Below are 115,343 nucleotides of genomic sequence, written 5' to 3' on the forward strand. Positions count from 1 at the left end.
AGAATTAAACGAGTTGCTTCATAGTTATTTGGGGTTGTAAGGGCAACTCTCACCACATTATGCATCACGTGATCTTTGTGACCATTGAAATCTTCTTTTGAGAAGTCAGCAAGGAGGAGAGTTTGCTGAGCTAGTTCTTTTATTTCATTTGAAGGAGCATACGCATTTTCAGGCCTTAAACCGTGGAATCTCATAGACAGGATTTCAATTGAAATCATTATACCATCAGGTTGTCTGTTAATTAGACTTAGTATTTTACCAAGATCGTTATCAGAAAGTGCTTCATGGACTCTTCCATACCCAAGAAATTGGTAAAAATGAATTGGCGATTGCTGCATTTCAATAGCCTGAATTAGCCTAGTTACGGCATTGGTATCGAGAGTTACGCAGAACTGTATATAAGGGAACAATTTATTTGCTCGCTTATCATGCAACAGACTATCGAGAATCGAGTTAGTTAGTTCGGGCCTGATTTGGCTTAGGTGGCGAATGAACCCGCGCAGTACATTGATTGTCTGTTTCTCAAACGGGATTTCTGATAAGTTGGCGAGAAGCTTTTCCCAGAAGTTTAAGTGGTCATCTACACCTTTTGCGCACCCAACACCAAACGCATGGTGCCGGCTCCAATCTCCCTGAGTAGACAATATTTCAGGTAGTTTTGATTCAAGGTATAGCAGATGTGACTTAGATAAGTCTTTTCCTAGTTTTTCTGCGTTTTCTTCAGCAATCTCATAACCGTTTAATTCACTTTCACCATCCTCACCAGTGGTCTCCAAACAATAAAAATTATTGTGGATTGATAGCAAATACATGTGTATTTGTTCATCGAGAGAAGTAGGGCGCAGTCTATTTAGAATTCCTTTAATCATGCCAATTTCGGCGTTTTCTAAATCCTTCGCGTTGAATTGTAGAAATGAGCCTAGCTGCAGCCACCCTTCACTCCATTCCCCGGTACACAACACTACGTTAATTACATCTTCTAAAACTTTCCAGAGAGCTTTGTTATGGAATAGTTCACTAAGATGAGCTGCTAAAGTGGACTTCGCGTGTTTATGAAGCGGATCATTACGTTTTGCTAATGATGCGGTGTACTCAATAAAGAATTGATACCACTCGGTGCACTCTTGATTTGATGAAGGGTGGTACCCATAGTCTCTAGAGCGAGCACCAAAGTCGAAACTATGATGCGATGAGAAATGTGAAGACTCTAGCGATGCGTCAAGTAACTCAAAACCGATTTCTATTTTGCATTCATCACCGGATTCAATGAGTTCATTGATGGTGCTTAATCTTTGTTCTTTACTAGCATGTGTGCCTGATAGGTAAAGATAAAACAGTGATTTCAGAACATCTCTAACGGAGTTGTAGTTCTCATTTTTCTTTTCGGATGTGGCAATCTCCGCTAGTAACTTAGTACTTTGAATAAAAAGTTCAGGCCCATAAGCTAAGCTTCTAAGTAGCTCCGCCAATTGTGAGAATTCTGGATTTTTTCTTGTAAGGAAATTAGCGTCATTCTCGGACTGTTTTATCAGGAAATCTAACGTTTCCTGGGGGGCTATTGGTGCTGAGTTTGTCAAAATAGTTAAAGCCAGCTCTTGTTCGCCACGAGCCAGAAGTTTGCTGATTGTCCCTCCCTGTTTTAACCAGCTTGCTACAACATCTTGAGCTTCTGCACAGTTATCTAGGTAGCTAATTCGGCGAGATACTGACTTAAGGATACGTCTGTCCGTACTTTCATTGAAGAAACTAACAAATAAGTTTGCTGGAATATTTTGCATGGCGACTTTTGCTAGTCTGTTTGCAATAGGATGCGGAAGTACCGCCATCCATATCCCTCGTTGCTGAATGAGGTTACGGCGCTTTAGCTCTTGAGCACTTTCGTAGAGAGTTTTTGTGGGAGTGCTGGATACACAACTGAGAAGTTCTAACTCGCTCGAGAACGGATTCTCATCGTCTTTATATTGAAATGAGTAAACAAGGGACAAAGCCTGTGCAGCTTGCATCAAAGAGTGTTCTTCTTGATGACGCTGGTGGAACAGTCTCTTGAAAAGCTGATCATCCTTCAGATGAGATATGCTTTCTACTTGTTCCACTGTTGATGCTAATGCGATAGCAATCCGAGCATTACCACCAGAAAACTCAGCTATTTTACTTGCGTCTTGACCGCTTAAATGTGTGAACCTAGCTTTTAGTAAATTGGTGATTAGGGTATCGGACGCTGGTTCCAAAGATAGCACACCCGTTCCTTCCGGCTGATCTTCGCGGATATCATATTCAATGGTAAGTAGACTGATACTTTTCTTGCAACTTGGTGCTAAATCCCGATGTAGCTCGGGAGGGCAGTTGTCTATTATAACAATAGCTTTCTTGTCTTCAGCTACCAGCTTCTCTATCACTGCTCTTGGAGTCGGAATTGGGGCGTGTCCCATATCGGTATAAATCACCTGCTCTGCGGGAAGCTGATGTTCCCCCACACGCTCATCAAATAGAGCTTGGACTAGTCGAGTTTTTCCCACACCAGACAGACCGACAAGCCGGGTAGTGGTACCTGATGCCCCTAATCTGATTCTGAGAGATTGAATTGCTTCAATACCGGTTTTGCCTTCTTTATCACTTGAGGAAACGTCGAAAAGGCGGACTTGCTCGTCAACAATGTACGTTTCCTCAATCCCCTTTGGGGAGTTAGACCAGTTTGAATATCCTTGCCAGCCATGGCTTCCCTCTGGATACTTAGATCCCAGCCATAGTAATAGCGGTGGCTTGGTTTCTTTGACCACGAAGCTCTTTATATATTGGTAAATTTGGCTTTGTTTATTTGGGAACTTAGTAATACTGAGGTGGTCAGCATCCACAAGTAAAGCCTCAGTATTTAATCCCGGATCAGCACTGTCCGGAGTAACAACTGTTAGGAGGCGCTTGCAAGGCTGATTCTCCATGAGTATCAGGTGGTCTATATCACGATTACGAACCCAAGCTCTATACCATTCGTTCAACTCACGTAGGTTTGGATCATTTTTAAGTAGAGAAGCTGTAGCCACGGATGGTAACGCAATGATTCGGAACCTATCAGCCAAGTCTGCACCTGAAGAACCTCTATGTGGGGTTGCTAGAAAGCTGACTTTGGTAACTCGCCCCATTAAGCTTTGTACTTCTGAGTTTCTATCCGCATAGTGGAACATTTGCTTGATCATCAGCCCTCCCATGCTATGACCAACAAAGATTATTTCTCCGTCTCGGAGTAATGGCTCTTGGTTTAATCTGTGCAGAATATCTTTTGCTCTGTCGGTAAAGTGCATAGCTTTTAGGCTTCCCCAACGAGAAATTGGGTTTAAGTATCCAACCGACCAAATGGCAATATTGTCAATTTCTTCACTAAGCCAGTTAGGCCAAAAGCCTTTATCCGGAGTAGAGGAAAGCCAAGTCTTTTCGTAGTGTCCACCTAACCCATGTATAAAGACAACGTGGGTCTTGATATCTCCATCAGATTTAGACATTAGATGCAACTCGGCCATCTTTACTTTCCTTATAATAAGTAAGAGGTAAACGTGGGGTATTCATTCAATTTTGATTGCATTGTATCAAACTAGATGCAATTACAGACATAAAATCAGTTGTTTGAGGCTCTTGATTGGTGTCGACTCTCCAACGACCTATGATATTGATTTAGGAGGCTAGTCTTACGCTTAAAAGTGGTTGTGTTTTCTTTTATATTCTTGAGTGACTATATAGATTCATAGGGCTTAGATCTTGCCTTTTGAAACATTAAATATCCCCTTATTTTTCCTAATACAAAACGCCTGAACTCGAGTAAAAGATCTAGCTCGCTTTTGTCCCAAACTGAGTTATGTCCATTTGCTTTTTACGTACATATCGCAAATGGGTAGTTAAAATTGGCATTGGGTCTACAGTGACCGTTGGCGACATGGATGTCGCCGTCGAGCCTATAGGGATATATTCACGGCGAGTCACTGGGGAAACAATGACAATAAACTCCATAAATAGATACAAAGATTAATCGCTTTTGTCCCAAAGCATGCTTCGTATTTTTTTAAAACTTAAAGACTACGCTAATGCTAAACAAGTGAGCCATGGTGATTAGCGAGACGACCGTCCGCCCCATGGCCGCTCTTTGGCATCCATGCCACCGCGGCATTCGTGAATCCATTCACATCAGACGGGGCGGTCGAGCATCCAAGGAAGGACTTGAACAACATCCCTGTTTAACGGCCTGTTCGCCATCCATGGCTCTCGTTCATAAGCTTAGAAATCCTAGATTTCTATTCACCGTGTCGTTGAGCAAATACCATGGTTCGCCCTTAAATATGGTCTGTATTCAATAACCATGCAATGATATTCGGCTTCCAATATTTAACGCTCTTCTTGTCCCAAAGCATGCTTTGTATTTCTTTAAAACTTACAGACTACGCTAATGCCAAACAGGTGAGCCATGGTAATTTCAAGAGTATAAAAGGACTATTTCAATGAGCTAGCTCGCGCCCTTATTACCATAAAAAACGCCACCTTTCGGTGGCGTTTGCTTATAGATAAGCCTAAAACAGAGGATTACTCATCATCGGCTTTATATTCGACATAGGCTTCGCCTTGGCTTAACCAGGCTGGCGCGGGTTTACCTTTAAGATAATGGTCGAAGTATTCCATCATGCGAATGCTGTAATCGAGCTTATTAGGGTATTTCTTCAGATGATGGGGTTCATCTTCATATTGTAAAAACACCACATCTTTACCCGCACGGCGCATCGCTAAGTACATTTCAACACCCTGCTCCCAAGGCACCGCATCGTCTTTATCGCCAAACATAATCATCAATGGCGTTTGAATGCGATCGGCATAGAAGACCGGCGAGTTCTCAATATACTTTTGCGGCGCAGCGAAGAGGCTTTCACCTATACGGCTTTGGCCGGTTTCGTATTGGAATTGGCGCGCAAGCCCTGTGCCATGGCGAATTCCGCTGTAGGCGCTGGTCATGTTCGCCACTGGCGCACCCGCCACTGCGGCTTTAAACATCTTGGTTTGAGTGATGGCAAACGCCGTTTGATAACCGCTCCAAGAATGCCCTTGTAAGCCAATGGCGTTAGCATCGGCAACACCCATCTCGATAAGCTTTTGCACGCCCGAGGTCAATGCTTGAACCGAACTGGCACCGGGGTAACCGATATCGAAACGAATATCCGGCAAGAATACCGCATAACCGTTATTCACATACCAAGCGAAGTTTGGTCGGTGGTTGACCTTCATTTGCGGGAAGGCATGCAGCCTGTCAGTCATAAAGCGATAGTAGTACACCATCACAGGGTAACGCTCGCCCGCTTGATAGTTAGTCGGTTTAATCAACACACCATCGAGCGGCTTGCCATCGCCATTGGTCCAATGCACTAATTCGGCTTGGCTCCAATTAAAGGCTTGGCGCTGCTTATCTAAATCGGTTTGCTTCACGGCATTTTGCGGGGTCTGATAGCTTGCGGTATACAAGTCAGGGAACAGATCGAAGCGCTCCTTAGAGAACACTAAGGTATCCGCATCTTTACTGCGTCCAAGCACTGTTAATTTATACTCGCCTTCCATCAAGGTCTTAACGCCCGCTTCGCCTAAGGTCGCTTGATAAAAACCATCGGCCTTAGTCTTGTCGCTGTAACCATGCAGCAGCACAGTGGCATTGTAGGCCAGTGTGGTTGGCTCATCGGGATTATCGACTAAGCCTTCAACACGATATTGAATTTTTTGAGCGCGTCCCTGCCCTGCGGTTAAGGCAAATCCACTTTTCGATGCGGTATTAAACTGCCATACATCGTATTTGTCGTAGACGAGGAAACCTGCATCGTCCTTAAGCCAAGGGCCAAAACCATAACCTGGCGCATTGGAAGGATAATCATGGTCTTCATCGGCAAAACTCACCTTTAAAGACTTGGTCAGATTGGTGCGACGACCTTCGGCAATATCGTATAAATACACATTACCTTGCTGATAATAGGAAACATATTTGCCGTCGCCCGATAAGCTCGGCTCAGCATCGCTTGGTTGTTGGGTTAACAGCGGCAACTTGCGACCCGTGTTGATATCCACCAAGTAATAGTCTTGATAAAAACCCGCCCAAGTGATCATCTTGCGATAGGGCAAGTCTGAGCTTGCCAACATATAACGCTTGTGCTGTGACAGGGTCACATCTGGCACCGTTTTATCGCCAAGCTGCACCACATTGTTTGAGCCTAAATGCAGCACGGCTAAGTAAGTGCGCTTTTGCTCTTTATCATATTGCTTGATTTCATGAGGTTTAATCCGCGGATCGTCCCCATGCCAGACCTTAAGCCCACGTTGGCCTGTGACTATCTCTTTGTCGTAAAGATCTTTTTCTTCTGCGATTTTCTTCAGGCTGAGCTGCTGGCTCACCTCGGGCACACGGCCAAAGAAGAGTCGTTCACTGTCTAGGGAGAAGTTTAAACTGGCGTAACGATTTAACGTCCACTCTTTGGTGTTTGGCACGGGGCGAATTTTGCCCGAAGCCATATCAACTAGGCTTAACTGATAACTGCGGCCATAGGGTAATTCACTCGCATCACCTTGAGTAAAGGCCAGCCAGTGACCATTTTTTGAAAGTGCTAGCGCGCCAATTTGTTGGGTTTGGGACTCAAACGCCGTTGATTTTTTGTAGTCTTTCAAATCAATCAGTTGCAGTCGATGTTGTTTCGCCTCGATATCATTGACCGCAACAGCCAAGCGGCGACTGTCTTTATCGAAGTAATAGGCGGTCACATGCTCCAGATCCACCCGCTGCGAAGGCGAAGACAAATTCACTAAACTAAAACGACGGCCTTGGTCGAACTTATCGACTTTCACCTTCTCGGCTTTGGACTTATCATCGGCACCTTCGGTTTTCTCTTTGGCGTCTTTCTTGGCCTCTTCGTCGGCTTCAAACCAAATGGCTAAATGCGCGCCATCGTCGCTAAAAACAAATTCCTTTACCCGTTCAAATTTGGTTTGCGAGCCCGTTTCAGTGTCGAGCAGCACCATATCAGCCTTAAGTTTTTTCTTGGCTTTAGCATCACTGGTTTCGACTTTAAGCAAACTGGGTTTTACGGCCATAGCCACATAACGGCCAGTGTGACTCACGATAGGGTCTGAGCCGCCTTCAATCTGAAAGTCTTTTCCTGATTGCAGGTTTTTAATTAAACCATGGCTATCGCCACGATCTGGCGCCACCTCTACCGCTAGCACTTGACCATTGTCAGCGATAACGGGCTTTTCGAGGGACTCAAACTTCATTATGTCGGTCAGGGTAAGGGGTTTAGTGCTAGTTTCAGCATGGGCATGCGGCAATATTCCGAGGGATAACAGCACTAGCGATGTGATAGGTAATAACTTCAATGTCTTCCTCTTTTATGTAGTTGTTAGACTAAAGTAGACTTTTTTAACCATTGGCTCTCCATCATCGTTATAACCCAGTATTTTTACAAGTTTTACCCAATAAAAAATCGTGATATTGCTCACTATTTCCTGTGAAGTTTGACCAAAGACGGTTAAAATAATAGTGAGAAAAAACACCAAATTCATAGTCATGTTACCCGGCTAATACCGGGTCGGACGATTGCAGTAACGACGAACCGTGGAAGGACTTCTCCATGTCAAAAAGAACGATAACCGTAATTCCAGGTGATGGAATTGGCCCAAGTATTATTGATTCAGCCTTAAAAATTCTTGATAAAGCAGGTTGTGATTTTGAATATGAATTTGCCGATGCCGGCTTAACTGCTCTCGAGAAGCAAGGCGAACTACTTCCGCAGCGTACTTTAGAACTGATCGAAAAAAACCGCATCACCCTGAAAGGCCCGCTAACTACACCAGTAGGCGAAGGTTTTACCTCTATCAACGTGACATTACGTAAGAAATTCGGCCTGTACGCGAACGTACGTCCAGTGTTGTCTTTTAAAGGCACTCAAGCCCGTTATGAAAACATTGATATCATCACAGTGCGTGAAAACACCGAAGGCATGTACTCAGGCCACGGTCAAAAAGTGTCTGAAGACGGCACCACTGCTGAAGCGACCAGTATCGTCACTCGCCAAGGCGCAGAACAAATCGCAACATTCGCCTACGAACTGGCCCGCAAAGAAAACCGTAAGAAAGTCACTATCGTGCACAAAGCAAACATCATGAAGTCAACTTCAGGTCTGTTCCTGAAAGTGGCCCGTGAAGTGAGTCAACGCTACCCAGACATCAAAACCGAAGAAATGATTGTCGATGCGACTTGCATGAAGTTAGTGATGAACCCAGAAAACTTCGACGTCATCGTGACCACCAACCTGTTTGGTGACATTCTGTCGGATCTGTGTGCTGGTTTAGTCGGCGGTTTAGGTATGGCACCTGGCGCCAACATTGGTCGTGATGCAGCGATTTTCGAAGCGGTTCATGGCAGCGCGCCAGATATCGCTGGTAAAAACCTCGCAAACCCAACATCAGTGATCTTAGCCTCTATCCAAATGCTGGAATACTTAGGCATGGCCGATAAAGCCGACATGATCCGTAAAGCCGTATCGGCAGTGATTGAAGAAGGCGACCGTACAACTCGCGATTTAGGCGGCACCCACGGTACGACTGACTTCACTCAAGCGGTGCTTGATCGTCTGTCATAATCGCTTTTGCGCGAAACAAAAAACGCACCTTGGGGTGCGTTTTTTTATGGCCGCTATTTAGCGGGACTGGCCAAATAAAAAGCCCAAACATGTACTTGGGGCTTCACTCACTAACAAAACGATAAAAAACCGCTGATTAGTTCCAAGGTTGGCTCGGTCTAATCCACAGATGGACGGTCACTTCATCACGGTCATGGTATAAGTGCTTACACTGTAACTGGAATTCGTTGATGCCGTTTTCCTTGAGGATTTCCTGCATGGTATTCAAAATCGCCATCACTTCTTTATAACGGCTCTTCATCGGCAGCTTGAGGTTGAAAATGGCTTCTTTAAACCAGCCATTGATGGCCCAAGCTTCGATCAGCTCAGCCACGCGCGCGGGCTTTTCAACCATGTCGCACACTAACCAATAAATGTTTTTACGCTGTGGCTCGAAGCGGAAACCATCCTCGCGGAAATGTTTCACTTGGCCGGTTTCCATCAGCTTTTCATTCATTGGGCCATTATCGACCGCGGAGACCATCATGCCACGACGCACCAATTGATAGGTCCAGCCGCCAGGGCATGCACCTAGGTCCACCGCATTCATGCCGCTGCGAACCCGCACTTCCTGCTCTTCTTTAGGCACAAACTGCGCGAAGGCTTCATCGAGTTTCAAGCTTGAGCGGCTCGGCGCATCGGCAGCCATTTTCAGGCGCGGGATCCCCATAAAATAAGGGGAGCTGTTGTTGCTGAAGGAATAACCTACGTAGGCGCGACCTGGGCCGATAAAGCACACGTGGATAATCGGACGCTTAGGATTTTCCTGTGCCAGTAAACTGCCGGATTTTTTCAAATGCTGGCGCAAAGGCACGGTAAACTTACGGCAAAATGCCGATAGCTCTTTGGCTTCGTTGGTATCAGGGGTTTCAACCCTCAGCTCACCCGCTTTACTCACCTCACTGAGCGCCGCCACAATCGGGCTGACACGGTCAGACTCGGGTAAATCCGCCAACAGCTCGCTTGCGGCAAACATCTGACGGGCAAAAATCAGTGAATCTAACGGCAGTTGCTTCACTAAGGTATCGCCGCCGTCTTCTTCAAAACATTGATATACCACGTAGGCATCGTTGTTGTTGGCCTTAACAAAGCCACCCACATTGAGCTCGGCGGCTCGCTGTTGGATTTCTGCTGCGCATTCTTTCTCATAGCCTGCACGGCAAAATAAAAATAGGTTTTTCATGGAGATCCTTAAGAAATCCAAGCCATAAACATGGCCGACTATCGATTTGGGCGCCAGTATAGCAATTTCAATACACAAAAGCCCGATTTGCTATCGGGCTTTTGTGTTATTGGCAGCATGAACGCACGGCGCAGTGGCTACGCCACACAAGTATTATGACTCGTTGCCATCCACCACTTTATGGCGCCATACGGCCGCGGCCAGCAATAACCAACCTAATAAGAAACAGCCACCGCCCATTGGGGTAATAGGGCCTAACCACTTGCTACCGACTAGCGCTAAACCGTAGAGCGAGCCAGAAAACAGCACTATGCCTGCCATAAACAGGTACGCCGCCCAGTCCAGCAAACGCGAGGTTAACCACTGCCCGGCAAAGGCCACGGCAATCAGCGCAAAGGTATGATAGAAGTGATATTGCACGCCTAGATTAAACACATCAATCAGTTCAGGCGGCGCGACAGCCTTGAGTCCATGGGCACCAAAAGCGCCTAGCGCGACCGCAAAAAATCCGCTTACCGCGGCGAGTAACAACAATCCTTTACGCATTTTTACCTCCAAAAACCAATAGGCTTTACGACGGATGACGCTCAAGCCGTTAGTCCAGACTCTGAGCGCTTTACGCCATATCAAGAAAAAACATTAGCCAATAAATTTTGCTGATAAATCAACAGCCAATGCAAGGTTAGCCGCTTCGGTCGTGCCTGACGACTTTCTTGGGACAAAACTATGATCCCCATCGGCTAAGTATTCAATTTGTATATCACTGTTAAGCGGCCAACTTAGGATCTGCGCCTGAGTGCCAAACTTATCCCGCTCACCTTGTAGCACTAATACAGGCACTTGGCAGTCGTTTAGGGGTTCTAACCTAGGTTCACCCCCCTTAAGTGGGATAAAGGGATAACCTAAGCAAATGACCCTATCGATACGGCTGGCTTGCGCGCTATCGCAGGCCAGTAACGCCGCCATGCGTCCACCCATGGATTTGCCCATCAAGACCACACGCTTAACCTCAGGCTGAGCGTGCGCCACATCGAGCATCTCGCCAAAACAGGCAAGCAGCTTTGGCGCTCTGTCAGGCGGGCGCTTTTTACCATCCTCGGCATTGGCCTGCATGTAGGGAAAATTAAAGCGCATCACTTGAAAACCCTTTGCGACAAGACCTGCGGCCATTTGGCACATAAAGTCGGAGTCTCGATTCGCTCCCGCGCCGTGGGCAAATAAAATCAAAGTTTCTGATGGCGCGCCTTCTAACACATAGGCACTTGACGCAACATCCTCGTTAACCGAGGGATTATCCGGGCAACAACTCACTGCGTGACTCCTCGGCAAACATATCTAACATCCACTCACGGAACGCGACCACTTTACCCAGCTCGGCATGATTCTGTTGGCAGACGAGGTAATAGGCATCTTTGCTCACTAACACTTCTTGGAATGGGCACACCAGTCGACCCGCCTTAATATCGGGGCGAGCGAGTACGCTATAACCTAAGGCCACACCTTGGCCATGGGCTGCCGCCTGCAAAACGAGGGAGGAATGGCTAAAAATCGGCCCTTGGTTGACGTTGATATCGTGAATGCCACATTGTCTAAACCAAGCCTGCCAATCGTGACGGCTCATATCGTGCAGCAGCGTGTGGTGTTTTAAATCTTCCGGCTTAGACAAGGGCTTAGGGCCATTTAACAGCATTGGCGAACATACAGGGATCAGCACTTCATTACGAAGTTTATCGGCGCGAAGCCCGGGCCAATTGCCTAAACCATAATAAATGGCAACGTCGACATCGTCGGTTAAGGAGCTGGCCTCTGTGTCTACCGCCTTAATTCGTACGTCAATGTCGGGATTTTTTTCACTAAACTTCGACAGGCGCGGCACCAGCCACTGAATAGCAAAGCTTGGCGACATGCTCACTGTCAACGAACCAATGGCGCTACGCGCAAGCAGCCTGTCGGTCGCATCCGCCAGTTGGGTGAAGATATCTTTAATATCGAGAAAATAGCTCTGGCCTTCTTCGGTCAGTAGCAGTGATCGATTCTTTCGGCGAAATAATTTTAATCCGAGAAAATCTTCCAGCGCTTTAATTTGGTGACTCACCGCAGCCTGAGTCACAAACAATTCTTCAGCCGCTCGAGTAAAGCTCAAATGCCGTGCGGCGGCCTCAAATGCTTTAACCGCATTCAGTGGTGGTAAGCGTCTTGACATAGTGATCTCTATCTCAATTTTTAATTAGTTTTTCTAATCCGTATTGTTACATTTAATCGTTTGTAAAGGCCAGCGTTTTTGATTAAATTTTGCGCCAACGAAACACATGAGTTGGACAATCTCGAACGGGTGATGGGAATGTCTGACAGCAATACTTTGTCAGCCCGGAGGCGACTATGTTCAATTTAAAATCTGCTTTTGCATTAGTGTTAGTCAGCGCACTCAGTGCCAATGTCAGCGCAAATGTTATCGATGCAGAAATTATCATCGACACCAGTGATTTACAGGCAAGCATCAATGCCGAACTGACTGCGACGATGGAAAAAATGCATGAAGAAGCGCTGCAGGATCCTACCTTATTGCTTGCCGATGAAGTGTTACCGGCCCAGCAAGTGGTCAAGACCGAATAAATTGCACTGCTTATCCGTAAAATAAAAGCCGCATTCCAATGCGGCTTTTTTGTATTCGTTTACCTGCGAATTGGCGCATTAAGGCCAAAGTTGATGTTTGGCCTTAGCTCGCGTTTTACTGGCTATCGCTTAAGGGCGGTAAACCTTAACATTGTGATAACCTTGCTCAATCAGGTATAGCGCCTGTAATTTACTCATCACCCCACGCTCGCAGTACAACAGGTAAGTCTTCTGCTTATCGAGATCGGCAAATTGAGTCGCTAATTTGAAGAAAGGAATGCGCTTGATTTCCACGCCTTCAATCTCCAGCGGCTTGTTCTCTTCTTCCTCAGGGGCGCGAATATCAATCACCACTTCATTGGTGTCGATAGCAACAACGGTTTCAGTTTCAGTGATACGCGTATTCATTTGTTCTGCTATCTCCCTGATATCAATGGCCACGGCCTGCTCAACGATACGGTCAATCAAGTCCTCAGAGAATTTGGTCTCTTCGGCCTCAACCTTGGCCAGTACCGCCTTCACGGTTGGCTTTTGCGAAATCACGCCGCAATACTCGGGCATAGATTTAGCAAAATCTTCGGTGCCGATACGGCGGCATTCGTTGATGATGTCCTGCTTGTCCATGGCGATCAGCGGGCGCAGGATCAGCATATCGGTGCAGCGGTCAATCACGTTCAAGTTAGTTAAGGTTTGGCTCGATACTTGGCCTAAACTCTCACCTGTTACAATCGCCTGAATGCCCATACGCTCAGCAATACGCGCCGCGGTGCGCATCATCATACGCTTGAGCACCACGCCCATTTGACCGTTGTCGATTTTCTCTAAAATCTCGGCCACCACAGGCTCGAACGGCACAGACACAAACTTCACCTTGTGGGATTCGCCATAGGTTTTCCACAAATGGTAAGCGACTTGTTTCACGCCAATTTCATGCTGCGCGCCGCCGAGGTTGAAGAAACAGTAATGGGTTCGAGCGCCCTTCTTAATAAATTGGTAGCTCGACACGCCTGAGTCAAAACCGCCCGAAATCAAGGACAACACATCTTCCTGCGTCGCCATTGGGAAGCCGCCTAAGCCTTCGATACGCTTAGTCACCATATACAGTTTATCGCCCTCGATTTCGAGGTTAACTGTCACTTCTGGGTTCTTCAAACGCACGCCAATCGCATCGGTAAACTGGTTTAAACCGCCACCGACATAACGCTCGACTTCGATAGAGTTAAAATCGTGGGAGCCTGTGCGTTTAACGCGCACACAGAAGGTTTTACCGGCAATTTGATCACGGTAAACGGGTAAGACTTGCTGGTAGATATCGTCGACTGAGGTAAAGCTATATTCATCCACTTGCACCACATGGGCGATCCCAGGAATACAGGCTAAACGCTCACCAAAGGCCTGAGCTAATTCAGGTTTATCATTTGGCACCTTTACCCAAATACGGTCCCATTGACGTTGCACTTTGGCATCTTCATCAACTTTTTTGAGCACGTTACGGATGTTGGTTTCAAGCATTTTGGTGAAGCGCATGCGCACGGGCTTGCTCTTCATCATGATTTCTGAGTACAGCTTTACAATAAACTTCATGGGATTTCCGCGGGCAATTTTGTAAACAGCAAAATTGGTTAAAAGAATAATCGCCGGATTATAACAAACTCACGGCGATTGGCGCACCTGTTTCCACACACGGACTGCTCGTGGCGTGCGCTTATGCACAAGTCAAAAAAATCACATAGAAAAACGCCGTGAAACATTCACGGCGTTTTATTCAAGCTTAACGCTAATTCCCTACTTGAATTTCCTGAGATTCTTTTGCCTTACCCTGCTCAATAGCAATCTCAACGCGGCGATTTCGTGCGCGGTTTTCAGGTGAGTCATTAGGCACAATGGGATTATTCGACGCCATCCCGACAACTTTCATCCGCTTGGGATCGAAGCCCTTTACTTGCAGCAGCACATCGGCCACCGCCACAGCGCGTTTACTGGAGAGATCCCAGTTCGAACTATAGAGCTCATCACTTATCTGCATATCGTCGGTGTAACCGGATACGGTAACAATCCCTGGCACATCCTTGAGTAACTCACCAACAGAACGCACTACAGGCTTAAATCGCGGTTGCAAGAACCCCGAACCAGACGCAAATGACCCCTTTTCACGAATACGGATAATGATTTGCTGCCCAAGTGACTCGATTTCAATGGCGCCATCAGTGATCTCTTTATTGAGCTCCTGCGCCATTTTTTTCACTTGTTGATTAATTTTATCCTGCGCCGCCGCGGCTTCAGCTTTAACCGCATCCGCAGTTTCTTGGGCCGTAGCCGAGGCTTCACCGCCCCGCTGCGAACCATTTTGCTGCTGAGTCCCCCCCGCGCTATCGTCTTCACCCGCTTGGAAATCCAACGTGGGTTCGGTCATTTCGTTGGTTTGTTGGTTGATGATCTCAATTGGCGTGGGATCGGGACGACCAGGACGAAACTCCAACGCAATCACAGACGTCCCCTTAGGAATATCTTTGACTTCGACCTTATTTTGTACCCCGAAAGCATACTTCATCGAGCCTGCAATCTGCTTAAATTTCATCACGTCCATTTCGGAGAATGACAGCAGCAGCACGAAGAAACACATCAAGAGGGACATCAAATCGGCAAATGTTGCCAACCAGAGCGGCGCTCCGGGCGGTGGACAGTTGCACTTAGCCATGGGCTACTCTCCGTCCGTTGTATCGATTTTCCGCTGTTTTTCAGCAAGATAATTTTTTAAGAAACCTTCAATCACCCGTGGGTTTTGGCCATCTTGAATAGCCAATACCGCATCCATAATCAGGTTGCGGTTAAGCATCTCTTCGCCCATGCGCAAGCTCAATTTATCGGCAATGGGAATACACACCATGTTGGCGACCACGGCGCCGTACAGCGTCGTTAACAAGGCCACCGCCATGGAAGGACCAATCGATTTAGGATCTGACATGTTGGATAACATGGCCACCAAGCCCACTAAGGTACCAATCATCCCCATCGCAGGGCCGACATCACCAAAGGCCCTAAAAATCGCAATGCCGTTGCGATGGCGCTCTTCAGTAAGGGCTATGTCTTTTTCAAGCGCGGCGCGCACCACTTCACCATCGTGACCGTCTACCAACATATCGACGGCTTTTTGCATAAAACTATTGGAAATTTGCGCTTCTTCAAGGGCAAGGAATCCGCCTTTACGGGCGGCATCGGCCATCGTGACTGACTGTTCGATAAGATCTTCAGGCTTATCAATCTTAAACATAAAGGCTTTGACGGCGATTTTTACCGCGCCCAAAAACTGTTTGAGATTGAATTTCATCATTACGACGAAGAATGAACCACCGAACACGATAAACACTGAGGGAACGTCGATAAAGATTGCCAGGCCGCCGCTGGTCATCATAGCCCAAAGGATAAAACCAAAGCCCCCGACTAGTCCTATAACTGTAGCTAAATCCACAACGGCTCCTCAATATTCGGTATAAACGACATCATACTGACTCTATTCGCAAAATAACACTAAATGTCACCCGCAGCAGGTTAACACTTTGGTCTTAACTCAAGTCTTATTTTATGATGTCGAAGGATGATTATAAGCATAATGCTATTATTGTCTTTTATCGGACAAGCACTAAGCAAGTTTAGCGGCAATTTCAATTTTCTGAAAAAAATTCAGCAACAAAGCGTGCTATCGAGCAAATATCCGTCGACTGAATTTGACCCTTGGGCCGCCCTGATATACCTTGTGTCCGCTCTTTCAAAGGAATTATTAACGTGGCGAAGAAACCCGAAAATCTCAGTTTTGAAGAATCCCTTGGTGAACTCGAGCGCATCGTTGCCGAATTAGAACAGGGCGATGTCTCTCTGGATGATGCGTTAAAACAATTTGAACGTGGCATCAATCTGGTGCGTAACAGCCAAGCAAAACTCGAGCAAGCTCAACAAAAAGTGGCCATTTTACTCAAACAGGATGAAAATGCGCCCCTATCTCCCTATGCCGTTGAGGGCGAATAAGCGTGTTAGTCAATGCAATAAAAGAATATCAACTAAGGGTTGATGACCAATTAAAACAACGTTTTAGTACACTCGAAGACACAGCACCGCAGTTAAAGGCCGCCATGACCCACGGCGCGCTATTAGGCGGTAAGCGTATTCGTCCCTTCTTGGTTTACAGTGTGGGACAAATGTTTGGGGTGCCGCTTGAAAAGCTCGACGCCTGCGCCGCCGCCATTGAGTGTATTCATGCTTATTCGTTAATCCATGACGATTTACCCGCCATGGACGATGACGACCTTCGTCGTGGTCAACCCACAGTGCATATCGCCTTCGATGAAGCGACCGCCATCCTTGCAGGGGATGCACTGCAAACCTTAGCCTTTGAAATTGTGACCGAAGCCGTGCCGGGGATCTGCAGCGAGCAACATATCGCCATGGTGAGAGCGCTGGCGAAAGCCTCGGGTTACCGTGGTATGTGTGGCGGCCAAGCGATTGACTTAGCCTCAACCGATAAACTCATCGACCTTAAGGCCTTAACTCAACTGCATAATATGAAAACGGGCGCCCTTATCAGCTGCGCCGTTGAGTTAGCCCTGATCGCCGCTAATGCGCCAAAAGATGAATATCAGACTATGATGGAATTTGCCCATGCGGTAGGACTTGCCTTCCAAGTGCAAGACGATATTCTGGACATCATTGCCACCACGGAAGAACTCGGCAAACCCCAAGGCTCTGATGCTGAATCAAATAAGAGTACTTTTCCGCAACTACTTGGACTGCAAGGCGCCAAAGACACCGCCGCGCAACTGATCCAAGAGGCACTATCAGCGCTGGCTAAATTGCCATACAATAGCCAGTTAATTGCAGACTTCGCCCGCTATATCATTGAGCGAAGAATATAATAAGAGACGAAGTATCTCGCTATGAGTTTGGACATTTCACAGTTTCCCGTGTTGGCTCAAGCCAACACTCCTAATGAACTCCGCCAGCTTCCTCAGGCCCTGTTACCTCAATTGGCCGATGAGTTGCGGGAGTTTCTTCTTAAGTCCGTTGGCATGTCCAGCGGACATTTTGCCTCTGGACTTGGCACAGTCGAACTGACTGTTGCCCTGCATTATGTCTATAACACCCCGTTTGACCGTTTGATTTGGGACGTTGGCCACCAAGCCTATCCCCATAAAATCCTCACTGGTCGCCGCGACAGAATGCACACCATTAGGCAAAAGAACGGCTTACATCCTTTCCCTTGGCGGGAAGAAAGTGAATACGACACCTTTAGCGTGGGGCATTCAGGCACATCTATCAGTGCCGCATTAGCCATGGCAGTTGCCGCCGAAAAAGAACAGGCAGGCCGCAAAGTGGTCGCCGTGATTGGCGATGGCGCCATGACGGGTGGTATGGTGTTCGAGGCCATGAATCACGCAGGTGATTTGCACAACGATATGCTGATGGTGCTGAACGATAACGAAATGTCGATTTCAGAAAACGTCGGCGCGCTCAACAATCACTTAGCGCAGTTGATGTCGGGCCGCCTCTACACCACCATTCGTGAAAGCAGCAAAAAAGTGCTCAAGGGCATGCCGGTCATCAAAGAGATGGCCAAGCGCACCGAAGAGCACCTAAAGGGCATGGTTGTACCTGGCACTCTGTTTGAAGAGTTAGGCTTTAACTATATCGGCCCCATCGATGGCCACGATGTCGATGCCCTAGTGGAAACCCTGCGCAATATGCGCAATCTCAAGGGCCCACAAGTGCTGCACATCATGACCAAAAAAGGTCGTGGCTATGAGCCAGCCGAGAAAGATCCTATCGGTTGGCACGCGGTACCTAAATTTGACCCATCACAGTTTAAGAAGCCAGCCACTAAGCCAGGACTGCCAACCTTCTCCCAAGTGTTTGGCAAATGGTTATGTGATATCGCTGAGCAGGATGAAAAAGTCTTAGGGATTACGCCTGCCATGCGTGAAGGTTCGGGCATGGTGGAGTTTTCACAGCGTTTTCCAAAACAGTATTTCGATGCCGCTATTGCCGAGCAACATGCGGTGACCTTAGGTGCAGGGTTTGCCTGTGAAGGCTATAAGCCTGTGGTCGCCATTTACTCGACCTTCCTGCAACGGGGCTATGACCAGCTAATCCACGATGTGGCGCTTCAGCGTTTACCGGTATTGTTCGCCATTGACCGTGGCGGTATCGTCGGTGCCGACGGCCCAACCCACCAAGGGGCATTCGATTTAAGCTTTATGCGCTGCATCCCGAATATGGTGATCATGGCGCCATCGGATGAAAATGAATGTCGCCAAATGCTCTATACCGGTTATTGCTATGATGCAGGCCCGAGCGCGGTGCGTTATCCAAGGGGCAGCGCCACAGGCGCGACTCAGGTAGAAGCCATGACGGCGCTGCCTATTGGTAAAGGCGTGATTAAGCGTTTAGGCAAAGGTATCGCCATGCTGAACTTTGGTACCACCTTAGCCGCCGCCTTAACCGCCGCAGAAAGCTTAGACGCCACCGTTGTCGATATGCGCTTTGTGAAGCCCTTAGATGTGGATTTAGTTAAAGAGATGGCGCAAACCCACGATGTGCTCGTGACAGTGGAAGAAAACGCCATTATGGGCGGCGCAGGCTCTGGTGTATTAGAACTGCTGCAAAAGCTTAAAATGCCTAAACCTGTACTGCAAATCGGCCTACCTGATGAGTTTATTAAACATGGCTCTCCAGAAGAAGTGACCCATGATTTACAACTCGATGCCGAAGGTATGTTAGCGCAAATTAATGCCTATCTCGCCAATTAAGGTGAAGGGAGCTTGCTCCCTGTAAATGATAAAGTAAGTTGCTGATTAGCTTTAATAAAAATCTCAAACTAAAAAGGACTGCATCTGCAGTCCTTTTTATTACTTAATGCTCAGCGCGCTCGCTTAGGCTTCAATATTAATCGAAGCAGATTCTTGGCTAGGGCCACCCTGTGACACCATCACCATGGCAGGACGCAGTAAACGGCTGTTTAGCTCATAACCCTTTTGCATCACTAACATCACGGTATTGGCTGGGTACTCAGCGCTTGGCTGCATACCAATGGCTTGATGTTGGTCTGGGTTAAAGGCCTGTCCCTGTGGATCGATAGGTTTTACCCCAAACTTAGCCACAGCAGTTAAGAAGCTCTTTTGCGTAAGCTCAACACCTTCGTAAATCGCTTTGGTGGTTTCATCCTGCGGATTAGTACCTTGCAGCGCACGTTCCATATTGTCTAACACTGGCAGTAATTCGTTGGCGAATTTTTCCAAGGCAAATTTGTTCGCCTTTTCCACATCCATCGCAGCACGGCGACGAATGTTGTCTACTTCGGCAGCAGCACGTATAACTGAATCTTTTTGCTCTTCAACTTTCGCCAAAGCGTCAGCGAGTAACTGTTCCAGCTCTTCAATACGGAAATTGGCTTGGGTAAGCTCATCAATCAGACTCGCTTCTTCGGTAGAAACTTCAGACTCTACACCCTCTTGGATCAGATCCTGTTCTGCTTTAATCGACTCGTTGCTCATTTTCACTCCAGCTAAAAATGCTTTGTTTCTAAATACTCTGGGCATATTATGGGGATCAATTTTGACGTTTCAAGGCCTAAGGCCAGATCTAGCATAAATATGACCACAAAGTTCCACACCATTGGCCTTATTGGCAAGCCGCACCACTCAGGGACAAATCAAACCCTCAAACGTCTGCACCACTGGCTGACGATGCAAGGATATGAAGTCCTCGTGGAAGAGCGCGTTGCCAGCGAGTTAGGGACCAATATCGTCGCGGTCGATTTATTAGAGATTGGCGCTCGCTGTGATTTAGCCATAGTTGTAGGTGGTGATGGCAATATGCTCGGCGCCGCCAGAGTGCTGGCACGCTTCGATGTAGGCGTGATTGGTGTAAACCGTGGCAATCTTGGCTTTTTAACGGATTTACCACCCGATGCCTTTGAAGAAGCGCTCGCCAAAGTGCTCGATGGTGAATTTGATACCGAGCACCGCTTTTTACTCGAGGCCGAAGTCTATCGCCATGGTCAGCTAAAAGCCAGTAACACCGCAGTGAATGAGGCAGTACTGCACCCGGGTAAAATAGCCCATATGATTGAATTTGAAGTCTATATTGACAATCAATTTATGTACAGCCAGCGCGCTGACGGCATGATAGTCTCAACGCCGACAGGGTCTACCGCCTACGCCCTGTCGGCAGGTGGCGCCATTCTTACCCCCAATTTACAAGCATTAATCTTAGTGCCCATGTTTCCACATACACTGTCGTGCCGCCCAATTGTGGTCGATGCCTGCAGCACCATTAAGATGGTCGTTTCCCCTGAAAATGGTGAGAATTTAGAAGTAAGCTGCGATGGCCACGTGCATTTAGCGGTATTGCCAGGTGATGAAATCATAGTGCGCCGCAGTTCAGAGCAACTCAGGCTTATCCATCCAAAAGGACATAATTATTTCCACGTTTTGCGTACCAAACTCGGCTGGGGCAGTAAGTTATTTTAGGTTTTGTGACTAAACATTTGTCGTTAATGCAAAACCTACCATTAACTAAATTAGCAACACTGGTTTAAAAGTGAATCATAAAACCGTAACAGTGCTGTAAATACCTTCATTAATCGTTATTAAATTTCAGATTAACTCAAAATTCATTAAGTGATCTTTATCACACCAAAACACACCCCATCATTTAGTGTGCACTAGATCACATCAAACAACCCGTGTTTAAAATGATATGATTTGTTAAAAATCAATATATTAAATAATTTCCGTAAAAATAATTCTGGCTCACAGCAACAAAATGCGTGATATGAATCACACCTTAAAATTGTCTTAAAAATTCATCAATAGCCCATTAATGAAATAAATAGATCAGTTAATTGCAATACTGATAGCTAATTTAGTAAATATCGCCTTTTTTATAACCAAATAAAACCAAAAGCACAGCTAGTATCACTAAAAGAAATATAACAAACCACCATGAAGTGATACCGATCACAGTTAGGAAAATCCTATGAGAGAAGCCTCCCGCAGCGCTGTAAATTAGCATTTCATATAGCAGCCAAAATGATCTAGATCATATAAGTTCAACCTCGAATAGCGTCTAGTACACACCACAGAATGTCGTGGCAGTGATTATTAGTAGTGAATACTACTGACTTATCCGTTGTGAGTTTCGACATCTAAACACTAATAAGATCCCTATAAAACATAAGACAGACCACTTTATGTAGAGGCAAGCATGACAATACTGCAACTTTTCGCGAGCTTGACGCCAGTGCTCAGTGTAATGATCTTCCTTGTATTACTGAGAATGCCAGCGTCAAAAGCTATGCCCATTTCCATGGTAGTTACGGCAATCGCCGCCGTATTTATTTGGCAAATGGATACCACCCTTATGGCCGCGTCCATTCTAGAAGGACTACTGTCAGCCATCACTCCATTAACCATCATCTTCGGCGCGGTATTCCTACTTAATACCCTGAAATACTCAGGGGCCATGGATACCATCCGCGCAGGCTTTACTAACATCAGTGCCGATGCCCGTGTTCAAGTAATTATTATTTGTTGGTTATTTGGTGCCTTTATTGAAGGTAGCGCCGGCTTTGGTACACCTGCTGCAATTGGTGCACCGCTGCTGGTATTACTGGGCGTACCCCCAGTTGCCGCAGCAGTTGTAGCCTTGATTGCCGACTCAGCTTGTGTGTCATTCGGTGCAATCGGTTTGCCCGTGCTCTTTGGTATGGAGCAAGGCTTAACCCAAGGCGGAGTGAGCTTGGCAGCTGAGCAATTTGCAGCCCACGGCGGTAGCTACGTTGGTTATGCTCGCTTTATCGTGATGCATATGATCACTATCGACTTAATTACAGGTACATTAATCCCACTGGTCATGGTGACCATACTGACAGGATTCTTTGGTCGTAATAAGTCATTTAAAGAAGGTTTAGCGATTTGGAAATTTGCGATTTTCGCAGGCCTTGCCTTTACTGTTCCAGCATGGATTATCAACTATCTTGCGGGTCCTGAATTCCCATCGGTTATCGGCGCATTAATTGGTATGGCTTTAGTCATCCCTGTTGCTCGTAAAGGCTACTTACTGCCAAAAACCCCTTGGAATGATTTTGCCGAAAATGATAACCAAGAAGGTGCAAAAATTGAGACGACTGCTAAGTTCTCACAAATTGCCGCTTGGACACCTTATATCATCATGGCTGCGCTATTAGTGCTTTCACGCACCGTTGCGCCACTTAAAGCCTGGTTATCCAGTTTCAACATCAGCTGGACAGGCCTAATGGGCACTGAGCTTAAAGCCAGTTTTGCAACCTTATATGCTCCTGGCGCCTTCTTCGTGGCCGTGTGTATTTTAGGTTTCTTCCTGTTCAAGATGAAAAGCCCTGCGATTAAGCAATCCATAGGCGTTTCATGCAAGTCTATGTTACCTACTATCATTTCATTAGGTGCATCTGTGCCTATGGTGAAAATCTTCTTAAACTCAGGTGTTAATGGTGCTGGCCTTGCGTCTATGCCAGTCGCCTTAGCCGATATGTTAGGTCAATCTATGGGCGCGGTTTGGGCATGGATGGCACCTATTGTGGGGATTTTTGGTGCCTTCCTGTCAGGTTCAGCGACCTTCTCAAACATGATGTTCTCCAGCTTACAATACAGTGTGGCCGACAACATTGGCATGAACCATACATTGGTATTAGCACTACAAGGTATCGGTGCTAACGCCGGTAATATGATGTGCGTAATGAACGTGGTTGCCGCTGCAACTGTAGTAGGTATGGCGGGTAGAGAGTCTGAAATCATTCGTAAAACTATGCCTGTTGCCCTTGGCTACGCATTACTTGCAGGTACTATCGCAACACTTTGGGGTGGCTTCTAATCCATCTTGTTCGAAGTCACGCCGAGTGACTTCGACTTTCTTCTATACGATAAAGAGAGTGATGTTATGTCGATTAACTACAAAGAGGTCATCAATGATCTCAGAACGCAATTAGGTGATCGTCCAGTGACGGATGATCCCGTCCGCCGTTTTGCTTGGTCTACTGATGCCAGCTATTTCAGGATTGTCCCCGAAGTCGTTGTCCACGCAGAAACCTTAGAACAGGTCAAACTCACCTTAGCCGTTGCCCGCAAGCATAATGCACCAGTCACATTTAGAGCGGCAGGAACCAGTTTATCAGGCCAAGCCATTGGTGAGGGCATTTTACTTATCCTTGGCCATGATGGTTTTAGAAAGATTGAAGTAAGTAGCGATGCGAAACAAATCACCTTAGGTGCCGCCGTTATTGGTTCAGACGCTAATGCTGTGCTCGCGCCACTGAATCGCAAAATCGGCCCAGATCCAGCGACAATCGCTTCAGCAAAAATTGGTGGGATTGTCGCCAATAACGCTTCAGGCATGTGCTGTGGTACAGCACAAAACAGTTACCAAACCATCGCATCGGCAAAACTGTTGTTTGCAGATGGCACAGAACTCGATACTGGCTGTGAAAAATCTAAGGCTGAGTTTGCCAAGACTCACGGAAAATTACTGCAAGACCTGAGCGAGCTCTCCCACCTAACGCGCCATAACACCGTATTAGCCGAACGCATTCGTAAAAAATATTCCATCAAAAATACCACTGGCTACGGTATTAACTCCTTAATCGATTTTACTGATCCTTTTGACATTATTAACCACCTAATGGTCGGGATGGAAGGTACGTTGGCTTTCATTAATGAAGTCACTTATCACACGGTAAATGAAGCTAAATTTAAAGCTTCAGCCATGGCCGTATTCCATAATATGGAAGATGCGGCACGCGCCATTCCGCTCATTAATGGTGAAAGCGTTTCTGCGGCAGAGCTCCTCGACTGGCCATCCATTAAAGCCGTTACGGGCAAGCCAGGCATGCCTGATTGGTTGTCAGAACTACCTGCTCTATCAGCGATTCTACTGATTGAATCCCGCGCAGATGATGCGCAAACCCTTGAAGCTTATACCCAAGATGTCAGTGCAAAACTGGCTGGTTTTGACTTCATCCGTCCGATGGAATTCAGTACCAATCCCGCTGTTTACGACAAGTACTGGGCGATGCGTAAAGGGCTTTTCCCCATTGTTGGTGGTGAACGTCCAAAGGGAACCTCAGTTATTATCGAAGACGTTGCCTTTGAGCTTGAACATCTAGCCGCAGCTGCGCACGATATCACTGAACTTTTCCATAAACATGGCTACCCAGAAGGCTGTATTTATGGCCACGCGCTAGCGGGTAACTTCCACTTTATCATTACCCCCGCCTTCACTACGCAGGCCGATATTGACCGTTTCCATGCCTTTATGGACGATATCGCCGATATGGTGATTAACAAGTACAACGGCTCGATGAAAGCTGAGCATGGTACTGGTCGTGCAGTGGCACCATTCGTTGAAAAAGAATGGGGACAAGATGCTTATGTTTTGATGAAGAACATCAAACAACTGTTTGATCCTCAGGGTATTTTAAACCCAGGCGTTATTCTTAACGATGATGCGAACGTCCACGTTAAAAATATCAAACCCTGTCCTGTCGTCGATGATTTTGTTGATAGATGTATCGAATGTGGCTTCTGCGAAAAAACCTGTCCAACATCAGCACTTAACTTCTCGCCACGTCAGCGGATCGCGACTCTGCGTGAAATCGAGCGCTTAGAGCAATCTGGCGATAAAGCCGCCGCCGAGAAAATGCGTGCCGATGCCAAGTATGATGTGATTGATACCTGCGCGGCTTGTCAGCTCTGTACTATCGCCTGCCCTGTCGACAACAGCATGGGTCAGTTGGTACGTAAACTGCGCACCCCATATATCAGCACCACTGAGCAAAAAGTGTTGGATTTCCAAGCCAAACACTTCGGCGCCGTTAACCAAGTGATCAGTACGGGCTTTGATGTACTTGGGGTTATCCATAAAATCACCGGCGATGGTATCACCAACGCGCTGATGAAAACTGGCCGCTTACTCTCTAAAGAAGTGCCCTATTGGAATCCAGACTTCCCGAAAGGTGGCAAACTGCCTAAACCGTCGCCCGCCAAAGCAGGCCAAGAAACCGTGGTTTACTTCCCAGCCTGTGGTGGCCGTACCTTTGGCCCAACACCTAAGGATCCGGATAATCGCACCTTGCCAGAGGTGGTTGTTACCCTGCTCGAACGTGCGGGCTATAACGTTATTACACCAGAGAAGACCCGCGATTTATGCTGCGGCCAAATGTGGGAATCTAAGGGCGACTTTAAAAACGCCGACGCCAAACGCCAAGAGCTTATCGATGTGGTCAGCAAGATGAGTAATGGCGGCAAAATCCCGGTATTAGTCGATGCCTTGTCTTGTACCTATCGCACCCTCACGGGTAACCCTCAGGTGCAAATCACTGACCTTGTTGAGTTTATGCACGACAAGCTGCTGGACAAACTGACCATCAACAAAAAGGTCAATGTGGCCCTGCACTTAGGTTGTAGTGCACGCAAGATGAAGTTAGAGCCTAAGATGCAAGCGATTGCCGATGCTTGTTCGAGCCAAGTGCTCAAACCTGCGGGCATTGACTGCTGTGGTTACGCCGGTGAAAAAGGCCTGTATAAGCCAGAAATCAACGCCAGCGCCCTGCGTAATATTAAAAAGCTCATTCCTGTCGAGATTAAGGAAGGCTATTACGCCAACCGTATGTGCGAGGTCGGCTTAACGCAGCACAGTGGCATTTCCTACCGCCACTTAGCGTATCTGCTCGAAGAGTGCAGCCGCTAACACGCTGAATAAACGGGGCTTAAAATAGCCCCGTTTTTCTTTAGAAGCAAACTATTCTCATTTATCAATAAAACACCCACCACCACAGAGTTTTCTCACTAGCAAAAACCAAAATATAAACTTAAAAATCAACACATTAAAAATTTCTCATTTTTGCAAAAATCAACAAGATCATTTACTAAATTAGGGCTACTTATTTACTTACGATAAGCCTATATTTGATCAACTACCTTAGCATTTGTGTGGACTTTGGGGTCACAGTGCAAGGCAATGTCGTTCACTAACAAGAAAGAGAAAGCACAATGAAAATCGCCCTTTTCATCCCGTGTCTTGTTAACCAAATGATGCCAGATGTCGCAATCGCAACACTGGAATTACTGGAAAAACTCGGACACCAAGTGATTCTACCCGCAGGCCAAACTTGCTGTGGCCAACCTATGACCAACTCGGGTTGCTTCGATGCAGCACGCAGTACTACCTTGAAATTACTTAATGCTTTCAAGGGTGTGGAATGTGATGCCATTGTTTGCCCTGCTGCCTCTTGTTTAGTGGCCGCCAAAGAAAACTTCCACGAGTTTGATAACAGCCCAGAAGCACAAGCCGTTATCGACAAACTCTATGAGCTGACCGAGTTCCTCCACGATATCGCCCCCATTCCCGCCTTTAACAAACCTTTTGCCCATAAGATCAGCCTGCAACTGAGCTGTCACGGCATTCGTATGCTCAGCCTTGCCACGCCAAGCGAGCAAATGGGCCCGCGATTCAACAAAGTTGAAGCCGTGCTCGCCAATATCGCCGGAATCGACATTGTCTATCCAGATCGTCGCGATGAATGTTGTGGCTTTGGTGGTACTTTTGCCGTTGATGAAGGCGCCGTATCCGCCAAGATGGGTAAAGACAAGGCCCAAGCCCACGCGGCAACAGGCGCGCAATATGTGGTTGGCTTCGACCCTTCATGCCTATTACACCTCGATGGCATGATCCGCAGACAACAATTGCCAATTGAAATTCGCCACATAGCGCAAGTGCTTAACGCCGCGCTCTAGGAGACCCACTATGGCATATCAACATAATCACGAGGCAACGGGTTCACAGGTTCACGCCCACAAGGCAGATATTTTCTGCCGTGATGAAACCCGTGTTGACTGGCACTCAAAAGCCCTTTGGGTGCTGCGCGAAAAACGTGACCGCGCCGCAGGCAGTTTACCCGAGTGGGAACAACTGCGTCAGTTAGGCTCCGAAATCAAACTGCATACCTTAACCAACCTTGCACAATACCTTGAAACCTTTGAGCAAAACTGTCTTGCAAACGGTATCAAAGTGCACTGGGCAAAGGACGGTGCCGAGCACAACCGTATTGTGCACGACATCTTATCTAGCCATAAAGTGAAGAAGTTAGTTAAGTCTAAGTCCATGCTTACCGAGGAATGTCACCTCAATCCTTACTTAGAGCAACGTGGGATTGAAGTTATCGACACCGACTTGGGCGAGCGGATTATTCAGCTCGCGAAAATGCCGCCTTCGCACATTGTGGTGCCCGCTATCCACATGAAAAAAGAAGAAGTCGGAGACCTCTTCCATGAGAAACTCGGCACTAAAGCGGGGGCTGCAGATCCCTTGTATTTAACCCGTGCCGCCCGTGCTCACCTGCGTGAGCAGTTCCTCAGCGCCGATGCCGCGATGACAGGGGTAAACATGGCGATTGCCGATAAGGGCGCCGTGGTCGTTTGTACCAACGAAGGTAACGCCGATATGGGCGCTAACCTGCCCAAGTTGCAGTTGCATTCAATGGGGATCGACAAAATTGTCCCCGATATCGACAGCGCCGCCGTGTTACTGCGCACCCTCGCACGCAACGCGACCGGTCAACCCGTCACTACTTATAGCGCCTTCTACCGTGGACCACAGGTCGATGGAGAGATGCATGTAATCATCGTCGATAATGGCCGCACCGAGATGATGAAGGATAAAATTCTTGCCGAATCATTGAAATGTATTCGCTGCGGCGGTTGTTTAAATACTTGTCCTGTGTATCGCCGCTCTGGTGGTTACAGCTACAACTACACTATTCCCGGCCCGATTGGGATTGCCGTAGGTGCCAAGCATGACGATACCAACTCCATCGCTTGGGCTTGTACCCTGTGTGGTAGCTGTACCTATGTCTGCCCGACCAAGGTGCCGCTCGATAAGATTATTCACCACCACAGACGCCTTAAGGCCGAAGCCGGACAACTCCCTTACGGCAAAAACGGCTATATGCCATTAGTGGGTAAATTTATGGCAAGCACGACTCTGCTCAATTGCTCAATGGGCGCAGCCCGAACTGCACTGCGCATTCTGCCCGGTAGTCTGCTCAAGCCCTTTAGCGGCGCCTGGGGTAAATACCGTGAACTGCCCGTCGCCCCCAACTCCAGCTTCGAAGCTTGGTTTAAGAAACACAGGAGCCTATAAGATGTCTAGTAAGCACGAAATTCTCAATGCGCTCAAACTGTCGGCTTTAACAAACCATCCAATGCCAAGCATCGATGTCGCCCCGAGGGTAGAAGATCTGGTTGGCCAGTTTGAAACCAATCTTAAAACAGTGGCGGGTACACTTCACCGCGAAGGCGGTCTTGCGGCACTGCAAGCCAAGGTGGATGAGCTTCTCGCCCAAGGCTTACAAGTCATCTCACTCGTTGAAGGCATCACAGCAAACCGTGATGTGCCACCCACAGCCCATGAACTTAGGGATATCGATTATGCGGTGATCCCTGGGGATATTGGTGTTGCCGAAAATGGTGCCATTTGGGTAAACAATAAGAACTTAGGCCACAGAGTAACGCCTTTTATCTGTGAAAACCTGATCTTAGCCCTGCCAACCAATAAGATTGTGCCAAACATGCACCAAGCGGCAAAAGACATCACGCTAGCCTCAGGTGAGTTTGGTGTGTTTATCGCAGGCCCCTCAAAAACCGCCGATATCGAGCAAGCCTTAGTCGTCGGTGCCCACGGTGCCTGTAGCTTGAACGTGTATTTGCTGTAATGCCTCAAGATTTAATGTAACCAAGAAAACGCAAAGGTTACGGGACAATCGAAACAAGAAAGCCGACCTTCATTGGCGGCTTTCTTATTTAAAATTTAGCATGACGATATTTGAACAATTTGATTTATAAGGATTAATAATCTAAAGGTACAGGCTTGCCATGGCCTTCGCTCGCCGACTAGGTGAATAGAGCAATCTAGGATTTTTAAGCTTATGAACGAGAGTCATGGTCGTTATCACGTATCCCTGCATTGCACGACATTCAGGCGCCTACTCTTTGATAAGCGCCGCAGCCAAAGCAATAGCTAGTGATAAGCAAGGGATCTTTATCAAGTCGCTTTAACCAAGTGCGATAGCGCAATACTGAGGATGCCTTGCGAGTATTCTCGACGCGGCTGGTCGTATTCTCGACTATATCTATTTGGCATTTATAGTAAAGGTGAGTAAATGAACGAAGTATTACTACAAATAAAGGCGCTCACCAATAGTGATCCTTTGTTGACAGCTGTCATTGTCGGAGTATTAACATTTACGTTAATTGGACTCGTAGGCTACATACTAAAAGATGTTCCCGCGAAACTGTTTAGTTGGCTCAGTAGCCTGCTATTTGTGCGGCTCACTATAGACGATAGCCATCAGGCACGCACAGAGATATTCAATAAGCTGTCCTTTTTGATCAGTAATACTACCATTCCGTTTTTTTCACGCTCTATCTCTGAGGCTGTGTACTTTGACTATGGTGTGAACTACGACGGGCGTGTCAGTGTTAAGTCTATTGGCTACGGTATGCACCTGTTTAAATACGATGGCTGTTTTATGTTGGCAACCCGCACTAAGGTCGATAGTACGATGGCATACGATTCTATTACTGTAAGCGCACCATGGTGGGCAAAAGATAAACTTCATCGTTTTTTAGAAGTTACTCGTGGAGACATCTCTACTGAGCCAAAAGTGAATATTTTCGAAGAAACCGAATGGTGTCGCTATGGCACATTGAAATCATCGGGGTTTAGTGACTTAGTGCTAGATGAAGGGTTTAAGCAGGAGTTGATGAGGGAAGTTGATAACTTCGCAAGTCGGGGAAAATCGGTTGTCAGTAAGCTAACCATACTGCTACATGGAAAAACGGGCACGGGTAAGACGGGTATCGCGAGGGCCTTAGCGGTTGAGTATCATCGCGATCTATACATATTAAATCTATCGACTGTCAATGATGCCACTATTCATAAAGCAATTAGAAAGGTAGCGCCCGGAGCGATGTTGTTAATAGAGGACTGTGATTGTGTAAAGGCTACGGTATCACGTGCAGCTGAAAGCAACGTCGACAACCCACCACTCACTTTAGGTGGCGTACTAAACGCGTTAGACGGGATCATTCCTCTTGATGACTGCCTAGTCATAATGACCACAAATCATCTTGATCATCTTGACCCAGCCTTGATACGTAAAGGTCGTGTAGATGTCAGTATGGAAGTACCACTGATCAGTGCAAAGCAAGTTAATGAGGACTACTTTGAGCGTTTTGGCGCAGTGCTGAATAGAACTGAGCCATTGTTAGGTTGTGAAGTCTATGAACTCCATCGCAGAGCGAAGTTAAGATATGGCCGTGTCCATCATTCAATGTGATTTCAGTAAAAATCTGGCCATCCATTTTAGATCAACAACATATGCACTTTTGGTTTGTCTACAACTTGTACGTGTTAAATGAGAGTAATCAAAAGTTAAAGGGCGAAAGCTGAGGCATAAATTTGAGCTAACTCATTAAAATATTGGTGTATTTAAAACATATTAACCCAATAACACAAATGGGCAGTGTTGGTTTAGATAAACAGGATTACTGTGAGTTGCAGGACATGACATCCCATGTTGAGATTGGCCAGTCAATAATTGATTTTTTATTTTTTATAAGGGAACAACCAAGTGTTATTGGGCGTTTTTATATTTGGGTTAACTAACCGCAATGCATCGTATAGTTCGCTTCGCTTATATGGATAGTTAGGGCTCAATAACACTGATGAACCATTACTCATTTTCACTAAAATAAGGCTAGCGTTTGATCCTATATCTGTGCTGTGCTCAATTTCAATAATATCTTGTGGATTTACGCTAAACGTCCATTCTTTAAAAGTAGGGTGAAATGAGCTGAACTCGGAGTTTGTCAGCTTGATATAAAATTTCGCAGGATGAGTAAGCAACCATGCTACTAGCGATAACAGGGCAAGCTCAGAAACCACAACAATATATTTTGCGTAATACAAAAACTCGTTATAAAAAGGATTACTTTTGGGAATCAATATCAAAAAAAGCCAGAAGATAACGGGCAAAAAAAGCATATTAAAAGCGAGAATTTTGGCTTGTTGTTTTCTGTTTCTTTCATAATAGAAAAATGTGCGTGTAATATTCATATAATTAACGCCTAGATTCAGTGCGACAATCACCGCAGTTGGTTGACGTTATCACCCGCACCTTCTTCTGCTGGCGATTTTAAATCAACAACATAATGCACTTTCAATTTTCATACAACACGCTCAGATTAAAATGGTTTATTAAACGATCGGTTGGGTAAATTGCGTATATAAAAATGGCAGAGAAAATTTCTTCTCCGCCATTTTTATGAAAAAGCTCAATCGATGTTTCTACAACAAGCCGCTACATAAAGGCCTTAGTAAAAGCTTCCTTCGATTGGCGAATATAATTGCGTGCACTTTGGGCATGTTGCTCCCAAACCGCCCTATCGCTGGGGTCAGTGAAGGGGTTTTGCTCGGCGGCAATCGAGCGCTCAAAGCGATCGTAGAAGGTTAACATCGCTGAGGTGATTTGATTAAAACGCTCTTTAAACTCCTGAAACTCATCCATTTTTTCAGTCGTTTTAATCATGTACTGCACTAACTCAGCATTACTATTTGAGGCAAGTAAAGCTTCGGCCTTGGCGCTGATATTGGCATTCACGTCGGCCATGATTTGCGCTCGAGTCTGCTCATCTTTACTCATGACCTTACTGTAATTTTCGGGTGTACGGGCAATGCTGGCGTGTTGCAGATAGCTACGCAGATGCTTATCTAAATCCTTACGGAAAGCATCTAAGTTCTTCTGCATACTCACTAAATCGTTATCGAGCGCCGTAACCTGTTGCAGCTCTTTTTCGATCTCAGACATAAAGCGTTCGGCTTGCTGATAAATCTTAAGGCCGTTTTCCTCGGCAAACTTTTTATCACTACGGCTTAAGTCGCTATTGTCATAGTTTGAGCGGTCAAAGGTGGCCGCGAGGAAGGATTTAAAGGGTTCGGCAAAGGCCGAATATGCGCCCGCACTCACCACATTTAAGGTGGCCGTGGCTAAGTCACCGAAGGGCTTAACCATAGAGCCTAAACGCGCCTGTTGAATCGGCGATGCCACACGCTTAGCATCGGTTAAGACTGACCTAAAAGTGTTATAACCCAATGGGTTAGACATTTTGTTACGCTCAGAGGTCGCCAATACAAAGGTGATACTTGAGTAAATCGCATTGGAATATTCAAGGTATTGTCTTTGGCTTTCGAGCTGGGCGGCGTAGTTTTTACCTAAGGTTCTAAAGGATTCGGCCTGAACCTCGTAGTTTTTGTCTTCTTTAAGCTTATCTAAAATGCCGCCAATGATTTTTTGCTCGTTTTTTTGCAGCGCAATATCGAGGCGAATTTTATCTAGGGTTAAGTCATCCAAACTGATGGGGCCATTAATGGCTTCGATATCGAGGCGAATATATTGGCGGCTCGGGTCATCAATCGACACCCTGTGGGCCAAGTATTCTGTCGTATTGGGCGTGATATCAATCAGCGCCACATGTTGCCATTGGGCATCCAGCTTTAATACCGGCGATGTAAGTACATTGATCCGATATTGGGTTTGGATATTTTGAGTCTTGACCCAAAACTCTAACAGGCCAGCTTCGGATACAGGAAATTTACTGACGATACTGCTATTGCCTTCAGCACATAATAATGCGCTCTCACCACTGTGGGGCTCAGCGCCCTCAAATTGACAGCCCATGATCCAAGACCAAGGTTGAGATAAGCGGTTACCCTCAAAATCGCTAGCAAACACTAGCTCATTATCCTTGGCACTGGCATTAACACTGGTTAACACGCCAAACAACAGCATTGAGATAACAGCAGCGGTGCGCATAAGAGCCTCATAAAAGATATATCAACGACCAAGCCTAAAAAGGCCAGAATTCTATCCTATCCACACGCTTTTACCGTCAGTCGCTAGCGGTATTTTATCGATAAAACACAGGCTAAAAACTGCGCTAATTTTAAGCTGGGATTAAACCAGCGAAATGTAACAGAGCGCATGCCGACACGCTAGTACTTAGACGGTCTCAAGCGTAAAGATAATGACTTAGGATTTAATCTTGAGCTGGCCCATCGCAATAAACATCCAAATCACCAGCATTGTGCTACAGGTCGCGAGCGACACCCACACGCCAATCACGCCAAAAGCCCAAGCGAAACAATAGATAATTGCGGCAATCAGTATGAGTTTTGCGCCAGTTAAAATCGATGCCTGTTTAGAACAATTAATCGCTTGGAAGAAACTGGCGCCCACAAGAATCAAACCTTCCATCGGTAAGCCCCAGAAATACCATCGCATGCCTTCAATCGCCACCGGCGTTAAGCTTGGGTTATCACCGGCAAACAGGTACACCAACCATTCAGGGCGGGAATAAATCAACACTAAGCCAAGTGCAGCGGTAAGTAAGGTCATGCCAAAGGCGATATTGCGAGCCTGTTTAACCCTATCGAAGCGCCCAGCCCCTGCATTAAAGCTGTAAATCGGTTGAGTACCGAGGGCAATGCCTTCAAAAATCAGATAGAAAAACGCTTCGGTGTAACTCACCACCCCGTATGCTGCCACATGCAAAGGGCCGCCGACCCATAAAAAGGCGGTGTTATGTAGAGTCAATACAATCGACAGATACAGATTCATTAAAAAACTTGGCAAACCAACACGGGCGATATTGACGCAGTTATCAAGCTTAAGCTTCATCTGCTCAGGATTGATTTTGAGCTGAGTGCGCGCCCCGAAAAAATGCTGTAGACAGAGTAAGCCTGTGACGGCCTGGGACAACATGGTGGCAATCGCCGCCCCAGCCAAACCAAAGGGAAACACCACAATAAACAGCCAATCTAAAAAGGTGTTCAGCACGCCACCTAAGATCAGCACAAAGGTCACCATAGATGGACGACCGTCATTACGCAGCAAGGTGGTGAATGCCATTGAAATAATAGGGAAATGACATAAGGCAAAATACCAGAACAGGTATTCGTTAGCGTTTTCGAGTATCTCCCCCTCGGCGCCGAGGGCAATTAAAATATCCCGAGAAAATATCCCGCCGACTAAGGCAAAAAATGCCCCCGCCAGTAAACACAAACTAAAGGCATTGCCGAGCAACTTACGCGCCTTGGCGACATTACCTTGCCCTAAGTTAATCGAGACTAAGGCCGCGCTACCCATGCCTATCATGGCGCCGACGGCATAGAGAATCGCGCCCACGGGATAGGCCAACATCATGCCCGCCAGCCCGGTTTCGCCGAGATAATGGCCAACGAAAATACCGTCTATGGTGACATAAACCCCAGTCACCAGCATGGAGGCGATCGTTGGAATGGTATAGCGCCAGAAGAGCTTAGCAATTGGCTCTTGCAGCAGGCGTTGATCCGTTGCGCTATGGGAAATTGCAGTCATAACCTAATCTCACAAAAATAAAGGCAGGGCGCACGCAGACTTTAGTTCTAATACTCAGAAACAAATAAATAAAGGATGAACAAAATTGCGGCAGTGGATTGTACCTAAATTTTGCCTTAATACCAAAGGGATTGAATGAGGTGGATTTTAACAAAAACTAATCAGCACAATGCCTTACTGCTAGTACACATTTATTCCGTGATTGCAACAAGCTAGCATCACTCAATAACAGATGTGGCGAAACTCATCATTTTTCACTACTTTTTTGGTATTTAACCCTTAATTAGGTAAAGTGTAGGCTTATATTGCCCGAAATCGGTTAATTACCTAGGCATTATTTGCCTAAACAATTGAGTTAACCATTTAATTAATAATGAATTAGTAGAATTAAATTCAATAACAATAATAAAGGGAAGGACATGAGTCACAATAGTCCAAATGCAGAGAATGATCTGCGCGAAGTCAAGCAGTTAGACATGTGGGCCTCCATCACTAGCCTAAGTTATATTTTTTGGTTAGTGGGCGGCATGGAGCTGGTCGAGCGTATCGCCTATTACGGCGTTAAAGCCAGTGCGGGCTTGTACGCCAAAGCCCCCGAGTCGGCGGGCGGTCTGGGGATCAGCCTCAGCGACTATGGCATCATTATTTCACTTTGGGCCATTATGCAGACCTTTGTGCCCGTGTTTACTGGCGGGATTTCCGATAGGGTTGGCTACAAGGAAACCATTTTCGGCTCTACCGTGATAAAAATCATGGGCTACCTGACCATGGCGTTCTTCCCCAGTTTTTGGGGCTTTTTATCGGGGGCACTATTACTCGCTATTGGTACTGGGATATTTAAACCCGGCATTCAAGGCACCTTAGTGCTCTCCACCAATCGCAATAACACCTCGATGGCCTGGGGAATATTTTATCAAGTGGTGAATATCGGTGGCTTCTTGGGCCCATTGGTTGCCGTACATATGCGCCAACTTTCTTGGGATAATGTGTTTTATGCCTGCGCTGCGATTATCTCGTTAAACTTCTTGTTTTTATTAACTTATACCGAGCCGGGTAAAGCCGAGCGTATCGCCCGTAATCAACAAATTAAATCCGGTGAAATTAAGCAAGAATCACTCTGGCGCGATGCTTGGCATGAGCTTAAAAAGCCTATCGTAATTTATTACATGCTGGTGTTCTCTGGCTTTTGGTTCCTTTTTAATGCCCTGTTCGACGTACTGCCTATTCATATTTCGGAGTGGGTCGATACCAGTGTGATTGTCACCAGCCTGTTTGGTAGCGAAGGTACCAGTAACGGCATTTTACAGTTCTGGCTCGGGTTAAATAACGAAGGCACTAAGGTGATGCCTGAGGGCATGTTAAACCTTAACGCCGGCCTGATTATGACCAGCTGCTTTTTAATTGCCGCCCTGACCGCCAAATACCGCATCACCACGGCAATGCTGATTGGCTGTTTACTCAGTATCTTAGCCTTTGTGTTTATCGGTGCCTTCCATGCGGCGTGGTTTATCGTGCTTGCCATCGCCATGTTCTCCATCGGCGAGATGATGATAAGCCCAAAGAAAAACGAGTTTATGGGTAACATTGCCCCCGAAGGTAAAAAAGCCATGTACCTTGGTTTTGTGATGCTACCGCAAGGGATTGGTTGGGGTTTAGAAGGTTATTTCGGCCCAAAACTCTATGAGATTTTTGCCTCGAAAGAATTGTTCTCACGCGAGTTATTACTCGAACGCGGCATGAGCTCAGCGGATGTGAACGCTATCCCGCAAGGGGAAGCCTTTACCACCTTAGTCAGCTTTACTGGCGAAAACGCCCATGATCTGACTCAGCTGCTCTACCACAGCCACAATATCGGCATGGCTTGGTATATTATCGCCGCGATCGGCACCATTTCGGCTGTAGGGATTTATATCTATGGTAAGTGGTTACTGACGCTGCAACGGGCGCAGCAAGCCGTGCACTAATGGATTGAGGTCTTTAGGGGTACACGTTCTGCCCCCAATAGGCTTATCTAAAAAGTGATTTCTAAAAAGTAAGTTAGAAAAAGTGAGTGTGTAGGCACTCACTTTTTTGTTGGATGTGACAATGCTTGGCACAAATGTCACTAAAAACCCGCTAACAACGCTACTTCAAATTGCTCGGCCGAGAGCGTTAATCCCAAGGCGTTGCACTGCTCTTGCAGTTGGTTTAACTCCTTATCAACGCTGGATAAGGTCAAAGTATTATCATCCAGCAGATAGACTTGGCGTAAACTGGTAAAGTAAAACAGCAGCGTAATCAAGGCATTTACATCATTAGTCGCCGCCGCACCCCGAATTTTACTCAGCTTACGGTAAATGCGATTTTGTAGCTGCTTTAACTGCCAGATGTAATAAATCTCTCTAAAAAAGGGCTTAGTCTTAAGTTGATACACTATGGCACTACAGAGTAACACCGCCAAAATCACCCCGAGTAGATTCCAGTGGAAATTCCCTGTTGGCTCACCGGGCACAGCCTCAACACCAAAGAGCGCAATCAATCCCGCCCCAAAACTTAAGGATAAAACAATCAACCCCAGCACTAAGGCCACCATAAACAGGTTCATATTGCTGCGGTAAACCGTTTTATCTACTTGCTGTAACTTCATTGGCTCACTTCTTATCGAAAAATACCTATGGGCGGCGCAGCATAACTCAGTTTGCTTGAGCCTGCCTGAATAAAAACTTGTATAACAACCAAGGAGGCAAAGATACAAACTGAAACAAGCAAACCTAAGTTTACAAATCACCAAATTACTAATAAATTTATTTAGTTACTCTCTAATTGCCGAAACAGATTTCCGTAAGCAAGGCATTAACGCAGATACAAAGCAGTAAACAAAACGGTGTACAATTTATCGATAGCCCAATCAGTGATTGTTTGTATAAAACAAACTTACCCCATTGAAATTGGAATAATGCAGCCATCTAAGGAATAACATGGCAGTAAAAAACACCTTAAAACAGTTGCTCCTGTTGTTACTTTTAAGCACAAGCGGCGCCATCAATGCGCAAGAACTGCTCGCCGTTGGCACCTCTTTTAGCCAGATTTTTGAACAAAAATCGAATGGTGAATACAGCGGTTTAGGTGTAGATATTCTCAATCGATTTGCCGAACAACAGAAAGTCGTTATTCATTATCAAATCGCACCTTGGCGACGGGCTCAGGCAATGGTCGAGCGAGGGCAAGCGGATATTCTAATTGGCCCCTACATTTCAGAAGCACGGCAGAAAGTCTTAGCCTTTTCGTCCCTCGCCTTTTATCGCGATGAAATTGTTTTTTATGCAAGAACAAATAATCCCACAACTTGGGATGGCACCTACGACAATATCCACGGATTGCGGATAGGTAAAATGCAGGGATGGAGCTATGGTTATCGATTTAATGAGCGGACAAAAACACTCACAATTAATGAATTTGCCGATCTCAAAAGTGGTATAGAACGCTTATCCCGCGGCGATCTCGATTTACTTGCAACCAATGTACGTAATACTCAAGCCGTGCTTTCGCAAATCAAAATCCCGCAGGCCATTACGCCTATTATGCCGGTCATTGATATTCAAGATGGTTTTATGGCCTTCCCCAAATATCCGAAGTTTCAACCGCTTCAGCAACATTTTGATCAATTTTTACAAGCAATGTATGACTCAGGAGAACTTGCAAAGCTTGCAAAAATCAGAGGGGTTACCATCCCTAGCTCAGCGCTTATCGATTAATCTCTTAGCCGCACTCAGACGACTAAGCAGTCAAGCAGCGCTTGTTCAATGGCATCCCAATTCAATGCCTCGGTGGCAATCATTTCCAGCCGGGAATCTAGGCTATCGTCCAGCTCTGTCACCGCCATATCGCCATCACTCCAATTGATCCCAGCAATACCATCGCTGGTGATCATCACAGCTTTTAACCGCAAAAGTGCAGAATGACCTTGAGTCTGTGCCGAGATAAATTGCATGAGTTTATCAAAATCAAACTCTTGCATTGGCTCAACGACCCAGCCACAGCTAAAACAGCCTTCGCCCTGATTGTGTTTACGCACTAAGCCGCGCGCATCAAACTGAAATCCTTGCTCGCTCGCTTCCTCAGCAAAAACGCTCTGTAATGCTAAGTTGTCAGTAGGTTTACGCAAAAAACTTGCGGATGCAGTCACTGGTGTAAAAGCGGCGGATTTGCCATTCAATGCTTTTTGACGCCGTGGCTGCTTAAGGCTGTCGAGCAAAGTTTCGGATAATCCCTGTGATGCATTGTGTTCAACCACACGAGTATCACTCAGCTGTAACTCATTCAAATATTGACTTAAGTCCTCCGCCAAGCGCCCGCCCTCTGCCGCTTCAAACTCGGGGTATAAATCGGTTTTCGTGGTGACTATTACATCGGCAACCTGCAACTGCTGGATAAAATTGTCGTGCCCATGGTAGCGCTCATCCCGTAATTTGCGGGCATCGACAAGGCATAGGGTGCTCTGTAAGCTGATAACATTGTGATAATGGGGCGCGCTAAGCACTTTGATTATCTCGTTGGGATGCCCAAGCCCCGTTGGCTCTATCAGCAATCTGTCGGGTCTAGCACGGGCGATCAGTTGATTGATAGCGACTTGAGTTGGCACACCTGCGGCGCAGCACATACAACCACCCGCCACCTCACGAATTTGCACGCCGCTGTCGCTAGCATCCATCAACCCAGCATCAATCCCGACTTCACCAAACTCATTGACTAATACTGCCCAGGTTTCACCTTCGGGTTTGGTTTTAAGGAGCTGTTTAATCAGGCTAGTTTTACCGACGCCTAAAAAACCTGTGATGATATTGGTGGGAATGGCTTTGACTATCATGGACGGCACTCTCATGGCAACGAACAGAATTGAGGGTACCCGAGTGTAGGGATTATCCCGTAAAAGCTCAACAAAAAGCGCGCCAATGGCGCGCTGATAAATAGATAAATCGAAGCAGAGGGATTATTTACCCTTTTGAGTATTCGGCTTATTTTTAGCGTATTTACCTTCACGGGCTGGCGATTTACGCGCCCGAGCTTGGCTTTCGCTCGATTGACTAAATCCGGTGTTGCCGCCAAAGCCGCCCTTGCCTCGCGCGCAGTTGCCTTTCGAGCCATTAGCTTTAGTGCCATTGCCGCCTGCGCCTTTAGCCCCCGTATTGCGGCTGCTCTTGTAATTCCACTTAGCAGTCTTAGTGGTGGCCGTCGGCGCCTCACGGTAACGCGCAGGCAGCGGTGTGCCTTCCTCGTAACCGGGTTGTACCGTCACTGGCAGGGTTTGGCCAATTAAGGTCTCAATCTCAGCCAGCATCTCATCGTCGGCTGGAGACACAAATGATATCGCGCGCCCCGAAAGTCCCGCACGGCCAGTACGGCCAATACGGTGCACATAGTCTTCCGCAAGGAATGGCAATTCGAGGTTAATCACTAAGGGCAACGCTTGAATATCTAAGCCGCGCGCCGCCACATCGGTCGCCACCAGCACTCGCAATTTGCCCGCTTTGAAATCATCGAGCACACGATTACGCGCGCCTTGGGTTTTATCCCCGTGGAACACGCCCGCGCTGATCCCATCGAGGCTGAGCTCCTGCAATAGGTGCTCGGCGCATTCCTTGGTGCTGGCAAACACCAACACCTGACGCCAATTGTTGCGCCCGACAAGCTCAGACAATAATTCGGCCTTGCGGCGTTTATCGACTCGATAAACTAGCTGCTCAACGGTAGATGCAGTGGTATTTTCGGCCACATTCACCCACTCGGGTTGATTGAGCATCTTATGGGAAAGCTGCTTGACCGCATCACTGTAGGTGGCTGAAAACAACATGGTTTGATGCTCAGTGGCGATAAGGCGTTTTACCTTTTCAATGTCGCGCACAAAGCCTAAATCGAGCATGCGGTCCGCTTCGTCGATCACTAAAGTGGTCACACTAGAGAGGTCTAAATGGAACTGGCCAATAATGTCGAATAGTCGCCCTGGTGTTGCCACCAGAATATCCACGCCCTGCTCCACCCCTTTTCGCTGCGGATTCATGTTCGCGCCGCCATAAACGGCTAAGGTTTTCAGGGGTAAAAACTGACTGTATTTCTGAATGTTAGCGCAAACTTGAATCGCCAGTTCCCGTGTCGGTGTCATCACTAGCGCACGCAGCAGAGGCTTATCATTTGGCTGTTTTGACAGTTGCTCAAGCACGGGTAAGGCAAAGGATGCGGTTTTGCCCGTGCCCGTTTGGGCGCAGGCCATAATGTCTTTTCCTTCGAGCGCGAGGGGGATCACCTGCTGCTGCACTTGCGTGAGCTGCAGATAGCCACACTCAGCTATCGCATTCAAAATAGGGGAAGATAAGCCGAGTGTGTCAAATTTCATAAAAGCTCTTTTTGTGAGTGCGAAGTGTGAATGCAAAACCGCTGAGTGCAGCTTGGTTCCATAAAGTGCGGCGTTGTTAGTTGGCTTTACCAATCACGACGCTTATCCATCGCCTTCATTTTCAAACTGCCACCAAGCCCTTTACGGGGTCGCGGAGTCTAGCAAAGTTTACGACGCATTTATAGGCAAAAAATGCCTATCAGCGCAGGGCAATGGTTACACAGCTATCAACTAAGCCTCTTTTACCAAATACTTGCTCGCAAACTCAGTAGCGTTCACTGGCCTTGAAAATAAGTAACCTTGACCATAATCGCAGCCTGCATTGAGCAACACTTGGCGCTGCGCCTCGGTTTCAACCCCTTCGGCGATCACTTTCATCCCGAGTTTATGGGCCATTACGATAATGGCTTCGCACAGGGTTTGATCGTTTTCATCCGTATCAATATTGCGGGTAAAGGATTGGTCGATTTTTAAGTAATCGATATCGAACTTCTTCAAATACGCTAAGGACGAATAACCGGTACCAAAGTCGTCTAGGGAAACTTGAACGCCCGCATCCCGATAGGCCAAGAGTTTTTCGGTCACGCCCATACTGGCATCGAGTAATAACCCTTCGGTGATCTCGACGCACACCCCTGTACCTGTGACATCTAATTCCTGTAGTAACTCCAACCAATTGTGTAACAGCGTACCCTCATCGCGGAACTGGATCGGTGATTTGTTGACGCTAATTTGGATCTCAACCCCAAGGTTTTTTCGCCATAGGGCACTTTGGCGCGCCGCCTGTTCGAATACCCAATTGCCAATCTCGACAATCAGCCCGGTATCTTCAGCCACAGGAATAAATTCCGCAGGAGAAACCTGCCCCCGTTCAGGATGGAACCAACGCAGCAACGCTTCCGCCTTTAGCACTTCGCCCGTTTCCATAGTGACAATGGGTTGATAGTGCAGTTCAAACTCTTTATTCACCACCGCTTGACGCAAATCATGAATTAAGCGCATCCGATACTTGGCGTATTCCTGCATCGAAGGGGTGAAATAGTTGAAACGATTACGACCCTGATCTTTCGCCGCGTACATAGCCTGATCCGCATGTTTGAGCAAGCCTTCGATGCTGGTCGCATCATCAGGATAAAGCGTGATGCCGATACTGGCGCTGATATAGGCGGTTTCCTCCCCCAACACATAGGGCTCGGCTATGCGCCTTAAAATATGTTCGGCAACCCGCTCTATCCCTTTATGGTCAGCCATAGAACTGAGCACCACAGTAAACTCATCCCCACCGAGACGCGCCACTACATCGGCATCCCGCACACAGGATTTTAAGCGACTGGCGGTTTCTATCAGCAGGAGATCCCCCATAGCATGGCCTAGGGTATCGTTCACTTCTTTAAAGTAATCCAAATCGAGGAACATCAGAGCAAAGTGATTTCGATTACGGTCGGCATTTTTGATTTCGGCGGCTAAATATTCGAGCAACATGCGCCGATTCGGCAAGCCCGTGAGCGTGTCGTAGTTGGCCTGTTTCCAGATCAAATGCTCGCTCTGTTTTTTATCTGTGATATCAGAAAACAATGCCACACGGCGATAGGGCTGACCTTCTTTGTCGTTAATTGTGTTGATAGTTAGCCAAATCACGTATTCTTCATTGTTTTTACGCCGTTGGCGCATTTCTCCTTGCCACTCGCCTTTTTCACGAATGTCATTATTCATATGAGTATAAAAATCATGCCCATTCAGGTCGCAATACAGCATACGAATATGCTGCCCACGAATTTCAGACTCACTGTAGCCAGTAATTGCAGTAAACGCGGCGTTTACTGTGATAATCACGCCATTTTCATCGAGCACACTCATGGCTTCAGAACTATTGTTATAGACCAATGCTGAGAGTTTTAAAGACTCCTCAATCAACTTCGCTTCAGTGATATCGGTATAAGTACCGCACATTCTCAAGGCGTTGTTATTGGCATCGCGGCTCACCACTTTACCCGTATCTAAAATCCAGCGGATATCACGATTAAGGGTTTTTAAGCGATATTCCATCCTATGTTGCGGCGTTTCCCCACGAATATGGGCCTCGATGGAGTGCAGCACCTTGGGCCTGTCCTCGGCGATAATCGAGTCCATCCATTGGCGGCTATTGGCATTGAGCATATCGATATCGCAACCTAAGATATCTGCGCTGCGAGTATTACGCTCGATATGATCATTACGAATATCCCAGTCCCATACGCCAAGATCACTACTGCTCAGAACCAACTCAAGTTGCTCACGACTGGCGAGCACTTCCCTATCGGCAAGGGTTTGAGCTGTTACATCCAAAAAGCCAGCAATAACCAGTAAGACTTGATGGTTTGCGCGCTTACATGCCACTGTCATATGGGTGTAAACCAGTGAACCATCCTTCGCAATAAAGCGTTTATCTAATTCATAATTATCGATTTCCCCTTCAAGCATTAGCTCAAATTTCAATACATCAGCTTCGATATCATCGGGGTGAGTGAGCTGCTTCCAAGTCATATGCAGCAACTCATCCTCCGAGTATTTAAGCATCTGGCATAATCTTGGATTCACCTTGATCCACTTTTGATCGACGCCAGTAATGGCAATCCCAATATTGCCGACATTAAATTGGCTGCGGAATAAAAAATCATCCTGCAAACGGATTTGCTCGTCCCGCTCTAGCTCAAAACGGCGAGATAGCAAGCGACTCAACAGCCAAGTGGCCAGAGGATAAATCAGTAAAATGGGTAGAGTAATTTTTGCGAGAACGGGTATAGCAAATTGACTCGGCAGCAGGAAAAACCACGACAACATGACAAGATGCACTAAGAAGGCAAAACCTATTACTTCAGTGCCCGAAATATTCGCAAGGTAAGCTTTTCGATAATGCCGCCATATCACACCGATAAGGCCGGAACTGATAATGACGCCAACACCAACCCACATGGCAACACCGCCAATACTGAGTCGGTACAAGGATGTGATAACAACGGCAATCGCCGTCGGTAAACCACCAAAAAACAGGCCAGAAACACATAACAGCACAGAGCGGGTATCGAAGATAATACCGGGTTCAAACATCCATGGGGTACTCATAATCGCGACACCTATGCCACCTATGAGTAACCCGATCCCCAGCCGCCACAGCAAAAAATACTGCCGCTGATGCTTTTTAGGAATTGCATCGTACAAAAACACTAAGGCGAGCAATAACGCCGCATTTTGTACTAAGGGTAAAAAAATGCTTTTATCCATGGATGTGGAAGCAACTCCAAAAATGAGGAAATGGTTTATCTTACGAAAACTCTCCCCCAGAAGTGTAGCAGAATTGCTTACAAATCATGATCTAATTACATGGGCTAATTCACAAAATGTTGTAAAGTTGTTTCTGGTAATCAAGGGCGATGCTATGCCAATCGAAGCGCCGCGCTTTCGCCTTACGCTTTAGTTGCGTCCAATCCCGACGGTTAAATTTCTCGAGTGCTTCGGTCAGCGTTGCCAGCATAGCCTCGCCCTGGCTTTTGATATCTTCGCCATAGAACACAAAACCATCGACATTGTCCTCGACCGTATCCCGCAATCCGCCCACACCATGGACAAGGCAAGGCTGACCGCTACGCATGGCAAGCATTTGGCTAATACCACAGGGTTCGAAGGAGCTTGGCATCAGGAACAAATCACCCACTTGATAAAGACACTGCGAGAGTTCCTCATTGTATCCCTGTAGAAACACAAAATGAGCATACTTAGCCGCAAGGGTTTGAAAAAACTGCCCTATCTCGGGGTCACCGCTGCCAAGCAACACAAATAGAGCCTTGGGCTGCGTCTGCTGCAACTGTTGCAGTAACGTCTCTAATACCGATAAGCCTGAAGGTAAAATATGGCGAAGGATCAACACTTTTTGATCGGTCAGCCGACCGACCGAAGTCAACAGAAAGTCCGGGAACTCCCCCGCAGAGGCTTGGCGCCACAGAGCTTGCAGCCGAGTAAAGGCAATCATATCAACACAACTCACCTGAGTTCGCCCACCCTGCCACTGCACTAAGGCCGACTCTATGCAATTCAGTAGCGCCCTAAACTCAGTTAATCCCATACGTTCGAGGGAAGTTTGAGCTAAAGCCTCTGGGTATTCGCAACCGTTTAAAATCCCCAGTACTCGACCTTGATCGGCTTTGTGTTGCAAATCGGCCTCAAGCCCTTCTCCACCAAAAAAGCCCAACTCTGGGCGAGAGGGAAGCAATACCTCCTTGGCGTAGGTGGGTGAGACGAGATGCACTTTATCCGCCAGTGCAATCCCCATCCGCATCGGATTAATGCAATGGGGATAACGGGGATCGATAATCTGGGCGCGTTGTCCCTCATCCAACTGGGCGAATAAATGAGGAAACCAAGCCGCAAAGCTTGAGGTTTCATGGCTCAGCGGCCTTATCCCCTGCAGCGCAAGGTTATGAATCGAAAACACACATGCTATGCTTTGTAACGCTTGATACTCAGGCGCCAGCGCCCGCAGCATGGCTAAACATCCCGTGTGCCAGTCGTGTAGATGTAAGAGCTCTGGCATAGGCACAAGCCCTGCCACTAAGGCTTTAGCAACGCTTGCACACAAAAGCGCAAACTTAGTCGCATCATCGGCAAAGGGGCGATCACTCGATCCTTGGCTATAAATCTGCCCGGGGCTCGATTGCCACAGCCCATGCTCGAGCAAGTAAATATTGGCACCTTCCACCTTTGGGTGCGCCAGCCAATACAACTTAATCGGCTCCTGTCGCCCAGCAAAACTCACCTCAAACTCATGGATAAGTTTGGCGTCAAAGCCCGTTAAAAATCCGTAGCTGGGCATAATGACATCAGCTTGGATACCAACACCCGCGAGCGCTTGGGGCAAGTCACGGATCACATCCGCCATACCGCCCACTTTCGCCCCTTTCAGCGCCCCATTTTCCGCCGCAACCATTAATATGCGTTTCACCTAACTTCATACTCCAACAGGGTTAATATTCAAGCAGATTATCAACTTGGCCTTACTCATAGCCCACCGGCAGCCCTAACATATCGCGGGTGACTAAGGTGATGCCTTTTTCAGACACCCTAAAGCCTTTTGCCCTGTCATGGTCGTGGTTATAACCAATCACTGTACCTTCGGGGATGATGCAGCCCCTGTCGATGATGGCGTTTTTAATCTTACAGTGCCGCAGCACCACCACATCGGGCAACACGACTGAATCCTCAACCACGGAGTAGGAACAAACCCGCACCTCGTTAAACAGCACGCTGCGGCGCACTGTCGCGCCCGAGATAATACAGCCGCCGGAAATAATCGAATCCACCGCCATGCCGCGTCTATCGTCATCGTCGAACACAAACTTGGCGGGGGGCAATTGCTCCTGATAGGTCCAAATCGGCCATTTTGCATCGTAGAGATTTAAGGCAGGCGTGGGCGATAACAATTCCATATTGGCCTGCCAGAAGGAATCTAAGGTACCCACATCGCGCCAATAGGCTTGCTCGTTGGGGAAAGCACTCTTAAAGGGGTAGGCAAACACTTTATGTTTTTCGATGATCGAGGGAATAATATCTTTACCAAAATCCCGATCGGAATTGGCATTTTGCGCGTCTTTCTTCAACTGATCGAACAAAAACTCTGTGTTAAACACATAGTTGCCCATCGAGGCAAGGCACTTCTCGGGATTGCCTGGGGAGTGTTTAGGATGCTTAGGTTTTTCTTCAAATCCTAAAATGCGCATATCGTCATCGACTTCCATCACCCCAAATGCACCCGCCGCCTCGGCCACAGGCACCTCGAGGCAGGAGACTGTCATATCGGCTCCGGACTCAGCATGGGCGGCCAGTAAGCCAGCGTAATCCATGCGATACACATGGTCACCCGAGAGCACCATCACATACTTGGGCAGTTCATGGCGGATGATGTCTATATTTTGAAATACCGCATCGGCCGTGCCCTGATACCAATTCTCAGAGTAACGTTGTGAGGCTGGCAGAATTTCCACCGACTCACCTAATTCCTTTTTAAAGTGGCCCCAACCGCGCATGACGTGGCGAATTAACGAGTGCGACTTATATTGGGTCACTACCCCAACGCGGCGGATCCCCGAGTTGATGCAATTCGACAGCGGAAAATCGATGATCCTAAACTTACCACCGAAATACAGCGCGGGTTTCGCGCGCCAGTCGGTGAGTTCATGTAAACGCGAGCCTCGGCCACCAGCCAGAATCAATGCATAGGTTTCACGAGTTAAATTACTGATATAACGTACATTAGACATAGGCTCTACTCCCCAAATAGCACATCAGTGCCGATTGCTTCACAACCACTCTTCCCTGCCGCCCTAAGGCCGCAGGATTGCATACCACTGCGCATTCCTTTGCTCATTAATCTCTCCGTTACAGTTTCCAAATATCATCTCTATAGCCAGCAATCGTCACATCACTGGAGAAGCGACCGCTGGCCGCCGTGTTGCGAATACTCATTTGCGTCCACTTTTTCGGATCTTTATAGGCCTTAGCCACGGCTTCTTGAGCGAGGCGATAACTATCGAAATCCGCCGCCGTCATCCACTGATCATCCGCGCTTTCAATTGAGGCGATAATGGGGTCGAAAATTCCCGGTTCGAGCAGGTTAAAATGGCCGCTCTTGAGTAAAGCCATAACTTCGGATAAGGCCTGGGACTCGGCGATAATCCGTTGCGGTTGGTAATCACAGCGCATTTGGGACACTTGCTCGGCGTTAAGGCCAAAGAGGAAAAAGTTATCCTCGCCGACCTCTTCGAGCATCTCGATATTGGCGCCATCTAAGGTGCCTATGGTGAGTGCGCCGTTCATCATGAACTTCATATTGCCCGTGCCAGAGGCCTCCTTACCCGCGGTGGAAATTTGTTCGGAGACATCAGTTCCTGGGCAAATTTTTTCCATGGCACTGACGTTGTAATTGGGCAGAAACGCAAAACGCAGATACGGCGCCACCACAGGATCGCAGTTAACCATATGGGCAACATTACTGGCGAGTTTGATGATGAGTTTCGCCATAAAGTAACCGGGCGCAGCCTTGCCACCGATCAGCACGCAGCGTGGCACCAGATGCTCTGTATGCCCCTGCTGGATTTGATGGTAAAGGTGAATCACATGCAGAATATTAAGTAGCTGACGCTTGTACTCGTGGATCCGCTTAACCTGCACATCAAACAGCATTGAAGGGTCAAACTCGACGCCACATTCCTTAGCAATCATCTTGGCCAGCACCGCCTTGTTGGCTTGCTTCACTTCACGCCACTTTTGAATAAAGCTGGCGTCCTGGGTTAAGGCATTGAGCGCCGTCAGTTGGCTTAAGTCCGTCACCCAACCTTTGCCTAAATGGTTAGTTAACAGTTTGGCGAGTGAAGGATTGCAGTGGGCTAACCAACGTCTTGGGGTCACGCCATTGGTGCGATTGTTAAATTTCTCCGGCCACAGGCTATAAAAATCCTTAAACAGGCCCGACTTTAATAACTGGGTATGCAGCGCCGCCACACCGTTTACCGAAAAGCTCGCCACTATGGCTAAGTAGGCCATGCGCACGTGGGGATCGGGGCCATCTTGAATAATCGACATGCTGGCCAGTTTAGCGCCATCCCCCGGCCAGTGGTGGGCAACTAAATCGAGGTATCTGGCGTTGATTTCATAGATGATTTCTAAAATTCGCGGCAACATCAGTGCCATCATACGCACGGGCCAGCGCTCTAACGCCTCGGGCAACAATGTGTGATTGGTATAGGCCATAGTGTGGCTGGTGATCGCCCACGCGGCGTCCCATTCGAGGCCATATTCATCCACCAGCAGCCGCATTAACTCGGGAACCGCAATACTTGGGTGGGTATCATTCAATTGCATCACATTTTTTTCAGCAAAATGAGTGAAATCATTGCCATGGTGATGCACCCAACGTTTTAAAATTGCTTGTAAGCTAGCGGAAGACAAAAAATATTGCTGACGCAGCCGCAACTCTTTACCGTTTTCGCTGGCATCGTTGGGGTACAACACCATAGTGATCTGCTCAGCGAGATTTTTGCGCGCCACCGCCTCGGTGTAATCCCCTTGGTTAAATTCTGCTAAGTCAAAATCATCGGTGGCTTCAGCCTTCCAAAGTCTTAAGCTATTAACCCGGCCATTGCGATAACCGGGAACAGGCATATCGTAGGCCACGGCGAGCACATCTTGGGTATCAACCCAAATCATGTGCCTGCGCCCTTGTTTATCGACATAGGATTCGGTGTGACCAAAGAACTTTACCGTCACATTATGGTGCGGTACACGTACCTCCCATGGATTTCCCTCACGTAACCAGCGATCAGGGCGCTCAACCTGATAACCATCAACTATCTTTTGGGCGAACATGCCGTATTCATAACGAATGCCATACCCAGTAACGGATAAGTCCATGCTGGCGCAACTATCGAGAAAACAAGCTGCAAGCCGCCCAAGGCCACCATTGCCTAAGCCCGCGTCATGTTCGGCCTCTTCTATCTCCTCGAGAGAAACAGAATAATGGCTTAATGCCTCGCGGCTATCTTGCTCTAACTCTAAGTTTAACAAGGCATTGCCTAGTGTTCTGCCCATTAAAAATTCGAGTGATAAATAGGCCACTTGCTTGTTGTCATAGCGGCTATCTTTGATGCGCGTCTCACGCCAATCATCCAGCATTTGCTCTTTTACGCTCAGAGCCAGCGCTTGAAATAATTCACCACGCGCCCCTTCACCGCGGCTTAATCCATAGCGAACATGGCGAGTAAAAGAAGCAGGCAAGGCATCACAGGGCTCGCAGGGTTCGTGAGCGGTTTTGCTCTTACTTTCACCCGTCTTCGTTGAACGTTTTTTGGGAGTAACGCCGCTGGTATTTGGGCTCAGCTCACTGTTATGACTCATAGTTAATTCCTTATAAAATCAGCATGAAACAGCATAAGACTGCGATCCTGTAGCAAATATCGCGTCGGTGAGGACTGAGCATCCAGCGGCTCAGTGTGAGTTAAAAATTGTGGGTCAGTTTGGGTATGCAGCAGGCATTGCCACGGCCCTAAACCGTCAAAAACCGGCAGGGTAAAGGCCAAGGGGTGCTCATCGGCATTAACCATCAACAGCAGCGCTTGAAGGCTGTCACTCTGAGTCTGCGGCTGAGTGGCAGTTAAATTGCCCGATAACACCACACTAAGACTGCGCCCCATGGACTCGCTCCACAGGCTTTTGCTCATAGGTTCACCTTGACGGCTAAACCAATCCAGCCTTGCCCCCGATGGGGTTGAGACAGGGGTTGATGCTTGGGGTGAAGATGCCTCAGGCGACCAATTGAAGGCATTGGCCACTAGCTGCTCATGGATAAAACGTTTGGCGCACAGCAGCGGGAAGCGTTTACGCAAGGCAATCAGCTGTGAGGTGAAACTCAGTAATGAGCTATCCATGCCATCCGCTGACCAATCGAACCAATTCAATGGGTTATCTTGGCAATAGGCGTTATTATTCCCGCCTTGAGTGCGGCCCGTCTCATCGCCGCTGAGTAACATAGGTACCCCTTGGGAGAGGAATAATGTAGTCAATAGATTGCGTTGCTGGCGGGCGCGCAGAGCAAGAATGGTCGCGTCGTCAGTGTCGCCTTCTACTCCGTAGTTATGGCTGAAGTTCTCGTGGTGACCGTCGCGATTTTCTTCACCGTTGGCCCAATTATGCCGCTCGCAATAACTCACTAAATCTTTGAGGGTAAAACCATCGTGACTGGTTAAAAAATTGATACTGGCGGCGGGAGGCCTACCGCTGTGCTCAAAGAAATCCCCTGAGCCATGAAAACGCCGCGCAAACTCGGGCAACATGCCATGATCGCCGCGCCAAAAACGCCGCATAGTGTCACGGTATCTGTCATTCCACTCGCTAAAAGCTACCGGGAAATTACCCAGTTGGTACCCACCTGGACCTATATCCCAAGGCTCGGCAATCAGTTTCACCTGGCAAAGTACTGGGTCTTGCAGCAGCGCATCAAAAAAACCGCTACCTGGGTCAAATCCATAGGCTTCGCGGCCAAGGCAGGCGGCTAAATCGAAACGAAAACCATCGACACCCATCACTTCGACCCAGTAACGCAGCGAATCTAACACCAACTGCAACATGCGCGGATGGTTGAGGTTTAAGGTATTACCGCAGCCGGTATCGTTGATATAAAAGCGTTTATCATTTGGATGCAGGCGGTAATAACTCAGATTGTCGATACCGCGAAAGCTAAAGGTCGGCCCGAGGCGACTACCCTCGGCGCTGTGGTTATAGACCACATCGAGAATGACTTCGATACCCGCGCCATGCAGTGCATCCACCATGTTACGAAACTCAGCGATATCCTCACTCGAGAGATAACTCGGCTCAGGCGCAAAAAAGCCAATGCTGTTATACCCCCAATAGTTAGATAGCTGTTTTTCAAGTAAAAAAGGCTCGGAGAAAAATGCCTGAACAGGCAGTAACTCGACGCAATTTACGCCGAGATTAACTAAGTAATCTATCGCGGCTTGGGAGGAGAGACCTGCAAAGGTGCCACGCAGCGGCGCATCTATCTCAGGGTGCAGTGCGGTAAAACCCTTTATGTGCATCTCATAGATAATGCACTGCTCAAGAGGAAGTGGCTCACGCTTACTCAAGAGAGGCCGAATAGCATGCGCCTTAGCCGCATCCAAAAGAGGGCGAGTATCGACCACTTTGCATTTGGGGACAAAAGCCGCGTTATCTAAGGCACTGAAAGATAAGTCTTCATTAGGACTATCAATCTCATAGCCAAAGTTGGCGATATGGTGATGATAACGCCCCACAAGCTGGCGCGCGTAAGGGTCTAACAACAACTTATGCGAATTAAATCTGTGGCCTAATTGCGGCTCGTAGGGACCATAAACACGGTAGCCATAAAGCTGACCTGCACTCAGTCCATGCACATACAAATGCCAGATTTGCTGGGTCTGCTCCGTCAAGGCGATACGCTGAATTTCCACCTCGCCTTGGGCATCAAACAGACATAACTCCACCCCAGTGGCATGGGCCGAAAACAGGGCGAAATTCACCCCGCCATCATCGACCGTCGCTCCCAAGGGAAAAGGCTGCCCCGCGCTTAGGTTATAGGCGATTGAGCCATCAGCATTTGCAGGCGCAGGATTCGTCATAGGCTGGTATCTCTTGGCGCCTCTGTCGCAGGCCCGAGAATTAAGCACCCCAGAGGCGGCACAGTGATCAGTGCGCTCGATGCCATGCCCTGCCAAGGTAAATCTTCGGCAATCACCTTGCCCGCATTCCCCTGATTGCTGCCACCATAGAGATGACTGTCGCTATTGAGGTACTCACAAAAATCCCCGCCTTGGGGCAAGCCGATACGAAATCCTTGGTGCAGAGTGGGTGTCATATTCACCACAAACACTAAGGGCACATCACTGCCCTCGCCATAGCGAACAAAGCTAAAAATACTGTCGCGACCATTGTCACAATCGAGCCAGCGAAATCCCTGCGACTCATAGTCGAGCACAGATAAAGCGGGGTATTGTCGATAAAGCCGATTAAGATCCCGAAGCCAGCGCTGCACGCCTTGATGGGGCTCAAAAGCAAGCAAATGCCAATCGAGACTATGGTTATGGTTCCATTCGTCGCGCTGGGCGAACTCGCTGCCCATAAACAGCAGTTTTTTGCCTGGATGCCCCCACATAAAACCGTAATAGGCCCTGAGGGTGGCAAATTTTTGCCAATCATCGCCGGGGATTTTATGCAACAAAGAGCCCTTGCCGTGCACCACTTCATCGTGGCTTATCGACAGCATAAATTGCTCCGAATAGGCATACATCAGGCTAAAGGTCAGCTGGTTATGGTGATACTGGCGATAAATAGGATCGCGGCCTAAGTAGCTTAAGCTGTCGTTCATCCAACCCATATTCCACTTAAAACCAAACCCCAACCCGCCGCTATCCGTCTGCTTAGTCACGCCTGCAAAGGCGGTTGACTCTTCGGCTATCATGCAAATGCCGGGGAAGGCTTGATACAAACGTTGATTCAACATTTGCAGAAAATGAATCGCCTCTAAATTCTCCCGTCCGCCATAGGCATTGGGCAGCCATTGTCCGGGTTCGCGGCTGTAGTCGAGGTACAACATGGATGACACCGCATCGAGCCTTAACCCATCTAAGTGAAACTCCCGCAGCCAATAGCAGGCATTGCTGAGCAGAAAACTGCGCACCTCTCCGCGGTCGTAGTTATAGATCAGCGTATCCCAATCGGGGTGCGTGCCTTTGCGCGGATCTTCATGTTCATAGAGGCAAGTGCCATCGAAACGCACAAGGCCGTGGGGATCCTTAGGGAAATGCGCCGCGACCCAATCGAGTAACACGCCAATCTCGGCCTGATGGCAGGCATCGATAAAGGCCTTTAAGCCATTGGCATCGCCAAAACGATGGGTCGGTGCATACAGACCAACGGGTTGATATCCCCAAGAGCCGTCGAAGGGGTACTCGCTGACTGGCATCAACTCGATATGGGTAAAACCTTGCTGCTTCACATAGGGGATCAACTGCTCAATTAAGTCTTGATAATCAAAATATTGTTCACCAAACTCACCTTTTCGGCGCCAAGAGCCTAACTGCACTTCGTAGATAGACATAGCGGCGCGATGCCAAGCTGTGCTCGCCCGTTTGTGCATCCATTGTGAATCTGCCCACGGGTGTTGGTGTTTTTTCGGCACTATGGAGGCATTGTGCGGCGCACATTCCATTTGGGTCGCCATGGGGTCGGATTTTGCGTGGCGCTCGCCATTTTGATAAACCAAATCAAACTTATAGTGCGCGCCTTCGGCAACAGCAGGCAGGAAAATCTCCCACAAGCCGTTGGCCAGATGTTGGCGCATCACATGGCGAGTATCGTCCCAGTGGTTAAAATCCCCCACCACAGAGACTCGTTTAGCATTGGGGGCCCATACGCAAAAATGCACGCCTTCAACGCTATCAACTTGGCGCCAGTTGGCACCGAGAAAGCGATAGGCCTGTTCGCTACTCCCCTCGCCAAAAAGGTATAAATCTTCACTATTGAGGAGCGAGCCAAACTGATATGGATCGATAATATCCAGCTCACAGAGGGGATAAGTCACCCGTAGCGCATACAAAAAGGGCTTAACCCGTCTGCCAAGCGTACCCGCAAATAGCCCCGCCTCATTGACGCGCTCAAGGCTCGCCACCTTGCGGCCATCCTTAAGACTTATCACATCAACCTTTTGGGCATTGCGTAAAAAACAGCGCACCACCAAGGCCTTGCCCTCGTTGATACTGTGCATACCAAGCAGGGAAAACACATCCGTATATTGACCGTTTAACAGCGCGACATCGCTACCGTCATAGAAGTAAGTCTGGGCTTGAGTCATCATTTGGCTTCCATTTTTAGTCAAAGGGTATCTGTATGCGCAGCCGTTTCTGGCAAATGTCTTGCCGCAGCAATGCGTTGCAAACGCTTAGCCAGCGTAGGCCTACCAGCTGCTTCACTTAGGCTGATGGGCAATCGCCGCTGCCAATTGGGGTACTCGAGCCAAGTGCCGGGGATATTCACCGCATGGCGGTCCCCTAGCAGATCGCACCATTGCACGCTGTAAAGTGCGCTGTTGCCCGAGGCGCCAAAGGGCATCCACGCCGTTAATAAAGCTTCAATATCAATCTGTTGAATATCTGTCTCGGCTAATAAGCCCTGGGAGATTAAGCACTGCGCGAGCTGGTGTTTTTCCTGCTCTCGCCCTGCGAGCGCTTCTCCCAATTCATCATCTGTCTTGAGTAGTTCGAGTTGTCGCCTCAGGTGCAAATCGCTGCCCGTCCACCAAGCCACTAAGGTCGGCACATCGTGGTTTGCCAGCATCATCAAACTCTGGAACTTATAATGGCTTGGTGGCTTAAAGCCCTGATGGTCTTTGCAGAAGTAGAAAAGCTCGTTGGAATAGACTCCCGCCTGATACAGGCGATGAATAATATCGGGCGGCACTAGGCCTAAATCCTCACCAATCACCACACAGCGAGCACGTTGACTCTCAAGGCAGAGAATCGCCAACAGGGTTTCGACCGGGTAATACACATAGGCGCCATGGCCGAGGCGCTTATCTAGTGGCCACCACCAGAGTCGCAGCAGTCCCATCACATGGTCGATTCGCAGCGCACCGCAGTGGGTCATGTTGGCGCGAGTCAGCTCAATAAAATGACGATATTGATGCTGCTTTAGTTTGACGGGATCGAGGGGCGTGAGACCCCAGTTTTGTCCCTGCGGCGCGAAGGGATCTGGCGGTGCGCCTATGCTGGCGTTTAAGCAAAACTGCTGCGAATTGGCTTGGACCTCAACGCCCTGCAACGCGGCGCCCACGGCCAAATCGCGGATAAGCCCTATTCCCATCCCAGCTTCTTTGGCTTTGAGTTGGCACAATTGCAGTTGATCTTCGGCCACAAACTGCAGGTATAAATAAAAGCCTTCATCCTGTGCGATGGCCCTTGGACTGCGTAGCGATTCTGCTTGGGCAAATTCCCTGAGCGGCGCGCCCTGCTCTGCAACAAAATCCTCAAACCGCTGCGCCCTTGGTGTGTTGGGCTGTAAATGGTGTTCGCAAAAGACTGTGTATAAACGTGCAAATGCGCGGTACTTAAGTTCACTCACCTTGGGATAATCGAGCCAGTTCTCCGCATTGAGTAGGGCGATGGCTTCTTGCCATTCCTTCGCCGCAAACTCCGCCTTTAATGGCTCAAATTCAGGCACGCTAGGTAAATGAATATACAGAGGATTAAGCCTTCGACGATCGCAGGGACTATAGGGACTCGGATGTTCCGGCGCGGCAATATCTAAGGCATGTAATGGATTGAGTTGAATAAAATCGGCGCCATACTCGGCCACTAAACCAATAAGTTGCTCTAAATCGCCAAAGTCGCCGATACCCCATTGGCTTTCGCTGCGCAGGCTATACAGCTGAAGACTCACGCCCCAAGGTTTATGGCGCTTTCCTTGAGCCACAGCGCTCATCACCCCTTGATACGCGGTTCTCGGCGCCACCATAAAAGTGCCATGGAATTCAGTCGCCTTGCTTGCAGAAGATATACTTGCTGCTGACGTTCCTGCACTTGATACGCCTTGCTGATCATCCGCCAGCCCAAGCAAACTGACGCTCAGTGTGTGGTACCCAAGCCCCAGGCAAGATAAATCACTTAAGTTGTCTTTATTGTCAGATGTATTTGGCGCGGTGCTAACATTTTCCCATGAACGGCGAGTCTCTGAATCGATATATGGCTCACTGGTATCGTCCACATCACGGCAATAAAACTCATGGCCTAAAAGGTCAAGGCGGTATTGCAGGAACTGACACTCATTGGCAAAGGGGCTAGTGCCAAATTTCGCCAACTCCTGCGCCTGAATACGATAATCCCCGATCGGTTTTAGCGCCGAAAACGGTACCTCGAGGATAACCCTGTCCCCTTTTTCACAGGTAAAGGTGAGCAGCAGAGCGCCACGGTAAGATTGAGGTAAATACAGGCAGACCCAAGGTTCGTCGACATAGCTCCAATGAAACGCCGGCAACACTTGTGTCCAATGGTGAGCATCGAGTTGATACACTTGAGCGTCAAGCTCGCCACCATTGAGTAAACTCGTTAATGGTTCATCCTTTGCCTCGCAGGCCTGAGTGTTTTTCTCCTGCAACATACAGGTCAAAATCCCTTGCCTCTCAGCCTCGGGAATGCGGATGTACTTGCCGAAGCAGTCAGTAAAGTCTGCTCCCACGCCCCGCAAATACAGCAACTTATCCAGCCCCATATTTGTCGCCCCCGCGACTGCTCATCCATAGCCTTAGATAGGCAGTAACCATGCCAGCGCAAAATAACAGCATGAAGACAGATTTGTGTCAGCCAGATGACAACAAAGAAAACTTATAAATCAGCATCTTGAATCTAATATACCTCTTCATTACCCCAGCCATTGCCCTTGGGGTAATCTTATCAACGCACTAGTTTGAAGCAGATAGTGGTTAAAAAAGGTGCAACGCGCTTAAATGGCGCAAGCAAAACAGTGTGTAATCTTCGAGGACAGGTTCTAGAAGCTGCGCTGAAGTTGACTCCGCCACTCAAGCAGCAACGCCAGCATCAGCCATTAGCTGCAACACTTTGTATCAATTACATTTTTAATGTTGAAATCCCCTTCATCGCTCTGTCACTATGCGCGCACAAAACAAAAACAACACTTAATCGCAACATTTACCTATGCCCGCTTACATTATCCAAGCAGGCAAAGGCGTGGCGAACGACGCAAAAATAAGGAAATTGATATGAAAAGAATTACGGGACTTTTACTCGCCAGCAGTTTGAGCATAGCCCTCACTGCCTGCGGCGGTGGCGAAGATGAGCTCACTCCCAATATCCCAAAACCTGACCCGACCCCACCGAGTTTAAGCGCCGATGTCTGTTATTTAATGAGTACCACAAAGGGGGATTTAACCTTAGCCATCGACCTCACCCATATGCCGATCACGGGTAAGAACTTTAAACAATATGTCGATAAGTCATTCTATAACGGCACTTTATTCCACAGAACCATCAATAACTTTGTGATCCAAGGCGGCGGTTTCACTACGGGATTACAAAGCAAACCGACCAGCGCGCCGATTAAAAATGAGGCCGCCGTCGGTATCAGTAACAAACGTGGCACTATCGCGATGGCGCGTACCACAGTGCCTGACTCAGCGACATCACAGTTCTTTATCAATGTGTTAGATAATCCGCAGCTCGATGCTTCGGCGAGCAGCTATGGCTATGCCGTGTTTGGTAAAGTCGTCGAAGGAATGGATGTGGTCGATCAGATAAGCATTGTGCCAACCAAAACCAGCAACGGTTTTAGCGACACGCCAGTGACTGAGATTTTGATCAATAGCGTAACGGAAACTAACTGCCCAGCAGCCTAGCCAATGCAACAAATCACGGTATCCGCGGTGATTTGTTATTGTTTATAGCTGAAAGGGGATTATTCGTCCCCTTGAATTTTACCCACCAACAGCATAGGTGCTGCATCAATTTTATCGGCGTCCATCATGGCGGCAATGCGCTCCACCGATGAGAGTAGCTGACTCTGCTCCCACTCTTCAAGATTTTGATATTGCTTAATAAAGTGTTCCTGAAGCGGTTTAGGCGATTCCTGCAATAATGCGTGACCCGCCTCACTTAAATACAGATGGACTTTACGCTTATCGGACTCGCTGCGTTTGCGGATCACTAATCCCCGCCCTTCGAGCCTATCAATAATTGTCGTCACAGTAGCGGGACTAAGAGTGATTTCTTCGGCCACCTGCTTAGCTAAGGGAGCGCCGAGTTGGGCAATCTTCTGCATCACCATCAACTGCGGCCCCGTCAAGCCGGAATGTTTATTGAGTTGCCGCGAATGAATGTCGATAGCGCGGATCACGCGGCGCAGTGAAATCAGCAGTTGTTCATATTTTTCCATCGTACTTCGCTTACTCCTCATCACCTCAACGGCCGCACCTTACCAGAAACGCAGCCACAACTCACCTTGGTGGGTAGTTTATCGTGTAACAATCTGAGTTTAACTAAACAAGTGAAAGCTGAAAAAACTCTTAAAAAACATAGCGTATGCAAACCTTAATCTCTGTCATAAAAGTTCATTATTTAGTTACCCAGTTCCAACTTTAGTGGGAATTTACCCTCAGTAATCTATCTAAGCCGATCTAGATCACAACTTGACGACCCCTTAATTGGTAGTTTGGTCACCAGAAAGAAACAAATTTAATCTACAACCAAATAGGTGAACTTATGGCTGCAAAATTTTTTATTCCTTCAGTCAACGTACTAGGTAAAGGCGCCGTCGATGACGCTATCGGTGATATTAAAACCTTAGGCTTTAAACGCGCGTTAATCGTGACGGATAAACCTTTAGTTAATATTGGTCTAGTCGGTGAAGTGGCGGAAAAACTCGGTCAAAACGGCATTACTTCAACCGTGTTTGATGGCGTACAACCTAACCCAACTGTCGGTAACGTTGAAGCGGGTCTTGCACTATTAAAAGCCAATCAATGTGATTTCGTGATTTCATTAGGTGGTGGTTCACCACACGATTGCGCAAAAGGTATCGCCCTCGTCGCAACTAACGGTGGTAGCATCAAAGACTACGAAGGCTTAGATAAATCCACTAAGCCACAACTGCCATTAGTGGCCATTAACACCACCGCTGGTACTGCCAGCGAGATGACCCGTTTTTGTATCATCACTGATGAAGCTCGCCATATCAAAATGGCAATTGTCGATAAACACACCACGCCAATACTGTCAGTGAATGACCCTGAGCTGATGCTGAAAAAACCAGCAAGTCTCACGGCTGCAACAGGCATGGACGCGCTGACCCATGCGGTTGAAGCCTATGTGTCTATCGCAGCGAACCCAATTACCGATGCCTGCGCCATTAAGGCCATTGAACTTATCCAAGGCAACTTAGTGAATGCGGTAAAACAAGGCCAAGATATCGAAGCCCGTGAGCAAATGGCCTATGCGCAATTCTTAGCGGGTATGGCCTTCAACAACGCCAGCTTAGGTTATGTGCACGCCATGGCACACCAATTAGGCGGTTTCTACGACCTGCCCCATGGTGTATGTAACGCCCTGTTATTACCCCATGTGCAAGAATACAACGCCAAAGTGGTACCAGATCGCTTAAAAGATATCGCCAAGGCGATGGGTGTCGATGTAGCCAATATGACCGATGAGCAAGGTGCTGCGGCGGCAATCGCCGCGATTAAAGCCCTATCTGTTGCGGTACACATTCCAGAAAACCTAACCTTACTCGGGGTTAAAGCGGAAGATATTCCAACTCTGGCCGAGAACGCCTTAAAGGATGCCTGTGGTTTCACTAACCCTAAGCAGGCAACCCATGAAGAGATCTGCCAGATCTTCACTAACGCGTTATAAGCCAATACGCGTTATAGAGCATACGCATTAACGCCGTCTGTCGCGCGCCCATTGACAGGATGTTGTTCGGCTAGCGCAAGCTAACGACATAGAATCGGCCCAAACAAGGGATCTTGTTTGGGCCTTTCTTTTAGGCGGACTCAGCCAATTTAGCACTACGCCATAATGTAAAAACCACCGTAGCGCCTTAATCTTCGGCAGTTGGGATCCCATAGATCGAAAAATAGCTCCAATAGCGTAAAAACGTGATCTTAGTGGGTTACATGCTGTTACAAATCAGCTAGACTGGCTCCAGTTCGCTTTTTCCCTGCAAAAGATGAAGCCAGCTGAGAGGCCCGTTCTAACGAATGGGCCTCTGTCCATTTATCCCCATCCCGATGCACTTCCTACATAATTTGCTAATGTTTAATGGCTTATCGTGCCATTCAAATCTGCTCACTTATTTGCTGCTTTATTGCGCAGTAATTAAGCAAAAACGAATTTGAGTGTAAAACTGAGAGCTAGCACATAGTTATTCGTTAAAAACTCATGCTAAATAACACTTGAAGGAAATGAATTAACTGGCTCATTTTTATACAAAAATACTTGTAAAAACGGTGATTTAACACGAGCGATATCAGCGCAATTAATGATTGACCGAATTCAAAAACGATGCCTATGATGGCAGCAACATCCTCAACAGGTAGGTACGCTATGACAGCAATTACTCATGTATATAACTACACAGTTAGATGTCCGCATTACAAAGATCCCGAACATCCAGTGAGTTGGTTAAACCACATCGAATTAAACCAATCCAGTGAAATTGCCTTAAACCGTATCACCAAATGGCACGAACTCTCAGGCAGTAAATCATTTGAAACCAGTAAGTTTGTAGTCCGCAAAGCCGACAATGAAGAAGCCTACTTTTCGATGCAAAGCGATAGGCTTAAAAATGATGGTCACGCACTCGTCACCTTTAAAATCTTCCTCGATACCTGTTGCGATGATGCCGCTCCTGAAGAAATTATGCAGCATCTCATTCAGGATTATCAGCAACGTCTGGCGAAGCTCGAATAACACTATTCGGTTATCTAGACAGATACTCTGCGACGATTAAGGCCAAATGAGTTTCCATTTATTATGCAACATCAGTGTTAGGTAAACACTCATATCAGTACCTCAACACATCATAGGGCTGCAGGGACATTTCAACTTATCTTCCTTGTGGCCCTTGCTCTTTAAGAGCCCAAACAAAAACAATATCGAATTTTCACCTTATCTTTTCGTCTAGCACTTTACGGCGCGCTAGCGACCTTCCATGCCTAGCCAGAAACAACTGAATCGCAATCTCGGCTGATAAACCCACTTGATGAAATAGCCACCGACAACAAGTGAGCTAGCGCACAGTTATCAAATAACTGTCATGAAGTGCGTCACACTTTGCGCGCTACAAGATGTCATAGCCTGCTCAAGTAATAAAAATAAAAACATTAAAATCAATTACATAAAATAAAAAACTAGCTTATCTACGTCATTTTGTCTCATTGCTTGAGACGCGAGGCCAAGGTTACTATTTTGTTTCAAAACCTTTTCCGCAGCACAATCTAATCATTCAACATACAGGAATAATCGGCATGGCTATAGCAAATATTGTTATCGTAGGAGGTGGTGCTGGCGGGATGGAAATTGCAACTAAGCTAGGCCATAAACTGGGGCGTAAGGGCAAAGCAAGAGTGACCTTAATCGATTGCGCAGAAAGCCATATTTGGAAGCCATTACTCCATGAGGTTGCGACTGGCGCGCTCGATGTCGGTATCGACGCTTTAAGCTATCGAAGCCATGCAGCTGCCCATGGTTACCATTTTCAGCAGGGCGCAATGACGGATATCGATAGACAAAACAAACAAGTAGTGCTGTCAGCGATTTGTGATGATAAAGGTGATGTACTACTCCCATCTCGTCATATTGATTATGACTATTTAGTGGTCGCCATTGGCAGCATCGCTAATGACTTTAACATTCCAGGCGTACGTGAGCATTGCCAATTTCTTGATAATACAGAGCAAGCAATGGCAATCCGTAAAATTTTGCTGAATAAGTTTCTCCGTTATGCCAGCCATAGCCTGCTGGCCGATAAAATTAAAATTGCTGTTGTAGGTGCGGGGGCCACTGGGGTCGAAATGTCTGCGGAAATGCACCATGCCGTGGATCAGTTGCGCGGGTTTGGCTATAACATCGATTCACGTCTTTTGGAGGTCACCCTCATTGAAGCTGATAAACGAATTTTACCTAAAGTAGAAAAGCGTGAAATTTCAGACTCAGTAACCAAAGAATTAGCCGCGCTCGGCGTTAAGGTTATGACTGAAACACGCATTAATCAGGTGGATGAAACGGGGCTGACCACAACAGATGGGCAAATGATCCCCGCCGATTTAGTGATCTGGTCTACAGGGGTAAAGGCACCGGATTTTCTGAAAGAAATAGGCGGACTTGAAACCAACCATATCAACCAGTTGGTGGTAAAACAAAATATGCAAACCAGCCGCGATCCGCATATTTTTGCAATTGGTGACTGTGCTGCTTGCCCACAACCCAACGGTACTTTTGTTCCACCAAGGGGGCAATCGGCACGACAAATGGCACTCATGACGGCCGACAATATTATGCTACTGCTTGCAGGACAAGACGCACATCATCAGTATGTTTATAAAGATCTTGGGTCGCTTGTTAATCTGTCGAAATTTCATACCGTGGGCAACTTGCTGTCATTTATCGGAGGTGGTGTGATGGTAGAAGGCAAAATCGCTCGCTTTGTTTACACTTCTCTCTATCGGCGACATTTAATTGAACTGCACGGAGTGGTAAAAGGCAGCCTTTTAATGTTTGCAAAAGGTATCAGTCGCATTATTCATCCCCATCTCAAATTGCATTAGCAAGATTATTAAGGCGTTTTGCGTAACTATTTGGTATCTTGCGAGGCACCCGTTAGTTTTAGGATAAACACAATGACAAAAGCGACGCTGTTGATACTGCCTCTACTGCTTGCCACCACGGCATGTGCTGATTTAAAAGATGCGGGTCGCGCTATCGGTACCACCACTAAGGATGTGACAAAAGAGATTGGTCACGCCACCCGCGACACCACCAAAGCCATTGGTCATGCTTCACGGGATGCGGTGAAATCGGTCAAAGAAGATCTCACTAAAGACTCAGAGTGACGCCCATGCGTCACTCTGTTTTATTAAGCTTAAGGTCTTATCAAGCTCAAGGCATTATGCCGCATTAGCACGAATACCATGAGGGACTGGTAACCCTTGTGCATTTACGTTTACAAACACCATCTTATCGATACTGACCACAGGCGCTTGCGTCATCTTATTACGCACTTGGCAACTGACCGTAATGGAACTGTGCCCAAGGCTGACAAGCTCCAAGCCAAACTCCAATACATCCCCTTGGCGCGCCGGCGTCATAAAATTGATTTCAGAAATCAACTTAGTCACATGGCTGCTGCTCTTCATCTGGCACGCAGCAAAGATGGCCGCCTCCTCGTCAATCCAACTCAATAACTGGCCGCCAAAGAGGGTATTTGCAGGATTTAAATGCTCAGGTTTGACTAAACGACGACTGTAATATTTCATGACGGTGACCTCACTGTGAATGCCAAGTTTTACAGCCAATTCACAGCATTATTTAGGCCAAGATAAATAGCCATTGAATAACAATGAGATAGCATTAACTCTTTGTAAAACGGTTAAAAACTTGCACCAACTCGAGTCAGAGTTGCACCAGAATAATCAATTAGATAAAAAAATAGCGACTCGGAGAGTCGCCAAGCTCAGGCAAGCAATGTATTGACTGGGTAGGAAGTTAAGTCACAAGGTTTGACTTAAAAACCCGTGCAGCACATGTAGGCGAACTGCACGGGGGACAACAGCTGCAATGCAGCTAAACACAGGGTTTACAGGTACAACATCTTACGGGTACAACATTTTAATAAAACGACAAGCTTCGCTTAAAACTGCTCTTCTTCGGTCGAACCAGTCAGCGCAGTCACAGAAGACTGACCGCCTTGGATCACTGTGGTGACTTGGTCGAAGTAACCTGTACCCACTTCCTGTTGATGCGCCACGAAGGTGTAACCTTTCTTCGCTGCCGCAAACTCAACCTCTTGAACTTTCTCAACATAATGCTTCATACCTTCACCACGAGCGTAGTCGTAAGCCAGGTCAAACATGTTGTACCACATGTTATGGATACCCGCTAAAGTGATGAACTGGTACTTGTAGCCCATGTCCGACAGCGCTTGCTGGAAGCGTGCAATCGTCGCGTCGTCCAAGTTTTTCTTCCAGTTGAACGAAGGTGAACAGTTGTAGGCCAGCAATTGATCTGGGTACTGAGCATGGATAGCCTCAGCAAAGCGGCGTGCTTCTTCTAAATCGGGCTTAGCAGTTTCACACCAGATTAAATCCGCATAAGGTGCGTAGGCGAGACCGCGAGAAATCGCTTGGTCCAGACCCGCTTTCACGCGGTAGAAACCTTCACTAGTGCGCTCGCCAGTCACAAAGTCACGATCGTATGGGTCGCAATCAGAGGTTAATAAATCCGCTGCGTTCGCATCGGTACGGGCAATAACTAAGGTTTCAACACCGCTCACGTCAGCAGCAAGGCGCGCCGCAACTAACTTTTGTACCGCTTCTTGGGTTGGCACTAATACTTTACCGCCCATATGGCCGCATTTTTTCACTGACGCCAATTGGTCTTCAAAGTGCACACCGGCGGCGCCCGCATCGATCATCGACTTCATCAACTCGAACGCATTCAGTACGCCACCAAAACCTGCTTCCGCATCGGCGATGATGGGTAGGAAGTAATCGACAAAGTTTTCATCTTCCGGATTAACCCCATTGCTCCACTGGATTTGGTCAGCACGGCGGAATGAATTGTTAATACGTGAAACGACAGCAGGTACAGAGTTTGCTGGGTATAACGATTGGTCTGGGTACATAGTGCCCGCTAAGTTAGCGTCGGCCGCGACTTGCCAACCAGACAGGTAAATCGCTTCGATACCCGCTTTAGCTTGTTGTACCGCTTGGCCGCCAGTCAGTGCACCTAAGGAGTTCACATAACCTTTTTTTGCGCCACCGTTGACTAAATCCCACAGTTTAGCGGCACCGCGTTTGGCAATGGTGTTCTCAGGAACAATGGAACCACGAAGTGCCACGACTTCCTCTGCAGTGTATGGGCGACGTACGTTTTTCCAACGTGGATTCTCTGCCCAATCTTTTTTGATCGCGTCAATCTGTGCCTGACGTGAAGTCTGTGTTGCCTTAGTCATAATGTCACTCCTTTCGTGTGGTGTTGTAGCAAGTGACGCTGCCCCACAGCGTCACCCTGCCCATTGGTTTAATTGGCGATATCCACCGCCATAACGCATCCCATAAAACGCATTAACTGTTAAAGCATTTGAAATTAAGCTGTTAGCATCTCGTAACCGGGTAAGGTTAAGAAATCGACCAACTCATCCGAAGTGGTAATATCCTCAAGCAATACTGCCGCTTGGGTAAATTTGCCGTGGGTGAATCTGTCACCGCCCACTTCTTTTTTCACATTTGCTAACTCTTCCACCAGCATGTCCTTAAACAATTGTTTAGTGACGGGTTTGCCGTTTGAGAGTGACTTGCCATGTTGGATCCATTGCCAAATCGAGGCGCGGGAGATTTCGGCCGTTGCCGCATCTTCCATTAATCCGTAAATCGGCACACAACCGTTGCCACTGATCCACGCCTCAAGGTATTGCAGAGCGATGCGAATATTCAGGCGCATTCCTTGCTCTGTACGCTCACCATCACAGGGTTTTAATAACTCTGCGGCGAGAATCGGTGCGTCCACATCACGGGTGATATGTAATTGGTTTTGATGATCTTGGCCTATGTATTCGTTAAAGATCCCCATTGCCGTGTCAGCAAGACCAGGGTGAGCAACCCAAGTCCCATCGTGGCCATTGCGAGCCTCAAGCTCTTTGTCCTTACGTACCCGTTGCAACACGGTTTCGTTCTGAGCGGGATCCTTAGCTGGAATAAAGGCCGCCATGCCGCCCATAGCCAGTGCACCACGTTTATGGCAGGTTTTGATCAGCAGTCTCGAATAGGCGCTTAAGAAAGGCGTATCCATGGTCACCGCTTGGCGATCCGGTAAAACGCGGTCGCTATGGCGCTTTAATGTTTTGATATAGCTGAAGATATAGTCCCAGCGACCACAGTTGAGCGCGACAATGTTTGAGCGTAATTCATAGAGAATTTCGTCCATTTCAAACACCGCGGGTAAGGTCTCAATCAAACAAGTACATTTGATTGTGCCAGGCTGTAGGCAGAATCTTTCTTCCACAAAAGCAAACACTTTTGCCCACCAACGCGCTTCGATATGGCTCTCGAGTTTAGGAATATAGAAGTAAGGACCACTGCCCTTCGCCAGCAATTGGCGATAGTTATGGTAAAAGTACATCGCAAAGTCGAATAACGCGCCGGGAATGGACTGCTGGTTAAATTCAACGTGCTTCTCTTTTAAGTGCAGGCCACGCACACGGCAGATTAATACCGCAGGATTTGGGCCTAGCTTGTAATGTTTACCGGTTTCAGGCGCTGTGTATTCAATCTCACCGCGCACGGCATCACGCAGGTTAATCTGACCTTCAACCACCTTTTGCCAGCTTGGTGCTAAAGAGTCTTCAAAATCCGCCATAAACACTTTGGCATTGGCATTGAGTGCATTGATCACCATCTTACGTTCAACGGGACCGGTGATTTCGACACGGCGGTCGAGTAAGTCATTCGGAATGCCACGGATCTTCCATGCACCGTCACGAATAGCACGAGTCTCGGGTAAAAAGTCAGGTAAAGCCCCTTTATCGATACGCGCTTGTCTATCTTTACGTTTGGCGAGTAAGGTGGGCACTTCTGCTGCAAATTCCCGGCAAAGTGACTCAAGCAACGCCAGCGCACCTTCGGTAAAAATCACTTCTTGGCCAGGGATAGTATTTCCCACTATGGTCAGAGTGCCATTCGCAGTGGTCTTATTCTGTGCCGAATTCAATTGCTGCTCACTTAAAGTTTGTTCCGTCATCTTCTCACCCTCTCAAGAGGCAAAACTCTTGCTCGTTTACGACTCATTACCAGTAAAGACATGGGTAACATGTACAAACATTCGCCGCAAAACATTCAAATGTTCGTTTAGAACCAAAACTTACAGACAAACATTTGTATTTGCAACTATCCAAAAGTGTCATGACCGCTAAAATATTTGACCAAAAAACATCAAAAAATTGGTCTGACCAAAGCAGGGTTTATAAAGCAACAACATGATTTTAAACAATTTTTATTTTTAATGGTTATTGTGATTTTTTGGGAGGTGAAATTTGTCTGACAACTTTACCACTTCAGACTACATGTAATTTTATACGTAAATTAATTACATAGTGAAAATTTAAATATACGGCATTTACCCCTTATTCGACCTAAGTAGAAAACAAGCAGCGTTTTGAACTCCATCTAAAGGAAAGCAATCAAAACCAATCAAAACAATAAGTTAACAAAAATGAAACATCCAGCAAATTTAAACACTCGTTTAACTGTTACGTTTACGTAAAGTGTCGACACAATAAGGAGTGAGTGACAGGGATCACGGGTTATGTTTCTCGATCAAAAAGCCGAGTCGATATGGTTAACCCAAAAAATAAATCACTTTTTTATAAAAAAAATGAAACAAATTAGAATTCTGACCCTGTGTTGCTTCAAATGAGGGCAACAGGTGATAGTGAAGGTCTTTATCCCCAACGCAGTTAACCGTATTTCGTATGTAAAGATAACCAAGGTTCATGGTCTTTTAAGCGCCAAACAAGGGGTTGCAAAGTAGATGAAAATCATTATCATTCGCGACCTTTCTGATTGGGGGACTTTCAATGCCAGTATTACAGCCAGTATTTCGCTTATCACTTATAGCACTCGCCTGCCTCAGTGCTTTACCACACACAGCCTACGCCGATGACACAGCTTCTGCTCGCGATGAAAACATCGAACGTATAACGGTGTACGGCAGACAAAACTCCGTGGTGAAAAACTCAGGACTTGCGACTAAGTCAGATATGTCCTTGATGGAAACACCTGCGGCGGTTGTTATCGTTGACCAGGAGCTGATTAACAGCCAAGGAGTCGATAATCTGCAGGACTTGATCCGCAATATCAGCGGGGTGACTCAAGCAGGCAATAACTACGGCATTGGGGATAACTTGGTCATTCGCGGCCTCGGCGCGAACTACACCTATGACGGCATGTATGGCGGTGCAGGCCTTGGCAACACCTTTAACCCCACTCGCTCCCTAACCAATGTGGAATCCGTTGAGGTTTTAAAAGGGCCAGCTACTGGGCTCTACGGTATGGGCAGCGCGGGCGGCGTGATCAACCTGATTGAGAAGAAACCGCAATTTGAGTCCAAACACAAATTCACCACAGAAGTTGGCCAGTGGGATACCTACTCTTTCGCCATCGATAGTACGGGTGGAATCACCGATGATCTTGCGTACCGCTTAGTCGCCAAAACCGCCCGCAGTGAAGGTTACCGAGATTTAGGCGCCGACCGTGATGAAGTGTTCGGCTCACTCAAGTGGGTATTAAGTGATAGCCAAGATCTGATGCTGTCAGGTGCGTATATCAAAGACGCCATTGCCGTTGACTCCATCGGCCATCCAATCCGTATCTACAATGCCGATTCTGTCGGCGGTAAAACCGCGGGCGAAGTCACTTGGCAAGATTTGATTAACGATCCTAAGGGGCTAGGCATCCAGCTAACCGACGAGCAGCGTCAGCAATTGGCGGCGTCGCTCGCCAGTGGTGATGGTTTAACTCCCTACTCCTTCGGTGACGCGGGATTAATTTCTCCCATGGCAAAAGATAATGAAGGTGAAGAATTAAGGTTCAAGCTGACCCACAATATCTACTTTACCGATAATCTGTTCCTCAACCAGCAGTTGCAATATCGCGACTACACTACAGGTTTTGCCCGTCAAACAGGGGCTTACAACTATGTGTACTGGAATAACAAAGGCAAGATAAACGCCGATCCCCGCGCGCCACTGGTTGAAAATGGCGTGCTCTATCCCTTCGCCGCCAGACGTCAGGAATACCGCCAACTCGATGCCGAAGAAACCTCATGGCAGTATTTTGCCGATCTACGTTACGACTTCCAAATCGGCAATATCGACAACGAATTACTGGTGAATGCTAACTACGAAGACCGCAACATTCGCCTCGAGCAATTCTCGATTTACGATGCGGACCAAGTCATTAAAAACAAACAAGGCGAAGTGATTTACCGTGGTTCGCTACCGTACATTTACGATATCCGCAATCCAAATTGGGGAACGGGTAAATTTGCCGACTACGATCCGCTCAAAACCGCCAACTACAATAAAAAAGTCAGCGCTTGGGGCCTAGGCGTGCAACATGTAGGTTATTTAGGTTATGGCTTTACCACCCGTGTTGGCGTGGCCTTTAACGAAATCAAACAAAGCTATGAGCACCTAGGTGTGGATGAGCGCTACAGCGCGAGTCAAGCGAGCCCCACTCCAGAGGAAGATAGCAAAGATAACGGCGTGACCTACAACTTGGGCTTAACTTATATGCCCATTGATGATTTATCATTTTTCGTCAATCACTCAAAGGGCCGCACCGCCTATAGCATTTTAGGTTCTATCACTGGGGAAAATACCGACCGCGAAGACTCAGAATCCGTCAGTAACGATCTCGGCATGCGCTTTAAAGCCTTTGATGATCAAATGTTGGCATCACTAGTGTTCTTTAAAAGCTCACGCACTAATGTGCCTTACAACAACCCAGACTATAACGCTGGCGTGTCAGGTGCCGATGTGCCCGTGTACTTTTACGATGGTAGCGAAGATACCAAAGGGGTCGAGTTGGATCTCAATGCCCACTTAAACGATAACTGGCGCATCAACCTCAACGGCATGTATCAGGATGCGAGGGATAAACAAAACCCGAATGACAAAGCCAACTACGACACCCGCCAAAAAGGTGTGCCCTATGTTACCGCGAGTGCTTGGGTAACCTATGGTGCAGACTGGTTTGCCTTATCAAGCCCCATTGAGCTGAGTTTAGGTGCCAAGTATGTGGATGATAGAAGCACACACTCAAGCTCATTCGGTATCCCAGATGGTTATGTGCCGAGCTACACCTTAGTGGATTCAGCCATCAGCTACGCCACCGACTCCTGGAAGTTACAGTTGAATATCAACAACCTATTCAATAAAGATTATTACAGTAAGGCGATGTTCCTCGGTGGTATGCCAGGCGAAGAGCGTAATGTGAAACTGCAATATAGCTACAGTTTCTAAGCGCTTTCCTTAAGCCCATAAACAACAAGAGAGCCCATCGGCTCTCTTGTTTGTTTTAGCCAGCTGACTTAACTGACATTCTCCCGGTCGCCACGCATCAGCGACTCCAACTCAGCTTTCCCTTTATTGGATAAATCAAGGAGCTTGGCTAAATCATGTTGATGGGCCGAGCTGGCTATCACCAGCTTTTTATCGTGCTCGGCAAAAATCTTCACCCGTTCATTGGCTTGCACCTGCGATAAACCTAAGCCCTGCAAAATCTTCTCACTGGCAGATAAAGCAGAACCAAAGGTTTCACGGAACACATCGGTCACCCCAAGGCTCATTAATCGATAGGCGTGGTTACGGTCACGTGCCCGAGCGACAATATTGATATGGGGGAAATGGGTTTTCACCTGCTGGGCAATTTCAATCGAATCCTCAACATTATCAACGGCCAGCAGCAACAGGCGTGATCGCGCAATCCCCGCCGACATCAACATATCTAAGCGTCTGGCATCGCCAAAATAGACCTCACCGCCGTATTTGCGGATCACATCCACATGGCTGGCATCCTTATCTAAGGCCACAAACGGAATGCCCGAGGACGCTAAAATCCGCCCAGTGATCTGCCCTACCCGTCCAAATCCGGCGATCACCACCTCAGATTCAGTCACATTAATGGTATCGGGTAAACGAGTATCCACCACCTTAGGTTTAGTGGCTCTAAATAGTGTGAAAATCATCGGTGTGACTGCCATGGATAAACCAATGGCGAGCACTAAGATTTGGGCGATTTTATCATCCACTATGCTGGATAATTGCGCCTGCGACAGCAGCACAAAGGCAAACTCACCGCCCTCAGCCAAGATAAGCCCAAGTGCAATACTCGGGCGCCATGTATGGTGTCGTAAACGGCCAAGCAGCATCAGCACGAGAGTCTTAATCAGTAACATGCCCAGCAAAATAGCGAGGATAAGTAAGGGATCAGTCAAAAACAGCTTGAGATCCATACTCATGCCGACCGCCATAAAAAACAGCCCAAGCAGTAAGCCCTTAAAAGGTTCGATATCGGTTTCGAGCTGATGTCGATAACTGGAGTTTGCCAGCATAATCCCAGCTAAAAATGCCCCCATACCCGCCGACAGCCCCAGCCACTCCATCAATTCGGCGCTGCCCATCACCAGCAATAATGCAAAGGCGGTTAACACTTCACGAACCCCGCTGCTGGCAACAAGCTTAAGTACCCGCGGTAACAGATATTTGCCCACTAACACAAAGCCAACTAAGGCCACACACGTCCAATACCATGGCACCGCATGGTGCTCAATCTGGGCCGAATTAGGTGCAAGATAAGCGGTTAATAGCAACATAGGGATCACGGCCAGATCTTGCATTAACAACACCCCAAAAGCATCGCGGCCCAGCGGGGTGGTCAATAGTCTATGTTCGCTCATCAACTGCACCGCAAAAGCCGTCGATGACAAGGATAACGCCGCGCCAACCACTAATGCCGCCTCAACGGATAAGCCAAATCCCCAAGCTAAACCGCCAATTGCCGCCCAAGAAAGGAGTAACTGACCACTGCCGAGACCAAAAATGGCGCTGCGCAGCTCCCATAACTTGCTCGGATTAAGTTCAAGCCCGAGCACAAACAGCATCAATACCACCCCCAACTCGGCAAAATGCAGCACGGCGGCAGGATCAGACACCAGCGCCATGCCTCCTGGGCCTAAAATCACCCCGGCAGCGAGATAAGACAGAATCGGTCCTGCGCCAAAACGTTTGCCCAAGGGCACAAAAATCACCGCGGCCAATAAAAATAACAGTACAGAAGTGAGCAGACTCGACTCTTCCATTAGGGCTCCACAACGTTAGCGAAAGGCAAAAATAGGGGTATAGCCTTAAGCAAAAAAGCTTCGGCTACCGCTGGCAATCATACTCTAGTTAGGCAGGAAAAAGTGTGAAAAATTGACCTAAAAATCATCGAAAAAACACCAGAAATAAGCGAAACAGCGAAAGAGGAAATCTACGTTACATTAACCTAAACAGTCAGTTACACAGAAAACACAACTCCTACCCCTACTGCCTTGCAAACTGACTGGTAATATTGGTGGCGCGTTTATCGGAGGCTAAAGCGTCCTCATAACAGAATACACTGTTACGGCCATTGGATTTTGCGGCATACAGCGCCATATCGGCACGGTGTAGTAGAGGGTCTAAGCTTAAGTCTTCTGTTGTCATACCGCTGACCCCAAAGCTCGCCGTGATAGTAAATTTATGCCCCGACAGATGCGTATCAATGGCTTCAATCCGGCTTCGGCATTGTTCGGCAACTTCCATCCCCTTAGATTCATTGGCATAGGGCAAAAACAACGCAAATTCTTCGCCGCCAATCCGGGCAAACACATCACCATTGCGGACATGGGGTTTTAATACTTCCACGACTTTTTTCAGCGCCCAGTCACCCGTACCATGGCCGTAGGAATCATTAATCCGTTTAAAATGGTCCAAGTCGAATAAAATCACGCAATAATCGCCCCCTCGGGCAGCGGCTTGCACAAACAGATTTTCGCCAAGATCTTGCCCCGCACCACGGTTAAGCACGCCCGTCAGCGCATCCATTCTGGCCATGCGCATAAAACGCCGTTTTTGCAAATTGCCTACGACTAACAAAATCGCGAGGAAAAACAGCCCGCCAACTAATATGGTGATAAACATCAGCATATTCGTGTATTCCCGCTCTTTTACCATTTGCTGGGTGATGTAAAGTTCACGCTCTTTATTCAGCAAGTTGATTTCACGCGCCTGCTCATCGGCATTAAACTTAGCCGCCTGATAAGCAAGGGTTTTCATCCTCGACTCATCAAAAATCAGTTGATTATAATGTTGCTCTTTTCTGGAGTATTCATAGGCCTGCTCAAATTGTTTGTCCGCCACCATCAACTCGGCAAACACTTTGTAGGCAATATGCTTATGTTCGATATAACTATTATCATCGGGAAATGTGAGCACCTTAACAGCGTGACTTTTTGCTTGCACCAGTTCACCCGTTGCAAAGTAATTTTCGGCAAGTAGAGCATGCACATGGCTGATTTCTAATTGAAATTGAAAAGCTTCATACCCTTTTAACGCTAATAGCAAAATCGCTCTCGCGCCTAAATAGTCACCTCGCTCCTGCAAAACCATCCCTTTGCCTTTCATCGACATCGTTGCTAAAAGGGGAAATTGCTTCGCATCACAATATTGACGGCTATCTTCGAAGGCATCGAAGGCGTCGAGACTTTTCACACCGAGCAAGTAAATCGCCCGCAGCAATTTGGCATGGCAAATATCGCGGATATCGGTTTCCTGAGCGAGTTGTAACACCTTATTGGCATAGAGGCCCATATCGCTATAAGCATCCATTTCGGAATAAATATTGGCAATTCTTAGATAGGAGTGACGTTTAATCGTAATATCATCGATATTCACCACTAGGGCTAATGCTTTGGCGACAGCCGATAAGGCTTTATCATAGTCGCGCATCCCTATATAGACAGTGGCTTTATAGCTATAAACTGACGCTAATAACTCAGAACTTGTGATTAAGGTTTCGGCCTGATGCAAATCGTCTAACGCTTTGGCATATTCACTGACAAAAATATAGCTAATGGCTCTGTCAATTCTTAGTCTGCCTTTTTGTGTCGGGGTTAAGCTGCTAAATGCGGTCTCATATTCGGCCAGTTTTTTCTGCGCAGTGCTAAGATCAGATTGCAGTAATACATCAAGCTCATTGAGTGCCTGATCAAAATCGAGAGAGTTAGCCATCAACGCTGTCGAACACAAAGCAAAGATGGCTAATAGGGCACAACGCAACCGTTTCAAGATAAGTTAATTATTACCATGATTCACTAATAAGAAGGCTTGATAGTCTTGGTCGCCACTTAACGTTTTGAGCTTTTCCATATCCCCAGTCATTACAGCGTTAATTTCTTCATCAGTTAATCCGTGGGCACGCATCACCGCCTCGGGATTCTGCTTATAATCTTCCATTAACTGCGCATCTTGGCCTAACTGGGTAAAAAAATCCGATAATGCAAACATGTTTTCTCCTTATTGTTAATAATGACTCAATATCACACTTCAATTTAGCCCAAATCTTCGGGACCGATCCCTAACTTAGCCAAAATAGCATAGTTGTACTCCAGCTTTTTTGCTGGCGGAATTAACAACGTACTAATCGGCGTTAAGTGTGCTTGGGATAAATTCGCTAAAGGTAAACGCTCGATACGGGGGGCTTGGATTGGCAAATTAGCCGCTTCGTAGATGACCACCTCATGGTCGAGCGGGTACCATTGATTCAACTGCTCCACGAGGATCTGCAACCTATCACTCGAGGTATGAAATTGGGTTAAGGTATGTTCGCCCGCAATCGCGATTTGCCAGAGTAATAAGTGGGTAGTGGGATCTGGCACATGGTTGAAAAACATAAACTGGCTAGCTTCAAAGCTTTGATGCCCGGAGTTGCCAGGGTCAATCCCTAAGTCGGCCCACAGACAAGCTTCGGCCGAAATCCCCGGCTCCATCTTGGCCGAAAACCCTTCGGCCTTGGCGCGAGTTATCGCCATATGGGATACACAGGCAAACACGCCCGGATGGCCATAGAGTGCACACACGGTTTTTTTACCCGCTCTCACCGCATCTAGAATGGCATTGACCATTTGCTCGTAGGTGTCTCGGCGATTTTTAACTTCACCATTTTGCGCATAAAACTGCTGCAAATTGATGACATTGGAGTTGAGCTTCGTCAGCCAACGCTGCGAAAAACCGTCGGGTAAGAGTGAAAATACAATATCGGCATGTTCAATATAGCTGCGGCTTAATATGCTAATTTGCCCCGCGAGCTGTAGCCCCGTACCCACACAAACGAGTGATCCCAATGGTCTCTCCTAAAAAGGCGATCTCGGCGGATTAATACATAAATTCAAGCGCTGAAATAACGCTCTCTAAAACCAATATCATCGCTAAGATCATCAAAACAAAAAACTTTCACAACTCTACCCACATTTAGCTAACAATGCCACAGCACAATACTGCATTTGGTAAAATTTTCTGACCTAATTACCGCCCTACACGGTACATATAAAATAAAAAGCGATACAGGTAACAATCACCGTAAATCAGCGCCCATTATAAAAATCTTCACACACAGCGAACTAAAGCCAGCCGCTTAGGTCGAAAACTCACACAATTGCAACGATAAGCGCCGCAACGTCCAATTACCCTTGTCATAAGGGGGAGTGCTTGGGTATGATGGCCGCCAGATTTTCAGAAGTAGCGCATACAATGATCAATAAAAAGCAAAGTCTTACCCTGCTGAGTGCCATTGCGCTCTCAGTTTCGCTCAGTGCCTGTAGCGTGTTTGATTGGCTGATCTATAAGCCCGATATTCCGCAAGGCAACTACATGGAGCCGCAACAGGTTGAAAAGTTGCGTATCGACATGACCAAAGAGCAGGCCGAATACATTCTTGGTCGCCCAGTACTGCGTGACAGCTTTGCCGATGACACTTGGTATTATGTGTACCACTATAAGAGTGGCCGTGATGCGAGCATTACCCATAAAGAATTGATCCTGCACTTTACTGGCAACAAATTAAGCTTAGTGAAGGGCGACTATGAATTAAGCCCAGAGTTTAATACGCCGCTTGAGCAGAGTAAGTTACCTATGGCCAACACCGCTGAGTCTGCGCCACTCGTGCCAGCACAGCGCCCAGATGAAAAGCCATTAGTGAAAGAAAATCAAACCGAAGCGCAAGTTCAAAAGCCTATCAAGTAAGCATACTGGTTTAACACTAGCCTTAAACACAAAAAGCGCCCATGGCGCTTTTTGTTTGTTCGTGTTGCGGACAGATTAAGACACCCGTCCACCGGTCACTTTATTGGCACGACCTTCATCCTTGGCCTTATCGGCACGGCGACGGCGCACATCCTTAGGATCGGCAATCAGCGGGCGATAAATCTCCACTCGCTGCCCGGGTAAAATCACTTGGTCATGCTTAACCACATTGCTAAACACCCCAAGCTTTACCGTTTCTAAATCAATCTCAGGGAAAAAACTCACCATATTGCTCTGACGCACTATGTCAATCGCGCTCGTGCCGGGCAATACACTAACCGAAATCACCTTTTGCTGAGTCGGCAGTGCATAAATAACATCGACGACGAACTTATCTGCTTCATTTGTCACTGTAAATTACCTTAGCGCGGCTGGTAAACGCCGTCACCATAGACACCATAAGATCATTAAACACTTTACCAAAAGCCATATCGACCAATGAGCTGGAAAACTCGAAATTTAAGTCAAACTCCACCTTACAGGCATCTTCCGTCAACTCGGTAAAACGCCACTGGCCGAATAAGTGTTTAAAAGGCCCATTTTCAAGTCTTAACTCGATACTCTTTCCCGGCACTACCTGATTGCGCGTGGTGAAGGTCTTACGGATCCCCGCCTTACTCACATCGACCGAGGCCAGCATGGTTTTACCATCAAACTCAAGCACTTTACCGCCAACACAACCGGGTAAAAACTCTTTGTACGACTCAACATCATTGACTAAATCATACATTTGCATCGCACTAAAACGAACTAACACACTTCGAGAAATCTGCGGCATAGGGCTTGGCACTCTCAATCTAAGTAAACACGCTGTCTCAAGCGAACTCCGCGCGCCCTACTCTCTAGGGAAGCTAACAAAATTGGTTTGGATTCTACCACGATACTTAAAAAACGCACCCCTCACATATCCCTATGATGACTAAGCAAAACCGTACAAAAAACCAGCAATGAATTAATGAAGGCTTGAAATAGCTCAAATAAACCCTTATATCCATTTCAAATTGATTCACCGTGCGTATAATGGCGCCACTATGGTAAAGAAAAATTCAAAAAAAGCCGCGCCTGCGACGATCGCACGTAATAAGCGCGCAACCTTCGAATACCGTTTCGAAGAAAAAATGGAAGCTGGCATTTCCCTCATGGGATGGGAAGTGAAGTCTATCCGCATGGGTAAAGTGAACCTATCGGACTGCTACGTCTTCTTAAAAAATGGCGAAGCCTTTATGCACGGCTGTACCATTATTCCACTCAATACCGCCTCCACCCATGTGGTGTGTGACCCTATACGGCTCAAAAAATTACTGTTAAGTCGTAAAGAGTTAGACAAACTAGCCGGTCTTGTTGAGCGTCAAGGCTACTCGATTATCCCTATCTCCATGTACTGGCGCAAAGGGGCATGGGTCAAAGTGGAAATCGGCCTAGGTAAAGGTAAAAAAGACCACGACAAGCGTGAAGATACCAAAGCACGCGAGTGGCAAGTTGAAAAAGCCCGCGTAATGAAAAAGGAAAAAACGCGCGGATAATGAACAAACGATTGAACTCGCAGCAAATGATACTAGGTTATCGCCACGCTACGAGTTACAATCAACTTTCTTGGGGGCGATTCTGGATTCGACAGGATTCACGAAACCCTGGGAGCATGCCGAGGGGCGGTTGGCCTCGTTAAAAGCCGCAAAGTTATAGTTGCAAACGACGATAACTACGCTCTAGCCGCTTAATGCCGCTAGCCATCTACCACACGTTTCGCACATGGGCAGTGGATTTGATGGTCATCTCACATCGTGCTAGCGAGGGAACCCTGTCCGGGGGTGAACCGCAAAACAGTACCGGACTCACCGTGTGGGATCCTGTCTTTCGGAGTTCAAACGGTTAAACAATAGAAAGACTAAGCATGTAGCGCCTTGGATGTAGGTTTTCTGGACGCGGGTTCAAGTCCCGCCGCCTCCACCAAATATAAGAACGAAGACGTCTCAGGACGTCTTTTTTCTTGCCTTAAACAATCTAAAATCAATAACTTAGCAAAAGACCTTATCCATAGACGTCCAATAATGGTTGGTAACATCCATGCTTTTTAGTAACATCAGAAGTAACATCGGCACTTAGTCTTAAAGTGTGATGTTACTAAAGATGGTGTTACTAAAGATGGTGTTACTGATTATAAATCAAATCTCTTATATTGAAATTGATTTTAGTAACACTGAGTATCAACGAAATCTGGTGCTAAGGTGTTGTTATGGCAAGACTTGCTAAGCCGTTATCTGATACAGAAATTAAAACAGCCAAACCGAAGGATAAGGAATACAACCTTGCCGATGGTGGCGGTCTACAAATCAGAATTAAGCCAAATGGCTCGAAACTCTGGCTGCTTAACTACTCACATCCAATAACGAAAAAACGCCAAAACCTTAGCCTAGGCTCTTATCCCGATATATCACTATTATCAGCTCGTAAACTCGCACAAGAAGCTCGAACTCTATTAGCCCATGGCACAGACCCTAAAGCCCATAGAGAAGCTCAGATTGCAGCTAAAGCAGCCATCATAGAACATACCTTTGGTAAAATTGCTGCTGAGTGGTTTGAGCGGAAAAAAGATGAGGTGACAGAAGATCATGCCGCAGCTACTTGGCGCTCTTTTAAGCTGCACTTACTACCCTCACTTAATGACATCCCAATAAGCCAAATTACTGCGCCTATGGTTATTGAATTCTTAAGACCAATAGAAGCAAAGGGGAATTTGGAAACAGTAAAACGACTCACTCAAAGGTTAAACGAAGTGATGATCTATGCAGTAAATACAGGGTTAATACATGCAAATCCCCTATCAGGTATTAAGGCTATTTTCAAAAAACCTCGTAAAGAACACTTAGCAGCCTTGAAGCCAGATGAGCTACCTGAGTTAATGCAAGCTATTGCCAACGCAAGTATTAAAAAAGTGACTCGCTTTTTAATTGAATGGCAACTGCACACTATGACTAGACCAAATGAAGCCGCCGCAGCTCGCTGGGATGAAATCAATTTTGATGATCGTATTTGGCTTATACCTGCAGCAAGAATGAAAATGCGCCGAGATCACCAGATCCCACTAACAGAACAAACTTTAGCCCTCCTAGAAGCAATTAAACCTATATCAGGACACAGAGAATATATTTTCCCTGCTGATAGAGATCCAAAAACTCACAGCAATGTACAAACGGCTAATGCAGCATTAAAACGCATGGGCTTAAAAGACAGAACTACAGCGCATGGTTTTAGGTCTCTAGCAAGTACCACACTCAATGAGCAAGGCTTTGATCCTGATGTAATTGAAGCAGCACTCGCTCACACGGATAAAAACCAAGTGCGCAGTGCCTATAACCGCAGTATTTACCTTGAGCGCCGACGTGAGATGATGGCATGGTGGAGTAACTACATAGTGGAAGCCGCTAAAGGAAACGTAAGTCTTGCGCACAATGCCAGAAATTTAAGGCTTGTAGCTCAATAAAATAGTCCGTTTTTAAATCACAGCATAAGTAAGGGGCAACCATATGGTTGCCCCTTACTTTTACTTCATTTCTCTATCAAGGCCAGGATGACCTTTAAAGGAATTTGTTTGAAGTGCTTAGTGGGTCGATAAAGAACCACACCGAGGGCATCGAGCATGCTGGCTTTCTGAGAAGAAGTTTGCACCACAATCTTCACAAACCATACTGTATCGCGCATTACACTGTTTAATTATCCTGATGACTTTCATACATTTCTACTCCTTCATTTAATGTAAAAACAAAATATCCCAAAATGGGATATTTTGCAACTTACTCTAATATCCGAGCATGAAAAAAATATGGTCGGATCGCGAAGAAGCTTTGCGTAATGAACTGAAAGCCATGCGTAAAATGGCTGGGTTCAATCAAAGTGAACTTGCACTTAAATTAGAAAAGCCCCAAAGTTTCGTATCCAAGTACGAGAGCGGGGAACGTCAACTCAAAATCTTAGAGCTTGAGCAGGTTTGCCTTGCCTGTGGCACATCAGCGCATGCATTTTTAAAAGATTTTAGTGAGCAATATCCAGTTACTCACTCATAAAAAGCCGAAAATTTGGTAGTGTTTCAATCATTCGAAAGTGATGGGGAATGATGATAGCATGCCAACAATTACTGGCAGGGGAAGCCATTACTCAAGTCGCACTAATTGGGAGATACTGTGGCTGTACAACCTTTGCTCTAGCATTCGAACAAGCATTCTGAATGTCACTAGGACACAGGCTTAAAGCGCAACGTTAATATCTTTAATTATGAGAAATAAAACTGCCAATTTAACTTACCTTTCACTTCGAGTGCCATAAAGCCTTTCAGCCGTAATCCAAAGGTCTGAGGGGTGACAATTTAGCGCTTGGGCAAGTTTCCACACTGAAGCGATAGATGCCTTAGCCACACCACGCTCAACACTTGATACAAATGATCTGGCAAGTTCAGCCTTATCCGCTAGTTCCTCTTGGTTAAACCCCACTTCAACACGGCGCAACTTAACCGCTCGGCCGAAGGCCATCCCCATCTTTAACACTTCATCATCATTCACTTGAGAACTCCAGAGCATTGAATACTGGATAATTCTCAAGCACTAGCTATAGACAAACCACGCTACAAAAGATACATTCAGACCTGTATAGTCGTCATTTCTGATATTTAAGGTCTAAAAAATGCTTCTATTGCAAGTAAGCGTCTTTTTTAAGACCAACGATGTCGTTAAACACAATTTTTAAAAGGAGTTATACATGTCTGTCGTAAAAACCATGTCAATCATAGGAATGGTGTTTTTCCCTTTATGCCTCATTCTTGCCTCTGCATTTGCAGAAGTTGATTTAGAAGCTTCTGCCGGCTGGGGGATATTTTCAGCGTTATACGGGATTGGATACTCAATCACCGTTTTTGTCCAAACCAAAAAGCTCACTAATAGTGCCTCTTAATGACTCACCTTCGCCCTTTGAAAAAGCAAAGGGCGTGAGTCTAGAACATTGAAAATCAACTTGGTTTAAAACAAGTTGATAGAGTTCAACGATACTCTGACATACAGTAAAAAGTGTGGTTTATATGATTAAAACATTGGTTATTTTAGCTTTAACTTTGATGATTTTTGGCTGTGGAAACTCGCAGCCTAACATTGAAATTACTTACGAATATCAAACAACATTTGGCTATACGTACCCAAGTATCAACGTCAAAGCCATTAGCGATACTGTAACGATAAACAAAGTCATCATAAACAGGGGGAATTGTGGCGGCACCATAATGTCGGGACTCCCTAAATTACTTAAATTTGGAGAATCGATTTCAGTGATAGCCAATGGTGATTGTGATGTAAAACAAGTCGATGTTCTTACCGATGATGGCGATTGGTCTGTTACTTTTTGATTTGGATTATAAAAATGCATTACAACACCATATGCCACCCTGTAATCTCATTTACTAATTGAAGAGCTAGGAAGTTGCACACCCTCGTAGCTTCCTATCTCTCTGTAACATAAAGATGTGTTTGGCAGTCTGGACAGGGGTTAATCTTATTACGAATACCCATAAACATTTTGCCGCAACCAAGGCACTGGCATTTGAGCTGTTGATGTGCAGGGATAGGTAAAACATTACTCCCCGTAGTTGGTTCTTTCAGTGCCTTATTGATATCTTCATCTCTCTTAGCAATACACGCCTTCTCTCGGGGATGATAATACCAATCTTTAGCCTTGATACTTGTTTGAAGCCAGCCTAATAACTGGGCTCTGGCGGTTCCAAGTTTCCCTGCTTCGACCATCGGCTGATGATAAAAAAACGTTGATAAAGCATCGATATTGAGTGTTGCTACACCAGTATTCAACTCATGTAATAATCGTCTTTCGAGTTGGCATTTACGCCCTCGGTATTCCAAATAGATCACTAAAGAGGCTTTATTGAATTCATATAAAGCATCAACTTTATGCCCACAAAAATCAGCGTCTACCGTGAGCTTTACACCCGCAGAGCCCTTTAACTCCAGCTCTTTAAATACCATCACTTCGGGAGGAAATTGTTCTCGTAAAACCTTTGGTACACTAACAGGCTTAAAATATGCAGGTAACTTGAGTGATGCGCCTTCCCGCAGCAATTGATGGATCATCATCCTCACTGAAACTTCAAAAGAAAACTCGCAATCAACTATTTCTACTTTAGGTGTATTTCTGGTGTGGTGAGTAAAGTGCCATTCTCGCTCATCTCCCTGATGGGCGGACAAAGGCAAATGACAAGAAGGGCAAATACAACCACAGGCAAGCCCCCGCTCGACCTCTGCAACATCTTTCCACTCGCCAGTGGTTTTATCCTGCCCGAAAGGTACACCTAATTTCATCTCAGCCATCCTTGTTTAAATCAGCCCAATCCGCTAACACTGACTTGCATCAAAAAAACATTGAATCAATATATGTAGACGTATAAAAAGCCCTCACCCAAAAGGCTTAATGTTGTTAGGCTACATCAACGAAGAACAAATCAAATTTTTGCTGTTATTGATTTCTAAGCTGCCTGTAAGGCAGTGAACCTTTGCGCACAAGAGCAGGCGTAGCGTTATCATTTCTAAGCTGCCTGTAAGGCAGTGAACCTCTAATGAAATCTGAACTTTCACAGGGTAACTTTCTAAGCTGCCTGTACGGCAGTGAACTGCTTGGAAAGGTTGCGAGTATCGATACCAGATTTCTAAGCTGCCTGTACGGCAGTGAACGAGCAGCTGCGCTATCCCAAAGTGCGAATTAATTTCTAAGCTGCCTGTACGGCAGTGAACTGAAGGATGTGTATGTGACATGGTTTAAATGTTTTCTAAGCTGCCTGTACGGCAGTGAACTTGAAATAAATCAAAGTTAGAATCAATAGAGCTTTCTAAGCTGCCTGTACGGCAGTGAACCACAAAATTACGAAGAATTTAAGACTCTGTGTTTTCTAAGCTGCCTGTACGGCAGTGAACGCTATTCAACGCCTTTCCATACTCACTATTATTTTCTAAGCTGCCTGTACGGCAGTGAACCTTGGAGTCTCAGGAACAACAACATCATCAATTTTCTAAGCTGCCTGTACGGCAGTGAACAGACTCCATTAGCAAACATAGAACCAGCATAATTTCTAAGCAGCCTGTACGGCAGTGAACGATGAGCATACTCGCGTTTAGGTGTGTATGATTTCTAAGCTGCCTGTAGGGCAGTGAACGCTTTCAGCTCGATATAGCCGAGCACATTAAATTTCTAAGCTGCCTGTACGGCAGTGAACACCTGACTTTATCACAGTGACAATCTGTGAAGTTTCTAAGCTGCCTGTACGGCAGTGAACTCAAAGGAAGTGGGGTTAGCGTAGAGAGTACATTTCTAAGCTGCCTGTACGGCAGTGAACTGTTGCAGGTGGATTCGATGACGTAAACGATATTTCTAAGCTGCCTGTACAGTGAACAAACTTGGCTTTGCCGCCGTGAATGGTGTTGATTTCTAAGCTGCCTGTACGGCAGTGAACCGATATTATTGGCGATAGAACCCCTTAGTTCATTTCTAAGCTGCCTGTACGGCAGTGAACAATGTCCATCCTGCGATGGTCGCTCCGATAGTTTTCTAAGCTGCCTGTACGGCAGTGAACACGACCCAAAAACAACAGGCGCACCACCGTCATTTCTAAGCTGCCTGTACGGCAGTGAACCAAGCAGTGCAGGAAGTGAATACGCGGTTAGTTTTCTAAGCTGCCTGTACGGCAGTGAACTGTGCGCAGTGTTTCAGGATGGTACAAAATACTTTCTAAGCTGCCTGTACGGCAGTGAACCTCAATGCGATTGATTGCCTGTTCATCTGATTTTTCTAAGCTGCCTGTACGGCAGTGAACTGCGAGCTCGTTGGCAGGAACGTAAACCCCAATTTCTAAGCTGCCTGTACGGCAGTGAACTAAAAATTTCATCACGACATTGGTGAGTAACTTTTCTAAGCTGCCTGTACGGCAGTGAACCTCAGCGAGTAACTATCACCAAGCCAGCGAGGTTTCTAAGCTGCCTGTACGGCAGTGAACCTGCAGCATCATGGTGTGAATGCAAGCTATCTTTTCTAAGCTGCCTGTACGGCAGTGAACATGCGAAAAGCGGCTTTAAATCACCCTGAAACTTTCTAAGCTGCCTGTACGGCAGTGAACCTCCATTCGCTTAAGGTCTTTAACACTAGACTTTTCTAAGCTGCCTGTACGGCAGTGAACACATGGAAGTCAGCAAATTAGAAGAAAAAGAATTTCTAAGCTGCCTGTACGGCAGTGAACACCTGAAAAATGCAAGGGGTGAACTGATTCGATTTCTAAGCTGCCTGTACGGCAGTGAACGACGGTATCACCGGCATCACGCAGATGACGAATTTCTAAGCTGCCTGTACGGCAGTGAACATTCTGCATTGCTCAGAACCTTTAAATTAGAATTTCTAAGCTGCCTGTACGGCAGTGAACAACAGTGGAAACGCTGGTTCTACTTACGCCAATTTCTAAGCTGCCTGTACGGCAGTGAACACCACTTGATTGAAGAACTCATCGAACGTGAATTTCTAAGCTGCCTGTACGGCAGTGAACATCATATTGGGTTTCACCAATTGAAAATTTAATTTCTAAGCTGCCTGTACGGCAGTGAACGTATTGAGGTTTCATACGGTGGTAGCGGTGGTTTTCTAAGCTGCCTGTACGGCAGTGAACCGTAAGTTAAACAAGGCTTACGGTCATTATGATTTCTAAGCTGCCTGTACGGCAGTGAACACCGCGAAAAACTCATGACGCTCGCCAGCCAATTTCTAAGCTGCCTGTACGGCAGTGAACGCAAGTTATCGCAGCATTGGCCTTATTTCTCATTTCTAAGCTGCCTGTACGGCAGTGAACCAATCACACTGCTTTCGCTTAAATGCCTAACTTTTCTAAGCTGCCTGTACGGCAGTGAACAAGCATCATCAATCATATCAGCCTCCTTTTCATTTCTAAGCTGCCTGTACGGCAGTGAACCTCCATTCGCTTAAGGTCTTTAACACTAGACTTTTCTAAGCTGCCTGTACGGCAGTGAACACATGGAAGTCAGCAAATTAGAAGAAAAAGAATTTCTAAGCTGCCTGTACGGCAGTGAACACCTGAAAAATGCAAGGGGTGAACTGATTCGATTTCTAAGCTGCCTGTACGGCAGTGAACGACGGTATCACCGGCATCACGCAGATGACGAATTTCTAAGCTGCCTGTACGGCAGTGAACGGTATAGAAAAACATCACCAACTTCACCTTTTTTTCTAAGCTGCCTGTACGGCAGTGAACAAAATGGATTCTGTCACTGAAATGATTAACGATTTCTAAGCTGCCTGTACGGCAGTGAACTCAAAGATCGGATTGGATCAGTTAGATGTTTATTTCTAAGCTGCCTGTACGGCAGTGAACTACGCTATCGTGGGGATTATCGGCAATATAACTTTCTAAGCTGCCTGTACGGCAGTGAACTAGATAACGCCACGGCCAATCAATCTCCGCCTTTTCTAAGCTGCCTGTACGGCAGTGAACCAAATGAGCTAGAGCAAGAACGGCAAGCCAAATTTCTAAGCTGCCTGTACGGCAGTGAACACTCATGCCGCGGTCAATGTCTATTCCTGTTGTTTCTAAGCTGCCTGTACGGCAGTGAACGTGGGCTTTACGTATGGTTTAACCAAAATTAATTTCTAAGCTGCCTGTACGGCAGTGAACGATATCCATGCGATGCGGCATAAGAAAATCGATTTCTAAGCTGCCTGTACGGCAGTGAACCTTAAATGCCTTGCGCAGCACGGCGTAATACTTTTCTAAGCTGCCTGTACGGCAGTGAACGAAAACATTAGCAAAACAGCTTAAAGCCTTGTTTTCTAAGCTGCCTGTACGGCAGTGAACTCGCACATTGCTGACGCAATGGCCGACATGCATTTCTAAGCTGCCTGTACGGCAGTGAACGTCATTTTATACATAGGCTGATTGCGGCCTGTTTTCTAAGCTGCCTGTACGGCAGTGAACAATAGAATAAACCAATAAAAATAAGCTGCAACAAGCTGTTAGGATAAAAATCATCTTTTTACCTTGTTAAAAACCACCCGTTGCAACTATTTGTTTTAAAAGCACATTTTTAAAGAGCAAAAATAAAGGGTTAAAACCAAGGTACTGTAGCTGTTTTGCTAAGACCATAGCTATCAAACTCACCACCAACCGGGTCAGCTTGAATATCACTAAACTCAAAGAATTTTCGGTACACCTGCCCTGTTGAACTGCTACACAGATCAAGGTATGGATTATCAAACCCTTGGCTAAGCATTTTTACCTTGTAACGTTTCTCACCGTCTTTATCTATGCTACCTCTGGCAATTAAACGCGTTAACTTTGCTTTGCTTAAATTACTGCGTTTAACTGAAATGATGCGATATTGCACTTGGTCTGGCACGGCAGAAACCGTAGCAACCTGACAATACCCTGCCAAAGGGCCTAACCAGTTCAATCCTTGCAAATCATGAAGTACGCTCGTTTCCCCATGTAAACGAAATAAACGCCCTAGTTTGGTATTAGCTTCTGGAAAGCTAACACCAATTTGACGACTTTGTAACGTCACCAGTGCTTTGTGAAATTTAGTAAACACTTTACTACTCAATTCTGCCTCGCGCATTTCAGCATCAGGCATCAGTCGTATATCAATATATGCGTCCATCATTGCTCCTAAAGTCGAATGCTTGAAACATAAGCCAGCCCCTTTTTTCCAAGGTAGAAGCTTGATACCCCAGCATTTTCAATCAACATTTTGATTTCTTGAGCTTTATCTCGATCCACATCGATACTAATTTCCAATTGACCACTGGCTTTGGTCATCATAGAGGTCACTTCACCTTGCCCTTTTATCTTTTCTTTTTTGATAAAAGGGTTACCCCAAATTGTTTTTTTGGGTCCCGTTGTATATCTGTCCATAAAGTCTTTTTTAGTGAAACCTCGTTTGGATATCCCACCAATTCCACCAGCCTTCGTTTTAGCTGTACCCATATTAAAATTGGCTTCTAAGCGGGCGAGCTGAAGATAAAGCGCCGAGCAATAAATACTGATAGGAGTAATCAAGCCCTTGTTATTTAAGTACTCAATATCAGGAAAACTCTCATTTAGTACTTTTAACACTTGAGCTAAAATTCCACTATTTTCTACTGCCTTTTCCTGATTAAGGATCTCTAAGCGATTGACAATACTTAACGGGTTTAACTCAATAGAATCTATAACTTGTGTATGCATAATAATAAAATCACAGAGCTGCGAAAAATCTAAAGCCAACACACCCCAAAATTGCTGTGAATATTCAGAGGTAAAAATAGGATCAGACACTTTGATCATTCCAGTAAATGCATTCTGATCCGTACTACCATTCATATTACGAATAAATGATACTTCATTGGTCAACTGCGACCTATCTATAAAGCTAACTTTATCTTCAAGAGCATCGAAGTAATAAGCAGATTCGTACATTTTACTTCGCGCCTGATAAAGCTTTCGTTGGTCACCAATCAAACGATTGAGTACACCCATTACGGTATCTAAGGTATTTTCACATACCTTAAAATTGCCTTCCTTTTTTAAGCTCGTCATTGAGCCTAAAAACTCTCGACCTTTTTTAGGCACTGGTTCATTATTTGAACCACCTAAAAAGGCATTACGCCAACAAGAGTCATATTCTATGGTTATTTTCATGCAACCTCCTATTTTGCATAAAAATACTGCGCAAATGGCGTATACTGTTCATTGATAATTTCTGATTCATCACGCTTAATGCGCATCATTTTATGACTATCGTTATAATCAACTGTAATTTCGTCAACATACATATAACCTTTCGCTTGACGAATAGACAAATTAGCCAAACGATCTAATGTTTCGTCAACTAAAGCTTTTACTGCGTCATCATTAAGTAAAATTCCGCACTCTCCCTCTTCAAATATTGTGCCTCTTCTGACGTAGTTTTCGTGAAAAATCGCCTGTGGGTTTAAGCTAGGATTGAGTGACTTAATATAGCGTTGTAATTCAACAGAGATAACCTCACCGTCTCCTTCTTTGATAACCATTGCAGCACGATCAAATTTCTTATCCAACGATATAAATTGCAGTTGTTCAATACTGATGGAACCATAAGAAATATATTCAGTATCACCAAAAGTAGTCTTTGAAAAAAATGATGTACTATCTCTTGCTCCTGCCTGACCATATTGTTCAAAGTTGCCGTTCCCCAATTGATCAACAAAATCTTCCAATAATAATGGACTAGTTCGCTTACATTGACTTGAAGGAACGACGTAACCTCGGATCAACCCCGTAATTGAAGCTAGAACATTTTTGAGGTTTTTGTCACTTGCAAAATGTAAATCAAAAGCTTGTTCACGAAACAAATGATGGCGAATACAATTTTGACTTATATACAGTGGTGTTTCTTTGAAATTAATATCAGTAGCTTGTTTTTTATATTTATAGCCAGTTTCATCTTTCACTTTACCGGTTAAGTTTGTATAGCCACGCAATTTTGGCAAGGTATGATTATCGACCGTTTTACCATCATCTCCAGTTAAGGTTGTAGGCCCATTCCAATTCACTACACCATGACCTAATGCTTTAATTTTAAAATCAACACTTTTAATTCCTGTTACTTTTTGCATAATTTATTCCTCATCTTCTGTGGTTTGATTAATTTGTTTAATGGACATAGCGCCAATGGCTTGTTTCTCGCAAATAGCGTAATAAATTGCATGAGGATGGCGAGCAATTTCGCCGCCCACTTGCAGTAAATCGTTAGTGGTATAGCTTAAATAGATTGGTGATTCTGGGTCTCGCGCTTCATTGAGTAAAATCTTATCGGTAAACGCTTTACTCGTGCCCCCCATAATGTTGTGATGTTTTTTAAACATATGCGCTAAAAGGTCTTTATCACTTTGGCCGTAACCACAAATAGCACTAGTCGGGTATGTAAGATTGTCGATATTACTCGTATCATCGAGTGGAATTGAATAAGCGTAAGCTTCAATATATTCCGGCTTAGCTTGAGTTAAATCTACCACTGCCAATTGCACAAACCGATTATCACCGCGCAGTGATACTTTGCTGATCTTGGTGCGTTTTTTATCTTTGTTGTTTTTGGGTGGAACAGTAATAGGATCAACTACTTTTAAGTGGATTTGCTGCACACTATTTTTTAGGGCGGCCACTAAGTCACTCGCAATAAACTCTCGATTACGTTCAGTGTGATGAAATGCGAAATAAAGCTGATAAATCTCTGGCAGCGTAAAAGTCTTGCCTGCCAGTTCATTCTGTAAAAACTGATACCAAGCCCGAACAGAACTCAAGGTATACATTTTTGATAGAAATCCCGCAGCCGGACTCTTACCTTTGCCATTGGCGATGGACTCTGGCACGGCTAACGTATAGGTATTGACATGACTATTTTCACCAAAGCGATCTAAACGACCTAAGCGCTGTAAGCAATCTTCAGCGCTGGTGATTTCGGCCACCATATAATCACAGCTGATATTCAGCGATGCTTGTACTATCGGCCCACTACGTAGCACTTCATATTTACGAGTACCTCCGCGCTTGTATGCCTCGTACACTTCACCAAACCATTTATGCTTATCACTCTTAATAAATTTTGAATGTAGTAATACCGCATTCTCGTTGTGCTGATTTGCAATAAAACTGTTTTGTGCCGTTAGCGCCATGTTACTGATCACAAAAGTACAACCACTTTGCTGGGCAAATAGTGGGTTTGTCTCGCTTAAATTTATATCATCAAAGATTTTAAAATCAATCTGATACTGGCTTGGGTTGAACGAGGACATGACTTTAATATCATCAGGATGAATACCGAGTAAATCTTCAACAAAGACATAATGTGGTGTTGCTGACACTAATAAGGTCTTAGCTTGAGCTTGTTGCATTTTTTTTGCGGCAATTAATTCAGCAAATAGCAAATTAAACGCTGGCATGTTGACGTATTCATGGAACTCATCAAACACCACATGTACATTTAAAAAGTCAATAAGTGTATTCGCTTTAGTGTGACTTATTACAGAGCCAAGTATTTGATCTATGGTTGTGATAACAATATCGCCGGAAAAATTTTTATCATCTGCAATAGGGTTATCCCATTGATTGTGGAATTTAAATTCACCCGTATTTATTTCAATAAGGCTATTAGGTAGGTACTGCTCTGAGGTCAACTCATAAAACAATCCTTGGCAAACTTGTACGCGTGGACAAACCCAAATAATCCGTTTAGCGCCCTGCAATTTTGCCCACTCTAAAGCAATTTTAGTTTTACCACTGCCTGCCGCCCCCGCAAGCACTGCAATATCTTCGGCTGAGGTTAATTGCTTAGCGATATCGCGTTGCTTTTTACTGCGCTCACTCATTGGGAAAAAGGCACTTAAGCAAGTATAAATATCAGAGCTAAGTGTGGTTTCCACTTCCAGTAGCTCGGTCACTATTTGATCTAATTGGCGCTCAAAAATGGCAGTGTGTAACTCTGCTGCGCTTAATGCTGATACGCTACGATCAGCAGAGATCAAACAAGCACGTACAATGTTGTTTAGTGCATTGACTTTAATATTGGCGCTATTAGCCGATACCGACTCTTCAAATTCATATTCTTTGTAGCTGGGTAAAACTGGCGCATCGGGCAAATTTGCCACTAGATCCTGTTCAACTTCAGCTAAGAAGACTTTTTCAAGAAAACTATCAGTTAAATAACGATATTTTTTATCAATACCTATAACCTGCTTAAGCAGTGTTTGAGCTTGACCTAAAATAGCGGATAGCCCTGTCTCTTTTTGATTTGCCACGAGCTTTTTGCTGATGTCTTTATAGGTGTCAAAACCACTTTTCTCTTTACGAAATGGCTTAGCATGATGCCAATACACCGCATGCTTTACTGAACGTTTATTACTTGGATTTAGTAATTTAAGTTCTGAACTATCGAGTAATTGATAGAGTAACAGCGACACTTCATTATGCCTTGGATGCTTATCGAAGCTAAATTTTGCATCATCAATATGCTGACCATCTTCTGCTATGTAATCTTTCTTTTTAGGATTGGTTACCCACTCTTGGAACTTGGGGTCAATTTTTCCTAAATCATGCAAACAACCTGCAATAAAATTTGTCATTGAAAGCTGTGTATTGTCTGGAAATAACTTGCGATGCAACTGCTCAGCAACATAGCCTACTGCAAATAAATGCTCACTGAGCGGCTGTAAATGGGTGTTCGCATATAACACGCCTTGTTTAGGTTTATCTGTTACAACATCCATAATCACCTCATTATTTGTATAATTCACAGGCACTACACCCTCTGCATTAAACTTCTTCTTGTTACCCACCACCCATAAAAACTGACTACGCGAACGGGAGCGGATCCAGTGGCAGCTAACTGCGGTGCTGCGGCTGGCGGTTTGACGCAACATTTTTTTCACGGTCAACAAACCATCTTCGGTGATGAGCGTTTGCCAGGTGTTATCGCCAATCCGGTTGGCGAAGGCATCGAGTACACGGCGGGTTTTCTGGAGGGCGTTTTTCTCGCATTGACTGACAAAGGTGACCATCATCGTGGGTTCACCTCACTCTCTTGCTCGATCTTCGACTTGCTCTCTAGGTGCTTTTCTGGCTTGTTCTCAAGTTCGTTCTCGGACTCTGTCTGCCCTTGCAGAGCAATACTTTTCACCGTATCGAACATAAAATCGAGTGCTTTATGCTCGATAAAAGCTTGCAGTATTTGTTGGCGAAACTCTTGTTCAGTGGCGTTTTCTTTAGCGCAAACAAACGCCCACGGCAGCACAATGGCATCTTTGATTAGGTCCGCGACATCAAATACCAGTGCGCCACGGCGGGTTTTGCCATGCATGACGGCAAAGCCGTGCGGAATACCAAGCACCCACAGGCAGCTTGCCGCAAGCCCGTAGGCTAAATAGTTGCCGTGATTGAGAAAATCGTTGGCTTTGTCGGTGCATTTTTTATCCGGCTGATGCTGACGCGTAAAGCCTTCTTTGCCTGTGTTATTGGCGGCGTACTTGTACAGGGCTTTGGTGAGTTGCGCTTCAGTGAGGAGCAGATCGGCTGGTTTACTCGCGGCTTCAGTACGTTGGTGAAAGGTATCAAAGGATTGCTTTATTACTTCATCTTGTAGATTAAATTTCTCATGGGTTAATTCTCGGTCTGATCGCCAAACACGCTGCAAGTAATCAATCCGTGCGTTTTGAAATTGTTTGGCAGCGGCCAAGCGCTTTTCATCATCAAACCAGAATGAGAGCCAGCCTTGTAAGTATTCTGTTGGGCGATATTCACTCAGTGGCGTGAACCATTCCACCTCGCAAGCCATGTGCAGTGGCGTACCACCGCCGCCACAAAATCCAACCAATACGCCAGCCTGTGAGAGCATGCGCATGGCGGCTTGAGTAATTGAAGTACCGTTGCCGAGCATGAGTACGGTGGTGTTGGCAATCGGAATATTGAAGTAGAGGTTTTCTTTATCGGCTTCGGTCAAATAGAGCACACGGCCATCTTTTTGCATCACACGGCAATATTCCAAGTAATACATATTGGCGCGCTTTGAGTGCAGAATTGTTTTTAAATCAGAAGGTGAAAAATCATCCATAATAAACCTTAGTGTGCTCTCCGTTTCAAATACATACTACATTCATAAACGCTTACGCTCCATAACGTTGTTGTGACACCTACGTCATATTTAGCAACTAAATCATCTCTAAACGGATATTCATAATCGCTAATTCCATTTAAGACTTAACTTATTAAGTAGTGCATTCAAACTCTTTAAGTTGACAATCTCTTGCTTCTATCCTTTCTAAAATCCACTCCTGCACTTCACTTTCAACCCATGCAACGGCTCTATCGCCTAGTGATACGGGTTTGGGAAAGGCTCCTTCTGCGATGTATTTGTAGATGGTTGAACGGGCAAGGCCTGTGCAGTCGATAACTTCTTTTAGTCTGATTAATCTCATTTTTTGAATCCTCTGATTTAGTTCAAACCATGAGGAGTGGCGGTTATCTTTAACTGTGAAATTTAGCGGTCTCCAACCTTTTTCACATCTATATCACTGACATGCAGTAACCCATTTACTGTCACATCCGGCTACCAGAAGCGATTGCAACCAGTGGCCAATCTATCTATTTAAACTAAGGAGGCTTTATGCCTATCGCATTTATCGCCGGCTTTATGCTTGGCGTTGGAATTTACCACAGCCTAAAGGAGAAGGATTATGTTTAGCCTGCTCATCAATAGGCCCGTAGCTGAGTTATTTATTCTCGGCGTGATTGCTGGTTACGACTGGGCGAAAAACAAAGGTATGTAGCCTAGTTTACTTATGTCCTCACCAAGCCAAGGTGCCCACAAGCGCCTTGGCTTTTATGTCTGTTTCGAGCATTTTTTAGCTATATATCACTCCAGTGCATAAGCCGATTAACGCTTTCAAGGAGCCTGATATGTCAACAAAACCTATGCCCATCAGAACAACCATTCGACCAGTAACGCTATGGCCGCCCTCGGATGACGTCATTCTAGCCTCTGCCGCCAATATCATTGCCGAGCGCTATGTGAAGAAGGACGCCTATACCAACCCTCAAGCCACTAAGGATTTTTTAACTTACAAACTCGGTGGTAATGAGCGAGAAGTATTTGCGGTGATGCTGCTCGATAACCAGCATCAATTATTGGAGTTTAAAGAGTTGTTCTTTGGCACTTTAGATGCTGCCAGTGTTTATCCACGGGAAGTGGTTAAGGCAGTATTGGCTGTCAATGCGGCGGCGGTGATTTTTGCCCACAACCATCCTTCCGGTGAGTCTGAACCTTCAATGGCAGATAAGCACATCACTCAACGGTTAACCGATGCATTAGCGCTTATCGATGTGCGCGTGCTTGACCATATCGTGGTTGGCCGCACGCCAGTGTCCTTTGCTGAGCGCGGCTTACTCTAGCCAGCGTTTAAACCTGCCACACCTTTTTAAGGAGTCCATCATGATTGAATTTACTGATAGCTTTTCACAGGCCTGTGTTGCCGAGGCCTGTGCTGCTTTTCCTGAACTGCGTAACCGTTTAGCGGTTGAACTCATTTTGCCGATGTTTGTGCGGCCACTTAATGCCATGGGCCAAGTGATTGGCAAGCCGATTGTGACACCGAATCCACTGCTACATAAAACCGTATTGAATGTATTTCACCGTGATGTGGTTGAGCACTTACCCAAGGAAATTGCCTTTTGCCGCTATGTTTGCCCCTGTGACAGTTATGGTGTGCCTACAGGTGAATGGCAACGGGTCATCAATGGCGTGTACTTTAACCATGGCAGTAATGAACAGCCTAATTGGAGTGTGCATACTTAAAGACCTTTAGCTGCTGGATATACAGCGGTATTTACCACTTGTACTCAACTAGATATTCATCACCGCTCCCGCTAATCAGCTAACAAGCAAGCCACTACCTGAGTTTTATCCTTCAACCATTGAGGTCACGATGACAACCCTAAAACTTTTCGCAATTGAGCACGCCTGGGGCTTGCCCCGTAAAATGTCTCCTCGCTTTGGTGCGAGGCTGATTTTACGCGGCCTACATTTGGATTATCTCCATGACCGCGCAAGCTTTGTCGGTGAATTTCCACCAGCAATTAAACAACAATTTGTCGAGGCCTTTCCAGCGATGGTTAAACAGCTTGAGCGGCTGGTGGCCACCGGCGAGATTGATGCTACTGAGCAGCACTGCGTGAGCATTGAACACGCTGGCTTTACCTGTGAGGCCGACACACTTGGCAGTCACGGTTATTTGTATATTTCGATTTATCAAACCGAAGCTAAACCAAAGCTAAGCCACTAACCACCAGCACCCTAGCCCTCACTCGATAATCTATTCGAGTTCGTAAACCTGTCCCCCCCCTAACTGTAAACACCATTTCCTAAACCCTAGCTTTAGAGCTCTATCAAGCAGCCCTTATAAACCGCTCGACCAACAACTGTTTTATTAACCCAACCGCATAGACAACAAGAGCCAATGCGTGACTGCGCATTGGCTCTTGCGTATGCACGTAAATCAAACAAGGAATATCCCATGACATTAACCATCAAGCGTAACCAACAGCCAGCGATGCCAGATCGTTTTTATCAAGTGATTGAAAAGGAGCTGGCAAACGTCGATCCAAAAGATGCCAACGCCATCACCCTTAATTTTCGCGATCCAGACTACAGCGCCGAAGCAGGCGGTTTTCATCCCGTCGAAGTCCGGCTTGAGAAACAGCAAGATCACTGGCGTTTAGTTTACGTCACCGACTTTGCATTTCGAGGCCATCCCTTCCCTGAACTGGTTAAAGACATCGATATCTGCTTTAACAGCAAGCAGGTCTATAGCCTGTTTAGCGGCTGGATTGGGGAGCAGGAATCACAGGGGCTGATTAAGTTGTTCAGCGATAACTTTGTCAGTTACTACCAGATGGAAGCCTATCAAGTGGAAGTGAGCTTGGATTAACCAGCATTGTTATTTCAATGTTGTTGAACGCCTGCAAGTTCCCGTAACCATAAAACGGGAACACTCAACCCCTTGCCCCATAAGGCTTTCGTCTAAGAGTAAAACATACTGACACTTTTTCTGCTGGTGGGTAAGATACTTTGGTATGACAAACGCCAATGATAATGGAACTAAATCAAATATAATTTTTGACTAGAACCAAAATTTCGATATCCATCATTGATGTCTTTCGTTTTATCTTTAGCAAGATAACTAAATCGTTCCATTGCCATGGTTAACTGTGCAGGAAAATCCACGGAACGCTGATCAAGCCAGTACACCCCATTCTTACATATATGAACTAAACCTAAGGCCTGTTCAACTGGAATGGGAATTGCACTCGCCCATGAGTCTAAAATTCGATTGTAGATACTGTCATCACCAAACGTATTACTTCCAAAACCACATACGGCATCTTTATTAAACAAAAAAATCAAATGGTAATGCCAGTTTTGTGAACGATCTCTTTCTCGACACCAGACATAACTAAAGCCGATGCTATGAGAGCTCAAGCGTTGACTATCCCAGGCGTGTAAATGAGCCTTAAACGAGTCAATAAAACGCGAGATCACTTTAGGGTCTTGATAAAGCATGTTGTCAGGAAATCTCAAATCAAAACGCATTGCACAAACTCGATTGAAGCTACTAAGTTCTAATTCAAGTGTGCGTTGTATGATAGCTTGATACTCTGGTACTAACGAATATCCGCTAGTCATCTGAAAGAAACTAGGATTGAATAGTGTCATGGCGATACTCCTGTGTAATTAATTCACAGGATGTACCAAGCATGTTTACTTCTACACGACATCACAGTGTAGCAATTGAAGCCTACAGCCAGTCAAACAGCAACAAACTTACCCTATACCACTCTCTCTATATTACTAATCCGAAATCCTGTTAGACTTGAAAGCTAACCTTTTTCGATGAAATTAACCTTTTTACACGCTGAATTCGCACATCTTCAACTCTGGAGTTAACCGTAAGCAACTTACGCCCTAAAATCATGCAATCATCATCTTTAACTTGTTTTGGAATACTCACACTCAAAACACAAAAAACTATCGTTTTGATATCGTTCACAATGTCTTGTTGAACATCCTGGTCATCCTTACACTGCTGATTAGCTACCATTTCGTTGGTTTCGGTGGCTATTGCGACCATTTGATGATTCGGAAGGTAATCGATTAGTTTTGCGCTATCGCCGTAAACATTCTTAAAAAGCAACCATGACTTTGAAAGCTCTAGTATTAGATTAACTACTTCTTCGGTTAACGCATGGAAGGTAAAGTCTTTTAAGGTATCAATATCCTTCTGTTTGCTATTCCTGACTTTAGGCACAGCCTGTGGCTCATATAAAAACCCTTCGGACAGCTGCAGCATAACGCGAGCCTTCAACGCATCAATTGCTTCTGGTTTAGTTAGCCCTTTTGACAAAGAGCCTGATACATACAAAGGTACCAAAGATAAAACCGTGGACATGCACATATGATGAATCGAGTCGGTCAACTCCTTGTTGTTGAATCTTTTGGATAATGACCAATATTGTTCATTAGGCAGTAATGAATTTTGATTTGGATAGCTATTTTTTTTAGTTTGCTTAAGAACGAGTACACGACGGTAAAACAAAGCTAAATTTTCAGTGAACTGCAGAGGTAGTAGGTGCAACCTAGATAAACTCACCCCAAGCTTAATAGTACACATGGCGGGGAGTTGAGGACGAATTTGATAGATTGGTAATATGCGGTTCAGTAGCTCTGAACGAACCACGCCCTTGGCAGCGATTGTAATTGAATTAGCCTTAGCCAGTTTGTCGATCGTCTGGCGTAATTTCGCCTCGCTCATACCTAACATTTGGCATAAAACCTTGCGGTTACACCCAATGACGTATCCTGCATTATTCGACATTATGAGCAAAGCAGCCCTTACCAAGCGCATAGATTCACTAATAACAGTCGGTTGGCCAGATTGATAAGTACCATCCGTACCTGCATCAAGAAGAGCAAAGCGTAGCTCGTCCATCCATTTGCAAGATGCAGCAAGTTCACTCCACATATTCCAAGATTCGTTTGTTAAGCAACAAACAAAACGTAATTTTGACTTTTTTTTGCCAGTTTGTTCGACAACACTCTTGCACTTACAGATATATCCCTCACTCACGAGATATTCGAACGCTGTCCTAAAATGCCGCTTAGAGACTTTTAAGGTACTTGCAAGTTCATCTATATCTCCCGATTGGTAACTGTTCCCGAAGTACGCAGCCCAAGCGAGCAACACTAACCGAATCTCAGGCGTCGCCCCCGTCATTGAACTCAAAAGCAACATATCAGACCTAATCTTAATGTGAAAACATACTATTATTACCACGGAAAACGCCCTATTTCACGGCATTCACAAAAAAATTGAATACATGTTACATTACATGTTTCTCCATTAAAAAATAACCAGCATGCAAAACCATAAGCAGCTTTTATCGCCTGAAATCATCAAACGTTTTGACTTTCTAGACTCATGGACTCCTGCAGCCAAGAAATGGATAGCTAACTATCTTCGCAAAGAAGGAATACAACTTTCGATTGACTACCTAACTGCAGAAGAAACAAAAATAGCCCTAGCGAACTTTTTACTGAATAGCAATGCACCTACCTCTTATATCAGGGAGCTAGCTAAGAAAATGGGGACCGCTTGGCGGGTAAGAAACCTAAGAAAGAACAGCGACAAGGTAAATTTGACTGTAGCTTTAAATAGAAACGTATCGAATCACTTAACACAAATGAGCAAAGGTCAGAATAAGACCAATATCATTACGCTTCTAATTGAAGACAACTACAAGCATTATTTGGCCGAACAGAAGATATCGAAAGATAAGAGAGATACAGAAAAAAAAATAAAGCAAGTCGAGATAGAGAGAGCTAAGCTTGAAAAGCTTTTAGCTAGAGGTAAAGCATCACCTGCACTGTCGGCGGAAGAGGTACTTGCTCAAAATCAAGGACTAAAAAATAACATTGCTATGCTTTACGAATTGATGTTTATAGCAAATGAAAAAAATCAAAAAATAGATGATGCAATACTTCTTGAAGCTACAAAAATTTACTACTCAGCATTTTTAAAATAACAAAAATCATTTAAAATCAAAATCTTTTTACAAGAGACTTAGTGTAAGAAGCTCAAAGTTATGGTCGTGTATTCTCCTGAACCTTAACTCAAACTGCGCTTAGGATTTTTTGAGGTTTAAGCATGCCGAAAATCGAATCAATACTAGTTCCACATTGTAGAAACTTAGTGCCTAATAGACACCTCATATCCACTTAACTTAGCGATGATTTTTAGTAACACCAAAAGTAACACTGACAAAGTTCAAGCCATAAAAAATATATATTACTCATATAGTTAGCTAAACAATTCAGATGACGCCGCCCCACCAAATAAAACAAGGACTTAGCAGAAATGCTAAGTCCTTTTTTCTTTTGAGTGGCGGCAAAATGGCCACGCAATGCCCACATTATCTTCATACCGCTATCAATCTAAGTTCTACTTAAATCCTCCTAGTAAGAAATCATCTATTTTCAGCACTTTCTCATCGGTAAAGTCGGTTGCATAAATAACACTTAAGCCTCAAAGTAACTATATGAGGTTTAGTCGCTACTTGTTGAAAATAAAGATGATAAGTCCAAACCCAAAACTTAACGAATACTGTAGCCGTTACTATCGATTTAGAGATTTATTTCACTGTGGCGAAACCTGGCACAAGGCCAAATACGATAACCTACCCATGCAAACGCAAAGCTGGGAAGTCTACCAAAAACTCGCGAAAGAAATACTCGACCCCATTACAGACCACTTTGGCTCAGTAGAACTCACGTTTGGATTTTGTGGGCAACAACTTAGAAGTTTAATCCGCAAAAATACCTCCCCAAGAATCGCCCCAACGTTAGACCAACATGCAGCCTATGAGCTCAATTCCAAGGGCAAGCCTATCTGCCCTCGCCTCGGTGCTGCAATGGATTTACGGGTAAACAACACCTCATCGCAAGCAGTAGCTATTTGGGTCGCGAGCCATTTGCCCTTTGATCGACTTTATTATTATGGTGATGACAACCCCATCCACATTAGTATTGGCCCAGAAAACAGCTCGCAAATTGTTTGGTTAAATACGATTAATAACAGACGTATACCTAAAAAGCTCACCCTAGAAGCGCTAATAACACTCCCTAAAAAATGAGGTAAAAATGATAACAGCAACTGCATTTTTACAGGATGTCGAAGCCTTATCTGTGGGCAAAAAGCTCCCCGAAGCTATTTACTTACATCGAGATACGCTTGCGGTTGAAAACGCCCAGCTCTATCAGTTTGCCTTGGCCGTGGCGAAGGCGCTAAAAATCGATAATGAGGCCTGGAACATCATCAAACTTTCAAGACGCCAATTTGCGCTATCACTGCTTAATTACCCCAGTTTTTACACTGACGCCTATCCCACACTCCACTCAAGTATCAGTGTTGACTTGAGTAAACTCAGTCACAGGGCGGTTGACTATAGTGATTCTGACAATCCACCCATCCTGCACCGTAAAGAACTCATGGTGTTAGCGGATAACCCACATTACAACACCTTTAAGATGATCACTGTTGAAGGGGAAACAGCAGGTTTATATGAGAACACCCGGCTAATAGGGTTTAAAAGCTCTTGGGAAACGCACATAGCCAAACATGGTTACGGATTAATGGATGGGCGCTTATTTAGAGCCTCAATGTTGCCCGAAGCAGATCAACACAGTATCGACCGCCATAAAACCGCTTTAGTGCGCCATTCACTTTCGTCACCGATGAAATCATTAGCAAAACACGGATTTTTTAATGGCAATTACTCACTATTTGATTACGGCTGCGGACGGGGCGATGATCTTCGCGAGTTACAATGCCATGGCTTAGATGCATTAGGTTGGGATCCAAATCATTTTCCTGAAGGTGAAAAAACGTCAGCCGCCATAGTCAACCTTGGGTTTGTGCTCAATGTGATTGAAGATAAACACGAACGCTTAGAGGCTTTGCTCGGGGCGTGGGAATTAACAGAAAAGCTGTTAGTTGTCAGCGTGATGCTTGCCAATGATGAGTTTATTGCTCAATTTACGCCCTACAAAGATGGCGTCATCACCAGCCGTAACACTTTTCAAAAGTACTATCAGCAAGCTGAAATAAAATCCTTTATCGAGCGCAGTTTAGATGAAAGTGCCATCGCAATCGCGCCTGGCATTTTTTACATTTTTAAAGATAAGGTTGAAGAACAACACTTTTTATCTCGCCGCTATCGCCGTAGCCAACAATGGAAGCAACTCTCCAGCCCTCCGAGCATTACGCAAGGTGATAAGGCACGTCTTTTAGTTGCCAAACACCAAGCGTTATTTGCAGCATTTTGGCAAACGGTACTCGACCTTGGCAGACTACCCCAAGCGGATGAATTTGAACAACTTACCGACCTTAAAACCATTGTAGGCACGCCAGCTAAGGCACTAAGAATTCTACTTGAGATACAAGGACGAGAAGAATACGACCAAGCAGTAGAGCAACGCACCCAAGACCTACTGTTGTTTTTTGCGATGGCACAATTTGAAAAACGCAAACCCTATACCCAGCTACCTGAAACTATAAAGCGAGATATCAAAGTGTTTTTTGGCGAGCATCAAACTGCGCTAAGGCAAGCCTCGGAGTTATTGTTTAAAATTGCCGATACTGCGGCGATTGAACAAGCCTGTAATGAAGCCCATCAGCGTTTACCCGCCTCATTACTTAACATTGGACACTCGATAATTCTGCACAAAAGCCATATCACAGCACTCCCGTTACTCCTAAGGGTCTATGTTGGTGCAGGGCTACAGCTCTATGGTGAATTAGACGATATTGACTTGATCAAAATCCATATCACCTCAGGTAAACTCACGCTCACAGGTTATGATGACTTTGAAAAATCAGTCCCCTTTCTAAGGGAACGCGTGAAAATAAAAATGGCCGAGCAGGAAATCGACTTTTTTGACTATGTAAATGAAGCCAAGCGACCACCTTTGTTAAATCGCTCACTTTATCTCCACCAATACAGCAATCATTTTCAAAAACAGCAAAGCTTCGATAAACGCTTAGCAAAACTACTTGGAACGACAAACACCGAAGAAACTTTAATGACAAGAGCCGAGTTTGAACAAGCACTTAGCGGGATATCCAAGCGTATTCAGGGGTTTCAAATTGTATCAACACATACTGCATTAACAATTTAAAATAACAAACTTAGTCTCAGTTAAATTACTTTTTAATTGCAAGGTATGTCATTAATGACATACCATTACGTCATCAAAAAGTTGTATGGCATACTTTATCATGACCGATTTCGATTCAGGCTATTGTTATTCATTTCCTGCTGTCAGAGGAATGCAGGCTGGCCGACCATTTTACATAGCGACTTGTCCGTTACGTATTATTCCTAAAATATTCAGCTATAACGAATCTGATGTCCCGCCAGAGCTTCGTGCTCAACGCACACTCAATAAAACTCGTATTCCTGAGATGGTGAGGTATTTATTAGAAAATCCAAAAGACTATGTATTTTCGGCACTGACGGCTTCCGTTGGTGTACATATCTCTTTTGAAGAAACGACTTCTGCCCCCAATTTAGGCCAGCTTAAAATCCCAATGGATGCACAAATTCTCATCAATGATGGCCAACATAGACGCAAAGCGATTGAAGAAGCATTAGAAGAAAATCCGGATCTAGGTCAAGATAATATTGCCGTCCTATTTTATGTCGATGAAGGATTGACTCGAAGCCAGCAAATGTTTGCTGATTTAAACAAATATGCTGTAAAACCAAGTCCTTCACTCGGTACTTTGTATGATCACAGAGACGAAAGCTCAACATTAGCCAGATATCTTGCCTCAGAGTGCCTCCCGTTTAAGGGACTAACAGAGATGGAGAAGTCTAATATTTCGCCTAAGTCTAATAAGCTATTTACCCTCAGTAGTATCAAGCAAGCGACCAGAGCCCTGTTAGGTAAAGGCCCAAAAGATGGTTTTAATGCTGAAGAGCAAGAACTTGCAGAAACATTCTGGGCTGAAGTGAATGAGCACATGAAGGACTGGCAACTCGTTCAAAAGAAAGAAGTCTCGCCAGCACAACTCAGACAAGAATATCTCCATGCCCATGGCGTTGGATTACATGCCATTGGACAAATGGGCCATGCCTTACTTTGTGAGCATCCATTAGAATGGCAAACTAAGTTAGCTGCTTTAAAATCAGTCAACTGGCAAAAAACCAATCCAGAATGGATCAAAAGATCGATGCTTCATGGTAAGCTCAGTAAAACCAACACATGTATCCAGTTAACGTGTAACGCCCTTAAATTACACCTTTCACTTCCTCTTACTCCTGAAGAAAAAACACTGGAAAAACAGGTAAATAAATGAGCATGACATTACTCTCTGATGATCTACCAGAGGAATACCAAAGTTTTATCAATAAAGAAAACTTTGCCAGCAACAAACTCAGCTATTTTATTGCGGATGTGCAAAGAGTTTATCTGTCAGACAAAAGGCCATGGGTGATTGGCTACAGTGGCGGCAAAGACTCTTCTGCTGTTATGTCTTTGGTCTATATGGCACTACAAGGCTTAGATAAAGAACAACGTACTAAGCCCATTTTTGTTGTGTCTTCTGACACCCTTGTCGAAACGCCCGTTGTCGTAAATCACATATCCAACTCTTTAGAGGCTATTGGTAGAGGGGCAAAACGAGATCAGCTACCAATTACTGTGCATAAAGTAACACCAAAAACAGAAGCAACATTTTGGGTTAATCTCCTAGGTAAAGGTTATCCAGCTCCAACAAGGAGTTTCCGCTGGTGTACAGAGCGGATGAAGATTGATCCCGTCAGTGACTTTATCAAAGAAACCGTCTCCAAATACGACGAAGTTATTGTGGTATTAGGCTCTCGTAGTCAGGAAAGTGCTTCCCGTGCTCAAGTTATTGCCAAACATAAAATTGACGGCTCACGCCTTGCGCGACACACGACATTAGCCAATGCCTTCATCTATACGCCAATAGATACTTGGGGTGTTGATGATGTCTGGAAAATTCTGAGGATGTGTAGTCTAGAGTCGAAAGAAACGCCCTATGGCATAAAGAATATTTGGCGCGACGATTATGACCTCGAGTGGGAAAACCCTTGGGGCAGTAAAAACCTAACCCTTTGGAATCTTTATAAAGACTCCTCCGGTCAAGGTGAGTGCCCTATGGTGATTGATGAAACAACGCCATCATGTGGTAACTCTCGATTTGGCTGCTGGACTTGTACAGTCGTCACTCGCGATAGAGCAATGGAAAGCCTCATTTTAAATGGCGAAGCATGGATGGAACCATTACTCAAATTTAGAGATATTTTGGCTGAGACCTCCATTCCCGAAAATAAAGATATCTATCGTAACTACAAACGTCGCACTGGTAGAGTCAGTTATCAATACGCTAAAGATGGTGAAGAAATCACCGCTGAGCGAAAGCATGTCCCTGGCCCATACTGGCTAAAATACCGTCAAGAATGGCTACTACAACTGCTGCAACTGGATAAGCAATTCAAAAAAGAAGGTCGCGAGATTGAACTTATCACCGTACCTGAATTACATGCTATTCGGCAGCATTGGTTAAGAGATCCAAACGAGCCAGATTGGAACGATACTCTACCGCGAATCTTTCGAGACGTGTATGGCTATGACCTCGATTGGGTCGTCGATGACAATGCTTCATTTGGCAAAGTCGAAGCCAAATTAGTTAATGATTTAAGTCAAGAGTTTAACATATCACCAGAAATGGTGATGAAGCTAATCGAGATGGAAATCTCCCTTGATGGCCTGAGCCGCCGCGTAGGTGTATTTGATAAGCTTGCAAATATTCTCAAACAAGACTGGGGCAGCTTAGAAGATATCAAAGTCAGGCATTCCAACGTGCAAAGCCGAATAGAATTAGATCTGTACAAAGAACAGATGGACGAATACAACAAAGAACTAGCCGATCTTGACCGATTGTTAAGTGAAGAGTTTTAAGGTTTTTATGATCATTACACGTTTAACACTTAATAATTTCCGCGTCTTTCGTGGCACACAGGAAATTGATCTTGCCCCAAGAAGTAAAAAAATTGGAACTTCTGGCAGTGCCCAACATCATTGCCCTATCGTCCTTTTTGGTGGTCTTAATGGTGCGGGTAAAACCTCCATTTTAACAGCCATACGTTTAGCACTATATGGGCGCCAGGCACTCGGTAAAAATCTTTCAGGTCCAGACTATATCAGCCAACTGAGTGAGCTCATCCACAAATCGGCCTTACCAAGTGCCCAGTCAGAGCGAGCAAGCATTGAGTTAGAGTTTATCTATAACCAACAAGGTAGCGCACATACCTACAAAATTATCCGCGGCTGGAAAAAAGGCCAGAAAGATAAACTCAGTCTTGAGAAAGACGGCTCTACGCTGGCAGAGTTAAGCTACGACCAATGTCAGGGCTTTTTAAATGAACTAATCCCTACTGGTATTGCGGATCTGTTTTTCTTCGATGGTGAAAAAATTGCTGAACTTGCCGAAGATGAATCCGGAGAAGTATTACAAACAGCGGTACGACGCTTACTTGGTCTGGATGTTATCAGCAAATTAAAAAGTGACCTTAGCATCTTTTTAAAACGCAAAGGCGTCGAAGGTGCATCTCAAAGTGTACATGCCGAGTTAAAAGCACTTGAACAAGCTGGTGAGGATCATAAAGCGCGTGCAGCCAAGCTACGCCATATTGCAGATCAGATAAGAGTCCAAATCAACGCGTTGCAAGCAGATATTCAAGTGAAAGAAGCGCAGCTTTCAAGCCAAGGTGGCGCTTGGGCAAATTCACGTGAAGCGGAACAAAGTAAGGCTGATTACCTTATTAAAGAAAAGGCGGAACTTGAAAAGCAAATCCGCCAAGAGATGGAAGGCGCACTCCCAATTGCACTGGCACCAACAGCTATAGCTCATTTACTGTCCAAGTTAGAACTCGAACAAAAACAAAAGCAAAGACAACATTTTGGTGAAGAGCTAACAGGATTTCTTGAAACCTTAAAAGGTCGATTGAGTTTTGATTTAAGTAGCTCAGCTCCCGTTGCGATGGCAGCCATACAGGACTGCTTAACTGAATATCAGCAGCAACTACCGAGTGTTGATATTCTGTTTGATATTTCTGAGCGCCAATACCGTGATTTGGAAATCCAAGTCAACATAGAAGCCACATCTTCTTATGAGCGCTTTGAGCAAGCCCGCACAAGACTCAGCGCACTCGAAGAAGAATTGGCGCAAACAGCAGCGAATATTGCCCGAGCTCCCGCTCAGGAGCAGGTACAAACTCTGCTGAATCAAGTTAGAGAACTTGATAAGCAAAAACAAAAACTCATTATGGAATACCGTAATGTACTCAATGAAGCAAAACGTGAATTGCGTGATGCTCAAGACGTAACCCGTAAAACACAAAAGCTGCATGAAAAACACACTGCGCAAACCAATGCTGCTGAGGGCGTTGAAAATGCTCAAAACACATTACTGATGTTAGAAGCTTTTGCAACACAGCTTACGGCGCTACGCGTTGCCCAATTGGAAAACGAATTTATCAAATCTTATCAACGCCTCGCACGTAAAGAAGATTTGCACTATCGGGCATCCATCAATCCCCAGTCATTCGATGTTGAACTGATTGATGACAATGGCCATGTGATTAACCGCAAAGCCATGTCTGCAGGTGAAAAGCAAATCTATGCGATTTCAATACTGGAAGCGCTTGGTAAAACCTCAGGCCGCAACCTGCCTGTTATTATCGACACCCCTCTAGGTAGATTAGACTCAAAACACAGAGACAAACTAGTTGAACACTACTTCCCTGAGGCGAGTCATCAAGTAGTAATCCTCTCTACTGACACTGAAATTGATGAATCCTATGTCGACAGTCTGAAAGATGATATTTCCCATCGTTTTGAAATTAGTTTCGACAGTGCCACCAAATCCTCGAAAGTGGTTGAGGGCTATTTTTGGGGACAACAAACCAAGGAGGCCATTTAATGCTACCTAATCGCATGAACCTGGCGCAGGCCACAGAAGAGCATTTGAAACGCTTAAAAGCCAACACCGGGGTCACCCCCAACGTCGCCGCGAGATTAGCCTTTTTTCGCTCGATTGAATCCGATTTCCGCTACAGCGGAAATGAAGCCAAACTCAACGGTGGCTTAATACTGGATAAGATCACCTGGCTCGGCGACACCGCCGCACTGACCGAATTACTGCTTAAAATGCACTACCCAAGCCTGGATCCAAAACAGTTACAACAAGCTTGGGCGGCGCATGTGGAAGATGGAGTAGCTTCGATAAGAAACCATCGAAGTGTACAATATTTATCAATTTCCTTGTAACTATTATGGTAGCCCCCTAAATCAGGGGGTTAATACATTTAGCTTATAGCAAATGTATCTACCAAAATCTCTTTTTGTATACTTTTATTAAAACAAACCCATTTACATTTCATTTTTTCAAAAACAGGTTTACCAGAGGCATCTTTTTCTATTTTTGAAATAATGGTCATAACAGTTTCCATTGATAGCTGAGCAGATGAAGCTGTTAACGGATTATAGCCATGCCCATAAATTGATTTATTTCTCAAATCCTTCACCTTGTCCACCTTAGATATCAGACTTGCATCTAAAGATAACGGAAATTCATCAACAAAAATCTCCCATACATTCCCAAAACCACCGGCTCCGACCCATTCGTAATTGCATTTTTTATGATTATATCTATGCAGCTTTATTCTTGAACCATCGGGTTTGGCCCTACTGGCACCAATCAAATAACCAGTCAGGTAAGTTTCAAGGATTCTGATGGATGTGGATACACAAAGTGAATACTTCTTAGAATCGTAAAGGTTCTGGCAAATCAAATATAAATAGAATGCATAGTAAAAATACACATCTGACTTATTTGTATCACCTTCGTAAACTCTAATCATCGAGTCAAACTCATCTATATATGCAACCCTTGCATTTATATATTCCTTTGTCTGATCACTAATACGTTTATTTCTAAAAACAAAATCATTTAAAAAAGACCTATAGTTTTGAAATGAGACTCTAAGCAACCTTTCCTTTTCATCTACAGCTAGCAAAAAACTATCATCAACAGGAACTTGATATAAAAAACCTAGTTCATATCTAACTAAGTTAAATGCAGTCTTTATAGACTTACGCAACAATTGAGTCACATAAGCGTCAGGTAAACTAAGCCCTATTAAACCTGTCAATGCTCCTTTTCGGGTGTATAGACAAACATCATACATATCTCTCGCGATTAGAACGCCTTTGTAAATATTGGATACAGAAAAGGTAACAAGGCGTAAATCATGAGAAATATAGAGATACTCATCCTCCCCCAAAAGACAAGTTTTCACGTTACAATAATCATTTAACCTCTTCAGACCAATATATGACTTGGAGATAAATGAAATCTTCACATTAGAGCAAAAAAAAGATTGTTCGAATTTATTCTTGTAAAAAGCAAATGCTTTTGAGTCTCCATATATTACAACTTCATAATTGTCATATTTTCTAGTAATGAAAAGCTGAAATAAATAATTGTAGATGGAACAAGAATTTCCATCCATTTTTATTGAATGATTAACAATAACAATCATCATTAACTCATTACATTAAAATCAAAACCAATAATGCTTCTTAACTCCTCAATTACACTTTCAACTTCTTCAGAAACATATTTCATCACCAGATTATCAAAAATATAGTTCACGCTTAACTTTTCAATTTTCCCAAGCTTTGCGTTTTCCAAGCTTAAATCTTGGTCGCGTTTAGCTTGATTTAGCTCGTCTATCTCATCTTCATTAAGATTCAAATATCTAGGATATTCAACCTTAAATGCTTTAATTCTATTCTCTCGATATTTTGATAGATACTGATTCAGTGATTGCTCCGAAAACTCAAATAATATCTTTTCGACATCCGCTATTTGATCATGGTGTAATTCATTATCTAAAAGCATGCTTTTAATGTCTAGCCCACTAATCAAGCTAATTATTAAGTCATGCATATTTTTCCTTGTTCCTTCCGTACCCTTTATCCTCCCATCCTGCCAAATATTGTATTGACAGAAATTATTGGCGAGGGAAAACAAATCCAATTCACCATCAAGAGCTTTATTTATTATCCAAACCGCTAGCTTAGTTATATCTTTAGCAGAGTAATAGTTTCTGAGTTTTGTCAATAGACTATACCAAACTTCGAATAACGCCCTCTGAAACAAAGCATAATTAATAAGTCTAGCATTTGACTTCTTTCTTTCTTGCTGTGATTCAAACACAAACTTCGAATAAATATCATCAACGATTCCTTCGTCATCTTCATGGACCGGTGATGCATTTAAAATAGCTTTATAAACTATTTTATACTTTGGAGCCATCTTATCTCGGCCACTCATTTTCTCATGCATGTTCCGCATTAAGCTGGAGTGAATATCAAACCCAACATTAAAAACATCGATACCGGATATAAACTCGTAAAGCCGATTTACGAGTGTTTCTTTTATTATTTCTTCAAACTCTGTTCTTTTAGAAAGATCAAATGCTTCCCAATCAATATCCTCATTGCCATCCAATACGTGCTTAAGAGCTCTCTGCGACCCTCCAATAGTCTCACTCAAAGCTTTATCAATGATACCAATACTTGTGACACTATATTTTTTCGTAAGAATTGTAGAGTCTTTTTTACTTTTTGTATTCCACTCTATTGCAGACAATTTAACTCTACCTTCTTCAGGCTCATTAATAATCATATCGCAAAGCTTTCGTATTACAACCGAACTAACATTATTATCTTTAAGCAAAATAGTGAAATGACCACCAACTTGCTCCATCGTGGCGTTAACGTCAACAAATAAATGTCTAAACACTTCAGTTGAGCTAGGCACTTTTTGTTCACTATACTCATCAGTTGAGTGTGGAGGAAAAACTATGCAGACCGGAAGGTGCAACTCGTTTAATAATTCTTTTTTGTTTGACTTCAGCATCTCTTTTATAGCGTACAAGCGATGCTGGCCATCGATCACTACTAATCTTGAACCATTACTTTCTATATTCAACCCTATTTCCACTGGCGACTTTTGAATTAGATATTCACCTAATTTTGTAGCATGTTTCTGAGTATTTGATTGAAAGCCTTTAATCTGAAATAGATCTCCCCAATTTGCTTTAATAAAGCCACCATTCTCAATAACATTCTGCTTTGGATAGAAAGGTGAAACCTTTTCATTTCTTACATCCAATATCGCGACCAAGATGGGTGGAAAAAATACAATATTACTCTTTAACTCATCTACATTTTTATTAGAAGGATAAAGATACTCAGCAAGATCTCTTATTGCACGATCTTCGTCAATATCTCTTTGCATCATCATTTCAAAATCCAATTTATCATTTACTAACTCTCTAGCAAATGTCAAATATTTAAGATCCTCAACATCAAATGATGCCAAAACATAATTAACAGGAAAAGAACCTGCTGCAGAGAAGCTTCCAAAGGTACCAGTTCTCTTTAACTCAAATAAATCTTTTTGCTCGAAACTTTTCATCATATTTTCTCATCAATTCGAATCAGCATAACTAAATTTAGACTTATAAAATCAATCATATAATTACGTTCTTATGGCCGATAGTGTCACAAAAATATCTCCCAAAATGCCCTATCCCGCATCTTTTGTAGCTTCTTCGCACCATCAATATATAAGCTATGATGCTTTTCAAGCTTATTGATGGTTTCCATCAGCCGCTCTTGCTCTGCCTTTTCATTCACGCTGAAAATGGCCTTGATGTCTTGTGGTTTAATTTTGGCGACGCGGTGCACCACCCAGGTCATCACGTAACTGGAATAGTCGTTTTCGCCGGTCTGGAAATGGGTAATATCTTGGGTCGAGAGCACCACACCAACACCATATTCGCGCCCTTCTTTGAGGATTTTTCGCAGGCTGGGGAAGTTTTGTGACATAAAATTATCGGCCTCATCCACCAGCACAAGCTTGGTGATTTGGCGATAGTCACCTACCACCTCAGGCTTACCATGCTTTTGCATTTGCGAATAAAACAAGTCTAAGGTTAACGCCACCACTAGGTTTTGAACCTCAGAGGGATATCCAGCCAGCTCTACAACAGTAATGCCACTAATCAGATCATACAGACTCATGCATTGGTCATTTTTGTCTTCAAAAATTTCCAGCTCATACAAGCTTTCGAGCGCTGCATAAAGTGAATCTTCATCGGGTTCGGTTTCAATAAACAACTCCCACACATCGGCGATAGTTGGTGCCAGTTTTTGCCATGTGTTTGGGTCAGATTTATTGATCCCCGCAAGCTCGTAGGCCTCGCCAACTAACTTACGCAGCTTTAACTGCTGCTTTTGGCCTAAGTTAAAGGCTTTACCCATGGTCTCAGCAAAACCTCGCGCCGTATGCACGGGCAGCATAGGGGTATCGCCATAGAGGCTAAGCGGGTTATAGGGCAATTTATGCAGTTTGTATTTTTTGGCCTGTGTCGCATCGATAAACTTATCGTCGACATAGTCTGACTTGTAATCAAAAATCAGCATGCCGATGGGCGCGCCATTAACGTTATCCGCTTGATTACGATGCAGTTGAGTAATGACCGACTTGGTAAATTGGGTTTTACCCGTGCCCATGGTGCCAATAATGCCCGTATTGGTATTCATAAATTTGGCAGTGTTAGTCGGCTCCCAATTTAGCGGCGCTTCGGTACTGGCGTTGTGGCCAAACAGCACCGACAGGTTACCGCTGGATGTGGCAGCAGGCGTTGGCATTGATAGTGAGCCGGAAGACAAACCGGTAGAGGCAGGCTGCGAATGCGCGCTTACTTCCGCCTTTGAGTGCCCGTCTTCGTCATTCCCGTCGGTTTGCTGCTCAACCTCATACTGTTTAACGCCATCTGTGGTAAGTGCCTGTTCGGCCGCCGATTCCAGTGCGATGGCCTTGGTGCCATTGGTCAACATGAATTTGGGCGGCACATGGCACAGTTTGGCGATGTCGGTGGTGCTTAATAGGCCCTGTAGTGATGTCTCGACCAGGGTTTTAAGCATTGCCATGGGTAAGTCGATGCGAAGTATGCCATCTATCAGTTGATAATCGGGCTCGAATACCGCATCGCTTTCGAGGTGGCTGACCACAAAACCCTGCGGATAATCGGCAATGCCCGCAAGCTCGTAATCACCCTTGAGCCAACGCTCTTTGTCCTCAAGCAGCGCATCGAAGTAGCCAGCGTTAAACACGTTATAGAGGCGATACTTGTCGATTTGCATCAGCACCTGGCGCATAAATAAGCCGCGGTGCAACTTACCGGCGACAGTGCGATTGCCAAGAATATCCTCTGTCATATACCTAAGCAGCGCTTTGGCCTGCGTTATCGCCTTTTGATAATTTGGCGTGGCGCCGGTTTTTACCTCCAGCGGCAGCAGATACATTTGCTGAGCTTTCAAACCAACCAACAGCACGTCGTCGGAGATAGCGCCTTTGACATAACCGTTAAGCTTGCAGGAAAAATCACTCTCAGATATCGATAAGCCAATATTACCTGCAACCCGGATCATCTCGCCCACCGACAGCGGCACCCAGGTGATATCGGATTGATGCAGCAGACTGACGATAAACTTGTAGGCCCCTATGATGCCCTTGCGCTCTTTGTTGACCTTGTCAGTGCAGGTCATCATCTTGAGTAGCCAATCACCATTGAAGGCATTGAACTCATTCAGCCTGCCGCCCTCATCTTGCTGGATCACCCGCTCAAACAGTTCAGTTTGTGCCGTCACCGTAATGGCATCGTAGCTGGCCGAGCTGGTGTACTGATCGGAATAATGAATCAGCACCACATCGTCGTTACTGTGGAAAAAGTCCAGCGTGACCTTGGGGTCGATGATGGTGGTCCAAATCGAGCTTTGATAAGAGCGTTTAAGCAGGGTTTTAAAATCTTCGTTGACGGCGATGACCACGGCGTCGGTCCCCTGATAAGGGGTATTGGGTTGCAATGCCGGTTTTATCAGCGAGCCGATATATTTGGCCATTTTCAGGTGTGGCAGGGTGTTGTATTCAACGCCTTTGAGCCCAAAACCAGTGAGGTACGAGCCATTGTCACTCTTTGAGGCTTCACCGGAGAGTAAACCATCACAGGCGATGCCGGAAACCATGCTGTCTATCGCAATACTGGTGCAATCGACCTTGTTGTTATTGCGAAAGAAAGTGAGATGCGCGTAGGCCTGCCCGGTAGACTCGGCCTGAGCGTTGGTAAACTTGCTATAGGTTAAGCGCGTGCGCAGCAAATCAATTACGGTGTCGGCGGTTTCCCGCGCCTTACCCTTATTAAGCTCGAGCCATTCTTTCAGCTGGTCATAATTGCCGGTTTCTGCAAAACGGTCGAAGGCATTAAAGGACAAGTCATCGTCATACAGGTTGACGTGAATGGCGGCCGATTTGTCCATATTGGTACGGATATAATCAACCAGCCCTAGAAACAATTCGTGGGCAGCGTCCTGATTAACGGCGTTAACCAAGATACTGCTTTCACTGCCGCTAAACAGCTTCTCAAAGGCAAGTTGAAACTCATCCAGTTTCTCTTTGACCAGCTTGCGTACAAAGGTCAGCGAGCTCTTTTCCTGCGGCACACTTCGCAGCCAAAATGCGTTTTCTTTTACCCTTTGGTTATAGGCAAACCCGTGGGTTGAATGAAAAACGTATGGCAATAACCCTGTCGCCGACAAACGCTCAAAGGTTACGTCCGGCAGTGATTTAAAACTCTTATCCTGCTGCATTGTTTGGCAGAGGTAGAGGTTGTATGCCAGCAGCAGCGGATGATAAGGCGAATAATATTCTTCGCCGTCCAGATTCACGATACCTATTTTAAGCGCCAGCTTTTGAGTTTGAGAGAGCATGCCGCCCTTTGGGATGACCTCAAAAAACCTAAGAAAAGCATCAACCAATTGACTCACAATGCCGGTTAATTCTGCACCCCAGGAAGCAAGTGACAAGGTCGTTTTTCGCTCGCTCAAATAATCAAACAGCGATTGGTAAGCCGAATGTAAGCCATCATCCACGGCAATCAGCTGTGCAACATCAACCGACTGCGAATCAAACAGCGCAACCAAGCGTTTTGTGACAAAATCCTGCTCCCAACGCAGCAGTTTGATGCGCAGCGCTGGCACCACAAACTCACTGTTATCTAAATTGACTTTGCCCTTTTGGTATAACAGTTCACCGTTGTAGTCATCATTAAAGAGCTTATGAAACCGGTCACGATTAAGCAGCAGTGGCAAACTTAAGGAGTCGGTTGCCACCGCGCCTTCCACGTTGAAACACAACTGGTTTTCACCGGACTGTATGATAAAGTCGATTTCATCGGACTCGTTTGCCAGTTCTTCAAAATCCACCACGCCATAGTCGGCACTATTTACAACCTGTTTGGCATCGGTCAATGACACTGGTTGGGTGCTCGTTTGACTGATGGGGAGTTTGTTTTCATCCATGTTCAGGGTTAAGCGCAACTTGGAAGGCTCAACCAGAAACAGACTCTTAATCGGCTCGATGAAAAACTCGCCCTTACGCAGCACCAGACAGCGGAAGTTGTAACCCTCGGACTTGTTTTCTCGATCAAGCTTTAAGGTAAAAAACTGCGGTGCTTGCTGATATCTGGCTTTTAGCGTGGCACTGCAGCCACTAAGTGCGTTGTTGCGGGTACCGATTTGATGCTCGACCTTACAGCCCTTGGCACTTTTAAGACTGAATTGGCTCTTATCCAGATTATTGGCGCCGCTGAAGCTTAACTTGAGCTCGTAATCATCCACATCGGCATCAAGCTCGATGATGATGTGCCGGTCACGCATGCCGGCTTTTGATTCGGACTTATTGCGGGCGGTAATAACCATGCCTGCAGAGCCCTGTTCATTTTCGAGAACCAATTGCTGAATGGAATTACGCTTTATCTCATCAAGGTAGGCTTGGAAATCGATCTTTTTCCAGCTATCTGCATCAGAAAAATGTTCACGGATAAACTTTTCGCCAAAGGACTTAAGACGGTCTTCGAGTTGGTCACCAAAGTGC

84 protein-coding genes, 1 other RNA gene and 2 CRISPR repeat arrays (2 of these 87 only partly in view) are annotated in these 115,343 nt (G+C 45.7%); of the genes, 39 read left to right on the forward strand and 46 right to left on the reverse strand.

Features of this window, described 5'->3' with window-relative positions; genetic code table 11:
* Window positions 1-3,512: the 5' portion of an esterase/lipase family protein gene (locus EYR25_RS13870; RefSeq protein WP_133180824.1), read on the reverse strand. Its footprint begins 556 nt before the window's first position; the window shows 3,512 of its 4,068 coding nt (coding positions 1-3,512); it begins with the start codon at window positions 3,510-3,512; its stop codon lies off the left edge, out of view.
* Window positions 3,513-4,563: 1,051 nt separating this feature from the next.
* Window positions 4,564-7,380 carry a S9 family peptidase gene (locus EYR25_RS13875; protein WP_133180826.1) on the reverse strand — a complete coding sequence of 939 codons (2,817 nt, stop codon included), beginning with the start codon at window positions 7,378-7,380 and terminating at the stop codon, window positions 4,564-4,566.
* A gap of 254 nt (window positions 7,381-7,634) precedes the next feature.
* Here EYR25_RS13875 and EYR25_RS13885 point away from each other — a divergent pair, with 254 nt between their 5' ends.
* Complete coding sequence (locus tag EYR25_RS13885) at window positions 7,635-8,645, forward strand: isocitrate dehydrogenase (protein WP_011623471.1); 1,011 nt, start codon at window positions 7,635-7,637, stop codon at window positions 8,643-8,645.
* Window positions 8,646-8,781: 136 nt separating this feature from the next.
* On the opposite strand, the gene rlmM is transcribed toward EYR25_RS13885, so the two are convergent.
* The 4 genes from rlmM to EYR25_RS13905 form a co-directional block, all read right to left on the reverse strand.
* Window positions 8,782-9,867, reverse strand: coding sequence for a 23S rRNA (cytidine(2498)-2'-O)-methyltransferase RlmM (gene rlmM, locus EYR25_RS13890; RefSeq protein ID WP_133180828.1), 1,086 nt, complete (start codon window positions 9,865-9,867; stop codon window positions 8,782-8,784).
* A gap of 153 nt (window positions 9,868-10,020) precedes the next feature.
* A complete protein-coding gene (locus EYR25_RS13895) occupies window positions 10,021-10,413 on the reverse strand; it encodes a DUF423 domain-containing protein (protein ID WP_011717758.1) in 393 nt (130 codons plus the stop codon).
* A gap of 93 nt (window positions 10,414-10,506) precedes the next feature.
* Entirely contained in the window at window positions 10,507-11,178 is a 672-nt protein-coding gene (locus tag EYR25_RS13900) for an alpha/beta fold hydrolase (protein WP_133180831.1), read from the reverse strand.
* Complete coding sequence (locus EYR25_RS13905) at window positions 11,159-12,070, reverse strand: transcriptional regulator GcvA (RefSeq protein WP_023268106.1); 912 nt, start codon at window positions 12,068-12,070, stop codon at window positions 11,159-11,161. The genes EYR25_RS13900 and EYR25_RS13905 overlap by 20 nt, the downstream gene beginning before the upstream one ends.
* Window positions 12,071-12,246: 176 nt before the next feature.
* On the opposite strand from EYR25_RS13905, the gene EYR25_RS13910 reads away from it, so the two are divergent.
* Window positions 12,247-12,480, forward strand: a complete 234-nt coding sequence (locus EYR25_RS13910) for a hypothetical protein (RefSeq protein WP_011717760.1) — start codon at window positions 12,247-12,249, stop codon at window positions 12,478-12,480.
* Window positions 12,481-12,609: 129 nt separating this feature from the next.
* Here the strand turns inward: EYR25_RS13910 and thiI are convergent, their stop codons facing one another.
* The 3 genes from thiI to pomA all read right to left on the reverse strand — a co-directional run bounded on the left by thiI (window position 12,610) and on the right by pomA (window position 15,949).
* Entirely contained in the window at window positions 12,610-14,064 is a 1,455-nt protein-coding gene (thiI, locus tag EYR25_RS13915) for a tRNA uracil 4-sulfurtransferase ThiI (RefSeq protein WP_133180833.1), read from the reverse strand.
* A 193-nt stretch (window positions 14,065-14,257) separates the two neighbouring features.
* Window positions 14,258-15,178, reverse strand: a complete 921-nt coding sequence (locus EYR25_RS13920) for a flagellar motor protein MotB (RefSeq protein WP_133180835.1) — start codon at window positions 15,176-15,178, stop codon at window positions 14,258-14,260.
* Between the two features lie 3 nt (window positions 15,179-15,181).
* The gene (gene pomA / locus EYR25_RS13925) at window positions 15,182-15,949 is read right to left on the reverse strand and encodes a flagellar motor protein PomA (protein WP_133180837.1); all 768 of its coding nucleotides are present in this window, start codon (window positions 15,947-15,949) and stop codon (window positions 15,182-15,184) included.
* Between the two features lie 314 nt (window positions 15,950-16,263).
* Here pomA and xseB point away from each other — a divergent pair, with 314 nt between their 5' ends.
* Genes xseB through dxs form a run of 3 tightly spaced genes read left to right on the forward strand, consistent with a single transcriptional unit; the run spans window position 16,264 to window position 19,277 of the window.
* A complete protein-coding gene (gene xseB, locus EYR25_RS13930; protein ID WP_011623480.1) occupies window positions 16,264-16,503 on the forward strand; it encodes an exodeoxyribonuclease VII small subunit in 240 nt (79 codons plus the stop codon).
* A 2-nt stretch (window positions 16,504-16,505) separates the two neighbouring features.
* Window positions 16,506-17,387 (forward strand): (2E,6E)-farnesyl diphosphate synthase, encoded by an 882-nt coding sequence (gene ispA / locus EYR25_RS13935; protein WP_133180839.1) that lies wholly within the window; start codon window positions 16,506-16,508, stop codon window positions 17,385-17,387.
* A 21-nt stretch (window positions 17,388-17,408) separates the two neighbouring features.
* Complete coding sequence (dxs, locus tag EYR25_RS13940) at window positions 17,409-19,277, forward strand: 1-deoxy-D-xylulose-5-phosphate synthase (RefSeq protein ID WP_133180842.1); 1,869 nt, start codon at window positions 17,409-17,411, stop codon at window positions 19,275-19,277.
* Window positions 19,278-19,400: 123 nt separating this feature from the next.
* Here the strand turns inward: dxs and grpE are convergent, their stop codons facing one another.
* Window positions 19,401-20,021, reverse strand: coding sequence for a nucleotide exchange factor GrpE (grpE, locus tag EYR25_RS13945; RefSeq protein WP_039978556.1), 621 nt, complete (start codon window positions 20,019-20,021; stop codon window positions 19,401-19,403).
* Between the two features lie 99 nt (window positions 20,022-20,120).
* Between grpE and nadK the strand changes: the two genes are divergently transcribed.
* The 7 genes from nadK (at window position 20,121) to EYR25_RS13980 (ending at window position 30,898) form a co-directional block, all read left to right on the forward strand.
* On the forward strand, window positions 20,121-20,999 hold the full coding sequence (gene nadK, locus EYR25_RS13950) for an NAD(+) kinase (protein ID WP_023268115.1): 879 nt from the start codon (window positions 20,121-20,123) through the stop codon (window positions 20,997-20,999).
* A 736-nt stretch (window positions 21,000-21,735) separates the two neighbouring features.
* Entirely contained in the window at window positions 21,736-23,379 is a 1,644-nt protein-coding gene (locus EYR25_RS13955) for an L-lactate permease (protein ID WP_039978558.1), read from the forward strand.
* Between the two features lie 66 nt (window positions 23,380-23,445).
* Window positions 23,446-26,250, forward strand: coding sequence for an FAD-binding and (Fe-S)-binding domain-containing protein (locus EYR25_RS13960; protein ID WP_133180844.1), 2,805 nt, complete (start codon window positions 23,446-23,448; stop codon window positions 26,248-26,250).
* A 302-nt stretch (window positions 26,251-26,552) separates the two neighbouring features.
* Window positions 26,553-27,296 (forward strand): (Fe-S)-binding protein, encoded by a 744-nt coding sequence (locus EYR25_RS13965; RefSeq protein ID WP_023268118.1) that lies wholly within the window; start codon window positions 26,553-26,555, stop codon window positions 27,294-27,296.
* A gap of 10 nt (window positions 27,297-27,306) precedes the next feature.
* Window positions 27,307-28,701 (forward strand): lactate utilization protein B, encoded by a 1,395-nt coding sequence (locus tag EYR25_RS13970; protein ID WP_023268119.1) that lies wholly within the window; start codon window positions 27,307-27,309, stop codon window positions 28,699-28,701.
* A gap of 1 nt (window position 28,702) precedes the next feature.
* Window positions 28,703-29,272, forward strand: coding sequence for a LutC/YkgG family protein (locus EYR25_RS13975; protein WP_023268120.1), 570 nt, complete (start codon window positions 28,703-28,705; stop codon window positions 29,270-29,272).
* Between the two features lie 447 nt (window positions 29,273-29,719).
* Window positions 29,720-30,898, forward strand: coding sequence for an AAA family ATPase (locus EYR25_RS13980; protein ID WP_133180847.1), 1,179 nt, complete (start codon window positions 29,720-29,722; stop codon window positions 30,896-30,898).
* Between the two features lie 269 nt (window positions 30,899-31,167).
* Here the strand turns inward: EYR25_RS13980 and EYR25_RS13985 are convergent, their stop codons facing one another.
* The 3 genes from EYR25_RS13985 to EYR25_RS13995 form a co-directional block, all read right to left on the reverse strand.
* Window positions 31,168-31,677, reverse strand: coding sequence for a hypothetical protein (locus EYR25_RS13985; protein ID WP_133180849.1), 510 nt, complete (start codon window positions 31,675-31,677; stop codon window positions 31,168-31,170).
* 244 nt (window positions 31,678-31,921) lie between these two features.
* Window positions 31,922-33,433, reverse strand: coding sequence for a BAR domain-like protein A BdpA (bdpA, locus tag EYR25_RS13990; RefSeq protein ID WP_133180851.1), 1,512 nt, complete (start codon window positions 33,431-33,433; stop codon window positions 31,922-31,924).
* Window positions 33,434-33,649: 216 nt separating this feature from the next.
* Window positions 33,650-34,996 (reverse strand): MATE family efflux transporter, encoded by a 1,347-nt coding sequence (locus EYR25_RS13995; protein WP_133180853.1) that lies wholly within the window; start codon window positions 34,994-34,996, stop codon window positions 33,650-33,652.
* 419 nt (window positions 34,997-35,415) lie between these two features.
* Here EYR25_RS13995 and EYR25_RS14000 point away from each other — a divergent pair, with 419 nt between their 5' ends.
* Window positions 35,416-36,960, forward strand: coding sequence for an MFS transporter (locus EYR25_RS14000; RefSeq protein ID WP_133180855.1), 1,545 nt, complete (start codon window positions 35,416-35,418; stop codon window positions 36,958-36,960).
* A 140-nt stretch (window positions 36,961-37,100) separates the two neighbouring features.
* Here EYR25_RS14000 and EYR25_RS14005 read toward each other — a convergent pair whose 3' ends face one another.
* Entirely contained in the window at window positions 37,101-37,622 is a 522-nt protein-coding gene (locus EYR25_RS14005) for a DUF3087 domain-containing protein (RefSeq protein ID WP_133180857.1), read from the reverse strand.
* A gap of 331 nt (window positions 37,623-37,953) precedes the next feature.
* Between EYR25_RS14005 and EYR25_RS14010 the strand changes: the two genes are divergently transcribed.
* Window positions 37,954-38,730, forward strand: coding sequence for a substrate-binding periplasmic protein (locus EYR25_RS14010; RefSeq protein WP_133180859.1), 777 nt, complete (start codon window positions 37,954-37,956; stop codon window positions 38,728-38,730).
* A gap of 14 nt (window positions 38,731-38,744) precedes the next feature.
* Here the strand turns inward: EYR25_RS14010 and EYR25_RS14015 are convergent, their stop codons facing one another.
* The 9 genes from EYR25_RS14015 to malQ form a co-directional block, all read right to left on the reverse strand.
* Window positions 38,745-39,842, reverse strand: a complete 1,098-nt coding sequence (locus tag EYR25_RS14015; RefSeq protein ID WP_133180861.1) for a CobW family GTP-binding protein — start codon at window positions 39,840-39,842, stop codon at window positions 38,745-38,747.
* 123 nt (window positions 39,843-39,965) lie between these two features.
* Window positions 39,966-41,366, reverse strand: a complete 1,401-nt coding sequence (locus tag EYR25_RS14020) for a DEAD/DEAH box helicase (RefSeq protein WP_133180863.1) — start codon at window positions 41,364-41,366, stop codon at window positions 39,966-39,968.
* Between the two features lie 231 nt (window positions 41,367-41,597).
* Window positions 41,598-44,627 (reverse strand): EAL domain-containing protein, encoded by a 3,030-nt coding sequence (locus EYR25_RS14025; protein WP_133180865.1) that lies wholly within the window; start codon window positions 44,625-44,627, stop codon window positions 41,598-41,600.
* A 109-nt stretch (window positions 44,628-44,736) separates the two neighbouring features.
* Complete coding sequence (locus tag EYR25_RS14030; protein WP_165953578.1) at window positions 44,737-46,326, reverse strand: glycogen synthase; 1,590 nt, start codon at window positions 46,324-46,326, stop codon at window positions 44,737-44,739.
* 67 nt (window positions 46,327-46,393) lie between these two features.
* The gene (gene glgC, locus EYR25_RS14035; RefSeq protein ID WP_023268132.1) at window positions 46,394-47,656 is read right to left on the reverse strand and encodes a glucose-1-phosphate adenylyltransferase; all 1,263 of its coding nucleotides are present in this window, start codon (window positions 47,654-47,656) and stop codon (window positions 46,394-46,396) included.
* A gap of 118 nt (window positions 47,657-47,774) precedes the next feature.
* A complete protein-coding gene (locus tag EYR25_RS14040) occupies window positions 47,775-50,288 on the reverse strand; it encodes a glycogen/starch/alpha-glucan phosphorylase (protein ID WP_133180869.1) in 2,514 nt (837 codons plus the stop codon).
* A gap of 2 nt (window positions 50,289-50,290) precedes the next feature.
* The gene (glgX, locus tag EYR25_RS14045) at window positions 50,291-52,549 is read right to left on the reverse strand and encodes a glycogen debranching protein GlgX (protein ID WP_133180872.1); all 2,259 of its coding nucleotides are present in this window, start codon (window positions 52,547-52,549) and stop codon (window positions 50,291-50,293) included.
* Window positions 52,546-54,783 carry a 1,4-alpha-glucan branching protein GlgB gene (gene glgB, locus EYR25_RS14050; protein WP_165953501.1) on the reverse strand — a complete coding sequence of 746 codons (2,238 nt, stop codon included), beginning with the start codon at window positions 54,781-54,783 and terminating at the stop codon, window positions 52,546-52,548. Before glgB ends, glgX begins: the two co-directional genes overlap by 4 nt.
* Window positions 54,784-54,800: 17 nt before the next feature.
* Complete coding sequence (gene malQ / locus EYR25_RS14055; RefSeq protein ID WP_133180874.1) at window positions 54,801-57,191, reverse strand: 4-alpha-glucanotransferase; 2,391 nt, start codon at window positions 57,189-57,191, stop codon at window positions 54,801-54,803.
* A 195-nt stretch (window positions 57,192-57,386) separates the two neighbouring features.
* On the opposite strand from malQ, the gene EYR25_RS14060 reads away from it, so the two are divergent.
* Together EYR25_RS14060 and EYR25_RS14065 are read left to right on the forward strand one after the other, a co-directional pair.
* The gene (locus EYR25_RS14060; protein WP_133180876.1) at window positions 57,387-57,689 is read left to right on the forward strand and encodes a hypothetical protein; all 303 of its coding nucleotides are present in this window, start codon (window positions 57,387-57,389) and stop codon (window positions 57,687-57,689) included.
* Between the two features lie 10 nt (window positions 57,690-57,699).
* Window positions 57,700-58,332 (forward strand): peptidylprolyl isomerase, encoded by a 633-nt coding sequence (locus tag EYR25_RS14065; protein ID WP_133180879.1) that lies wholly within the window; start codon window positions 57,700-57,702, stop codon window positions 58,330-58,332.
* 59 nt (window positions 58,333-58,391) lie between these two features.
* Here EYR25_RS14065 and EYR25_RS14070 read toward each other — a convergent pair whose 3' ends face one another.
* Window positions 58,392-58,868, reverse strand: coding sequence for a MarR family winged helix-turn-helix transcriptional regulator (locus tag EYR25_RS14070; protein WP_133180881.1), 477 nt, complete (start codon window positions 58,866-58,868; stop codon window positions 58,392-58,394).
* Between the two features lie 326 nt (window positions 58,869-59,194).
* On the opposite strand from EYR25_RS14070, the gene yiaY reads away from it, so the two are divergent.
* The 4 genes from yiaY (at window position 59,195) to EYR25_RS14090 (ending at window position 63,543) form a co-directional block, all read left to right on the forward strand.
* Complete coding sequence (yiaY, locus tag EYR25_RS14075; protein WP_023268139.1) at window positions 59,195-60,343, forward strand: L-threonine dehydrogenase; 1,149 nt, start codon at window positions 59,195-59,197, stop codon at window positions 60,341-60,343.
* A 693-nt stretch (window positions 60,344-61,036) separates the two neighbouring features.
* Window positions 61,037-61,402 (forward strand): hypothetical protein, encoded by a 366-nt coding sequence (locus tag EYR25_RS14080; RefSeq protein WP_023268140.1) that lies wholly within the window; start codon window positions 61,037-61,039, stop codon window positions 61,400-61,402.
* Between the two features lie 557 nt (window positions 61,403-61,959).
* A complete protein-coding gene (locus tag EYR25_RS14085) occupies window positions 61,960-63,258 on the forward strand; it encodes an NAD(P)/FAD-dependent oxidoreductase (protein WP_133180883.1) in 1,299 nt (432 codons plus the stop codon).
* Window positions 63,259-63,330: 72 nt separating this feature from the next.
* Window positions 63,331-63,543 (forward strand): hypothetical protein, encoded by a 213-nt coding sequence (locus EYR25_RS14090; protein ID WP_023268142.1) that lies wholly within the window; start codon window positions 63,331-63,333, stop codon window positions 63,541-63,543.
* Between the two features lie 54 nt (window positions 63,544-63,597).
* On the opposite strand, the gene EYR25_RS14095 is transcribed toward EYR25_RS14090, so the two are convergent.
* The 3 genes from EYR25_RS14095 to aceB form a co-directional block, all read right to left on the reverse strand.
* Window positions 63,598-63,966 carry an acyl-CoA thioesterase gene (locus tag EYR25_RS14095; RefSeq protein ID WP_011623516.1) on the reverse strand — a complete coding sequence of 123 codons (369 nt, stop codon included), beginning with the start codon at window positions 63,964-63,966 and terminating at the stop codon, window positions 63,598-63,600.
* 374 nt (window positions 63,967-64,340) lie between these two features.
* The gene (aceA, locus tag EYR25_RS14100) at window positions 64,341-65,663 is read right to left on the reverse strand and encodes an isocitrate lyase (protein ID WP_023268144.1); all 1,323 of its coding nucleotides are present in this window, start codon (window positions 65,661-65,663) and stop codon (window positions 64,341-64,343) included.
* Between the two features lie 134 nt (window positions 65,664-65,797).
* Window positions 65,798-67,447 carry a malate synthase A gene (aceB, locus tag EYR25_RS14105; RefSeq protein ID WP_133180886.1) on the reverse strand — a complete coding sequence of 550 codons (1,650 nt, stop codon included), beginning with the start codon at window positions 67,445-67,447 and terminating at the stop codon, window positions 65,798-65,800.
* An 835-nt stretch (window positions 67,448-68,282) separates the two neighbouring features.
* Between aceB and EYR25_RS14110 the strand changes: the two genes are divergently transcribed.
* Complete coding sequence (locus EYR25_RS14110) at window positions 68,283-70,730, forward strand: TonB-dependent receptor (RefSeq protein ID WP_133180888.1); 2,448 nt, start codon at window positions 68,283-68,285, stop codon at window positions 70,728-70,730.
* A gap of 68 nt (window positions 70,731-70,798) precedes the next feature.
* On the opposite strand, the gene EYR25_RS14115 is transcribed toward EYR25_RS14110, so the two are convergent.
* From EYR25_RS14115 to EYR25_RS14130, 4 genes are all read right to left on the reverse strand, one after another.
* On the reverse strand, window positions 70,799-72,568 hold the full coding sequence (locus EYR25_RS14115) for a monovalent cation:proton antiporter-2 (CPA2) family protein (RefSeq protein ID WP_133180890.1): 1,770 nt from the start codon (window positions 72,566-72,568) through the stop codon (window positions 70,799-70,801).
* A gap of 223 nt (window positions 72,569-72,791) precedes the next feature.
* A complete protein-coding gene (locus EYR25_RS14120) occupies window positions 72,792-74,519 on the reverse strand; it encodes a tetratricopeptide repeat-containing diguanylate cyclase (RefSeq protein ID WP_133180892.1) in 1,728 nt (575 codons plus the stop codon).
* Between the two features lie 63 nt (window positions 74,520-74,582).
* Complete coding sequence (locus EYR25_RS14125; RefSeq protein ID WP_047538087.1) at window positions 74,583-74,795, reverse strand: hypothetical protein; 213 nt, start codon at window positions 74,793-74,795, stop codon at window positions 74,583-74,585.
* 44 nt (window positions 74,796-74,839) lie between these two features.
* Window positions 74,840-75,631, reverse strand: coding sequence for an SAM-dependent methyltransferase (locus tag EYR25_RS14130; protein WP_133180894.1), 792 nt, complete (start codon window positions 75,629-75,631; stop codon window positions 74,840-74,842).
* Between the two features lie 406 nt (window positions 75,632-76,037).
* Here EYR25_RS14130 and EYR25_RS14135 point away from each other — a divergent pair, with 406 nt between their 5' ends.
* Window positions 76,038-76,529 (forward strand): outer membrane protein assembly factor BamE, encoded by a 492-nt coding sequence (locus EYR25_RS14135; protein WP_039978606.1) that lies wholly within the window; start codon window positions 76,038-76,040, stop codon window positions 76,527-76,529.
* A gap of 75 nt (window positions 76,530-76,604) precedes the next feature.
* Here the strand turns inward: EYR25_RS14135 and EYR25_RS14140 are convergent, their stop codons facing one another.
* A complete protein-coding gene (locus EYR25_RS14140) occupies window positions 76,605-76,940 on the reverse strand; it encodes an RnfH family protein (protein ID WP_011623525.1) in 336 nt (111 codons plus the stop codon).
* Window positions 76,930-77,367 carry a type II toxin-antitoxin system RatA family toxin gene (locus EYR25_RS14145; protein ID WP_023268153.1) on the reverse strand — a complete coding sequence of 146 codons (438 nt, stop codon included), beginning with the start codon at window positions 77,365-77,367 and terminating at the stop codon, window positions 76,930-76,932. Before EYR25_RS14145 ends, EYR25_RS14140 begins: the two co-directional genes overlap by 11 nt.
* Window positions 77,368-77,620: 253 nt before the next feature.
* Between EYR25_RS14145 and smpB the strand changes: the two genes are divergently transcribed.
* The 4 genes from smpB (at window position 77,621) to EYR25_RS14165 (ending at window position 80,650) form a co-directional block, all read left to right on the forward strand.
* Window positions 77,621-78,112 (forward strand): SsrA-binding protein SmpB, encoded by a 492-nt coding sequence (gene smpB / locus EYR25_RS14150; RefSeq protein ID WP_023268154.1) that lies wholly within the window; start codon window positions 77,621-77,623, stop codon window positions 78,110-78,112.
* 72 nt (window positions 78,113-78,184) lie between these two features.
* Window positions 78,185-78,539: a transfer-messenger RNA gene (gene ssrA, locus EYR25_RS14155) on the forward strand.
* Window positions 78,540-78,822: 283 nt separating this feature from the next.
* Window positions 78,823-80,070, forward strand: coding sequence for an integrase domain-containing protein (locus EYR25_RS14160; RefSeq protein ID WP_133180896.1), 1,248 nt, complete (start codon window positions 78,823-78,825; stop codon window positions 80,068-80,070).
* Window positions 80,071-80,398: 328 nt separating this feature from the next.
* Window positions 80,399-80,650 carry a helix-turn-helix domain-containing protein gene (locus EYR25_RS14165; RefSeq protein WP_133180898.1) on the forward strand — a complete coding sequence of 84 codons (252 nt, stop codon included), beginning with the start codon at window positions 80,399-80,401 and terminating at the stop codon, window positions 80,648-80,650.
* Between the two features lie 234 nt (window positions 80,651-80,884).
* Here EYR25_RS14165 and EYR25_RS14170 read toward each other — a convergent pair whose 3' ends face one another.
* Entirely contained in the window at window positions 80,885-81,142 is a 258-nt protein-coding gene (locus EYR25_RS14170) for a helix-turn-helix domain-containing protein (protein ID WP_207953656.1), read from the reverse strand.
* 196 nt (window positions 81,143-81,338) lie between these two features.
* Between EYR25_RS14170 and EYR25_RS14175 the strand changes: the two genes are divergently transcribed.
* Together EYR25_RS14175 and EYR25_RS14180 are read left to right on the forward strand one after the other, a co-directional pair.
* Entirely contained in the window at window positions 81,339-81,530 is a 192-nt protein-coding gene (locus EYR25_RS14175; RefSeq protein WP_037415839.1) for a hypothetical protein, read from the forward strand.
* Between the two features lie 124 nt (window positions 81,531-81,654).
* Entirely contained in the window at window positions 81,655-81,975 is a 321-nt protein-coding gene (locus tag EYR25_RS14180) for a hypothetical protein (RefSeq protein WP_133180902.1), read from the forward strand.
* Window positions 81,976-82,069: 94 nt separating this feature from the next.
* Here EYR25_RS14180 and EYR25_RS14185 read toward each other — a convergent pair whose 3' ends face one another.
* The 7 genes from EYR25_RS14185 to EYR25_RS14215 form a co-directional block, all read right to left on the reverse strand.
* Window positions 82,070-82,939 (reverse strand): competence protein CoiA family protein, encoded by an 870-nt coding sequence (locus EYR25_RS14185; RefSeq protein WP_133180904.1) that lies wholly within the window; start codon window positions 82,937-82,939, stop codon window positions 82,070-82,072.
* Window positions 82,940-83,100: 161 nt separating this feature from the next.
* A CRISPR array of direct repeats spans window positions 83,101-83,968; the repeat unit is 28 nt; unit sequence TTTCTAAGCTGCCTGTACGGCAGTGAAC.
* Window positions 83,969-84,056: 88 nt separating this feature from the next.
* Window positions 84,057-86,604: a CRISPR direct-repeat array (repeat unit 28 nt; unit sequence TTTCTAAGCTGCCTGTACGGCAGTGAAC).
* A gap of 130 nt (window positions 86,605-86,734) precedes the next feature.
* Window positions 86,735-87,286, reverse strand: coding sequence for a type I-F CRISPR-associated endoribonuclease Cas6/Csy4 (cas6f, locus tag EYR25_RS14190; protein WP_133180906.1), 552 nt, complete (start codon window positions 87,284-87,286; stop codon window positions 86,735-86,737).
* An 8-nt stretch (window positions 87,287-87,294) separates the two neighbouring features.
* Window positions 87,295-88,305: a type I-Fv CRISPR-associated protein Cas5fv gene (gene cas5fv, locus EYR25_RS14195; RefSeq protein ID WP_133180908.1), complete on the reverse strand. Its 1,011-nt coding sequence runs from the start codon at window positions 88,303-88,305 to the stop codon at window positions 87,295-87,297.
* Between the two features lie 8 nt (window positions 88,306-88,313).
* Window positions 88,314-89,261 (reverse strand): type I-Fv CRISPR-associated protein Cas7fv, encoded by a 948-nt coding sequence (cas7fv, locus tag EYR25_RS14200; protein WP_133180910.1) that lies wholly within the window; start codon window positions 89,259-89,261, stop codon window positions 88,314-88,316.
* Between the two features lie 3 nt (window positions 89,262-89,264).
* Complete coding sequence (locus tag EYR25_RS14205; protein WP_133180912.1) at window positions 89,265-92,201, reverse strand: CRISPR-associated endonuclease Cas3''; 2,937 nt, start codon at window positions 92,199-92,201, stop codon at window positions 89,265-89,267.
* Complete coding sequence (gene cas1f, locus EYR25_RS14210) at window positions 92,198-93,247, reverse strand: type I-F CRISPR-associated endonuclease Cas1f (RefSeq protein WP_207953657.1); 1,050 nt, start codon at window positions 93,245-93,247, stop codon at window positions 92,198-92,200. The genes EYR25_RS14205 and cas1f overlap by 4 nt, the downstream gene beginning before the upstream one ends.
* A gap of 154 nt (window positions 93,248-93,401) precedes the next feature.
* The gene (locus EYR25_RS14215; protein ID WP_133180915.1) at window positions 93,402-93,611 is read right to left on the reverse strand and encodes a helix-turn-helix transcriptional regulator; all 210 of its coding nucleotides are present in this window, start codon (window positions 93,609-93,611) and stop codon (window positions 93,402-93,404) included.
* 481 nt (window positions 93,612-94,092) lie between these two features.
* On the opposite strand from EYR25_RS14215, the gene radC reads away from it, so the two are divergent.
* The 4 genes from radC to EYR25_RS14235 all read left to right on the forward strand — a co-directional run bounded on the left by radC (window position 94,093) and on the right by EYR25_RS14235 (window position 96,119).
* The gene (gene radC / locus EYR25_RS14220; protein ID WP_165953502.1) at window positions 94,093-94,584 is read left to right on the forward strand and encodes a RadC family protein; all 492 of its coding nucleotides are present in this window, start codon (window positions 94,093-94,095) and stop codon (window positions 94,582-94,584) included.
* A 40-nt stretch (window positions 94,585-94,624) separates the two neighbouring features.
* Window positions 94,625-94,987, forward strand: a complete 363-nt coding sequence (locus tag EYR25_RS14225; protein ID WP_133180917.1) for a hypothetical protein — start codon at window positions 94,625-94,627, stop codon at window positions 94,985-94,987.
* A gap of 130 nt (window positions 94,988-95,117) precedes the next feature.
* Window positions 95,118-95,474, forward strand: coding sequence for a type IV toxin-antitoxin system YeeU family antitoxin (locus EYR25_RS14230; RefSeq protein WP_133180919.1), 357 nt, complete (start codon window positions 95,118-95,120; stop codon window positions 95,472-95,474).
* Window positions 95,475-95,705: 231 nt separating this feature from the next.
* The gene (locus EYR25_RS14235) at window positions 95,706-96,119 is read left to right on the forward strand and encodes a DUF2787 domain-containing protein (protein WP_133180921.1); all 414 of its coding nucleotides are present in this window, start codon (window positions 95,706-95,708) and stop codon (window positions 96,117-96,119) included.
* A gap of 170 nt (window positions 96,120-96,289) precedes the next feature.
* Here the strand turns inward: EYR25_RS14235 and EYR25_RS14240 are convergent, their stop codons facing one another.
* Window positions 96,290-96,904 carry an inovirus Gp2 family protein gene (locus tag EYR25_RS14240; RefSeq protein ID WP_133180923.1) on the reverse strand — a complete coding sequence of 205 codons (615 nt, stop codon included), beginning with the start codon at window positions 96,902-96,904 and terminating at the stop codon, window positions 96,290-96,292.
* 151 nt (window positions 96,905-97,055) lie between these two features.
* Entirely contained in the window at window positions 97,056-98,210 is a 1,155-nt protein-coding gene (locus EYR25_RS14245) for a hypothetical protein (RefSeq protein ID WP_165953503.1), read from the reverse strand.
* Window positions 98,211-98,604: 394 nt separating this feature from the next.
* On the opposite strand from EYR25_RS14245, the gene EYR25_RS14250 reads away from it, so the two are divergent.
* The 7 genes from EYR25_RS14250 (at window position 98,605) to dndE (ending at window position 107,602) form a co-directional block, all read left to right on the forward strand.
* Window positions 98,605-99,270: a hypothetical protein gene (locus EYR25_RS14250; RefSeq protein ID WP_133180927.1), complete on the forward strand. Its 666-nt coding sequence runs from the start codon at window positions 98,605-98,607 to the stop codon at window positions 99,268-99,270.
* A gap of 546 nt (window positions 99,271-99,816) precedes the next feature.
* Window positions 99,817-100,377 carry a hypothetical protein gene (locus EYR25_RS14255; protein ID WP_133180929.1) on the forward strand — a complete coding sequence of 187 codons (561 nt, stop codon included), beginning with the start codon at window positions 99,817-99,819 and terminating at the stop codon, window positions 100,375-100,377.
* A gap of 7 nt (window positions 100,378-100,384) precedes the next feature.
* A complete protein-coding gene (locus EYR25_RS14260) occupies window positions 100,385-102,421 on the forward strand; it encodes a DNA phosphorothioation-associated putative methyltransferase (protein WP_133180931.1) in 2,037 nt (678 codons plus the stop codon).
* A 100-nt stretch (window positions 102,422-102,521) separates the two neighbouring features.
* Complete coding sequence (dndB, locus tag EYR25_RS14265; protein ID WP_133180933.1) at window positions 102,522-103,604, forward strand: DNA sulfur modification protein DndB; 1,083 nt, start codon at window positions 102,522-102,524, stop codon at window positions 103,602-103,604.
* On the forward strand, window positions 103,601-105,232 hold the full coding sequence (locus EYR25_RS14270; RefSeq protein WP_133180935.1) for a DNA phosphorothioation system sulfurtransferase DndC: 1,632 nt from the start codon (window positions 103,601-103,603) through the stop codon (window positions 105,230-105,232). Before dndB ends, EYR25_RS14270 begins: the two co-directional genes overlap by 4 nt.
* A 7-nt stretch (window positions 105,233-105,239) precedes the next feature.
* Window positions 105,240-107,255 (forward strand): DNA sulfur modification protein DndD, encoded by a 2,016-nt coding sequence (gene dndD, locus EYR25_RS14275; protein WP_133180937.1) that lies wholly within the window; start codon window positions 105,240-105,242, stop codon window positions 107,253-107,255.
* Window positions 107,255-107,602 carry a DNA sulfur modification protein DndE gene (dndE, locus tag EYR25_RS14280; protein ID WP_133180940.1) on the forward strand — a complete coding sequence of 116 codons (348 nt, stop codon included), beginning with the start codon at window positions 107,255-107,257 and terminating at the stop codon, window positions 107,600-107,602. The genes dndD and dndE overlap by 1 nt, the downstream gene beginning before the upstream one ends.
* Window positions 107,603-107,640: 38 nt before the next feature.
* On the opposite strand, the gene EYR25_RS14285 is transcribed toward dndE, so the two are convergent.
* The 3 genes from EYR25_RS14285 to dptH form a co-directional block, all read right to left on the reverse strand.
* Window positions 107,641-108,879 (reverse strand): hypothetical protein, encoded by a 1,239-nt coding sequence (locus EYR25_RS14285; protein ID WP_165953504.1) that lies wholly within the window; start codon window positions 108,877-108,879, stop codon window positions 107,641-107,643.
* Window positions 108,879-110,825 (reverse strand): ParB N-terminal domain-containing protein, encoded by a 1,947-nt coding sequence (locus EYR25_RS14290; RefSeq protein ID WP_133180944.1) that lies wholly within the window; start codon window positions 110,823-110,825, stop codon window positions 108,879-108,881. The genes EYR25_RS14285 and EYR25_RS14290 overlap by 1 nt, the downstream gene beginning before the upstream one ends.
* Window positions 110,826-110,908: 83 nt before the next feature.
* Window positions 110,909-115,343, reverse strand: the 3' portion of a protein-coding gene (dptH, locus tag EYR25_RS14295; protein ID WP_133180946.1) for a DNA phosphorothioation-dependent restriction protein DptH. The gene runs 698 nt beyond the window's last position; 4,435 of the gene's 5,133 nt are visible here — the last part of the coding sequence; its start codon lies beyond the right edge, outside the window; it ends in the stop codon at window positions 110,909-110,911.

It is taken from the genome of Shewanella decolorationis (genome assembly GCF_004354305.1).
GTDB classification, from domain to species: domain Bacteria; phylum Pseudomonadota; class Gammaproteobacteria; order Enterobacterales; family Shewanellaceae; genus Shewanella; species Shewanella decolorationis.

Bases quoted from the DNA above. Each gene is read 5' to 3' on its own strand.
- EYR25_RS13885 (WP_011623471.1), top strand. From the start codon at position 7,635: ATGTCAAAAAGAACGATAACCGTAATTCCAGGTGATGGAATTGGCCCA.
- rlmM (WP_133180828.1), bottom strand. From the start codon at position 9,867: ATGAAAAACCTATTTTTATTTTGCCGTGCAGGCTATGAGAAAGAATGC.
- EYR25_RS13895 (WP_011717758.1), bottom strand. From the start codon at position 10,413: ATGCGTAAAGGATTGTTGTTACTCGCCGCGGTAAGCGGATTTTTTGCG.
- EYR25_RS13905 (WP_023268106.1), bottom strand. From the start codon at position 12,070: ATGTCAAGACGCTTACCACCACTGAATGCGGTTAAAGCATTTGAGGCC.
- EYR25_RS13910 (WP_011717760.1), top strand. From the start codon at position 12,247: ATGTTCAATTTAAAATCTGCTTTTGCATTAGTGTTAGTCAGCGCACTC.
- thiI (WP_133180833.1), bottom strand. From the start codon at position 14,064: ATGAAGTTTATTGTAAAGCTGTACTCAGAAATCATGATGAAGAGCAAG.
- EYR25_RS13920 (WP_133180835.1), bottom strand. From the start codon at position 15,178: ATGGCTAAGTGCAACTGTCCACCGCCCGGAGCGCCGCTCTGGTTGGCA.
- dxs (WP_133180842.1), top strand. From the start codon at position 17,409: ATGAGTTTGGACATTTCACAGTTTCCCGTGTTGGCTCAAGCCAACACT.
- grpE (WP_039978556.1), bottom strand. From the start codon at position 20,021: ATGAGCAACGAGTCGATTAAAGCAGAACAGGATCTGATCCAAGAGGGT.
- nadK (WP_023268115.1), top strand. From the start codon at position 20,121: ATGACCACAAAGTTCCACACCATTGGCCTTATTGGCAAGCCGCACCAC.
- EYR25_RS13955 (WP_039978558.1), top strand. From the start codon at position 21,736: ATGACAATACTGCAACTTTTCGCGAGCTTGACGCCAGTGCTCAGTGTA.
- EYR25_RS13960 (WP_133180844.1), top strand. From the start codon at position 23,446: ATGTCGATTAACTACAAAGAGGTCATCAATGATCTCAGAACGCAATTA.
- EYR25_RS13965 (WP_023268118.1), top strand. From the start codon at position 26,553: ATGAAAATCGCCCTTTTCATCCCGTGTCTTGTTAACCAAATGATGCCA.
- EYR25_RS13970 (WP_023268119.1), top strand. From the start codon at position 27,307: ATGGCATATCAACATAATCACGAGGCAACGGGTTCACAGGTTCACGCC.
- EYR25_RS13975 (WP_023268120.1), top strand. From the start codon at position 28,703: ATGTCTAGTAAGCACGAAATTCTCAATGCGCTCAAACTGTCGGCTTTA.
- EYR25_RS13980 (WP_133180847.1), top strand. From the start codon at position 29,720: ATGAACGAAGTATTACTACAAATAAAGGCGCTCACCAATAGTGATCCT.
- EYR25_RS13985 (WP_133180849.1), bottom strand. From the start codon at position 31,677: ATGAATATTACACGCACATTTTTCTATTATGAAAGAAACAGAAAACAA.
- bdpA (WP_133180851.1), bottom strand. From the start codon at position 33,433: ATGCGCACCGCTGCTGTTATCTCAATGCTGTTGTTTGGCGTGTTAACC.
- EYR25_RS13995 (WP_133180853.1), bottom strand. From the start codon at position 34,996: ATGACTGCAATTTCCCATAGCGCAACGGATCAACGCCTGCTGCAAGAG.
- EYR25_RS14000 (WP_133180855.1), top strand. From the start codon at position 35,416: ATGAGTCACAATAGTCCAAATGCAGAGAATGATCTGCGCGAAGTCAAG.
- EYR25_RS14005 (WP_133180857.1), bottom strand. From the start codon at position 37,622: ATGAAGTTACAGCAAGTAGATAAAACGGTTTACCGCAGCAATATGAAC.
- EYR25_RS14010 (WP_133180859.1), top strand. From the start codon at position 37,954: ATGGCAGTAAAAAACACCTTAAAACAGTTGCTCCTGTTGTTACTTTTA.
- EYR25_RS14015 (WP_133180861.1), bottom strand. From the start codon at position 39,842: ATGATAGTCAAAGCCATTCCCACCAATATCATCACAGGTTTTTTAGGC.
- EYR25_RS14020 (WP_133180863.1), bottom strand. From the start codon at position 41,366: ATGAAATTTGACACACTCGGCTTATCTTCCCCTATTTTGAATGCGATA.
- EYR25_RS14025 (WP_133180865.1), bottom strand. From the start codon at position 44,627: ATGGATAAAAGCATTTTTTTACCCTTAGTACAAAATGCGGCGTTATTG.
- EYR25_RS14030 (WP_165953578.1), bottom strand. From the start codon at position 46,326: ATGGTTGCGGCGGAAAATGGGGCGCTGAAAGGGGCGAAAGTGGGCGGT.
- glgC (WP_023268132.1), bottom strand. From the start codon at position 47,656: ATGTCTAATGTACGTTATATCAGTAATTTAACTCGTGAAACCTATGCA.
- EYR25_RS14040 (WP_133180869.1), bottom strand. From the start codon at position 50,288: ATGAGTCATAACAGTGAGCTGAGCCCAAATACCAGCGGCGTTACTCCC.
- glgX (WP_133180872.1), bottom strand. From the start codon at position 52,549: ATGACGAATCCTGCGCCTGCAAATGCTGATGGCTCAATCGCCTATAAC.
- glgB (WP_165953501.1), bottom strand. From the start codon at position 54,783: ATGATGACTCAAGCCCAGACTTACTTCTATGACGGTAGCGATGTCGCG.
- malQ (WP_133180874.1), bottom strand. From the start codon at position 57,191: ATGGGGCTGGATAAGTTGCTGTATTTGCGGGGCGTGGGAGCAGACTTT.
- EYR25_RS14065 (WP_133180879.1), top strand. From the start codon at position 57,700: ATGAAAAGAATTACGGGACTTTTACTCGCCAGCAGTTTGAGCATAGCC.
- EYR25_RS14070 (WP_133180881.1), bottom strand. From the start codon at position 58,868: ATGGAAAAATATGAACAACTGCTGATTTCACTGCGCCGCGTGATCCGC.
- yiaY (WP_023268139.1), top strand. From the start codon at position 59,195: ATGGCTGCAAAATTTTTTATTCCTTCAGTCAACGTACTAGGTAAAGGC.
- EYR25_RS14080 (WP_023268140.1), top strand. From the start codon at position 61,037: ATGACAGCAATTACTCATGTATATAACTACACAGTTAGATGTCCGCAT.
- EYR25_RS14085 (WP_133180883.1), top strand. From the start codon at position 61,960: ATGGCTATAGCAAATATTGTTATCGTAGGAGGTGGTGCTGGCGGGATG.
- EYR25_RS14090 (WP_023268142.1), top strand. From the start codon at position 63,331: ATGACAAAAGCGACGCTGTTGATACTGCCTCTACTGCTTGCCACCACG.
- EYR25_RS14095 (WP_011623516.1), bottom strand. From the start codon at position 63,966: ATGAAATATTACAGTCGTCGTTTAGTCAAACCTGAGCATTTAAATCCT.
- aceA (WP_023268144.1), bottom strand. From the start codon at position 65,663: ATGACTAAGGCAACACAGACTTCACGTCAGGCACAGATTGACGCGATC.
- aceB (WP_133180886.1), bottom strand. From the start codon at position 67,447: ATGACGGAACAAACTTTAAGTGAGCAGCAATTGAATTCGGCACAGAAT.
- EYR25_RS14110 (WP_133180888.1), top strand. From the start codon at position 68,283: ATGCCAGTATTACAGCCAGTATTTCGCTTATCACTTATAGCACTCGCC.
- EYR25_RS14115 (WP_133180890.1), bottom strand. From the start codon at position 72,568: ATGGAAGAGTCGAGTCTGCTCACTTCTGTACTGTTATTTTTATTGGCC.
- EYR25_RS14120 (WP_133180892.1), bottom strand. From the start codon at position 74,519: ATGGCTAACTCTCTCGATTTTGATCAGGCACTCAATGAGCTTGATGTA.
- EYR25_RS14125 (WP_047538087.1), bottom strand. From the start codon at position 74,795: ATGTTTGCATTATCGGATTTTTTTACCCAGTTAGGCCAAGATGCGCAG.
- EYR25_RS14135 (WP_039978606.1), top strand. From the start codon at position 76,038: ATGATCAATAAAAAGCAAAGTCTTACCCTGCTGAGTGCCATTGCGCTC.
- EYR25_RS14145 (WP_023268153.1), bottom strand. From the start codon at position 77,367: ATGCCGCAGATTTCTCGAAGTGTGTTAGTTCGTTTTAGTGCGATGCAA.
- smpB (WP_023268154.1), top strand. From the start codon at position 77,621: ATGGTAAAGAAAAATTCAAAAAAAGCCGCGCCTGCGACGATCGCACGT.
- EYR25_RS14160 (WP_133180896.1), top strand. From the start codon at position 78,823: ATGGCAAGACTTGCTAAGCCGTTATCTGATACAGAAATTAAAACAGCC.
- EYR25_RS14165 (WP_133180898.1), top strand. From the start codon at position 80,399: ATGAAAAAAATATGGTCGGATCGCGAAGAAGCTTTGCGTAATGAACTG.
- EYR25_RS14175 (WP_037415839.1), top strand. From the start codon at position 81,339: ATGTCTGTCGTAAAAACCATGTCAATCATAGGAATGGTGTTTTTCCCT.
- EYR25_RS14180 (WP_133180902.1), top strand. From the start codon at position 81,655: ATGATTAAAACATTGGTTATTTTAGCTTTAACTTTGATGATTTTTGGC.
- EYR25_RS14185 (WP_133180904.1), bottom strand. From the start codon at position 82,939: ATGAAATTAGGTGTACCTTTCGGGCAGGATAAAACCACTGGCGAGTGG.
- cas6f (WP_133180906.1), bottom strand. From the start codon at position 87,286: ATGGACGCATATATTGATATACGACTGATGCCTGATGCTGAAATGCGC.
- cas5fv (WP_133180908.1), bottom strand. From the start codon at position 88,305: ATGAAAATAACCATAGAATATGACTCTTGTTGGCGTAATGCCTTTTTA.
- cas7fv (WP_133180910.1), bottom strand. From the start codon at position 89,261: ATGCAAAAAGTAACAGGAATTAAAAGTGTTGATTTTAAAATTAAAGCA.
- EYR25_RS14205 (WP_133180912.1), bottom strand. From the start codon at position 92,201: ATGATGGTCACCTTTGTCAGTCAATGCGAGAAAAACGCCCTCCAGAAA.
- cas1f (WP_207953657.1), bottom strand. From the start codon at position 93,247: ATGGATGATTTTTCACCTTCTGATTTAAAAACAATTCTGCACTCAAAG.
- EYR25_RS14215 (WP_133180915.1), bottom strand. From the start codon at position 93,611: ATGAGATTAATCAGACTAAAAGAAGTTATCGACTGCACAGGCCTTGCC.
- radC (WP_165953502.1), top strand. From the start codon at position 94,093: ATGTCAACAAAACCTATGCCCATCAGAACAACCATTCGACCAGTAACG.
- EYR25_RS14225 (WP_133180917.1), top strand. From the start codon at position 94,625: ATGATTGAATTTACTGATAGCTTTTCACAGGCCTGTGTTGCCGAGGCC.
- EYR25_RS14230 (WP_133180919.1), top strand. From the start codon at position 95,118: ATGACAACCCTAAAACTTTTCGCAATTGAGCACGCCTGGGGCTTGCCC.
- EYR25_RS14235 (WP_133180921.1), top strand. From the start codon at position 95,706: ATGACATTAACCATCAAGCGTAACCAACAGCCAGCGATGCCAGATCGT.
- EYR25_RS14240 (WP_133180923.1), bottom strand. From the start codon at position 96,904: ATGACACTATTCAATCCTAGTTTCTTTCAGATGACTAGCGGATATTCG.
- EYR25_RS14245 (WP_165953503.1), bottom strand. From the start codon at position 98,210: ATGTGGAGTGAACTTGCTGCATCTTGCAAATGGATGGACGAGCTACGC.
- EYR25_RS14250 (WP_133180927.1), top strand. From the start codon at position 98,605: ATGCAAAACCATAAGCAGCTTTTATCGCCTGAAATCATCAAACGTTTT.
- EYR25_RS14255 (WP_133180929.1), top strand. From the start codon at position 99,817: ATGATAAGTCCAAACCCAAAACTTAACGAATACTGTAGCCGTTACTAT.
- EYR25_RS14260 (WP_133180931.1), top strand. From the start codon at position 100,385: ATGATAACAGCAACTGCATTTTTACAGGATGTCGAAGCCTTATCTGTG.
- dndB (WP_133180933.1), top strand. From the start codon at position 102,522: ATGACCGATTTCGATTCAGGCTATTGTTATTCATTTCCTGCTGTCAGA.
- EYR25_RS14270 (WP_133180935.1), top strand. From the start codon at position 103,601: ATGAGCATGACATTACTCTCTGATGATCTACCAGAGGAATACCAAAGT.
- dndD (WP_133180937.1), top strand. From the start codon at position 105,240: ATGATCATTACACGTTTAACACTTAATAATTTCCGCGTCTTTCGTGGC.
- dndE (WP_133180940.1), top strand. From the start codon at position 107,255: ATGCTACCTAATCGCATGAACCTGGCGCAGGCCACAGAAGAGCATTTG.
- EYR25_RS14285 (WP_165953504.1), bottom strand. From the start codon at position 108,879: ATGATGATTGTTATTGTTAATCATTCAATAAAAATGGATGGAAATTCT.
- EYR25_RS14290 (WP_133180944.1), bottom strand. From the start codon at position 110,825: ATGATGAAAAGTTTCGAGCAAAAAGATTTATTTGAGTTAAAGAGAACT.